The sequence below is a fragment of the uncultured Desulfovibrio sp. genome (genome assembly GCF_902477725.1).
Lineage (GTDB): Bacteria > Desulfobacterota > Desulfovibrionia > Desulfovibrionales > Desulfovibrionaceae > Desulfovibrio.
In genome coordinates this window covers 1-115,343 of the sequence record NZ_CABSIF010000002.1, presented here as the reverse complement: position 1 = coordinate 115,343, position 115,343 = coordinate 1, and the positions used below count along the sequence as shown (strand labels likewise).

General features: G+C 58.2%; 92 protein-coding genes (1 of these 92 running past the window's edge). 44 read left to right on the top strand and 48 right to left on the bottom strand.

The features are described 5' to 3' along the window. Window positions 1–1,034 carry the 5' portion of a formate--tetrahydrofolate ligase gene (locus tag RDK48_RS01975; protein WP_298994385.1) on the bottom strand. It extends 745 nt beyond the left edge of the window, so 1,034 of the gene's 1,779 nt are visible here — the first part of the coding sequence; the start codon lies at window positions 1,032–1,034; its stop codon lies off the left edge, out of view. Window positions 1,035–1,289: 255 nt separating this feature from the next. On the opposite strand from RDK48_RS01975, the gene RDK48_RS01970 reads away from it, so the two are divergent. Both RDK48_RS01970 and RDK48_RS01965 read left to right on the top strand, forming a co-directional pair. Continuing rightward, complete coding sequence (locus tag RDK48_RS01970) at window positions 1,290–1,658, top strand: hypothetical protein (protein ID WP_298994388.1); 369 nt, start codon at window positions 1,290–1,292, stop codon at window positions 1,656–1,658. Further along, window positions 1,646–1,855 carry a hypothetical protein gene (locus RDK48_RS01965; protein WP_192111918.1) on the top strand — a complete coding sequence of 70 codons (210 nt, stop codon included), beginning with the start codon at window positions 1,646–1,648 and terminating at the stop codon, window positions 1,853–1,855. The genes RDK48_RS01970 and RDK48_RS01965 overlap by 13 nt, the downstream gene beginning before the upstream one ends. Before the next feature lie 51 nt (window positions 1,856–1,906). Here the strand turns inward: RDK48_RS01965 and bioA are convergent, their stop codons facing one another. The 6 genes from bioA to RDK48_RS01935 form a co-directional block, all read right to left on the bottom strand. Next, a complete protein-coding gene (bioA, locus tag RDK48_RS01960; RefSeq protein WP_298994478.1) occupies window positions 1,907–4,000 on the bottom strand; it encodes an adenosylmethionine--8-amino-7-oxononanoate transaminase in 2,094 nt (697 codons plus the stop codon). After that, window positions 3,987–4,937, bottom strand: a complete 951-nt coding sequence (gene bioB, locus RDK48_RS01955; protein WP_298994392.1) for a biotin synthase BioB — start codon at window positions 4,935–4,937, stop codon at window positions 3,987–3,989. The genes bioA and bioB overlap by 14 nt, the downstream gene beginning before the upstream one ends. Before the next feature lie 177 nt (window positions 4,938–5,114). Beyond that, window positions 5,115–5,525 (bottom strand): MucR family transcriptional regulator, encoded by a 411-nt coding sequence (locus RDK48_RS01950; protein WP_298994394.1) that lies wholly within the window; start codon window positions 5,523–5,525, stop codon window positions 5,115–5,117. Between the two features lie 332 nt (window positions 5,526–5,857). Then, window positions 5,858–6,598, bottom strand: coding sequence for a DUF4851 domain-containing protein (locus tag RDK48_RS01945; protein WP_298994396.1), 741 nt, complete (start codon window positions 6,596–6,598; stop codon window positions 5,858–5,860). A 295-nt stretch (window positions 6,599–6,893) separates the two neighbouring features. Then, window positions 6,894–10,244, bottom strand: a complete 3,351-nt coding sequence (locus tag RDK48_RS01940) for a tetratricopeptide repeat protein (RefSeq protein ID WP_298994398.1) — start codon at window positions 10,242–10,244, stop codon at window positions 6,894–6,896. A 163-nt stretch (window positions 10,245–10,407) separates the two neighbouring features. After that, window positions 10,408–11,526, bottom strand: a complete 1,119-nt coding sequence (locus RDK48_RS01935) for a sigma-54-dependent Fis family transcriptional regulator (protein ID WP_298994481.1) — start codon at window positions 11,524–11,526, stop codon at window positions 10,408–10,410. 116 nt (window positions 11,527–11,642) lie between these two features. Between RDK48_RS01935 and hrpB the strand changes: the two genes are divergently transcribed. Continuing rightward, entirely contained in the window at window positions 11,643–14,429 is a 2,787-nt protein-coding gene (gene hrpB / locus RDK48_RS01930; RefSeq protein ID WP_298994401.1) for an ATP-dependent helicase HrpB, read from the top strand. Window positions 14,430–14,494: 65 nt separating this feature from the next. Here hrpB and RDK48_RS01925 read toward each other — a convergent pair whose 3' ends face one another. Continuing rightward, the gene (locus RDK48_RS01925; RefSeq protein WP_298994406.1) at window positions 14,495–15,496 is read right to left on the bottom strand and encodes a YheT family hydrolase; all 1,002 of its coding nucleotides are present in this window, start codon (window positions 15,494–15,496) and stop codon (window positions 14,495–14,497) included. Between the two features lie 311 nt (window positions 15,497–15,807). Here RDK48_RS01925 and RDK48_RS01920 point away from each other — a divergent pair, with 311 nt between their 5' ends. Further along, window positions 15,808–17,049 carry an aminoacetone oxidase family FAD-binding enzyme gene (locus RDK48_RS01920; protein ID WP_298994409.1) on the top strand — a complete coding sequence of 414 codons (1,242 nt, stop codon included), beginning with the start codon at window positions 15,808–15,810 and terminating at the stop codon, window positions 17,047–17,049. Between the two features lie 39 nt (window positions 17,050–17,088). On the opposite strand, the gene RDK48_RS01915 is transcribed toward RDK48_RS01920, so the two are convergent. Next, window positions 17,089–17,292 (bottom strand): dual CXXC motif small (seleno)protein, encoded by a 204-nt coding sequence (locus RDK48_RS01915; protein ID WP_298994412.1) that lies wholly within the window; start codon window positions 17,290–17,292, stop codon window positions 17,089–17,091. A 358-nt stretch (window positions 17,293–17,650) separates the two neighbouring features. Between RDK48_RS01915 and RDK48_RS01910 the strand changes: the two genes are divergently transcribed. Together RDK48_RS01910 and RDK48_RS01905 are read left to right on the top strand one after the other, a co-directional pair. Further along, window positions 17,651–17,887 carry a hypothetical protein gene (locus RDK48_RS01910; protein ID WP_298994415.1) on the top strand — a complete coding sequence of 79 codons (237 nt, stop codon included), beginning with the start codon at window positions 17,651–17,653 and terminating at the stop codon, window positions 17,885–17,887. Between the two features lie 313 nt (window positions 17,888–18,200). Further along, a complete protein-coding gene (locus tag RDK48_RS01905) occupies window positions 18,201–18,467 on the top strand; it encodes an RNA-binding protein (protein ID WP_022659337.1) in 267 nt (88 codons plus the stop codon). 447 nt (window positions 18,468–18,914) lie between these two features. On the opposite strand, the gene RDK48_RS01900 is transcribed toward RDK48_RS01905, so the two are convergent. The 16 genes from RDK48_RS01900 to RDK48_RS01825 form a co-directional block, all read right to left on the bottom strand. Then, the gene (locus RDK48_RS01900; protein ID WP_298994418.1) at window positions 18,915–19,262 is read right to left on the bottom strand and encodes a DsrE family protein; all 348 of its coding nucleotides are present in this window, start codon (window positions 19,260–19,262) and stop codon (window positions 18,915–18,917) included. 608 nt (window positions 19,263–19,870) lie between these two features. Beyond that, complete coding sequence (gene ftsZ / locus RDK48_RS01895; protein WP_022659334.1) at window positions 19,871–21,184, bottom strand: cell division protein FtsZ; 1,314 nt, start codon at window positions 21,182–21,184, stop codon at window positions 19,871–19,873. 45 nt (window positions 21,185–21,229) lie between these two features. Beyond that, a complete protein-coding gene (gene ftsA / locus RDK48_RS01890) occupies window positions 21,230–22,465 on the bottom strand; it encodes a cell division protein FtsA (protein ID WP_022659333.1) in 1,236 nt (411 codons plus the stop codon). A gap of 69 nt (window positions 22,466–22,534) precedes the next feature. After that, window positions 22,535–23,419, bottom strand: coding sequence for a cell division protein FtsQ/DivIB (locus RDK48_RS01885; protein ID WP_298994427.1), 885 nt, complete (start codon window positions 23,417–23,419; stop codon window positions 22,535–22,537). Then, complete coding sequence (gene murB, locus RDK48_RS01880) at window positions 23,404–24,294, bottom strand: UDP-N-acetylmuramate dehydrogenase (protein ID WP_298994430.1); 891 nt, start codon at window positions 24,292–24,294, stop codon at window positions 23,404–23,406. Before murB ends, RDK48_RS01885 begins: the two co-directional genes overlap by 16 nt. After that, window positions 24,287–25,660 carry a UDP-N-acetylmuramate--L-alanine ligase gene (murC, locus tag RDK48_RS01875; protein ID WP_298994435.1) on the bottom strand — a complete coding sequence of 458 codons (1,374 nt, stop codon included), beginning with the start codon at window positions 25,658–25,660 and terminating at the stop codon, window positions 24,287–24,289. Before murC ends, murB begins: the two co-directional genes overlap by 8 nt. Before the next feature lie 76 nt (window positions 25,661–25,736). Next, window positions 25,737–26,801: an undecaprenyldiphospho-muramoylpentapeptide beta-N-acetylglucosaminyltransferase gene (murG, locus tag RDK48_RS01870; RefSeq protein ID WP_298994438.1), complete on the bottom strand. Its 1,065-nt coding sequence runs from the start codon at window positions 26,799–26,801 to the stop codon at window positions 25,737–25,739. Next, on the bottom strand, window positions 26,783–27,961 hold the full coding sequence (ftsW, locus tag RDK48_RS01865; RefSeq protein WP_298994442.1) for a putative lipid II flippase FtsW: 1,179 nt from the start codon (window positions 27,959–27,961) through the stop codon (window positions 26,783–26,785). The genes murG and ftsW overlap by 19 nt, the downstream gene beginning before the upstream one ends. Then, the gene (gene murD / locus RDK48_RS01860; RefSeq protein ID WP_298994445.1) at window positions 27,958–29,262 is read right to left on the bottom strand and encodes a UDP-N-acetylmuramoyl-L-alanine--D-glutamate ligase; all 1,305 of its coding nucleotides are present in this window, start codon (window positions 29,260–29,262) and stop codon (window positions 27,958–27,960) included. The genes ftsW and murD overlap by 4 nt, the downstream gene beginning before the upstream one ends. A gap of 11 nt (window positions 29,263–29,273) precedes the next feature. After that, entirely contained in the window at window positions 29,274–30,350 is a 1,077-nt protein-coding gene (gene mraY, locus RDK48_RS01855; RefSeq protein WP_298994448.1) for a phospho-N-acetylmuramoyl-pentapeptide-transferase, read from the bottom strand. 151 nt (window positions 30,351–30,501) lie between these two features. Then, entirely contained in the window at window positions 30,502–31,950 is a 1,449-nt protein-coding gene (murF, locus tag RDK48_RS01850; protein ID WP_298994451.1) for a UDP-N-acetylmuramoyl-tripeptide--D-alanyl-D-alanine ligase, read from the bottom strand. Next, on the bottom strand, window positions 31,941–33,395 hold the full coding sequence (locus tag RDK48_RS01845) for a UDP-N-acetylmuramoyl-L-alanyl-D-glutamate--2,6-diaminopimelate ligase (RefSeq protein WP_308587783.1): 1,455 nt from the start codon (window positions 33,393–33,395) through the stop codon (window positions 31,941–31,943). Before RDK48_RS01845 ends, murF begins: the two co-directional genes overlap by 10 nt. Window positions 33,396–33,510: 115 nt before the next feature. Continuing rightward, entirely contained in the window at window positions 33,511–35,652 is a 2,142-nt protein-coding gene (locus RDK48_RS01840; RefSeq protein ID WP_298993463.1) for a penicillin-binding transpeptidase domain-containing protein, read from the bottom strand. Window positions 35,653–35,743: 91 nt separating this feature from the next. Beyond that, on the bottom strand, window positions 35,744–36,049 hold the full coding sequence (locus RDK48_RS01835) for a hypothetical protein (RefSeq protein ID WP_298993459.1): 306 nt from the start codon (window positions 36,047–36,049) through the stop codon (window positions 35,744–35,746). Next, a complete protein-coding gene (gene rsmH, locus RDK48_RS01830; RefSeq protein WP_298993457.1) occupies window positions 36,046–37,029 on the bottom strand; it encodes a 16S rRNA (cytosine(1402)-N(4))-methyltransferase RsmH in 984 nt (327 codons plus the stop codon). The genes RDK48_RS01835 and rsmH overlap by 4 nt, the downstream gene beginning before the upstream one ends. A gap of 8 nt (window positions 37,030–37,037) precedes the next feature. After that, a complete protein-coding gene (locus RDK48_RS01825; RefSeq protein ID WP_308587779.1) occupies window positions 37,038–37,535 on the bottom strand; it encodes a division/cell wall cluster transcriptional repressor MraZ in 498 nt (165 codons plus the stop codon). 331 nt (window positions 37,536–37,866) lie between these two features. Between RDK48_RS01825 and pyk the strand changes: the two genes are divergently transcribed. Next, window positions 37,867–39,285 carry a pyruvate kinase gene (gene pyk, locus RDK48_RS01820; protein WP_298993452.1) on the top strand — a complete coding sequence of 473 codons (1,419 nt, stop codon included), beginning with the start codon at window positions 37,867–37,869 and terminating at the stop codon, window positions 39,283–39,285. Window positions 39,286–39,288: 3 nt separating this feature from the next. Then, window positions 39,289–40,338, top strand: a complete 1,050-nt coding sequence (locus RDK48_RS01815) for an HD-GYP domain-containing protein (RefSeq protein ID WP_298993450.1) — start codon at window positions 39,289–39,291, stop codon at window positions 40,336–40,338. A gap of 197 nt (window positions 40,339–40,535) precedes the next feature. Here the strand turns inward: RDK48_RS01815 and RDK48_RS01810 are convergent, their stop codons facing one another. From RDK48_RS01810 to carB, 5 genes are all read right to left on the bottom strand, one after another. Beyond that, a complete protein-coding gene (locus RDK48_RS01810; protein WP_298993448.1) occupies window positions 40,536–41,348 on the bottom strand; it encodes a 4Fe-4S binding protein in 813 nt (270 codons plus the stop codon). 105 nt (window positions 41,349–41,453) lie between these two features. Further along, entirely contained in the window at window positions 41,454–41,693 is a 240-nt protein-coding gene (locus RDK48_RS01805; protein WP_022659316.1) for a glycine zipper domain-containing protein, read from the bottom strand. A 39-nt stretch (window positions 41,694–41,732) separates the two neighbouring features. Continuing rightward, window positions 41,733–42,167 (bottom strand): hypothetical protein, encoded by a 435-nt coding sequence (locus tag RDK48_RS01800; RefSeq protein WP_298993445.1) that lies wholly within the window; start codon window positions 42,165–42,167, stop codon window positions 41,733–41,735. 250 nt (window positions 42,168–42,417) lie between these two features. Beyond that, window positions 42,418–43,548 carry a glutamine-hydrolyzing carbamoyl-phosphate synthase small subunit gene (carA, locus tag RDK48_RS01795; protein ID WP_298993443.1) on the bottom strand — a complete coding sequence of 377 codons (1,131 nt, stop codon included), beginning with the start codon at window positions 43,546–43,548 and terminating at the stop codon, window positions 42,418–42,420. Between the two features lie 3 nt (window positions 43,549–43,551). After that, window positions 43,552–46,794, bottom strand: coding sequence for a carbamoyl-phosphate synthase large subunit (carB, locus tag RDK48_RS01790; RefSeq protein ID WP_298993441.1), 3,243 nt, complete (start codon window positions 46,792–46,794; stop codon window positions 43,552–43,554). A 278-nt stretch (window positions 46,795–47,072) separates the two neighbouring features. Here carB and RDK48_RS01785 point away from each other — a divergent pair, with 278 nt between their 5' ends. From RDK48_RS01785 to RDK48_RS01720, 14 genes are all read left to right on the top strand, one after another. Continuing rightward, window positions 47,073–48,278: an argininosuccinate synthase gene (locus RDK48_RS01785; protein WP_298993439.1), complete on the top strand. Its 1,206-nt coding sequence runs from the start codon at window positions 47,073–47,075 to the stop codon at window positions 48,276–48,278. 218 nt (window positions 48,279–48,496) lie between these two features. After that, window positions 48,497–49,897 (top strand): argininosuccinate lyase, encoded by a 1,401-nt coding sequence (gene argH / locus RDK48_RS01780; RefSeq protein ID WP_298993437.1) that lies wholly within the window; start codon window positions 48,497–48,499, stop codon window positions 49,895–49,897. A 17-nt stretch (window positions 49,898–49,914) separates the two neighbouring features. After that, complete coding sequence (locus tag RDK48_RS01775) at window positions 49,915–50,787, top strand: hypothetical protein (RefSeq protein WP_298993435.1); 873 nt, start codon at window positions 49,915–49,917, stop codon at window positions 50,785–50,787. Window positions 50,788–50,977: 190 nt separating this feature from the next. Continuing rightward, a complete protein-coding gene (gene fusA / locus RDK48_RS01770) occupies window positions 50,978–53,017 on the top strand; it encodes an elongation factor G (RefSeq protein ID WP_298993432.1) in 2,040 nt (679 codons plus the stop codon). A 6-nt stretch (window positions 53,018–53,023) separates the two neighbouring features. Beyond that, on the top strand, window positions 53,024–53,845 hold the full coding sequence (gene rsmA / locus RDK48_RS01765; RefSeq protein ID WP_298993429.1) for a 16S rRNA (adenine(1518)-N(6)/adenine(1519)-N(6))-dimethyltransferase RsmA: 822 nt from the start codon (window positions 53,024–53,026) through the stop codon (window positions 53,843–53,845). A gap of 111 nt (window positions 53,846–53,956) precedes the next feature. Next, complete coding sequence (locus tag RDK48_RS01760) at window positions 53,957–54,229, top strand: HU family DNA-binding protein (protein WP_022659306.1); 273 nt, start codon at window positions 53,957–53,959, stop codon at window positions 54,227–54,229. Window positions 54,230–54,543: 314 nt separating this feature from the next. Further along, the gene (gene rpsU, locus RDK48_RS01755; protein ID WP_027180918.1) at window positions 54,544–54,747 is read left to right on the top strand and encodes a 30S ribosomal protein S21; all 204 of its coding nucleotides are present in this window, start codon (window positions 54,544–54,546) and stop codon (window positions 54,745–54,747) included. Window positions 54,748–54,906: 159 nt separating this feature from the next. Next, window positions 54,907–55,374 carry a GatB/YqeY domain-containing protein gene (locus RDK48_RS01750; protein WP_298993468.1) on the top strand — a complete coding sequence of 156 codons (468 nt, stop codon included), beginning with the start codon at window positions 54,907–54,909 and terminating at the stop codon, window positions 55,372–55,374. A 283-nt stretch (window positions 55,375–55,657) separates the two neighbouring features. Then, on the top strand, window positions 55,658–58,057 hold the full coding sequence (locus tag RDK48_RS01745) for an endonuclease MutS2 (RefSeq protein ID WP_298993422.1): 2,400 nt from the start codon (window positions 55,658–55,660) through the stop codon (window positions 58,055–58,057). A gap of 17 nt (window positions 58,058–58,074) precedes the next feature. Next, complete coding sequence (gene dnaG / locus RDK48_RS01740; RefSeq protein ID WP_298993418.1) at window positions 58,075–59,808, top strand: DNA primase; 1,734 nt, start codon at window positions 58,075–58,077, stop codon at window positions 59,806–59,808. Further along, window positions 59,795–61,564, top strand: a complete 1,770-nt coding sequence (gene rpoD / locus RDK48_RS01735; RefSeq protein WP_022659301.1) for an RNA polymerase sigma factor RpoD — start codon at window positions 59,795–59,797, stop codon at window positions 61,562–61,564. The genes dnaG and rpoD overlap by 14 nt, the downstream gene beginning before the upstream one ends. Window positions 61,565–61,570: 6 nt before the next feature. Beyond that, a complete protein-coding gene (locus tag RDK48_RS01730; protein ID WP_298993411.1) occupies window positions 61,571–62,401 on the top strand; it encodes a thermonuclease family protein in 831 nt (276 codons plus the stop codon). Next, the gene (gene queC / locus RDK48_RS01725; RefSeq protein ID WP_298993406.1) at window positions 62,398–63,156 is read left to right on the top strand and encodes a 7-cyano-7-deazaguanine synthase QueC; all 759 of its coding nucleotides are present in this window, start codon (window positions 62,398–62,400) and stop codon (window positions 63,154–63,156) included. Before RDK48_RS01730 ends, queC begins: the two co-directional genes overlap by 4 nt. Further along, window positions 63,156–63,701, top strand: a complete 546-nt coding sequence (locus tag RDK48_RS01720; protein WP_298993401.1) for a serine/threonine protein kinase — start codon at window positions 63,156–63,158, stop codon at window positions 63,699–63,701. The genes queC and RDK48_RS01720 overlap by 1 nt, the downstream gene beginning before the upstream one ends. Before the next feature lie 143 nt (window positions 63,702–63,844). On the opposite strand, the gene dxs is transcribed toward RDK48_RS01720, so the two are convergent. From dxs to ispG, 7 genes are all read right to left on the bottom strand, one after another. Beyond that, window positions 63,845–65,746, bottom strand: a complete 1,902-nt coding sequence (gene dxs / locus RDK48_RS01715) for a 1-deoxy-D-xylulose-5-phosphate synthase (protein ID WP_298993400.1) — start codon at window positions 65,744–65,746, stop codon at window positions 63,845–63,847. Next, complete coding sequence (locus RDK48_RS01710) at window positions 65,747–66,640, bottom strand: polyprenyl synthetase family protein (protein ID WP_298993397.1); 894 nt, start codon at window positions 66,638–66,640, stop codon at window positions 65,747–65,749. A 3-nt stretch (window positions 66,641–66,643) separates the two neighbouring features. Continuing rightward, complete coding sequence (xseB, locus tag RDK48_RS01705) at window positions 66,644–66,904, bottom strand: exodeoxyribonuclease VII small subunit (RefSeq protein WP_240824504.1); 261 nt, start codon at window positions 66,902–66,904, stop codon at window positions 66,644–66,646. Beyond that, window positions 66,901–67,833 carry a M23 family metallopeptidase gene (locus tag RDK48_RS01700; protein ID WP_298993388.1) on the bottom strand — a complete coding sequence of 311 codons (933 nt, stop codon included), beginning with the start codon at window positions 67,831–67,833 and terminating at the stop codon, window positions 66,901–66,903. The genes xseB and RDK48_RS01700 overlap by 4 nt, the downstream gene beginning before the upstream one ends. Next, a complete protein-coding gene (gene xseA, locus RDK48_RS01695; protein WP_298993385.1) occupies window positions 67,833–69,362 on the bottom strand; it encodes an exodeoxyribonuclease VII large subunit in 1,530 nt (509 codons plus the stop codon). The genes RDK48_RS01700 and xseA overlap by 1 nt, the downstream gene beginning before the upstream one ends. Window positions 69,363–69,693: 331 nt before the next feature. Further along, on the bottom strand, window positions 69,694–71,424 hold the full coding sequence (locus tag RDK48_RS01690; RefSeq protein ID WP_298993381.1) for a proline--tRNA ligase: 1,731 nt from the start codon (window positions 71,422–71,424) through the stop codon (window positions 69,694–69,696). Next, complete coding sequence (gene ispG / locus RDK48_RS01685; protein ID WP_298993378.1) at window positions 71,424–72,497, bottom strand: flavodoxin-dependent (E)-4-hydroxy-3-methylbut-2-enyl-diphosphate synthase; 1,074 nt, start codon at window positions 72,495–72,497, stop codon at window positions 71,424–71,426. Before ispG ends, RDK48_RS01690 begins: the two co-directional genes overlap by 1 nt. 429 nt (window positions 72,498–72,926) lie before the next feature. On the opposite strand from ispG, the gene RDK48_RS01680 reads away from it, so the two are divergent. From RDK48_RS01680 to ychF, 4 genes are all read left to right on the top strand, one after another. Next, window positions 72,927–73,595 carry a FlgO family outer membrane protein gene (locus RDK48_RS01680; protein WP_308587778.1) on the top strand — a complete coding sequence of 223 codons (669 nt, stop codon included), beginning with the start codon at window positions 72,927–72,929 and terminating at the stop codon, window positions 73,593–73,595. Between the two features lie 13 nt (window positions 73,596–73,608). Beyond that, window positions 73,609–73,962, top strand: coding sequence for a hypothetical protein (locus RDK48_RS01675; RefSeq protein WP_298993368.1), 354 nt, complete (start codon window positions 73,609–73,611; stop codon window positions 73,960–73,962). An 8-nt stretch (window positions 73,963–73,970) separates the two neighbouring features. Next, window positions 73,971–74,579, top strand: coding sequence for a FlgO family outer membrane protein (locus tag RDK48_RS01670; protein ID WP_298993361.1), 609 nt, complete (start codon window positions 73,971–73,973; stop codon window positions 74,577–74,579). A 231-nt stretch (window positions 74,580–74,810) separates the two neighbouring features. Then, the gene (gene ychF / locus RDK48_RS01665) at window positions 74,811–75,911 is read left to right on the top strand and encodes a redox-regulated ATPase YchF (protein WP_298993358.1); all 1,101 of its coding nucleotides are present in this window, start codon (window positions 74,811–74,813) and stop codon (window positions 75,909–75,911) included. 278 nt (window positions 75,912–76,189) lie between these two features. Here the strand turns inward: ychF and RDK48_RS01660 are convergent, their stop codons facing one another. Next, window positions 76,190–77,524, bottom strand: coding sequence for a UDP-glucose/GDP-mannose dehydrogenase family protein (locus RDK48_RS01660; RefSeq protein WP_298993355.1), 1,335 nt, complete (start codon window positions 77,522–77,524; stop codon window positions 76,190–76,192). A gap of 164 nt (window positions 77,525–77,688) precedes the next feature. On the opposite strand from RDK48_RS01660, the gene RDK48_RS01655 reads away from it, so the two are divergent. From RDK48_RS01655 to RDK48_RS01640, 4 genes are all read left to right on the top strand, one after another. Then, a complete protein-coding gene (locus RDK48_RS01655; RefSeq protein WP_298993352.1) occupies window positions 77,689–78,060 on the top strand; it encodes a holo-[acyl-carrier-protein] synthase in 372 nt (123 codons plus the stop codon). 1 nt (window position 78,061) lies between these two features. After that, on the top strand, window positions 78,062–79,729 hold the full coding sequence (locus RDK48_RS01650) for an NAD(P)H-hydrate dehydratase (RefSeq protein ID WP_298993349.1): 1,668 nt from the start codon (window positions 78,062–78,064) through the stop codon (window positions 79,727–79,729). After that, a complete protein-coding gene (locus RDK48_RS01645; protein WP_298993345.1) occupies window positions 79,717–80,208 on the top strand; it encodes a tRNA (adenosine(37)-N6)-threonylcarbamoyltransferase complex ATPase subunit type 1 TsaE in 492 nt (163 codons plus the stop codon). The genes RDK48_RS01650 and RDK48_RS01645 overlap by 13 nt, the downstream gene beginning before the upstream one ends. Window positions 80,209–80,269: 61 nt before the next feature. Next, window positions 80,270–81,493, top strand: a complete 1,224-nt coding sequence (locus RDK48_RS01640; protein WP_298993342.1) for an aspartate kinase — start codon at window positions 80,270–80,272, stop codon at window positions 81,491–81,493. A 99-nt stretch (window positions 81,494–81,592) separates the two neighbouring features. Here the strand turns inward: RDK48_RS01640 and RDK48_RS01635 are convergent, their stop codons facing one another. Beyond that, window positions 81,593–82,237 carry an HAD-IA family hydrolase gene (locus RDK48_RS01635; RefSeq protein ID WP_298993340.1) on the bottom strand — a complete coding sequence of 215 codons (645 nt, stop codon included), beginning with the start codon at window positions 82,235–82,237 and terminating at the stop codon, window positions 81,593–81,595. 36 nt (window positions 82,238–82,273) lie between these two features. Next, complete coding sequence (locus tag RDK48_RS01630) at window positions 82,274–83,359, bottom strand: polysaccharide deacetylase family protein (RefSeq protein ID WP_298993337.1); 1,086 nt, start codon at window positions 83,357–83,359, stop codon at window positions 82,274–82,276. Window positions 83,360–83,696: 337 nt separating this feature from the next. On the opposite strand from RDK48_RS01630, the gene RDK48_RS01625 reads away from it, so the two are divergent. Next, window positions 83,697–84,848, top strand: a complete 1,152-nt coding sequence (locus RDK48_RS01625) for an HD-GYP domain-containing protein (protein WP_298993334.1) — start codon at window positions 83,697–83,699, stop codon at window positions 84,846–84,848. Window positions 84,849–85,091: 243 nt separating this feature from the next. Continuing rightward, the gene (locus RDK48_RS01620) at window positions 85,092–85,313 is read left to right on the top strand and encodes a hypothetical protein (protein WP_298993331.1); all 222 of its coding nucleotides are present in this window, start codon (window positions 85,092–85,094) and stop codon (window positions 85,311–85,313) included. Window positions 85,314–85,444: 131 nt separating this feature from the next. Here the strand turns inward: RDK48_RS01620 and RDK48_RS01615 are convergent, their stop codons facing one another. The 3 genes from RDK48_RS01615 to RDK48_RS01605 form a co-directional block, all read right to left on the bottom strand. Further along, window positions 85,445–87,982 (bottom strand): glycosyltransferase, encoded by a 2,538-nt coding sequence (locus RDK48_RS01615; RefSeq protein WP_298993328.1) that lies wholly within the window; start codon window positions 87,980–87,982, stop codon window positions 85,445–85,447. Between the two features lie 438 nt (window positions 87,983–88,420). Beyond that, entirely contained in the window at window positions 88,421–89,626 is a 1,206-nt protein-coding gene (locus RDK48_RS01610) for an MFS transporter (protein ID WP_298993325.1), read from the bottom strand. Between the two features lie 81 nt (window positions 89,627–89,707). After that, window positions 89,708–90,460 (bottom strand): SDR family oxidoreductase, encoded by a 753-nt coding sequence (locus tag RDK48_RS01605; protein ID WP_298993322.1) that lies wholly within the window; start codon window positions 90,458–90,460, stop codon window positions 89,708–89,710. A gap of 98 nt (window positions 90,461–90,558) precedes the next feature. On the opposite strand from RDK48_RS01605, the gene RDK48_RS01600 reads away from it, so the two are divergent. After that, on the top strand, window positions 90,559–91,518 hold the full coding sequence (locus tag RDK48_RS01600) for a LysR family transcriptional regulator (RefSeq protein WP_298993319.1): 960 nt from the start codon (window positions 90,559–90,561) through the stop codon (window positions 91,516–91,518). 169 nt (window positions 91,519–91,687) lie between these two features. Here the strand turns inward: RDK48_RS01600 and RDK48_RS01595 are convergent, their stop codons facing one another. From RDK48_RS01595 to upp, 3 genes are all read right to left on the bottom strand, one after another. Then, a complete protein-coding gene (locus RDK48_RS01595; protein ID WP_298993316.1) occupies window positions 91,688–92,950 on the bottom strand; it encodes a diguanylate cyclase in 1,263 nt (420 codons plus the stop codon). A 672-nt stretch (window positions 92,951–93,622) separates the two neighbouring features. Continuing rightward, window positions 93,623–94,882, bottom strand: coding sequence for a uracil-xanthine permease family protein (locus RDK48_RS01590; protein ID WP_298993313.1), 1,260 nt, complete (start codon window positions 94,880–94,882; stop codon window positions 93,623–93,625). 11 nt (window positions 94,883–94,893) lie between these two features. Next, the gene (gene upp / locus RDK48_RS01585) at window positions 94,894–95,520 is read right to left on the bottom strand and encodes a uracil phosphoribosyltransferase (RefSeq protein ID WP_192111981.1); all 627 of its coding nucleotides are present in this window, start codon (window positions 95,518–95,520) and stop codon (window positions 94,894–94,896) included. 215 nt (window positions 95,521–95,735) lie between these two features. Here upp and RDK48_RS01580 point away from each other — a divergent pair, with 215 nt between their 5' ends. The 5 genes from RDK48_RS01580 (at window position 95,736) to glpT (ending at window position 102,817) form a co-directional block, all read left to right on the top strand. Next, the gene (locus tag RDK48_RS01580) at window positions 95,736–96,833 is read left to right on the top strand and encodes a DUF362 domain-containing protein (RefSeq protein WP_298993309.1); all 1,098 of its coding nucleotides are present in this window, start codon (window positions 95,736–95,738) and stop codon (window positions 96,831–96,833) included. Between the two features lie 743 nt (window positions 96,834–97,576). Continuing rightward, complete coding sequence (locus RDK48_RS01575) at window positions 97,577–98,581, top strand: TRAP transporter substrate-binding protein (RefSeq protein WP_298993305.1); 1,005 nt, start codon at window positions 97,577–97,579, stop codon at window positions 98,579–98,581. A 201-nt stretch (window positions 98,582–98,782) separates the two neighbouring features. Further along, window positions 98,783–99,343: a TRAP transporter small permease gene (locus tag RDK48_RS01570; protein ID WP_298993302.1), complete on the top strand. Its 561-nt coding sequence runs from the start codon at window positions 98,783–98,785 to the stop codon at window positions 99,341–99,343. Window positions 99,344–99,352: 9 nt separating this feature from the next. Then, window positions 99,353–100,642, top strand: a complete 1,290-nt coding sequence (locus RDK48_RS01565) for a TRAP transporter large permease (RefSeq protein ID WP_298993299.1) — start codon at window positions 99,353–99,355, stop codon at window positions 100,640–100,642. Between the two features lie 831 nt (window positions 100,643–101,473). After that, window positions 101,474–102,817, top strand: coding sequence for a glycerol-3-phosphate transporter (gene glpT, locus RDK48_RS01560; RefSeq protein ID WP_298993296.1), 1,344 nt, complete (start codon window positions 101,474–101,476; stop codon window positions 102,815–102,817). A gap of 113 nt (window positions 102,818–102,930) precedes the next feature. Here glpT and RDK48_RS01555 read toward each other — a convergent pair whose 3' ends face one another. Beyond that, a complete protein-coding gene (locus RDK48_RS01555) occupies window positions 102,931–103,986 on the bottom strand; it encodes an NAD(P)-dependent alcohol dehydrogenase (RefSeq protein ID WP_298993293.1) in 1,056 nt (351 codons plus the stop codon). 509 nt (window positions 103,987–104,495) lie between these two features. Between RDK48_RS01555 and RDK48_RS01550 the strand changes: the two genes are divergently transcribed. Continuing rightward, window positions 104,496–106,304, top strand: a complete 1,809-nt coding sequence (locus tag RDK48_RS01550) for a methyl-accepting chemotaxis protein (RefSeq protein ID WP_298993290.1) — start codon at window positions 104,496–104,498, stop codon at window positions 106,302–106,304. 350 nt (window positions 106,305–106,654) lie between these two features. Beyond that, a complete protein-coding gene (ggt, locus tag RDK48_RS01545) occupies window positions 106,655–108,412 on the top strand; it encodes a gamma-glutamyltransferase (protein ID WP_298993289.1) in 1,758 nt (585 codons plus the stop codon). A gap of 126 nt (window positions 108,413–108,538) precedes the next feature. On the opposite strand, the gene RDK48_RS01540 is transcribed toward ggt, so the two are convergent. Further along, entirely contained in the window at window positions 108,539–109,318 is a 780-nt protein-coding gene (locus tag RDK48_RS01540; protein WP_298993285.1) for an HAD-IIA family hydrolase, read from the bottom strand. 283 nt (window positions 109,319–109,601) lie between these two features. Between RDK48_RS01540 and glpA the strand changes: the two genes are divergently transcribed. The 4 genes from glpA to RDK48_RS01520 all read left to right on the top strand — a co-directional run bounded on the left by glpA (window position 109,602) and on the right by RDK48_RS01520 (window position 114,637). Continuing rightward, window positions 109,602–111,209 (top strand): anaerobic glycerol-3-phosphate dehydrogenase subunit GlpA, encoded by a 1,608-nt coding sequence (glpA, locus tag RDK48_RS01535; RefSeq protein WP_298993282.1) that lies wholly within the window; start codon window positions 109,602–109,604, stop codon window positions 111,207–111,209. Next, window positions 111,193–112,482: an anaerobic glycerol-3-phosphate dehydrogenase subunit GlpB gene (gene glpB / locus RDK48_RS01530; RefSeq protein ID WP_298993279.1), complete on the top strand. Its 1,290-nt coding sequence runs from the start codon at window positions 111,193–111,195 to the stop codon at window positions 112,480–112,482. Before glpA ends, glpB begins: the two co-directional genes overlap by 17 nt. Next, window positions 112,479–113,690 (top strand): anaerobic glycerol-3-phosphate dehydrogenase subunit C, encoded by a 1,212-nt coding sequence (locus RDK48_RS01525; protein WP_298993276.1) that lies wholly within the window; start codon window positions 112,479–112,481, stop codon window positions 113,688–113,690. The genes glpB and RDK48_RS01525 overlap by 4 nt, the downstream gene beginning before the upstream one ends. A 182-nt stretch (window positions 113,691–113,872) precedes the next feature. Then, complete coding sequence (locus tag RDK48_RS01520; RefSeq protein ID WP_298993273.1) at window positions 113,873–114,637, top strand: class I SAM-dependent methyltransferase; 765 nt, start codon at window positions 113,873–113,875, stop codon at window positions 114,635–114,637. The last annotated feature ends 706 nt before the right edge of the window (window positions 114,638–115,343 follow it).

The window sequence follows — 115,343 nt, the reverse complement described above, 5'->3', positions numbered from 1 at the left end:
CCACTGTAACGGCACTTGAGGTTCCAGAATTTCTCGTAGCCCATTTCTGCGGCAAAACCGGATTCTGTCACATGGATGTCGCCAAGCTTCAGCCCCACCCTGTCGGCAATAACCGAACTCTGTCCCAGAGCGATGTTGCCGAAGGGGCCAGTGTGCACCAGCACGGGCTGGCCCTCGATGGTCTGGATAAGGTTGGGCTTGATGGCCTCCACCAGCCAGGCGGTCATGGCGCCGTCCACTTCAAGGTCGGCGGTGGTCACGGGCCTGCCGTTGCGGTCAAGGGCAAGCACCATGCGGCCCATGCGCTGCCGCAGATCGGCCAGATCCCGCGCCACGGAAAGAATGGACATGACCTCGGAAGCAACGGTGATGTCAAAGTGCGAGCGCATCATAAAGCCGTCGTTGCGCCTGCCGTCGCCTTCCATGCCTATAATCACGTTGCGCAGGGCCTGAGCGCAGAAATCCATCACCCAGCCGGTGCTGACGCGCGTGGGATCAATATCCAGACGGCGCATGCCCGAGAGCCGCTCAAGCGTTGCATCGTCATAGTTGCGCTCGTGCTGCATGCGGGATGTGAGGGCCGTCATGGCAAGGTTGTGGGCCGCGCCCACTGCATGGATATCGCCCGTAAAGTTGAGGGAATACGGCGTGAGCGGGATGCACTGCGAAAGACCGCCGCCCGCAGCGGAACCCTTCATGCCCATGGTGGGGCCGCCCGAAGGCTGACGGATGGCGGCAGAAGACCGCAAACCGCGCCGTGCAAGCCCCTGCACCAGACCGATGGTGGTGGTGGACTTGCCTTCGCCAAGGGGCGTGGGCGTGATGGCCGTAACATCAACGTATTTGCCGTTGGGGCGGCTCTCAAGCCTTTGCAGCACTTCCTGCTGCTCAATCTTGCCCATGTATCGCCCGTAGGGCAGGACTTCTGAAGGTTCCAGCCCCATCTCGGCGGTCAGGGCTTCAAAAGTTTTCATATTCTGTTCGGCATCCAGGGCTATCTGCCAGTCCGGGTGCTTGGTGGGATCAAGAGTCATGCTGTCTCCATACAACAAAGAATTGGCAAAATGGTACGGGCCGCCAGCTGGGGCGTCAAGCCCGAGGCATCAGGCATAGTGGCGGCCTTGCGGCTGTAGACCGCATCATATATATACCACAACAATTCCGCCATGTTCATGGGCGGGTTTGCCTGCCGTAACTGGCAGGCTGGAAATTTCACCGGGCGCATGGCAAAAGGCCATAAAGCCCCAACGGCTCGGCACCCGACCTGCCGCCAAAGCACAGGAGCAGCCATGCGATTCACCGCCCAACGGGGCCGCCTGAGCATACATCTGCGCGTTTTTCGCCAGGGGCGCGACCTGCAGGTGCTCTGCGGCGGCGGCGCGACTCATATCGGCGCTGTGGCTCTGGCCGCGCCCGCACATGGTCAGGCAGAGGCCCAAAGCCATCTGGCGGGCCTGCCCGGCCACAAGGAAGCCGCCCTCGCCCAACGCATGGCCGAGCGCATGGCCCATGCCCTGAACTGCGCCGTGTGCGTCAGCGCGGGTATCCACTACGACAACATAACCCGCGAAGAAATCCGGCAGGTCGAGCAGATGGTCCACGACCTGACGGAACGTTGCATCTCCGCGCTGCAAAAGGATTCTTCATGCTCACGGTAAACGATCTTACGGAACTGGAAAACTACATCCGCAGCGGCGAACTTGAAGCTGATTTCAAGGACGGTTGCGAAAACGACCGCTTCTACCTGCTTGAACTGCTGGAAAAGCTCATGGACGTCTCCGAACTGGCAGACGCCGCCGCCACACGGCTCATCTTCAAGGGGCTGCCCGTTCCTCCGCCGCCCACAGAAAAATAACCCGCGAGAGGGACTTTAGAAGCAGCCAGCCTGAGGCTAGGACGGCAGCCTTTATCCTTGCAGATGCGCTCCAGATTCCAATGCGCCTGCCACCACAGTGCAAAGCCGCGCCACATCCTCAGCCGGAGTAACATACGGCGGCATGAGGTAAACAAGCCGGTTAAATGGCCGCACCCAGATGCCGTGCCGCACAAAATATTCCTGTAATGCTGATGTATTGACGGGTTCGCACGTTTCCACAACGCCGATGCCGCCCAGTACGCGCACGTCAGCCACGCCTTGCAGCTCCGCACAGGGGGCAAGCCCGGAGCGCAGGCCGCTTTCAAGATTTGCCACCTTCTGCCGCCAGTCTTCCTCCTGCAGCAGGTCAAGGCTCGCGCAGGCCACGGCGCATGCCAGCGCATTGGCCATAAAGGTGGGGCCGTGCATAAACACATTGCCCCCGGTGCAAATGCCCTGCGCCACGCTGGCTGTGCAGGCCGTGGCAGCCAGCGTGAGCACCCCGCCCGTGAGCGCCTTGCCGCAACACAGAATATCCGGTGAAACACCGGCCCATTCCGCAGCAAACATCTTGCCCGTGCGGCCAAAGCCCGTGGCGATTTCATCAAATATCAGCAGCGCGCCAGCCTCACGGCACAGTTGCGCAAGCCCGCGCAGGTATTCGGGATGGTAAAACCACATGCCGCCCGCGCCCTGCACCACTGGTTCAAGAATCACCGCCGCGATCTCGTGCCCGCGCCCGGCAAAAACACGCCGGGCATCGTCAAGGCTCGCGGGGTCAAAGGGCTGGTCAAAGCGGCAACTTGGCCGCTCCATGAATATCTGTTGGGGCAGCATGGCCGTAAACAGGCTGTGCATGCCCGTAACCGGGTCGCACACCGACATGGCGCCAAAGGTATCCCCATGATAACCGCCGCGCGGCGTAAGAAACTTGCTGCGCCCGGTCTGGCCCCTGCCCTGCTGGTATTGCAGGGTCATTTTCAGCGCAACCTCCACCGCCACCGAGCCGGAATCGGCAAAAAATACGCGCTCAAGCCCCGCAGGCATGAGGCGCAGCAGTTTTTCGGCCAGATTGACCGCCGGTTCGTGCGTCAGCCCGCCAAACATTACATGGGGCATGCGCCCGGCCTGTGAATGCAGGGCTTCCATAAGGCGCGGATTGTTGTATCCGTGCACGGCTGCCCACCAAGATGACATGCCGTCCACAAGTTCCCTGCCGCCAGCCAGCACAATGCGGTTGGCTCTGGTGCGCGCCACAGTGCTGAGCAAGGGCGGCTGCATGGCCGAGGCGTAGGGGTGCCAGATGGTCTGGTGATCGCGGCGCACAACATCTGCACCACAGTCGCAAGCAGAATCCTGTGAGGCTTGCAGATGCCGCACCAGCGGCTCAAGCCCCTGAGCCAGGGTCTGCCATGCCGCCGCATCCAGTTGCGGCACACGCGGCAATTCCACCAGCGGCGCTGCAATACCCTGTTGCGTCAGCCGCTCGCGGAGCATGGTGGCGTTGTCGGCCAGCATGGCGTCCACATCCACGCCGGGGCAACCCGCTGCCGGATCGGCAGATGGGACAAGCACCACTCCGGCCAGTTGCAGGCCGTTATGACGCAATGCATCCAGCGAAAGCAGAATGTGGTTCAGACCACCCAGATAATTGCCGCCCACAAGCAGCACGGGCAGACCCACCGAGGCCATGAGGTCGAGCATGTCTTCACGCTCGTTGAGCGGCACCCGCAAGCCGCCAGCGCCCTCAAGCAGCAGCATTTCAGCGGTGCTGGCACGGCTGTGGCAAACAATGTCGTTGCGCAACCCTGCGCAGGTCAGGCGCGCGCCTTCGCGGGCCGCGGCCAGATGGGGCGAAGCAGGCAGGCTGAAGCAATGCAGGGCCGTGGCAGGCAGCATGGCGGCGCTTTGCGGCATGCCCGCAACGGCAGCGGCATACACGCGGGCATCGGCCAGAGGGGCCGTAGCGGCCTGCTCCGGCGCAACGCCTGTCTGCACAGGTTTTACAGCCTGCGCCTTGACTCCGGCCAGCAGCAAGGCCCGCAGCAGGGCCGCCGTCACAACGGTCTTGCCTACATCTGTGCCGGAACCGGCTACAAAAAGGCCCCTTAGCGGTGGGTCAGTCTTTTCCTCAGCAGCTTGCATCACAGCGAACCTCAAGCCCTTGCGCGGCGATCATTTCAAGATCATGCGCAATGCTCTGCCCGTGGGTTGTAAGATAATCACCCGTCATGAGGGCATTGGCCCCGGCGATAAAAATTTCATTCTGGCGGCTGCCCAGCACAAGAGGCCTGCCCCCGCAAATGCGCAAGGTCGCCTTGGGCAAAATGTGCCGGAACACGGCAATGAGTGTTAGCGCTTCATCAGCGGTGAGGGGCTTCTGCCCTGCCAAAGGTGTTTCCGGGTGCGGATGCAGAAAATTCATGGGCACATGGCTCACGCCCATCTTTTTGAGACTGAAGGCAAAGTCCACGCGGTCTTGCCAGCTCTCACCCAGGCCGAACAGGCCGCCAGTACACACGCTCAGGCCCGCCTCACTGGCTCGCAGCACAGTGTCGCGCCGCTGCTCCCAGGTTTGCGTAGTGCATACGCTGGAGTAATAGCCCTGCGAGGTTTCCATATTATGGTGGAACCGGGTAAGCCCGGCCCCGGACAAAAGGGCAAAATCTTCAGCCGTTAGTTTGCCCAGCGAAACGCAGACGCGCGGGCGCACGGCATCCGGCAGGCCGGAAATTACAGTACGCAGGCGCTGCAATTCGCTGCCGCTCAGGGCCGAACCGCTGGTAACAACGCCAATGCGGGCCACAGGCAGGGCTGCAAGACGCAGAATGCGCTCGCGCAGTTCATCGTCGGGCAAGAGAGGAAAAACCTCAATGGGGGTGTGATTGTGCCTGCTCTGGGAGCAAAAACGACAGTCCATGGAGCAGTTGCCGCTTTTTGCATTAATGATGGCGCACAAAACAATGCCGCGCCCAAAGGCCGCCTCGCGCAGCGCAGTGGCCCTGGCAAACAACTGTTCCTGCGGCAGGGACAAAAGCGCGAGGGCTTCGGCGGGCGTTGCAACCGCCTGTGATTGAGTCATGATATAACCCTGAAAGAGAACAATGGTGCAGAGCAAAAATCATTTGCTGACCGGAGCCACTCTGAATGACAGCCATGCCGTCATACAGACAGGTACCATGCCATTTTTTGGCCTAAAAAAAAAGCCCGCCTCAATGGCGGGCTTTCAGACCGATGACAAAGCCCGCCATTGCGGGTCTTATGCCGGGGATACTTGAACCTTGCGGCGCTTTTCCCACAGCTTCATGTCTTTCATCTTTTTGCGGCGTTCGCGCTGCAGGGCCTTACACACCAGAGGTGCGTCTTTCTTGAAGCCCCACTTTTCGCGGTATTCAGCCGAGGTCATGCCGTGGCTGGCCAGATGACGCTTGGTAAGGATCTTAAAGCTCTTTCCGCACTCAAGGCAGGTGACGGACTTTTCTTTGACCGACTTGCGTGCTTCAACGGCCATTTCGCCGCTGTCCAGTTCCACAGGCGTTTCGCCTTCAGCAACTGCTTTGATGCCCTGCGCCACTTTCTGTATAAAGGCGGCTATTTCTTCTTCGCTCATAACGCGAACGCCAGCTTGTGCTCTGGTAATTTCCAGCGCCTCTTTCAGATAATCGTCCATAACTACCCCTTTATTGTCTTCAATATACTCAATCTGACGCGCTGCGTACCCGCCTGATCGGCTCATTGACAGAACAGTCGGTCCCCCTCCCATCCTGATGGGGAGAACATACACAGCAGCTATTGTTTCGTCAATGTACTATACCCTATAATATAAAATTGTGTTGCAAATTTTACATAACCATTATTCCAGAATGTATTAACTTGTTGCAGTTACTTAGTGTCGGTGCAGGCGCAACAAACGTAAAAAACAGGGAGGCCGCTTGAAAAAACTTTCCCAAGCGACCTCCCAGGCGGAATCCCGGTGTAATGTCAGATTACTGCAAGAACATGCTACTTTAAGACAAATGTGTCATACTTTGATGCAGTCCCCCAGAAGCGGTGATCCAGGTATTGTCCACGAATGTTCTTTGCATATCCTTCTGTAATTCCAGTCATATGTTCAGATACAGAAGCAACGGCAAAGGCTGCGCTGGCGCGCTGCTCAAAGGCACGAAGCTGGTCAGTCTGGCTTTCTGTCAGGCTTTCCTGCCCGGCAAGATTTTCAGGCAGGGGTTCTCTGTATTCCAGTATGACCTTGGTGTCATTAAAATTGTATCTGGCGGCAAAACCGCGCGTCAGCCAGCGCATGGGCTTTGCTTCGTCCGTCAGCCCTGCAAGGGCTGAAAATGCATCCTTTTTGCTGTCCACAATGTAGGTGCTGGCCGCAAAACCGTCATTGTTGAAAATCTCCACCCCTTTATCAACGCTAAAGGGACGCTGGCCATCGCTGTCCCAGTACCAGCCGCGCGGCACCTCAGCCAGCCCCACAATGGCCAGGGGGCTTTGGGGATCACCCTTGCCGTAAACAGCAACCCACGCGTGCAGCGGCAAGCCGCCGATAACGCCTGCACCATCAAGGCTGACGCTTGTTTCGCCGCCGGTAAGCAGGGGCATGTTCACGGCCTTGATACTGATGGCCGGGCGGGCTGTGGAAACATAGGCCGTGTTCTGCATTCCCCTTTGCAATGCGCCGGTGCATCCGGCCATCAAGGCAAGCAGGCCGAGTGTAACGCAAAGAAGCACTCTGTTCATATGCCCTCCAAGGCTGACGGCGCACATCACGTCCGGCATCATCGTATGAAGCTTGCGGGACGTTCCATCGCACTTATCCATTAAAATTGCATCAGGCAGACCATTCCACCCCACGGCAGAACTGCTGTTGTGTCTGGTTATATTCCAAGGAGTGAACGCATGCAATGCGCCCTCACATGCCAGATCGGCATATGGAAAGGGTTCGGCGCCCTGATGCAAGATGCGCCGGAGACGACAGCAACCAGCCTGGACGACAGGCAAGGGCGACAGGCCCAAAGGGTGAAAACCGGGGAAGCTAGGGAGCGGCAGGCTTGGCAGCAGGCGCAGCCTGGCTGCCCGCCCCGCCGGGCAGGTAGTTTTGCAGGTCGCGCGAAACCTCAAAGGTGTGCAGTTCCGCTGTGGCTGCCCTGGCAAAAGGCGAATCGGCATAGTTGCGCACAATATCCTCAAGCAAAGCCTGAGCCCGCGTGGCATCGCCCAGCTTGCGATACAGCCGGGCCTCGCGGAATCGCAAGCCAGGATATTCCGGCGACTCCTTGGGCACAAAGGCATTGTAACGCGCAAGCCATTCCAGGGCTTCCGGCACACGGTTGCCCACTTCGCAGATATCCATGAGTGAAAGTATGGCATCCTTGATGCGCTGCGGGTCAGCCTTGTCGGAACGTTCGTTCTGCAACTGGGTAAAGAGATCAATCACCTTGCGGTTCAGCGTGTAGGAATTACGAATGTCTTTGCGGTGTTCGGCATCACGGGCAAGAAAGTACGTGGCGTAGGCCCGCTGATAGAGCGGGATATCCTGCCGCTCGGCAAGCTTTTGCCACATGGCGAGAGCAGCCCCGTTCAGATTGAGGTTCTGGGCCGAGAGCGCCATGGCGTAATCAAGCTGGTTGCGCAACTGGGGGTTCAAAGGCCAGGTGGCCACCAGTTTGCCAAGATCAAGAATCTTTGCCCAGGCACCGACTTGAAGATACCGGTTGAAAAATTCCGTAAAGGTAGCTTCCCCATACTGGGGATCCATGGGCGACTTCAAAAACTCCGCAAGCATGCCAAGGGCCTGTTCAGTATCGCCCCGTTCAAGCAAGCCCTGCGCCAAGGCATAACGCATACGCGGATCTATCGCCCCGTAGCGTTCGCGCACCAGGGGAAAGCCATTCCATAAAATGAGAATGCGCCCATAGTTTTTTTCAGCCATGGAATTGGCAAGCTCTTTTTGAAAAGCAAGCCAGATAATATCGCGGGCCTGCGCCACGTTGGCGTTTTCTGGATAGCTGTCAATAAAATCTGCGGCCTTGCCCATGGCCTCGGTATAACGCTTGCTCCAATAGAGCCACATGGCCTCCTTGAGCCGCGCAAGCACAGACTCCGGCGCAGTGCGCGAAGCCGCCGCAAGGCTGGCGTAAACCTTGGGCAGGTTGCCACTGGCGGCCCTGGCAAAAACCTGTGTCATGGCCTCATAATTGATGGGCGAATCGTAAATGCCGCCCTCGGCCAACCGCAGATTTGCCAGATTTGCCGCATGGGTTCCCGCAAAATGCCGCACCAGATAGGAATACAGAAACTCGGCCCCGCTCTTGTTGCCAAGGCGGGTATACATGTCGCCCATTTTAAGGAGCAGGTCGTCATTGCCCTTCTGCCCGGGCACAAGGTTATAATACAGCCAGTACAGGGTCAGGGCCGCAACGGGTTTGTCCAGAGCCTCATCATTGGCACCCTGCAAAAACAGGAATGTGGGGTCTTCAATATAATAGCGGGGCCAGCGCTTGCTTATAAAGTCGAGAATAACCTGCGCATTGGTGTACTTGCGCTGGTTGTTCAGCGCCTGGGCAAGCCCCACGGACGCCTCCTGCAAAAAGGAGGATTCAGGGTACTTGTCGAGCACAATGGCAAAGGCCTGCTCCGCCTGGGCATCCATGTGCCGCTTGAGCTGCGCCTTGCCCAGGGCCGTAAAACCCTGCGCCACGCCGGGATAATCCGGATAGCGCCGATACATGGCCACAATGTAGCCCCCGGCATCTACCAGATTGCCCACGTTGACGTTAACCAGTCCCAGGCGCAGGAGGGCCTCCGGCACGCGGGAAGAACGCAGGTCAAAATTCATGGCCTCGCTGGTGGCAGAAACAATAGGCTCAAAGCCAGCCAGCGGATTATCGGCATATCTGGCCCATACGCAATCGCTGATGTAATACAGCGTTTTGAGGCGCATATCGGCGCTGATGGTGGGCATTTCCTTCAGTTTTTCCAACTGCGGCAAAGCCTCAACGAACTTGCGCTCCTTGATGAGACGCTCCGCCTCTTCCATCATTTTTTCCGGGTCAGCAGGCTTGGCAACAGGATTGCCCTGTTCGTCCACATAGACCACGGGCCGAGGTTCTTCCTTGGGAGCAGCTGCCCCGTGACCGCCTTTTTCTTCGGCATGCGGCAGCCCCACCACATTGTCCGAAACCTTGCCGGATACGTTACCGCCCGCGCCGTTCGGCTTTGCCTGACCGGCCTGGGAAGCAGGCGCAGAAGCTGCGGCAGGCGCGGGCTGCTGAGCCGGTGCTGTTTTTGCCTGCGGCGCAGGCTGCGGGGCTGCCTGGAGTGCAGGTTGCGGTATGGCCTTGGGCACAACCTGCTGGACAGGCTGCGGAGCGGGCTGAGCTTGCGGCTGCGCAACGGGTGGTGTTGCGGGCGGTACTGTACGCTGGACCTCATTTTGCGGGGCAGGCGCAGGCTGAGCCGCTGGTCTTGTTACGGGCTGGGTTGCAGGCTGAGTTACTGGCTGGCTGGCAGGCGCAGCCGAAGCCGCTGGTGCTGCCGCTGTGGCCGGAGCCGCAGCAGGAACATTGCTGGGGATTGATGTAGAGAGCCCCTTACTGTCCGGCCAGTTTTCCGGCCCGCCGGGGTTCACCCGGCTCATGAGGCTCTGGGCGTCCAGCGTCACGGCGAGGCTGCCCGCACCGCCTGCGGCTTGCGGCACTTCGGCGGCTTCCGCAGTTTTGGTCGCGCCAAGGGCGGAGAATTTCTGGCTCAAATCCGCCAGCTTTGCCTTGCCCGCGTCAAACAGATCCGTAGTAAACAGGCCAGCGATGGGCAAGGCCTTTACACCCTGCTGCACATCGGCCAGCAACATTTGGGTCTTTTGCAAAAAACCCACTGCGGCATCAGCAGGCAGATTAACGGCAAAAGAAGCGCCCTGCCCTTCTGAATCAGCAGGCGCGTTGCCCACAGGCACGCCCGCCGCATCCAGACGAGAGGAATTTTCCCCTTTCTGGGTTCCGGCGGCAAAAATTTCTATATCCAGTTCAGAAGGAGAAGACCGGCGCATGACGTGGTTCACGGCCTTGGGAGAAAGCGTAATGCGCAACTGGCCGTTGGAAAGCCCGATACTGTCGAGCAACGCCCCCGCAGAAGGTGCTGCGCCGCTGCGTTCAAGCGTTGCTGAAGGATCGTCAAGATAGAGAAGCAAGGTATTGCCGGTGCGCAGAAGCCTGTGCACCTGACCGGGGCTGTCGAGCGTAAGGCGCAGCCGTTCCCCGGCGGGCTGTGAACTTTTTGACTGTTGCCCGGCAGCTGTGGCTGCGTCAGTATCTGCAATGGGCGCCCAGTTCCAGCTCATGCCGTGCGAAGGTTGGGCGGGCAGCAAAAGGCTCGCAATCAGCAGCAAAGCCCCAACACGTGAGCAGCGTTGGGGAATCGCACCCTTGCGGGCAGAACTATGAGGCCGTGTCGCGGCGGCGAAAAGTTGTGTGTTCACTTGCACTTCGCAGGATGTGTCGTGGCGTCTGAGCCGCAAAATCCAACGCAAATTTTATGCAAATTTTATGCCGCTACATACTGCGTTTCTTGAGCTTTTCAATAAGCGTTGTCCGCTTGATGCCCAAAAGCTCGGCGGCCTGATTTTTCACGCCCTCTGCCTTGGTCAGGGCTTCATCAATAAGGCGGCTTTCCACAGCATCAAGAAAATCTTTGAGGTTCTGCCCCTGAGCCGTCAAAACGCCCAAGTTGGGCCACACGAAAGCTCCGTTGGCTGCAACGGGCATTGCGGCTTCAGCCTGCGGCACTGGGGCGGGTGCCTGCTCCACACCGTTATCAGCGATGGGTTCGGCGAGAAGCTCCGCCTCGGGCTCGCACGCAGGGGCATCCTCCACCACCGGGGGCAGCAGCGACACATCACCCACCTGAGCCAGAATCTTGCGCGGCAGATCATCCATGCACACCGTATTGGCATCCACAAGGATGCTCAGGCGCTCCATGAAGTTTTCAAGCTCGCGCACGTTGCCGGGCCAATTGTAGGCCGCCAGGATACGCTGCGTTGTTTCATCAAGCAGCATGGGATCGCGCGCTTTTTTGGTGCAGAAATGGTTGAGAAAATAGCGCGCAAGCAGCAGCACATCGTTGCCGCGCTGGCGCAGCGGAGGCAAATGCAGGGGAATGACGTTCAGACGATAGTACAGATCCTCGCGGAAGCGCCCGGCGGCAACTTCCACCTCAAGATCGCGGTTGGTGGCGGCCACAATGCGCACATCCACCTTTTTGCAGCCGGTGCCGCCCACGCGCTCGATTTCCTTTTCTTGCAGCACACGCAGAATCTTGACCTGAAGGCTCAACTCCATTTCGCCGATTTCATCCAGAAAGATGGTGCCGCCGTCAGCCATTTCAAAACGGCCTTGCCGCGAACGGATGGCGTGCGTAAAGGCGCCCTTTTCGTGACCGAAAAGTTCGCTTTCAAGCAACTCTTTAGGGATGGCCCCGCAGTTGATGGGTACAAAGGGCTTGTCAGCCCTGCGGCTGTTGGCGTGAAGCGCGCGAACCAGCAATTCCTTGCCAGTTCCCGATTCACCAGTTACAAGCACAGTGCTGTCCGTGGGCGCAACCTTGCCGAGAACCTTGAAGACTTCGGCGAGGCTGGTGCTCTGGCCGATAATGCCGCTGGTATTCAACTCCATGTGTGCATTCTCCGCGTGCATATCCTTTCCTGTGTCAATACACTGACACGCATTGGATTACCAGTAAAAATGCGCCTATTCTACTGCATTTACCCTCAGCTATGCCGCATTTAGCCATGACCGATTCGCCGATACGCATTGCCGCCCCCTCAAGTACCCTTGCCCGCTGCCCGGCCCTGCCACAGTGCCCACTCGACGCTTCGCGCGCAGAAGTTCTGGAATCTCTGGCTCAGGGCCGCAATCTGGTGCTCAGCGCCCTGCCCGGAGCGGGCAAGAGCAGTCGTGTTCCCCTCTGGCTTATGGGGCAGCCCTGGCTTGAAAGCCGCCGTATTCTTCTGCTTGAACCACGGCGCGTGGCGGCCCGCGCGCTGGCACGCTACATGGCGGCCCTGCGGGGTGAGCAACCGGGCGGCACGGTGGGCTACCGCATGCGTGACGAAAGCCGCGTCAGCAGCCGCACCTGCGTGGAGGTTGTCACCGAGGGCGTGCTCACGCGTATGTTGCAGGATGATCCCGAGCTGCCGGATATAGCCTGTGTGATTTTTGACGAATTTCATGAGCGCTCGCTCACTGCCGATACCGGGGTTGCCCTCTGCCTTGAGAGCCAGGCTGCATTGCGCCCCGACCTGCGGCTGATCGTCATGTCCGCCACGCTGGATGTGCAGGCCGTTGCAACACTCATGGGAGGCTGCCCTTTTGTTGTGTGCGAAGGCAAGACCTTTCCCGTGCAGATGCGGCACCTGCCGCCCAAAATCCGCGCGGGGCAGATTGTGGGCGGCGGCCCTCTGTCTGCTGCCGGGGCAGGGCCACTGCTGTGGCGGCACATGGCTGATGTCATTTTGCATCTGCTGCGTACGGAACAGGGCAGTCTGCTGGCTTTTTTGCCCGGCGCGGGCGAAATCCGCCATCTTGCCAGCCTGCTTGAGGGCGCATTACCTGCGGATGTGGCCCTGTGCCCGCTCTATGGCAATCTTAGCGCCAGAGAACAGGATGCGGCCATTGCGCCAGCTCCGCGGGGGCAACGCAAGGTGGTGCTTGCCACGTCCATTGCCGAAACCTCGCTGACCATTGAGGGTGTGAGGCTCGTGGTGGACAGCGGCCTTGCGCGCCTGACGCGCTTTGACCCGGCCTGCGGCCTCACTCGCCTTGTGACTGAGCGCGTGTCGCTGGCGGGCGCTACCCAGCGGGCCGGACGTGCAGGACGCATTGAATCTGGCATCTGTTGCCGCCTTTGGGCAAAAGAGCAGGAAAACGGCATGCGCCCGCACATCCGCGCTGAAATTCTTGATGCAGACCTCACCGGGCTCGCCTTGCAACTGGCGGTTTGGGGCGTGACCGATCCGGCCTCGCTCGCATGGCTCGACACGCCGCCCCCCGCCCATCTGGCTGTCGCCAGACAGAACCTTCTGGCATTGGGCGCGGTGGATGCCCAGATGCGGCCAACGGCTTTGGGCCGCAGCATGGCCGCATTGCCCCTTGCGCCGCGCACGGCGCGCCTGCTGCTGTGGGGGCGAGACAAATCCCTTGCCGCATTGGCAGCCTGTATCTCCGCCCTGCTGGAGGAACGTGACCCTCTGGCCTTTACCACTGGCAAAAGCAAGGGCGGCATGCCTGCCACGGGCGCGGGATGCGATGTGCTGCGCCGCCTCGACTGGCTGTGCCGCGATGGCGTTGCGGGCAAGAATACGGATGCCGCCCGTGAGCGTGTGCGCCGCCTTGCGCAACGGCTCATACGTCAGATTGATCGGCATGAGGAGAAAGGTTCCCGGCCTGCGGCACAGGGGCAATCCAACAAAACGGGCAACATTTTTTCCGCAGCTCTCGCTCAGGCCGCAAGCCTTGGGCAACTGCTGGCGGTGGCGTGGCCGGAACAGGTCGCCATGCGGCAGACAGACGGTCAGCCACAGAACAGCGGCAAGGGGAATTTTGCGGGAGGGGTGACCCCCATGACGCCCTATCTCCTGCGCAGCGGAAGGGCCGCCCAGATAGCCAGCGATGATCCCTTGGCGCGGCTGCCCTTTCTGGCCATTGCAGAAGTTGACGGCGCAGCGCCGCGCGGGCGCATCCGCCTTGCCGCCGCCCTTTCGCCCGAGGATCTTGCAGCGCTTTCCAGCGCAGACATTTGCAACGAAGACAAGCTCACTGTTTCGGATGCCGGGCTGGTCAGCGCCCGGCGGCAGCGAGTGCTGGGATCTCTTGTTCTGGAAGATGCCCCCCTGCCCCGGCCTCTACCCGATCAATGCGCGGCTGCCCTGTGCGCCCATGTGCAGAACAAGGGGCTGGAATGTCTGCCGTGGGATGATGCCGCAAAGCAGTGGTGCGCGCGGGTAAGCCTGCTGCGCGAGCTGGAGGGCGAGGCGTGGCCCGATGTTTCTGATGCCGCGCTGCTGGCGACTCTCAATGACTGGCTTGCACCAGCCTTGCAGCAGGCGCTCGAAAGGTCAGCCGGGCAAGGCAAACAGGGGCGCGCCAATTCGCTGGCGGCGCTCGGGCCGGAGCAATTGCTGGATGCCCTGCGCCGTCTGCTGCCGGGGAATCTTCACCGGATACTTGAACGGCAAGCCCCCACGGAATGGCAGGTACCGTCAGGGGCCATGCGCCCCATTGTGTATGGTGAAGACGGAGGCCCCTGGCTGGCCGCCAAGTTGCAGGAATTATTCGGCTGCGTGGACACGCCGCGCATAGCTGATGGGCGCGTAGCTCTGGTGCTGCGCCTCAATTCGCCCGCAGGCCGCCCCTTGCAGGTCACGCGCGATCTGGCCCATTTTTGGCGCAACGGCTACCCCGCAGTGCGCGCAGAAATGCGTGGCCGCTACCCCAAGCATCCCTGGCCGGAAGACCCGGTTAACGCCGTGGCCACGGTTCTGACCAAGAAGCGGCTTGCCGAGCGGCAAAAAAGCTGACGCGCCCGCAAAACTTTCATCGCAACAAGCCCTCTGTTGTTGCGCCCGGTCGCAATGCCAAGCGCCTAAAAAACACCGCGCCCTGTCAACTGCCGCACAAATTCGCGCGCGCGTTGCTCACTGTAGTATTCCTGCTTCTGTTGCACAAAACCCACATGCCCGCCATGCGGGGCAACCTCCAGATGCAGGTGCGCGCTCTGCTCCGCCGTCCGCCACGGATAGCACGAAGGCGCACAAAAAGGGTCGTCCGCTGCCATAAGCAGCAGGGTCGGCACGTTTATGCAGGGCAGGTCGGGCAAAACCGTGTTCTTTTCCCAATAATCTTTGGCTGATGCAAAACCAAAGGCAGGCGCGGTAAAACGCTCGTCAAACTCAGCAAAAGTGTGGATTTTTTCCACGCCTTCAACGGAAGGATAGGAAGGAAAGCGCTCGGCCTTTTCGCGCACTTTTCTACGTAGGGTTCGCAAAAAATAGCTCATGTAAATACGGCAGGCAGGGCCATCCATGATCGGTGCAGCGGCGGAAAGATCGCACGGCACAGACACGACTACAGCTGCCCGCACCAGCGGCGAAACCGGCCCCCGGCCCAGATAACGGCAAATCTGGTTGCCACCCATGCTGAAGCCAGCCAACAGCAGGGGGCGGTCAAATTGCTCGGCAAAGCGCGATACAGTTCCCAGATCTTCAATCTCGCCCATGTGATACAGGCGCGCAGTGCGGTTACTCTCGCCCGAGCAGGAGCGCATGTTCCAGGCCAGCACGTCAAAGCCTTCGGCCCGCAGGGCATTGGACATGCCCAGTACATACTTGCGGCGGCTGTTGCCCTCCAGCCCGTGCGAAATAACAGCTATGCCCCTGCCCTGCCCAAAAGGGCGCTCCGCCCTGTCTTTTCCGAGTGAGGGATGCTGATCCACATCAAGAAAGTCGCCATCGGGCGTTTCTAGGCGCACCCGGCGCACAGAGGGCGACACTTGCGGCTTTTCACGAAAGAGCACGGGCCACATGGTGTTGGCGTGACCGTTGCGCACAAACCACGGCGCAACGTAGGATGAAGCAAGAACTGGCATGGCAATCCCGGTAAAAAATGGCGGCGAAGCCGCGCTGGTAGATTCAGACAATGGCGGTTTGACGGCACACAGGGCTTGGCAGCCGCCAAAGCCTCGTATACCTTCGCCGCATGCACAACAAAGCTCCCCAAAATAGCGCCACGCGCAAAATTCTGTCAAATCCGGCACGTCAGGCCTTTACCCAGCAAACACCCGTCCCCAAGGCCGAACCCGCTGCGCCTGCGGCACCTTCTGAAAATGCGTTGCCAGGCACCCCCGCGGACAGGGATTCTGCGCAACCCTCGCCACCAAAAAGAAGGAACACACAGTCAGTGCAAGGCGGCGGGACACGCTGCCCGGATGTGGCCGATGTGCTGATTCTGGGCGCTGGGGCTGCGGGGCTTATGTGCGCCCGCGAGGCGGCGTCAAAAGGCCTGAGCGTTGTATTACTTGAGCGTGGGTCTGTGCCCGGGCGCAAACTGGCCGTGAGCGGCGGCGGCAAGGCAAACTTTACCAACCGTGCAGTCAGCCCCAAGGACTACCGCTGTGACGGAAGCAGAGGCAATGCATTTTGCGCCCCAGCCCTCAAGGGCTTTACGCCGGAGCACATGCTGCGCCTTGTGCAGGAATGGAACCTGCCCTTTGAGGAGCGCACCCACGGACAGCTTTTTCTGACTGTTTCCGCGCAGCGGCTGGTCAGGGAGCTGACGGATGATTGCCGCAAACACGGCTGCATTATTGCCTGCGGCACCACAGTAACAGCGGTAGAGGCGCAGGGGGATGGCTTTTCTGTGCAGACCGAGGGCGGCTTGTGGCGCGGCAAGGCTCTGGTGCTGGCGCTGGGCAGCCCGGCATGGCCGCAGGCTGGGGGCAGCGGCGCCGGCTATCGGCTGGCGGAAGAACTCGGGCACAGCATTGTTGTGCCACGCGCAGTGCTCACGCCCCTGCGCCTTAATTCGGGTTCGCCCCTGCTCGGCCTGACGGGCATCAGCCTGCCTGTGGGCGTTACGCTTGCGCAACACCACTGGGAGGACGATCTGCTCTTTACCCACGAGGGACTCAGCGGGCCAGCAGCCCTCAAAGCATCCCTCTATTGGGCTGAATGTGCTGCAATCACGCTGAATTTTTTGCCGGAGCAGGATGTTGCCGCGCTTATGAATGCGCCGCAGGCTGGCAAACAGACCCCGCGCGCGCTACTGGCACGGCTTCTGCCCCAAAGGCTTGTGGACGCCCTTTTGCCGGAGGAAACCGCAAGACGCAAGGTGGCGGAACTTCCGCGCGCGGCCCGCGTGGCGATTGTGGAAGCTGTGCAACGGCACGCGATGACGCCGCAAGCCACAGCGGGACTCAAAAAGGCAGAGGCCTGCTCCGGCGGTGTAAATACCGACGAAGTAGACCCCAAGACCATGCGCAGCCTGCTGCAAAAAAATCTGTTTGTGGTGGGCGAACTGCTGGACGTTACAGGCCTGCTGGGCGGCTACAATCTGCATTGGGCGTGGGCCAGCGGCATGGCGGCTGCCAGAGAACTGACCCGCAGCACTGCCGCTCAGGCAGTTGCGCCCGTCACGGATTAAACGGCTGGTAGCCCGTTGGCATGCATGATGGGGATAACGCTAGATGCGGTTGCAGTAGACGTTTTCCAGAAAATGCTCCATGGCTTCGTCCGCCTGACGGATGTAGTCCTGGAGCGGAAACTGGGCCTTGCAGGCCGGGCAGTGCATATAGACCTCGTGGCAGGTGCGGGCGATATGCAGGGGCGCGCCGCAGGTCGGGCATACAAGCGTAGTCTTGACATCACGGGGTGCAAAAAAAGCCATGGCGATTCTTTGTGTTAGAAGTATTGTTTGAAGTACTGGCCGGGCTGAGGCTGGTGCCGTAAGACTGCTTTTATCCCCCAGCAGGGCCATTGGTCATGAAACTTGGGCAAGCCGCAGACGCCCGCAAAATCCGGTGGCGTAGCGTAGCTTATCCTTAGAGCATTTGCCCCATATTTTTGTCAACATGGGCCAGATGCAGCAAACCCCCAGCCGCCATGAAGGACAGGCTATAAAAAATGCCCGCAAATGCCCGGTTCCGTAGGATCAAATTTGTTATTGCGTCCGCCGTCCGCTCATGCCATAGACGTACAGCCATATTGTTGTAGATGTGGCATAACCAGAAGAAACGGATACGAACATGAAAAAGCTCCTTATGGCTGCCGTGGCCCTTTCGCTGATGACCGCTCCCTGCCTCTTCAGCACTGAAGCCAACGCCGCTAACACCGCTCCGGCAACTGTTGCAAGTGGAACCAATGCACCCAAAGCCAGCAAGGCCAGCAAGGCGAAGGCTCCCGCCAAAGCAAAAAAAGTTTCTGCCAAGGCTCCCGCCAAGGCAAAGAAATCTCCTGCAAAGAAAAAGACGCAGGCAATCTAATTCTTGCTGTCAAAAAGGCCGGTTAAACCGGCCTTTTACAGTTTAGATTAATGCGTTATTGAGTGCGTAATCAGCTAATAGCAGAATAATGCACGAACAGGAATGTAAAAATACCACCTAATGCGGAGCAGTTCAGTCTGTTTTTATCGTTTGGCAATCATTTTTGAAGCCAATGCAGATAATACTTGACGATTTTTTTGCTTAACAGTACTGTTCGCCCTTATTCATAGGGTGCAGTATTTCTTTTTGCCAGAGACTTTGCGTGGGTAAGGCTTCAAGCGGAAAGTTTACCCACCTCAACAACGGAGTCGTTATGGCTGTTTCCATTTATGTCGGCAATCTGCCTTTTTCCGCCACCCAGGAAGGCATTGAAGCCCTGTTCGCCCCCTACGGCGAAGCCCTTTCCGTCAAGCTCATCATGGATCGCGAAACTGGCCGCCCCCGTGGTTTCGGTTTTGTTGAAATGGACGAAGCCGACGCCCACAAGGCCATTGAAGCCCTGAACGGCGTTGACTTTGGCGGCCGCACCCTGCGCATCAATCAGGCCGAAGAACGTCGCCCCGCGCCCCGCCGCTGGTAGACCACAAATTTCCTTGAAAAAAGGCCGCTGCTCACGCAGCGGCCTTTTTTTGTAGCCATAAACTGTTTTAATCTTTCTTGCCCTCACTCGCGCCCGACGTTTTCTGCTTTTTGCTCTCTTGCCCAACCACAGCGCCTGGCTCAGAAGCGTTGAACTGGCATGCGCCAATACAACGGATGCCGCCGCAGTGCGGACAGGAATTGCGCCGCTGCGGCAAAAACATGCACCGCAAAATTGTCAAAATATGCTTGATCGCCATGCACCCACCAGGAGCATCCTTTTGTAGTGAAAGCTGCGCGGGTTAATCCATACGCTGCGAAAATCCGTACCCTGGCATCACGAGGTGTTGACTCCACAGGCCAGCCGCGCCGGAAAAAACAAACGTAGAGTTGCCAGCCTGATCAGCGGCACCCTTGCCGTGGACAGGCCCTAATTATTCGGCTGGAGCTAGATGGTAATAAGCTTTTCGTCATCCTTGAGGATTTTCGTAAACGCCTCCCCAATGTAAAAGACTTCATCAACACCTTCCAGCTTTTCTAGTTGCTCAAAGAGGCCGAGATTTTCAGCGCACTTTCTGCATGCTGAAACATGCCCGCCAGCATCATGAAATTTTTCAAGGAGACCCTGCAACTTCACGTCTTCACAAATCAATTTGACCGTTGCCCCCCAAAGAATCAGATGCACTTCTTCCCACCAGCCTTTCAGGAGGGAGTTTGTGGCATACATAAAGACCATATTCTCAGCAGTGACGGGATTATCGTTAACCCACAAGATATGTAGACATTTTTTGCTCATGGATCTACCTCATCGGTCAAAGAGTTAGGCAAGCCGTGCAGCAGAGCCCTTACAAGGATAAACAGATACCTGTCAGTGCCCGTTAGCCATGGCAAGCGCACAGATGCACACCAGCATATCTTCGTAACGCACAAAAAACAGCCCAATATTTTGCCAGATATGAAAAGAAAATTCTGTGCCCGCGACATGGACAGCAAAAGTTGATGCATGTTCGCAGCGTTTCCAGACACCGCTCTGACTAGCGGCCATGCGCAAAGTTACGCTTTAGCTAACATCCAGATGTCTTGTTCATGGGCATACAATGCCGATCACGCAGTGCAAGGGCGCTGCTATTATCACCAATTCTCAGACTTCTTTATCAAATACTGTTGGAATGCAGCACTAGTCCAGTCTATTTTGAAGGTGAACGGAATCCAGTGGACAGCTTCCCAACAAAAAAGTCCGTGAAACCTAGGTCTCACGGACTATAGCGGACATTTACGCCCAGCTCTGGGAGGCCCCCAATGGGCCTCCCGGCGGGCATTTCAGGGCCGAAGAGGCAAGCCCTGAAAATCATGGGCCTTCATGGCAGAAAGGCATTCTGCCAAGTCGCTCAGGCAACAACCGTATTAGTCGGCCTGAGTGCGGATGAAGGTAGGAATTTCAAAATCATCCTCATCATAGGTGAAGTCTTCGTGGCCGGGGTTATGCGCACGGCGGCGCGGCTGGCCTACAACTTCACGCTTGAGCAGATAGGGAGGACGATTACTGTTTTCATCGTACCAGCGCTCCACCTCGGTGCGGCGAGGAGACTGCGGCAAACGCGACTCGGCGCGTTCCTGCTCGTCCATCATGCTCTGCTGGGCCGCGCGGGAATTCATGCGGCGCGGTTCGGCAACCACGGCGTCAGGGCCGGGCTTGCGGAAGTTGGTGACAGTGGCCGCAGGAGCCTGCACGGGCTGAATAACCTGAGGAGAGTCAATGCCGGTGGCAATAACGGTAAGACGGATTTCGTCGCCGATATTGTCGTCAAACACAACACCAAAGATGATGTTGGCTTCTTCAGGCGTGGCATCGCCGATGATGTCGCCGATTTCGGCAATTTCCTCGGCAGTGATGTCTGTGGGGGCGGTGATGTTGTACAGAACCGCCTTGGCGCCCTCAAGCGAAACATCTTCAAGCAGCGGGCTCATGATGGCGCGCTGGGCGGCCTCGCGGGCGCGGTTTTCACCAGAGGCGATGCCCGTGCCCATCAGGGCCATACCGGCTTCGGCCATGGTGGTGCGCACGTCTGCAAAGTCGAGATTGATGAGGCCTTCACCCACAATGACGTCAGAAATACCCTTGACGGCGTAGTACAGCACATCATTGGCCTTCTGAAGCATTTCGGAGAAAGGAGCCTTCTTGGGGGCAAAGGCAAGCAGACGGTCATTGGGGATGGTGATCAGGCAGTCCACATGCTGCTTGAACTCTTCAAGCCCGGCTTCCGCCGCGCGCTTGCGCTTGGCACCTTCAAAACTGAAGGGCTTGGTCACAACACCCACGGTGAGGACGCCCATTTCCTTGGCAGCCTGAGCAACCACAGGAGCAGCGCCGGTACCGGTGCCGCCGCCCATGCCAGCGGTAACAAAAACCATATCGGCATCGCCGATGGCTTCACGAATACTGCCAACGCTTTCCACCGCCGCCTCGCGGCCAATGGCGGGGTTGGCGCCAGCGCCAAGGCCCTTGGTGAGTTTTTCACCAAGCTGCACCTTAACGGAGGCACCGTTCTTGTTCAGCGCCTGCACATCGGTGTTGGCGCAAACAAACTGCACTCCGCGCAGGCCAGAGGCAATCATGTTCTGCACTGCGTTACCGCCGCCACCACCTACGCCAATAACTTTGATCTTGGCATTGCTGGCCAACGAGGTATCGATATCATCAACGATAGACTGAGCCATTACACCTCTCCTCTGTGCTATCCTCAAAATGCCCGCTTGAGGTTGTTATGAAATGTCCGCAAACCACTTTTTCATTCGCGAAAGCACTCCGTCAAAAACGCCGCTTTCACTACGTGTGGTAAATTTTTTCTGGCCGGAAAGTTCTTTTTCCGCGCCGTAACGCAACAGTCCGACCGCTGTGGAAAACTTGGGGCTGTTGACCACGTCTTTCAGGCCCCCGATGTTGCGCGGGTAGCCAATGCGCGTGGGCAGATTGAAAATCTGTTCGCCCAGTTCCTGGCAGCCTTCAATCAGCGCCGTGCCGCCCGTGAGCACAACACCTGCGCCGATCATGTCCTTGTAGCCGGAGCGCACGAGGGTCTGATCCACAAGGTAAAGAATTTCTTCCATGCGGGGTTCGCATATTTCGGCCAGCACCTGACGCGAAAGCCTGCGTGGTTCGCGCCCCCCCACACTGGGAACTTCAATAAACTCATCGTTGCGCACAAGGTCGGCAAGGGCGCAACCATACTTGAGCTTGATTTTTTCGGCAGAGGCGATGGGAGTACGCAGACCAAAGGCAATGTCGTTGGAAAGGTTCTGCCCGCCGAGCGCCAGAACAGCCGTGTGCTTGATGGCATCATTGGCAAAAACGGCGATATCAGTGGTGCCGCCGCCCAAATCAACAAGAGCCACGCCGATTTCGCGTTCTTCTTCGGTCAGCACAGCTTTGGCCGATGCCAGCGACTCAAGGGCAATATCGGCAACTTCAAGCTGGCTGCGGTGGCACGAGCGCACAATGTTCTGGGCTGAAGAAACAGCGCCCGTAACAATGTGCACCTTCACTTCAAGGCGTACGCCAGCCATGCCAAGCGGGTCGGCAATGCCGCGCTGGTTATCAACAATGTATTCCTGAGGCAGAATATGGATGACCTCTCGGTCGGCAGGAATGGCCACAGCCCTGGCGGCGTCAAGTGCGCGCTCAATGTCGCGCTGCGCAACTTCGCCGCCCTTGACGGCAATCACGCCGTGGCTGTTGATGCCCATGATGTGGCTGCCTGCAATCCCCACGTACACCGAGTGGATTTCGCAGCCCGCCATGAGTTCCGCATCTTCCACGGCCTTGCGGATGGACTGGACGGTCTGCTCAATGTTGACCACCACGCCCTTGCGCAAACCAGTGGAAACACTGGTGCCGATGCCCACCACATCTACAAGACCCGACTCCGACAACTCGCCCACCACAGCGCATATCTTTGTGGTGCCGATGTCGAGGCCAACGATGAGCTCGGACTTATTCATGCCATTCTCCTCAAAACGCCTGTCTCCGGGTCGCTACGGCATGCCATTCTGGCGCATGCCGCAAGTTTCTTACGCTGGCTGGTTAAGTAAAACCCAAACATTGCCGTTAACAGATCGAATCTCGCGAACATTGCGCAGTTCGTGTCTGCGGGCCAGATCGCCCAGGGTCAGACTCAACCGGGAAAGATTGCCCTCCCAATCGTCAGTTGCGATGGAAAGCCGCATCTCCCTGTCTTCAAGATAAATTTCAATGCCCTTGCCGGGGCTCACGCTGACGGACGAAACCGCCCCCGCCTCTATAGGCAGCAAACCACTTTGCATACCCTTCATCAGGCGCGTCAGGTACGGCATGGCGTCTTCTGCCCCCTGATCAACACGCAAGGTGGGCAGCGAAAGAAAATTCTTGCTCTCAACCGGCGCTATAATTTCGCCAAGCTCGTTGGCGTAATACAGCACCCCGTCCTTATGCACCCAAAAAGAAGGCAATCGCTCTTTCAGACGTATAACAAACCTGTCCGGCAGAAGGCGCTTAACAGAGACTTCTTCAACCCAGGGTGTCTTGCGCAGGTTTCTTTCAACCTTTGCAATGCTGACCGCAAGGCTGTTGTCGCCCTCGCGTATGCCGCCGTATTGCAGCACCATGTCGTGCGAGAGACGCACATTGCCGGTCACGTCAACATGACGGGTGGTGAAAAAGTCGCTGGTTATGGCCTTGTTGTAGAGCCAGAGCGATGAATAACACACACCCGCAAGAATCAGCCCCAGGCAGGCCAGCAGCAGAGTCAGCGCGGCAAGGCTTTTCAACCCGCTGAAGCCCTTGAGCTTCTTGAAAATCCCCGCGATAACCCCACCCGCACGTATTTTTGATCCGCCGCCGCTTTTCTTTACCGGGGCAGATGCTCGTGTGTAGGAGTTACGGGCTTTACGTCCGCTTTTTTTCAGGGCAAGGGGCATGGCACTATCCTGACCTCCGGCTCAAGCTCAATGCCAAACCGTTGCCGCACAGCTTGCCGGGCCTCTTGCAACAAGGCCAAGGCCGCTGTGGCGCTGCCCTTGCCTTCATTAATCAAAAAATTTGCATGCAGGGTTGAAAAGGCCATTCCCCCAAGCTGTCTGCCCTTGAAACCAGCTTCGTCAAGAAGCCTCCCGGCAGACATTTCCGGCGTGGGGTTTTTGAATACGCACCCCGCGCTCCAGGCCGTCACAGGTTGTTTAGACTTTTTCTTAAAAAAGTTGTGACGCATGCAATTACAGATGCCATCCCTTTCCGCAACGGTCAAGCCAAATGTGGCTTCCAAGACGATAAAATCATTCTTTTTCCCGTTAATTTTGAGAGTACGATAGCCGTATTGCAGTGCATTTCCGTTGATGCACTCAATGGTGTTATCTGCAAACACCTGAATGTTATAAATATTTCTACACGTTTCCGCACCATGGGAGCCTGCATTCATGGCAACAGCCCCGCCCACGCTGCCGGGTATTCCCACCAGCCCCTCAAGGCCGGAAAGCCCGTTTACGGCGCAAAAACGCAGCAGCCGCGCCATAGGAACGCCAGCTCCCGCACGAACCAGAACCTTGCCCTCGTGCTCGCCCACAATGATCGGGCCGTCATTGAAAAACGGGCGAATCAGAACCAGCGGCAATTCGCCGTCCTGCGCAAGAATATTGCTGCCCGCACCCAGTACCAAAGGTGTGCCGCCAAGGGCCTTGAGTTTATCTGGCAATAGATAAAGGTCTTCACTCCGCTCGAGTATTATTTCCGCAATGGCGGTACCCCCCACTCTCAGCGTGGTGCGGGGGGCAAGAAAAGGAGCGGGCATCTCACGCATGGTCTTGTCCCTCCAGCCACGCAGGGCCAAGGCGGGTGATGCTGCCAGCGCCCAGGGTCAACAGCACATCGCCCTCGCACAGCACATTGGGCAGGGCTGCGGCAAGGTCATTCAGGGTCTGATAGTATTCCACCGGCGTGGTGGAAACCTGACGGATGCCCTGAGCGAGACTCTGGCCCGAAACGCCAGGGATGGGCTTTTCAGACGCGGCGTAAATTTCGGTGAGAAGCAGCTGATCAACATTGTCAAAAACCTTGCAGAATTCGCCAAAATGGGCCTGCGTGCGGCTGAATCGGTGCGGCTGAAAAGCCGCCACTATGCGCCGACCAGGAAAGACCTGCCGCGCCGTTGCAAGAGTAGCCGCAATTTCCGCCGGGTGATGACCGTAATCGTCAACCACGGTCACACCGCCCTTCTCGCCTTTGAATTCAAAGCGCCGCCCCACGCCGCCAAAACCGTTCAGGCCCTCGGCGCATTTTTCAAAGCTGATGTCCACTTCCATAGCCGCGCCAATGGCGGCCAGAGCGTTGAGCATATTGTGGCGGCCCGGCTGCGGCAGGCTGACCTGACCGAGCTTGACGCCATTGCGCCACACTTCAAAGTTGTTGCGCACGCCGCACTCAAGCGGTACGGCGCGCAGCACGTTGTCCTCCGCAAAGCCGTAGGTAAGCACAGGGCGTTTCACACGGGCAAGCAGGGCGCGCACGCCGGGGTCGTCGCCGCAGACAATGTTCAGGCCATAAAAGGGTACGTTGTTCATGAACTGCACAAAGGCGTCATCAATGCCCTGCCGGGTTTTGTAGTGATCCAGATGGTCTTCGTCCACGTTGGTCACAACATTGATGATGGGCAGAAGGCACAGAAAGGAGCCGTCAGACTCGTCGGCTTCGGCTATCAGATATTCTCCGTGGCCAAGATGCGCGTTGGTGCCATAAGCGTTGAGCCTGCCGCCAATAATAACTGTAGGATCAAGCTCCGCAGTATCAAAGATAGATGCAGTAAGTGATGTTGTAGTAGTCTTGCCATGCGTACCGGCAATGGCAATGCCCTGCCGCAAACGCATCAGTTCAGCCAGCATTTCGGCACGGGGGATTATGGCAATATTGCGACGGCGGGCTTCAATAAGCTCTGGATTTTCATCGTTGATGGCGGTGGACTTTACCAGTACCTGAACATCGCCCACGTTTTCCGCTGCATGGCCCACGGCAACGTGCGCGCCAAGGTCGCGCAAATGACGCACAACGGCAGAATCACTCATGTCAGAGCCGGAAACTTCGTAGCCCTGATTGAGAAGAACCTCGGCAATGCCGCTCATACCCGCGCCGCCAATGCCCACCATATGAATACGCCGAATCTTGCTGTTCATGCTCTACCTTTAAAGAAAGTCTAGATAATTTAAAGGGTTGAATTCACCCAAGGATAGTTGGATGCTGGAGCCCTGTTTACGCTGTTTGTTCCAGAACGGCGACCACGCGCGCTGCCGCGTCAGGCCGGGCAGCGGCAAGCGCGGCTGCGGCCATGGGTTCGCGTTCGCCGGGCATGGTCAGGAGCCGCAGCAGAATGTCAGACATTCCCTGCACGGCCATGCGTCCTTCAGGCACCAGCACGGCAGCGCCGCTGCGAGTCAGCACTTCGGCGTTGCGGGTCTGGTGATCATGAATGGCATAGGGAAAAGGCACAAGAACCGAGGGCAGGCCTGCGGCGCAAAGCTCCGCCACAGTGCTGGCCCCGGCGCGGCACAGGGCCACGTCGGCCCAGGCATAGGCCCCGGCCATGTCGTCAATAAAAGCGGAAACACATTCGGGGGCATACCCCGCCGCCACATAGGCCGCGCGCACACTGCCCTCATCGGTTATGCCGGTTTGGTGGCGAATTTCCACCCCGGCACCGCGAAATTCCGCCAGATTCTCAAGCATAAAGGCATTGAGCGCATGCGCGCCCTGCGAACCGCCCATGACCAGCAGACGGCGCGTCTGCCGGTGGCGATCCACCTGCCCCACCGCGCTTACAGCCGCCCGCACAGGGTTGCCCGTAAACACGCATTTTTTCATATCAAAGCCGCTTGTATTGGGCAGAGAAATGCACACGCGCCGTGCAAGCCGTGCCAGAAAACGGTTGCTGGCACCGGCTATGGCGTTCTGCTCGTGCAGCACGCCGGGCACGCCAAGAATACGTGCGGCCAGCATGGGCGCAAATGCGGCATACCCGCCGAATCCAGCCACAACATCGGGCTTGAAACGGCGCAGAATGCCCACGGCCTTGCCCACGGCAAGAGCCATCTGCGCGCCTGCGCCCACAGCCTTGAAGCCGCGCCCCAAAAGGCCGCGCACAGGCAGCCCCTCAAAGGGAATGCCCGCCTGACGCATCAACCGTTCTTCCGGCCCGTAGAGCGAGCCCACAAACAGCAAGTTGGCGTTGGGATTGCGACGCCGCAATTCCTCTGCCACAGACAATGCCGGAAAGATATGCCCGCCCGTGCCGCCGGTCGTCAGGATGATGTTGTCCATGTGTCCGCCGTCCTTGAAAAGTTCATGAGCAGGCCCACGCACAGCATGGTGGCCAAAAGGTTACTGCCGCCGTAACTCATGAGGGGCATGGGCACGCCCTTGGGCGGCGCAACCCCCATGACCACGGCCAGATTCATGACCGAACCCATTGCAAGAATGGTGGTAATGCCAAATGCGGTAAAGCGGTCGCGCAGATTGCGCTGCCCCATGATGATTTTGTAGCAGCGCCAAAAAAGCAGCGCAAACAGAATCATCACCGCGCTTACGCCCACAAAGCCCATTTCTTCGGCAAGCACGGCCATAATAAAGTCGTTGTGCGCTTCAGGCAGATAAAACATCTTCTGCTTGCTTGCGCCAACGCCTACGCCAAAGAAGCTGCCCGAACCAATGGCCAGCAGTGACTGCACAAGCTGGTAGCCCGTGTTGTGCGCATCCTGAAAAGGATCAAGAAAGGCCAGCAGACGGCGCAGACGATAGGGCGAAGAAATGGCCAGCGCCATAGCGCCGCCGCATGCGAGCGCCACCGAAAAGAACAGATAGACAAAGCGGGTGCCGCCCGCCACGCACATGAAAAACAGAATACTTGCCAGAACGACGGCGCTGCCGAAGTCAGGCTGCAAAAGCAGTAAAAAGCAGAACAGCCCCGTAACGGCAAAGGGAGGAATGACGCCCCGGCTGAACGTCTTGATAAGCTCCTGCTTGGAACTCATGAAATACGCAAGGTACAGCGCCAGCGCAATTTTGACGAACTCCATGGGCTGAATGGAGATAAAACCCAGCGGGATCCAGCGTTTTGCACCGTTGATGGCAGGGGTAAGGGGCGAGAGCGTCACCAGCAGCAGGAGCAGCGCAAGAAAGAGCGCCGGATACTGCATGCGGTACAGCCAGTGCCTTGGCAGGAGGGCGGCGCTCCACAGCGCAACGCCGCCGCAAAGGGCAAAAATGACCTGACGCTTGAAGAAAAAGTATTTGTCGCCGTTGACCTGCTCCGCCACGATGCCGCTGGCCGAAAGCACCATCACAAGACCAATGGAAAGGATAATCAGCATGATGGTGAAAAGCCACCAGTCAAAGGGCGCGAACGGCCCTTCTTCCGTGGCCCTCGCCATGGCGCTGTTTACCTTGGGCGCTTTTTCCTTACCGCTGAAGATGTTCTTCATGACAGCTTACCCACAATCTGTTTGAAGTCTTCACCGCGCTGTTCATAATTTTTGTACAGGTCATAGCTGGAGGTGGCGGGTGCAAGCAGCACCACGTCGCCGCTTTTGGCATTTGCCGAGGCAAAACGCACTGCCGGTTCCATTGTTTCGTGCCAGCTTATGGGCACGATTCCCTGCCAGGCCTTTTCAAAGTGCTCACGGCTGGCCCCAAAAAGTACAACTTCCTGCACTTTGGCGCGCAGCAGATCTACAAGCCCGGCCAGATCGCCGCCCTTAAACTTGCCGCCGCAGAGCAGCCGCACAGGGCGGTCAAAAGCCTCCAGCGCCACCTGAAGGGCGGAAACCGTGGTGCATTTGGAATCATTGACGTACAGCACGCCGCCAAGCTCGCGCACACGCTCAAGACGGTGCGGCAAAGGCTGAAAGCGCTCAACGGCCTTGGTCGCGCTGGCTTCCGTCACGCCAAAAAGGCGGCAGGCCTGCCACGCGGCTTCTTCATTAATACGGTTGTGCGCGCCCATGAGGCAGCTTGTGGGAAAACGGTCAGTGGCCTTTACAAAAACCTTGCGGGCCTTGAGGCGGTGAGCGTCAGCCAGCGCTTGCAGGTCTTCGCCCAGTACAGCCAGATCGCCTTCGTCCTGACAGCGGAAGAGGCGGAACTTGGCCTCGGTGTATTCCGCCATGTCCTTATGGTAATCAAGATGGTTGGGTGTGATGTTGAGCAGGATACCCGCGCGCGGACAAAAAGTGGTGCAGGCCTGCAACTGGAAGCTGGAGATCTCAAGCACAAGCACATCGGCTTTTTTGCCGCCGAGAACATATTCCGAAAGCGGTGTTCCGATGTTGCCGCCCAAAAACACGGAATAGCCCTGCTCGTGCAGCATGGCGGCAGCCAGAGAGGCCGTGGTGGTTTTACCGCTGGTGCCGGTTATGGCCAGCACTGGCTCGTCATCAAGGTAACGCCAGGCCAGTTCCATTTCGGCCAGAATTTCAGAAACCTGCGTGTCCACCAGCCCTGCAAGCCTGGCTACAGGCATGCCAGGGCTGGGCACCACAAAGGCCGCGCCTGCAAACTGCGCCGCAGAATGCTCGCCCAGCTGCACGTCAATGCCAAGGGCCGCAAGTTCAGCGGAGAGCACTTCCCTTCCGGCCAGCGCCTTGAGGTTGCTGTCCAGTAGCCGAACCCTCGCCCCGGCGCGCCGCAGCAGCCGAGCGGCGGCAAGGCCTGAACGGCCCGCGCCCACAACAACTGCCAGTTCGCCGGGTTCAATACGTCTGCCGCGATTTTTCTCCAGTGCCATATCCCCTCTCCTCAGCGCAGCTTCAGAACAGAAAGCGCCACAAGGCCCAACAGGATGGAAGTTATCCAGAACCGGATGATGATCTTGGATTCAGGCACGCCCTTGAGCTCAAAATGATGGTGCAAGGGTGCCATGCGGAAAATACGTTTGCCGCCAGTCCAGCGGAAGTAGCCGACCTGTAGAATGACCGAAAGCGTTTCGGCCACAAAAAGGCCGCCCACCACTGAAAGAACAAGTTCCTGCTTGCACAGCAGGGCCAGATAGCCCAGCACGCCGCCAAGCGAAAGCGAACCCACATCGCCCATGAATACCTGGGCTGGATAGGCGTTGAACCACAAAAAACCAAGGCCCGCGCCCACAAGCGCCGCGCAGAACACTGTGACCTCGCCCACGCCGGGCATGTAGGGCAGCAGCAGATATCCGGCAAAGCGGGCGTTGCCCGTGATATAGATGAAGATGGAAAAAACAAGGCAAGCCACAATGGAAGGCCCGATGGCAAGACCGTCCAGTCCATCCGTCAGATTGACGGCGTTGGAAGAGGCCACCATGACAAACACGCCAAAGGGCAGATAAAACCAGCCCAGATCAAAGGTAACTTCTTTCAGAAAAGGAATGGTCAGCTTGCTGCTGTAATCGGGATTGATATAGAGCAGTACCATTGCCGCGCAGGCAACGACAAGTTGCCCCGCCATTTTGGACCTGCCGGAAATCCCCTTGTTTTTGTGGTGACGCAACTTGGTGATGTCGTCCCAGAAGCCAACGGCTCCGAAACCTGCAAAAACAAGAAAAGCCTGCCAGATATAGGGATTTGTCAAATCAGACCACAACAGCAGGCTAACGGTGAGCGCAAACAGCATGAGCAGACCGCCCATGGTGGGGGTGCCGGCCTTGCAGGCGTGGGCGGCAACGTCTTCATGAATATACTGGCCGCATTTGAGGCTGCGGAGCCAGCCGATAAAACGGGGACCAATGAGAATAGAAAGCACAAGAGCAGTGATGAGCGCAGCCAACGAGCGGAAGCTAATGTACCGAAAAACGTTGAATACCGTCCATTCGGACGCAAGGGGGACAAAAAGATTATAGAACATGCAGCGTAATCCGTTCTTTTGGTCGTGTGCAGACCGTTATGCCCGTTCTTTAAAGCAGTTAAACCATGAAATCTGGCTTAAGCGGAATAATCCGCCAACGCCCGTTTCAAGTATGCAACGCTCCAGCAGGCGGCGTTTTTGATCTTGGCCCTCAGCCCCGCACGGCCTCCGGCTCTGTGAGAGTCTGGAGCAGGCATTCCAGCCTGTTGCCGCGTGATCCCTTGAACAGGGCCACGCCGCCGGTTTTGTTTTCGGCAAAGGCATTGCCCGTCAATTCGCCCCATGCAGCAGCAAAGGCCGCAGCGTCATACACCTCGAACCACGGCCCTGTATAGCCCCCACAGGTCAGCCCGGCGCGGATATTTTCGCCATGGCCGCCTTTCCAGAATACTGCCGCAGGTTTAAGTTCAGCCAGGTGTTTGCCAAGGGCCTCGTGCTCTGCCTCGGCCTGCGGCCCAAGCTCGAGCATTTCGCCGAGCACAGGCACAAAAAGCCTGCCAGCGGCGCGCTCTGCCGCAGCATCAAGCATGCGACGCATGGAAAGCGGATTGGCATTATAGGTATCGTCAATAAGCAGCCATTTGCCCACGCGCGCCTGGTTGAACCGCTGCACGGGCAGCTCGCTCTGAGCCAGCCCCTGAGCAATTTCCGCAGTGCTCAAGCCCAGCAGATGGGCGGCGGCGGCAACGGCTATAACATTTTCCGCGCCGTACTCTCCCCTGAAAGGAGCGGTAACGTCGCAACGCGCGCCGTCAAGCCAGAGGTGGTACAGGCCGCGCCTGTCGTCCGGCGCGTCAACGCCCGTTGCGGCATCATCGCGGCTGTCGGCCTGTGCGGGCGCTGGCCCTGCGTAAGAGGCGCGGTATTCCACAGCCCTGCCTGCGGCGCTGAAAAAATGCAGTTCCGCGCCGGTGGCTCTGGCCTCGCGCACAAGTTCGGGATAATCGGCGCACACAAGGCCGATGCCCTTGGGGGCAAGATTTGTGAGCAGGCGCGATTTGTGCCAGGCTACGCCCTTGCTGCCAAGGCCTTCTGTATGCCCGGCGCCGACGTTGAGAATAAGTCCAATGTCAGGGCGCATGACAGACGACAGTTCTTCCATGTCGCCCTCATGGCTGATGCCAGCCTCCATGACCCAAAAATCTTCATCGCCGTCAGTGGCGAGCATGGCGCGGGGCATGCCTATCTGGTTGTTGTTGTTCAGGGCGTTCTTGGCGGTCTTGCCTCGCACGGAAAGCACCTGAGCCAACACTTCCTTAAGGGTTGTCTTGCCCGCAGTGCCCGTAACGCCCACAACTTTAGCGGTTGTTTTGTCGCGCCACATGGCGGCTATGCTGCCAAGGGCCTTGACCGTATCTTCCACAACCAGCACGGGCACACCCGCATCGGGCAGCGCCCGGGAGGCCAGCACGGCAGAAGCCCCAAGCTCCACGGCGGCAGGCACATAGTCATGCCCGTCCACCCTGCTGCCGGGGATGCAGACAAAGAGAGCCCCGGGCGCGGCCTCGCGGCTGTCCGTCACTGTGGCGGTCAGCGCAATGTCGCTCTCAAGGGCGCTCAGGCCCAGACGGGCCGCTATTTCATTGTAGGTCAGTCGCAATGAAGAAACTCCCTAACTACTTCCTGGTCGCTATAGTGGTGTTTGACACCCTGGATGATCTGATAATCCTCATGGCCTTTGCCTGCAATAAGCAATGCATCGTCCTTGCCGAGCATTTTCAGCGCCTTGATGGTAGCGGCGCGGCGGTCAACCTCAACCACAACTTCGCGGGCGGATTTCAAACCAGGCAGAACATCCTGCAAAATGGCTTCCGGCTCTTCAAAACGCGGGTTGTCAGAGGTCAGCACTGCCACGTCAGACCAGCGGGCAACAGCCTCGCCCATGAGGGGGCGCTTGGTGCGGTCACGATTGCCGCCGCAGCCAAATACAGTAACAACGCGTTTGAATCCAGCCCCCCGCAGGGCCTGCAAAACGTTTTCCAGCGCGTCCGGCGTGTGGGCATAGTCGACAAATACATTTAATCCTTGGGGATTTTCCACACGTTCAAGCCGCCCGCTCACGCCCGTAAAACTTTCAAGAGATTTGAAAGCATCTGGCTCTATGCCCATTTCAAGGGCAACAGCCTGCACGGCCAGCAGATTGGAGGCGTTGAACGCGCCCACCAACGGCGAGCGAAGTTCCCACTTGCTGCCCTCAAGATGCATGCGCATGTGGCAGCCCTCCGTTCCGGCAGAAAGCAGCTCACCCCAGAGGTGACGCTTGTTCAGCGCGCCTTTCTGCAAGCCAAAGGAAAGCGCCGTGGGGCACAGTTCCAGCAGGCGGCGGCCCCAGGGGTCATCGGCGTTGACAGCCATGGCCTTGTCGGGCCGGGGCAGCTCCAGGAACAGGCGGGCCTTGACCTGGAAGTAGCTTTCCATGCTCTTGTGATAATCCAGATGATCCTGCGTCAGATTGGTAAAGGCTGCGCCGGAAAACGGCACGCCGCAGACGCGCTGCTGATCAATGGCGTGGGAGGACACTTCCATCACCGCCACATCCACGCCCGCCTTGGCCATGGCGGCCAGCATGGCGTGCACGCTCAGGGCATCGGGCGTAGTGAGGGGTGCGGCTTCCGCATGACCGGGCCAGCGGTAGCTGACCGTGCCCATGACGCCAAGCTTGTGCCCAGCCTGCGCAAAGAGCTGCTCGAGCAGATAGGAGCAGGTGGTCTTGCCGTTGGTGCCTGTAACGCCCACGATCTTGAGCGGCAGCTCGCTGGTGCGCCAGCGGGCCTCTGCCAGACGCCAGAGCGCCTCACGCGGGTCGGAATGATGCACAACGCGACAGCCGCCAGCAAGTGCAGCGGCTTCTTCCGCTCCGCCGGGGCGGCAAACGACAATGGAAGCCCCTGCGGCTACTGCGGCGGGAATAAAACGCGCCCCGTCTTCGTTAACGCCAGGCACGGCAACAAAGATATCGCCGGAATTGACCTGACGAGAATCGACGCGCACTTCAATACCGCCGCGTCTGCACTGTTCAAGAAGGGTTGCAAATTCCCGTTCCATATCAACCTCACTGCATAACCGGGGCAAATGCCCCAATTTAGTCCCGGCGGCGCGCGCAATTCAACCCGCAACCCCGCGCGCCATGCGTGCGCCAGCCGGAAGCAACCTGCCGTTCTTACCGTTCGGAAAGCCAGAGAATATATTCGATGTCCTTGCCTTCTTCAGGCCAGGCCACTCCGGGGGCAGGGGTCTGTTTGACCACCCTGCTGCCGGATCCTTTGAGTTCAGGCACAACACCTGCGCGGGCAAACAGTTCAACCGCATTGCGCACAGATTTGCCCATCACGTCCGGCACCCGGCTGCTGGCCTTGGCCAGATGCCCAGGCAAGCGCATGCCTTCGGCCTGCTGCGGCGGGGCCAGCTTTCTGGAGTCGGTGGCATAGGGAACCTCCAGCGCGGCAAGCTTGAGACCGCGTTGACGGGTCTTGGTGGCCGGGCCTTCACCCTCGGAGGCTTTTTTATCCGCTTCCGCCACCTTGGTTTCGTTAAACATGCCCGTATACGACACCATGCGGGAGGCAACTTCCTTGAACACGGGTGCTGCCACCACGCCGCCGTACTGGTTACGTGAAGGTTCATCAACCATGACCATCACAAAATACTTGGGCTTGTCTGCCGGGAAAAAGCCCACGAACGAAGCGAGACGCTTGCTGCCGTATGTGCCCGACCTGTGGTCGGCCTTCTGGGCTGTACCGGTCTTGCCGCCAACGTCAATGCCGTCTACACGTGCGCGCTTGCCTGTACCATCATGTTCTTCAACAACATCGCGCATCATGTGCATGACTTCGCGCACAGCGGTTTCAGAATAAATACGGGGGCGCACCTCATCCACCACGCCGTCTTCGCGCGTGAGGCGCAGGGGCTTGTACACGCCATTGTTGAGCAGGGTCAGGTAGCCCTGCGCCATCTGAAGGCCCGTCACCGAAATACTCTGACCAAACGAGGTGGACATGATGTCCACTTCGCTCCAGTCGCGCGGGGCGCGCAGGATGCCACGGCTTTCAGACACAGGTACGCCCGTGCGCTGTCCAAAGCCCAACGCATGCATATATTTGTAGAAGGTAGGAGCGCCCATGGACAGGCCGATCTTGGCCATGCCGATGTTGGACGAATAGCGCAGCACCTTGGCCGCAGGCAATATTCCCTGACGCGAAGTATCGCGGATGGTGAAGTTTTTGGTCACCCACTTGCCGCCTTCGCAGTCGATGAGGGTGTTGGGCGTGACCTTGCGTTCCTGAATGGCGGCAGCCATCACAAAGGGCTTGAATGTGGAACCCGGTTCCAGAGCATCGGCAGCCAGCCTGTTGCGGTAAACAAGCGGCGAAAAATCCTTGTAGTTGTTAGGATTGAAGAAAGGATACTGCGCCCAGGCCATAATTTCGCCCGAGGCCACATCCACCACCAGCGCCCCGCCCCAGCGGGCATCGTATTCCCGCACGGTACGCGCCACGGCTTCTTCAACAAAAAACTGAATCTGCATGTCGATGGTGAGGGTCAGATCCTGCCCCACCGGTTCGCTCTGCCCTTCTTCGTGCAGATAAAAACGGCGGCCCATGGCATCGCGCTGCACAATCTGGCGCGTGGGAATGCAGCCAAGACGCGCATCGAGCGAGCGCTCGATGCCTTCAAGCCCCTTGTCGTCAAGGCCCACAAAGCCCAAAAGCTGCCCCGCCATGTGCTTGAAGGGATAAACGCGGTCATATTCCTTGCTCAGGCCTATGCCGGTAATGTTGGCCTTGCGCACGGCCTCGGCGGTATAGTCGTCCACCTTGCGCTTCAGCCAGACAAAACGGCGCTTGGTCTGCGCCAGGTCGTCATAAAGCTTCTGCGGCTCCATGCCCAGAATGGGGCCAAGGGTGTTGGCCATGGCCTGAAAATCGGTGATGTCCTGCGGGCGGGCGTAAATGGATTTTGCTTCCACACTGCGGGCCAGCACCTGACCGTTGCGGTCAAAGATCATGCCGCGACGCCCGGTAACCAGCTCCGTTGCCGTATGCTGCCGACGCGCGCGCTCTGCAAGGCGCGGCCCCTCCATCATCTGGAGATACCATGCGCGCGCCCACAGCCCGACCCACAGCATGCAGAAGATGCTGACAACTATCTTGATGCGGGCGCGGCCCCAGTCCACATTACCCATCCAGGCCGGAGAAGTCGCACCCTTGCCCGAAGAGACAAGGTTGCGGGTGATCTGCGGCTTGGTGGCACGGACAGGGCCAGAGCTGGAGACATTGCGTTTGCGAGAGCTGAGTTTGAACATGGCGTTTCCAAACTGGGCGTCGCCGTGATGACGCCGGGCTTTTTCCGGGCCTGAGCATTAACTGGTCAGGCATTGGAGCATTCCGGAGTTTTTACTGTAGTTCCATACGTCGAATCTGGCCGGGCTTGGGTTCGCGCATACCGAACTCATCTGCCTTGCGCCGCAGTTCATAGGGAGAAAGCAGCCGTTCGCGCTCAACTTCAAGCTTGGCCCTCAGGGCGCGCCGTTCGCGAACAGTATTTTGCTGAATATTGATGAAATAGGTTGTGTCCATGCGCTCAATGTTGCTCCACACCAGCACAAGACCCATGACCATGCAGCTCAGAAGCCCCAGAACCAGCGCCAGCAGCCATCCCCTGCCCCCATGTTGCTGGTTCATGGCTGTATTGCGCTTCATGATCCGGTGCCCTCGGCTATTTTTTCCACAGCGCGCAGCTTGGCGCTGCTGGAGCGAGGGTTGACGGCCAGTTCTTCGGGTGAGGCTGTCACGGGCTTTTTGAACAGGATGCGCACTTCAGGCTGATGATTGCACACGCATACCGGCACATGACGCGGGCAGCGGCAGCCCTCTGCCCAATGGCGCATGGCCTGTTTGACCATGCGGTCTTCAAGCGAATGAAACGCAATAATGGCGAGTCTGCCACCAATGGGCAGATATGCCAGTATGTTATCAAGAAAACGCCGCAATTCGCCCAGTTCGTCGTTGACGGCCATGCGCAAGGCCTGAAAGGTGCGCGTGGCCGGATGCCGACGGGCCTTGGCCCGCCATGCCGCGGGGTAGGCCTTTTCCACCAGGGCTGCCAGTTCTGCGGTGGTGTCTATGCTGGCCTTCTGGCGCGATTCCACAATAACGCGGGCAATGCGCCCGGCCTGTGGTTCTTCGCCCAGCATGGCTATGCATTCCTTGAGCCTGGCAAAACTCTCGCGGTTGACCCAGTGCCAGGCCGATGGCTGGCCGGAATTCTGATCCATGCGCATATCGAGCGGGCCATCGCCGTGAAAGCTGAAACCGCGTTCGGCTTCGTCAAGCTGAAGCGAAGACACGCCGATATCCAGCAGCGCACCGTCCACCTTGTCCCAACCCAGTTCTGCCAGCGCATCGGGAAAATTGCTGTAATTGCAATGAAAAATGTGAGCGCGGTTGCCAAAAGGGGCCAGCCGCTGACGCGCAAGAGCCATGGCGTCTTCATCCCGGTCAAGGCCGCACAGTTCAATGTCGCTGGCGGTGCCGAGCACTGCCGAGGCATGACCGCCCATTCCCAGAGTGCCGTCCAGATAACGGCCCCCGGCGCTGGGCGAAAGAGCCTCCAACGTTTCTGCCGGGAGCACCGGCACGTGCCGCACGGGTCCAGCAATGTTATCCAAAATTTCCGTCATGGTGCGGCCTATAGACTGAGAGTTATGCCAAGCCCGGAAAGCTCGTCGGACACATCCTCAAGCTGGAGGGCGTTGAAGCGTTCCTGATCCCAGATTTCAAATTTGTTCAGCATGCCCACAAGCATTGCATCCTTATGCAAGCCCGCCTCGCGCATCAGCACCTGCGGAATGCGCACTCGCCCCTGGGCGTCAGGTTCAAGTTCCTGGGCAAGGCCCATAACCTTTGTTTTGAAGTGCGAAAGCCTGGGTGAAGGCATGGGGATGCTGCCAAGCTGTTCTGTAACCATGTCCCAGTCGGCGGGCAGATAGGCCACCAGGCGTCCGTAAAAAGCAGTAAGCCAAAACACCCCAGAGCCGCCGTCCGCGCAGAGTCCTTCGCGGTATTCCGGCGGCAGCATGAGGCGCCCCTTGGGGTCCAGGCTGCGGGAAAGGCTTTTTGTGAACAGTTTTTTCACTTTTTCCCACTTCTTACTACTTGTTACCACTTTTTCCCACTTATGCCCCATGCCCCACCCCGTGTCAAGTAATGCCGCAAAATTGGCTTTATTTGCGAATTATCTGGCTATCAGCCATCCAGTTTCCGCCCGTTTTTGCAGTGGTAAAAAGTGGCAAATTACCACTGCCACCCCTCAGGTAATGCACGACAAAAAATAACGCCCATCATTGCCGCCAGAAGCAAAAAGCCACCAGGCGAACAACAAGAGCGCAGTTTCAACGCTTTTGCGCCGAATGCCTTGACAATATGCGGGAAAAACAAGACTATTTGGACCAAGCCGGAACTGTAAATTTTGTACTTTTGCGCCCTTGCGCCACCGGTTTCAGCCAAAAGGAACAGATATGAGAACGAAAATTGTCGCTACTATCGGTCCCGCTTCCAACAGCAAAGAAAAATTGCACGAACTGGCCGAGGCCGGGGTCAGTGTATTTCGCCTCAATTTTTCGCATGGCGGCGCAGCGGACTTTGTTACCATCATCCAGAGCATCCGTGAGGTGGAAGCGGCCATCGGGCGGCCCATCACCATCATGCAGGATCTTTCCGGCCCCAAGATTCGCCTTGGCGTGCTGCCCGAAACCAGCATAACCGTCACCAAGGGCATGGAACTGCTGCTCGGCCCCAGTGACCGCCATGTGGACGATTTCCCCTATCTGCCCTTTGACCACGATGTGATCCTCGAAAGCCTCGAGCCCGGCGATCGCATGGTGCTGGCTGACGGCGGGCTTCAGTTTGTGGTTACTGAGTGCCGCTCGGACGGCCTTGTGATGCTTAAGGCGGACAACTCCGGCATCGTCACCTCGCGCAAGGGTCTGGCCCTGCCCGGCAAGGCCACCAAGGTGCGCGCCCTGACGGAAAAGGACAAAAAAGACCTTGCGGACGGCCTCAAGCTTGGCGTGGACGCAGTGGCAATCTCCTACGTGCAGACTGCGGACGACGTGCGCGAAGCCAAGGAGCTTATCGCCGCTGCCGGCAAAAGCCTGCCCGTGGTCGTCAAACTTGAACGGCAGAGCGCCGTGGACAACCTTGCAGAAATTCTGCACGAGACAGACGTCGTCATGGTGGCTCGAGGCGACCTTGGTGTGGAATGTCCCCTGCCCCTTCTGCCCGCGCTGCAAAAGCACATCATCAGCGCATGCAACAAGGCCTCCAAGCCGGTTATTGTTGCCACGCAGATGCTGCTCTCCATGGTCAACAGCCCTGCCCCCACCCGCGCGGAGACCACAGACGTGGCCAATGCCGTGCTTGACGGCGCGGACTGCGTGATGCTTTCGGAAGAAACCGCCATGGGCAACTTCCCCGTTGAAACGGTGCGTTACATGCGCCGCATCACCGACGAGGCCGAACGCCTGCTGCTGCTCAACCGCAAGCTTGAAGAGCCGGACAGCGACAAGGGCATACCTGAATTTCTGGCCTACTCCGCCTGCCTGCTGGCAGACAAGGCTTCGGCCAAGGCCATTGTGTCGCACAGTCTTTCGGGCAGTTCGGCCCGGCAGGTCTCTGCCCGCCGCCCCCCGCAAAGCATCTATGCGCTCACGCCTGACCCGGTTTCCATCAAGGCGCTCAACTTTGTTTGGGGCGTGAGGCCTGTTTTTGTGGAAAACCCGCAGGAAGAACCAAGCCACCTTATCCGGGCCGAGAGCTTTATCCATAACAGCCCTGATTTTGAACCTGACGACTGCGCGGTTATTACCGCTGGTCAGGTCAAGGGGTCTTCCGCCACGCCCCGTGGTACAAACCTTGTCAAAATTTACTGGAAGTAGCTCATGGCCGCAGAGCAAAGGAAAGTTCTTGATGTTCCCATGAACATCAATGAGGAATATTATCAGATCAGCGGCGAAATCCTGTCGAGCTTTCCCAAGTTCCGGCCTCCGGTAGATCTGTTCAGGTTTCGTGAAGACATCGCGGTGCTGGCTCCCTACTGCGTCAAGGGGAGCCGCCTGACCAGCGAACAGGTGGACGAAGTGGCGCAGTTGTGTGCGGAGGGCGACCTTTTTGTTTCGCGCTCCGACCACCCCATTTACTCGCGCCATATCGTCAAGCAGCTTGACCTTGTGTTGCAGGACAACAACCTCAAGGAAGCGGAAATCGCAGATATCTGCATCCGCGCCCTGCTTATGCGTTGCAGCGATTTTTTTGAGCAGCCCGTCAAGGCGCTCTTTGAACCGCTGTACCGCGACGTTATGGTTGTTACTGAATACCTGTGGAGCGACAAACACCACATCAACACATTCATGCGCCGTCTGTTTCGCAAAAACAACCTTGCACGGCATTCCATCAACAGTATGATTGTGGGCCTGTGGATATGGTTGCAGGGCTCTGGTGAATACCGCCGCAAAGACATGGATCGCATTGCAGTTGCCATGCTGCTGCACGATGTGGGCATGTGCAAGGTTCCCCCTTTCCTGCTCAGCAAGGCTGGCCCTCTGAAGCAGGAAGAAAGGGAAAAAATCATTCCCCATCCCATTGTGGGCGTTCGGTTGATGCAAAAGATGGAAGTGTCTTTTGACGAACTGCTGCGCGCCTGTTTTGAGCATCACGAACGGCTTGACGGTTCGGGCTATCCCCAGCATACCAAGGGCAGCCAGACCACCAAGGTGGGACGCCTTGCAGCGGTGGCCGACTCTTTTGCCGCCATGATTTGCGAACGGCCTTTCAGAAAGGGCAAGGATGTTGTGCAGTCTGCCAAGGAACTTGCCAGCGACCCGCGCTATGATCAGGAAATGGCCAACGCGCTGTTCGGTGGTTTTGCCGCAGGCACCATCGGGCAAATGGTCGACATGGACGCGGTGGTAGATACGCCGCAGCCGGAATAGACATACCCAGGCACAGGCCAGCAAGGAAACAGCAAAAACTCATTTTGGCTCAGGCTTAAACGCTCCACGGGCGTCTGACCTGAGCCAGCAGCTACATAAAAAGCCGGGTCAGGAACAAGCGTTCTGATCCGGCTTTGCGTTTCAACATGGCCCGCTTGTGCGGCTGGCAATTGCCCTGCCTGCTCGGCTAGGTCTGCTTATATTATGCCCGCTGCGGCAAAAAACACCTCCGGCTCACGCCGCTCACGGCAGTTGCTTTCGATCATGGCAACGATTTTGTCCACCTGAGGATTGTCAAAATACTTTGCCTGTTCCGGGCAGATTTTTACGCAGGCGCAACAGCGCAAACAGCCCTGCGCCACCTGCGCGGCATTGTTGGCATCAATCACGCGCATGGGGCACACGCTGGCGCACAAGCCGCACTGCGTACATGAATCAAGGGTTTGAGGCCGAATATCCGCTGCTGGCGGCAGCGCCTTGTAAGGGCGGTTGCCGGACACAGCCACAGTTGTGCTTCTTCCACTGCAGATGACGCTGGCAGCGTTGCGAGCAAAATTCGCGATAGCGGCCATATCTTCTGCATCAGGCCTGCCTGCCCCGACCTTTGCCGTCATGCTGTGCTCTGCCACAAAGGCCCCTGCCGCAGGAACGGAAAAACCGTGGGCTACAAACAGATCAACCGCTTCAAGCAGGGCATCGTCATAGTGCCTGTTGCCATACACGGCAAGCGGAACCGCTCGTGCTCCATGCCCTGCCAACCTTGCCAGCGGCTCCATCAGCAATTGGGGAATACGCCCGGCATAGACCGGAAAGGCAAAAACCAGCACATCCTCCGCTCCAAGCGTGTGGGCTGCCGCCCGCCCTTCAGGAAACGTCCAGTCCCAGTCATCGCCGCGCGCCAGCGCCATATTCTGCGCCAATTCCTGCTCCAGAACACGGGCAACCTCTTGCGCCATGTTGCGGCTGCTGCCAGTTGGGCTGAAAAAGACCGTGTGAAGGTTTGCAACCATGACATTATCCTTTGTTCATGAAAAAGCGGGCCGTTGGTACAGCCCGCCTGAAGAGTGCATTCTCATACGGCGCAGAGCCGCAAATGCAGTACAGCAAAAAGGCCTTTACCAGGCTTTCTTGCTCTGCTCGTGCCCGACTATGCCGCCAGCCAGAGCGCCCACACCTGCGCCAGCGAGGGCGCCCCAGGCAGCCGATCCACCGGCAATGGCAGCAACACCGGCACCGCCAAGCGCGCCAAGGGCCGCACCACTGGCAACACCCTGCTGGGTCTTGCTCATATTGGTGCAACCGATGCCGCTGACAAACATGGCTGCCAGCAACGTGATTATCAACAAGTTTTTCATATTTTCTCTCCTGAAAAAACCGCGTAGCGGATTTTGCTGTTACTTGGCGTTCAGGCGGGGTTCAATGATTTCGCGCCAGATCACGCTCATGACAGGGCGTTCAAGTTGCTGCGGATTAGCAGTATACCACGCGTCCACCATCTTGGCGACTTCTGCGCGGTTTACACCTTTGAAGGCCTTCATCCAGCCCTTTTCAAAGGGTGAAAGCGTGTACACCGGGCGCTTGCCTTCCTTGGCCGCTTTCTCCACGATTTTGCCGTTTACAAAATACTCAACGGTGATCGCTGTTTCCACACCGAAAAGAAAGGCGAGCTTTTCAGCTTCCGGAGTTTTTTGCCACGCGGCACCCGTAAACTGATCCACAGGATTCGCCTTGGAAGTTTCGGCCTCAGGCGTATTCTCGGCAGCGCGAACCGGAGCGAATGCCAGAACAAGTGCAAGGCTCAAGGCCAGACACAAAACCGACTTTTTCACGATATGCTCCTTGAGTTGAAGAACCCTTTGCAATACCGCTTGTGCGGCAGCCAGCCGCGTGGACAAAATAGACCAGCGGCAAAAATTATCGGGGCATGGCCCTTAGCTTGTATTGTAGTTTACCCAAAACACCACCGAGATATCAAGTACGAAAAACCCGGCTGCCTTACATAAACAGCCGGGTTTTCATTCACCGTGGCGCACGGTGCGCCTTTGTACTTTATATGCCTTGGTGGCAGGGCAATCTGCCCTACGCTCCTGCGGCCTCGCCTATAAGCTGGCGGAAGCGGCCAAAGAGGTACTGCCCATCGCGGGGGCCAGCCGCCGCTTCGGGGTGGTACTGCACGCTCATGACAGGCAGGGTCTTGTGGCGCAGGCCTTCAAGCGTGTTGTCGTTCAGGTTGATATGCGTGGCTTCCACATCGTTCACACCGTCCAACACCACATGGAAACCGTGGTTCTGGGACGAAATTTCGATGCGTCCTGTGGTCAGATCCTTGACAGGGTGGTTGCAGCCGTGGTGGCCGAACTTGAGCTTGTCGGTGGTGCCGCCAAGGGCATGACCGATAAGCTGATGCCCGAGGCAGATGCCTGTGACAGGGAACGAACCAACAAGCTCGCGCACCAGAGCAATTTCGGCAGTCAGGGTGGCCGGGTCGCCGGGGCCGTTGGAAAGGAACACGCCCTTGGCTCCACTGGCCTTGGCCTGCGCTGCGCTGAAGTTCGGCGGCACCGCCAGAGGCTCAAAACCGGCCTCGCACAGGCGGCGCAGAATGTTCCACTTGATGCCATAATCATACACCAGCAGGGGCAGGCCCGTGCCGCGCCATGCGTAGGCGCCGTCGGCGCCGAGAGCGACCTTTTGCGGCTGGTTGTCAAACCACGCGTAGGGTTCCTGCGCTGCCACAAAGGGCACGAGATTGCGGCCCTTCATGGTGGGCTGGGCAAGCACTTTTTCCTTGAGGGCAGCGGGGTTCAGCTCCCTGGTGGAAATCATGCCGCGCATGGCGCCGTTGATGCGCAGGTGGCGCGTCAGGGCGCGGGTATCCAGCCCTTCCATGCCAGGCGTATCGAACTTCTGCAAAAAGGCGGGCAATGCCATGACAGACTGCCAGTTGGAGGGCTGCTTGCAGCATTCCTTTACCAGAAAGGCGCTGCAATGCACGCGGGCCGATTCCATATCAGCCTCGGAAATGCCGTAGTTGCCCACCAGCGGATAGGTCATGCAGACCATCTGCCCGTAGTAGGAGGGGTCGGTGAGCACTTCCTGATAGCCAGTCATGCCCGTGGTGAAAATCACTTCACCGCCGGTTTCAAAGTCTCCGGTAAAGGATTTGCCTTCCAACGTGAATCCGTCTTCCAGCACCAGCAATGCTTTCATAACTTACCCCCGCGCTTCCCGCGCGTAGTATTCCTGCAAACTTTCCACATGGGTCTCTGCCCGCCGCGAACCGATGGCCGTGGCCGTGGCGCGCGCTGCGGCGATGGTGGTGCAGTAAGGAACCTTGTATGTCAGGGCCGCGTGGCGAATGGCCTTGGAATCCCTGGCCGTATGCTTGCCCGAAGCCGTGTTGATGACCAGAGCCACCTCATGATTGATGAGCAGATCCACAATGTTGGGCCGCCCTTCGTAAACCTTGAGCACTTCTTCCACTTCAAGCCCGTGCTCACGCAGCACGGCAGCCGTGCCGCGCGTAGCCAGCAGGTGGAAGCCAAGCTTGGCAAACATATCCGCCACTTCGGGCAGATAGGGCTTGTCGCGGTCGTTGACCGACAGGAAGAGCTTGCCCCCCTGCGGCAGAACCTGACCAGCGCCCAGCTGGCTCTTGAGGAAGGCCTCGCCGAAGTTGGAGCCCATGCCCATGACTTCGCCGGTGGAGTGCATTTCGGGTCCGAGAATCACGTCCACGCCGGGGAAGCGCTGGAAAGGCAGCACAGCTTCCTTGACGCAGGTGAATCCGCCCTTGCGCATGCTCCAGGGATCCAGTTCCTCAAGCGTTTTGCCCAGCATGACCTGGGTTGCCAGGTAAGGCAGGGGAACGCCCGTGGCCTTGGACACAAAGGGCGCGGTGCGCGAGGCGCGCGGGTTTACTTCCAGTATATAGATATCATCGCCCTTGATGGCAAACTGGATGTTCATCAGGCCCACGACCTTGAGTTCGCGGGCAAGGGCCTCGGCCTGCACCGCAATGCGGGCCACGTGGTCGTAAGAAAGCGAGTACGAGGGCAGTACGCAGGCAGAGTCGCCGGAGTGGATGCCAGCTTCCTCGATGTGTTCCATGATGCCCGCCACGTACACTTCCTTGCCGTCCGAAAGAGCGTCCACGTCCACTTCCACCGCATGTTCAAGGAACTTGTCGATGAGGATGGGGTGTTCCGGCTTTTGCGGCACCTGGACATGGAAGTAATCTTTCAGTTCGGCGGCGTCATACACCACGGCCATGGCGCGGCCGCCGAGCACGTAGCTGGGCCGCACAACCACGGGGTAGGTGATGCGTTCGGCCACTTCAAGCGCGTCTTCAAGGCTCATGGCCGTGCCGTTCGGCGGCTGGAGCAGCTCAAGCTTTTCAATGAGCGCTTGGAAGCGTTCGCGGTCTTCGGCGCGGTCAATGGCATCCGGGCTGGTACCAAGAATGGGTACGCCAGCGCGCATGAGCGGCACGGCAAGGTTCAGCGGGGTCTGGCCGCCAAACTGCACGATGACGCCCTCGGGCTTTTCCTTTTCCACAATGTTCATCACGTCCTCGAAGGTCAGCGGCTCAAAATAGAGCCTGTCCGAGGTGTCGTAGTCTGTGGAAACGGTTTCGGGGTTGGAGTTCGCCATGATGGCCATCACGCCCGCATCGCGCAGGGCGAAGGAAGCGTGGCAGCAGCAGTAGTCAAACTCGATGCCCTGGCCGATGCGGTTGGGGCCGCCGCCAAGAATGAGCACCTTGCGGCGGTCTTCCACCTTGATTTCTTCGCCCCGTTCGTAGGTGGAGTAAAAATAGGGGGTGTAGGCCTCAAATTCCGCAGCGCAGGTGTCCACCAGATAATAGGTGGGTTCCACGTGCATTTCCTTGCGCATGCGGCGTATGTCGGCCTCGGGCATCTTCCACATTTCCGCCAGCTGGCGGTCGGAGAAGCCGTATTCCTTGGCTTCGCGCAGCATGTCGGCAAGAGCGGCGTTGGCCGTGGTCATGTCGTTGGCAAGGCCAAAATTGCTGATGCGCTTTTCCATCTCCACAATGTCGCGCACCTGGCGGATGAACCAGGGATCAATGGCGGAAACCGCAAAGATTTCTTCTTCGCTGATACCGGCCACAATGGCCTGCCGCAGCGAAAAAATGCGCTTGGAGTTGGGGCGGTGCAGGGATTCCAGAATGGTTTCGCGGTCGGGCAGCTCGGAGCGGAAGCTGTAGCCAAGGCCCGTTGCGCCGATTTCCATGGAGCGCAGGCCCTTCTGCAAGGCTTCCTTAAATGTGCGCCCAATGCTCATGGCTTCGCCCACGCTCTTCATGGAGGTGGTGAGCTCGTCCTTGGCGCCGGGGAACTTTTCAAAAGTGAAGCGCGGGATTTTCACCACGCAGTAGTCGATGGCTGGCTCAAAGCTCGCCACGGTCTCGCGGGTGATGTCGTTGCGCAGTTCGTCAAGGGTGTAGCCCACGGCCAGCTTGGCGGCGATTTTGGCAATGGGAAAGCCCGTGGCCTTGGAGGCCAGCGCCGACGAACGCGACACGCGGGGGTTCATTTCGATAACCACAATCTCGCCGTTGGCCGGATTGAGGCCGAACTGCACGTTACTGCCGCCCGTTTCCACGCCGATTTCGCGCATGATGGCAATGGAGGCGTCGCGCAGGTTCTGGTATTCGGCGTCAGAGAGTGTCTGCACCGGGGCCACGGTGATGGAGTCGCCCGTGTGCACACCCATGGGATCAAAGTTTTCAATGGCGCAGATGATGACGCAGTTGTCTTTGGCGTCACGCATCACTTCCATTTCGATTTCTTTCCAGCCAAGCACGCTCTGCTCGATCATGACTTCAGAGGTGGGGCTCGCCGAAAGACCGCTGGATGCAATGGCTTCAAGATCTTCCATATTATAGGCCACGCCGCCGCCAGTGCCGCCAAGCGTAAAGGCCGGACGGATGATCAGCGGGAAGGGCAGCACGTTGCCGAGCTGGCAGGCCTCTTCAATGGTGCGGGCAATGCCGCTGGCGGGCATTTTAAGGCCGATCTTTTCCATGGCTTCGCGGAAAAGCTCGCGGCTTTCAGCCTTTTCAATCACGTCGGCGCGCGCGCCGATGAGCTCAACGCCGCATTCCGCCAAAACGCCGCTCTTGGCAAGCCCAAGAGCGGCGTTCAAAGCCGTCTGACCGCCAAGCGTAGGCAAGAGCGCATCGGGGCGTTCTTTTCGGATGATTGCGGCAAGGGTCTCCTGCTCGATGGGTTCCACATAGGTGGCGTCAGCCATATGCGGATCGGTCATGATGGTAGCCGGATTGGAATTGACCAGCACCACCTCGTACCCTTCTTCCTTGAGGGCCTTCACGGCCTGGGAACCGGAGTAGTCAAACTCGCAGCCCTGGCCGATGATGATGGGGCCCGCGCCGATGACAAGAATTTTGTGTAAATCCGAACGCTTGGGCATTGAACTTTCCTGCGGATTTTGAGATCAGAGGTAATGACGCGGCACAGGCGCGCCGATTTGCATAAAACGATTGTTTTTATTCCACAGCTGGTATAAAAGTCAAGTTTTTCCTTCGGCCAAATGAATACACACCCTTGCAGGGTTGCCGCCGCGCGCCCGCCAAGCCTAAATCAGAGGGTTTTACCCTGCCCATGCGGCATGCCGGGGACACAAAGCCCTTGCCTCGCACTTTTTTTTGCGCAATAATTTTTCCCTTGAATCCACAAGGGGAGCACCACATGCAGAATGTAAAAAAAGTCGTCCTCGCCTATTCGGGCGGGCTTGATACTTCCGTTATCCTTAAATGGCTCATTGAGACCTACAAGTGTGAGGTCATTGCCGTTACCGCCGATCTGGGCCAGCCCGAAGACCTCACGGGCGTGGAAGAAAAAGCGCTCAAGACCGGCGCTTCCAAGGCCTACGTGCTTGATCTGCGCGAAGAAATGGCCAAGGACTTTGTATTCCCCATGATGCGCGGCGCTGCCCGCTACGAAAACCGCTATCTGCTGGGCACCTCCATCGCCCGCCCGCTCATCGCCAAGGCCCTTGTGGACATCGCCCGCAAGGAAGGCGCGGACGCCGTGGCCCACGGCGCTACCGGCAAGGGCAACGATCAGGTGCGTTTTGAATTTGCCGTCAGCGCCCTTGCGCCCGACCTCAAGGTCATCGCCCCCTGGCGCGAATGGGATCTCATGTCGCGCACGGCCCTCACGGCCTTTGCCGAAAAGCACGGCATCCATATCTCCAGCGAAGCCAAGCGCTACAGCATGGACGCCAACATGATGCACACGAGCTTTGAAGGCAGCGAGCTGGAAAACCCCGGCAGCGCGCCCGATGCCTCGTGCCATCAGCGCTGCGTGCCCGTGGAAGAAGCGCCCGACACCCCCGAGATCATCAGCGTGGATTTCGAGCAGGGCAACCCTGTGGCCGTCAACGGTCAGCGCCTCTCCCCCGCCGCCATCATCAAGACCCTCAGCGAAATTGCCGGACGTAACGGCATTGGCCGCGACGACATGGTCGAAAACCGCTTTGTGGGCATGAAGTGCCGCGGCGTGTACGAAAACCCCGCCGGCACCCTGCTGTACGCCCTGCACCGCGACCTTGAAGGCATCTGCATGGATCGCGAACTGCTCGGCATCCGCGACATGCTGGCCGTGCGTTACTCGCAGTGCGTGTACAATGGCTTCTGGTATTCGCCCGAACGCGAAACAATGCAGGCCTTTATGGACAAGTCGCAGGAGTGCGTCACCGGCACCGTGCGCGCCAAGCTCTACAAGGGCGGCGTGTGGCCCCTGGCCCGCACCTCCCCCAACTCGCTCTTCTCCGAAGATCTGGCCACCTTTGAAGGCGGCAACTACGATCACAAGGATGCCGCTGGCTTTATCCGCCTCAACAGCCTGCGCCTGCGCCTGCACGCCGCTGTGCAGAGCAAGCTCGGCAAGTAGACTGAAACGCCCCGCATGCCGCCGTATTCGCAAGGCTGCATGCGGGGTTGCACAATATCGGGCGCTTTCCCCGGAGCCTGCGCCATCCCGGGCTCGGTCATTGGCGGCATTGCCGCATGTTTTGCAGAGATTTGACGGGACAGGTTCCGGGGGAAGCGGCGTTCGCCACGAGCAACGCGGCTTCCCCCAATTCATTTTTTACAGAAAACGGACAGACCATGAAGACCAACCAGAGCTGGGGCGGCCGCTTTGCCGAAGGCCCCAAGGAAGCCGTGGCCCAGTATACGGATTCGCAATCCTACGACAGAGCGCTCTACGCCCAGGATATCCGCGCGTCACAGGCGCATGCCCGCATGCTGGGCCGTCAGGGCGTCATCAGCCAGAACGAGGCACGGATTCTGGTCAACGGTCTGGACCGTGTGCGCGAAGAAATCGAAGCTGGCAATTTTGTGTGGAAGCCAGAACTTGAAGACGTGCACATGAATATTGAAGCGCGCCTGACCGAGCTTGTGGGTGATGTGGGCAAAAAACTGCACACGGGCCGCAGCCGCAACGATCAGGTGGGCCTGACCTTCCGCCTCTTTGTTGCCGACCGCCTCGAAACCTGGCGTCAGCGCGCGGCCTTGCTGTGCTCCGTGCTGGCCGACAAGGCCGCAGAGCACAAGACGGACATCCTGCCCGGCTGCACCCATCTGCAACCGGCCCAGCCCGTAAGCCTTGCCCACCACCTGCTGGCCTATGCCTGGATGTTCCGCCGCGATGCAATGCGCCTGGAAGACACCCTTGAGCGCGTGCGCATTTCGCCCCTTGGCGCAGCGGCCCTCGCCGGAACCACCTACCCGCTTGACCCGCAGAGCGTGGCGGACGAAGTGGGTTTTGCAGAAATTTACGGCAACTCCATGGACGCCGTTTCTGACCGCGATTTTGTGCTTGAAGCACTTTTTGACGGCTCAACCATCATGATGCACCTCTCGCGCCTGTGCGAAGAAATCATCCTCTGGGCCAACCCCGCCTTTGGTTTTGTGCGCCTTTCTGACGGCTATTCCACAGGCTCGTCTATCATGCCGCAAAAGAAAAACCCCGACGTGGCCGAACTCATGCGCGGCAAGACCGGGCGCGTCTATGGCGCGCTGACGGGCCTGCTCACGGTCATGAAGGGCCTGCCCTTGGCCTACAACCGCGACATGCAGGAAGACAAGGAAGGTTTCCTTGATGCCGACCGCACCGTTGAAGCATCGCTGCGCCTCATGGCGGGCATGCTGGAAGAACTGACCTTTCGCACCGACCGCATGCGCGAGGCCTGCAAGGCTGGCTTCCTCAACGCCACAGAACTGGCGGACTACCTCGTGGGCAAGGGTATTCCCTTCCGCGAGGCGCACCACATCACAGGTCAGGCCGTGGCTATGGCCGAAAAGGCTGGCAAAGGCCTTGAAGACCTCACTCTTGGCGAACTTCAGAGCCTTGAACCGCGTATTGAAGACTCGGTTTTTGCCATTCTGGAATATGCCGCAGCCGTGAGCCGCCGCGAAACCCCCGGTGGCACCGGCCCCCGCTCTGTGGAAACGCAGCTTGAACAGATCCACCAGTGGCTTGGGCAGAATCTGGGCGAGGAAAACTGAGCACGGAGTCGAACGCCATGTCCATTTTTGATATCGAAAACCGACAGGATATGGGGGCGGAAGCCCCCGCCGCCGTGAGCTGGCCCCAGTGGGCCGAAGAAGCGCGGCTGGACGACGACCTCGCCGCAGAGGCCTACGAGGCCACCCCTGCCGCCCTGCGCGCCGCAATCAAAACGGGGCTGGCTCTGGCCCACATGCACTTTGGCGAGTCCACCACCAGCCAGCGCAACGAGGTACGCAACGCGCATCTGGGCTTCTGGCGGCGCTCCATCGCGCACCCCGCGCCCTGGGCGGTCATTGCCTTTACGCCCGCATACGCCGCTGCGGCCCGCCTTGCCGCAGCCTGCATGCCCGCCCTCCTTGGCGGCGTGCCTCTGGTAGGGGCCGTGTGCGTGGGCGGCGCACCCAGCAGGAATGCTCTGGTCACCCTGGAGCTGACGGGCGTGGAAGACATCTTTGTTCTGGACAACGCTGGCCTTTGCACCCTGCTGGAAGAAACCCAGCCAGGGCCGGGGCGTCTCGTGCTGCTGCACAGGGGAGAGCTGGACGGCGTGGGCGCGGCGGCGCGGGCGCTGGAACTGCCCTGCTACGAAGAGCGGCGTTCGCCCATCCTGTGCCTGCCCAAGCCCGAAGCCTTTGACCTTGAGGCGCTGGCCTTTGCGCAGGCCGAGGCTCTGGAAACAGCGCTCGACACCTCCTTGCGCCTCACCCCTGACGCCACCTACCTTGCGCCCGTGGCTGCCCTTGGGCATTGCCGCGAACGCCGCACAGGGCCATTCCCCTATAGCGGCGCGCCCGCGCTCACGCCGGGCTGCGAGGGCTTCTGGCTGCACCCCGGCCTCTCGCCCGATTTCTTCCGCGTGCAACGGCAGGCATTCGGGCTGCTGTAATCCGGTGCAAATTCGCGCCACGCACCGCGCCAGGTCATCGGGCGTTCTTAATTGAATCTTCGCCAAGGCTTCTTTGCAAACTGACTGCCCAGGCTCCCCGCACAGCATGGGGAAGCTGCGGCGGCCAGCCTTGCCCTGCGCCTGAAAAAGCCGTAATCATTCAGAAACACCTCGCCTTGGGAGCAAAGCCATGCCCAGCATCAAGCATATCCGCAACATAGGCATTATTGCCCATATCGACGCTGGCAAAACCACGCTCTCCGAGCGCATGCTGTTCTACAGCCGCAAAATCCACCGTATGGGCGAGGTGCACAACGGCTCGGCCACCATGGACTACATGCCGGAGGAGCAGGAGCGCGGCATCACCATCATGTCGGCCTGCACCACCTGCCAGTGGGGCGAAAATACCATCAACCTCATCGACACGCCCGGCCATGTGGACTTTACCATTGAGGTGGAACGCGCCCTGCGCGTGCTGGACGGGGCCGTGGGCGTGTTTTGCGCCGTGGGTGGGGTTGAACCGCAGTCGGAAACCGTGTGGCGGCAGTCGGAAGATTTCAACGTTCCCAAGATCGCCTTTATCAATAAGATAGACCGCCTGGGCGCGGATTTTGAAGCAGTGCTCGAGGCCATGCGCCAGCGCCTGCAAACCAATGCCGTTGCCGTGACCATCCCCCTTGGGCAGGGCGAAGATTTCCGCGCTGTGCTTGATCTTGTGAACGAACAAAGCCTGACCTTTGACCCGGCGGATCAGGGCCAGACTGTACACCGCGCGCCCTTTACGAAAGAAGAAGCCGCCATCGCCGCCCCCTGGCGTGAAATTCTGCTGGAAAAACTTGGCGAGGCGGATGACGCCTTTGTGGAACCCTACCTGGAAGGCACCTTCACCCTGGCCGACATCAACGCGGCCCTGCGGCGCGCCACTCTGGCCCGCACGCTCACGCCTGTTTTCTGCGGCTCGGCCCTGCGCAACATGGGCGTGCAACCCGTGCTCGATGCCGTGTGCGCCCTGCTGCCCTCGCCCGCCGATGTTCCGGCCCCGGTGGGGCGCGGTGCCGATGGTCGCGAAATCATTGTGGAGGCAACTCCCGATGCCCCCGTTGCGGCGCTGGTTTTTAAAGTGCTCATGGAAAACGGCCGCAAGCTGGCCTTTGTGCGCATGTACGCGGGCCGCATCCACGAGGGTGAAAGCCTGCGCAATACCGCCAGCGGCAAGGATGACCGTCTGGGCCGCATCTACCGCCCCCATGCAGACCGGCGGGAGCAGGTGGAATGCGCCGAGGCGGGCGAAATCGTGGTCGTGGTGGGCCTGCGCGGGCATACGGGTGAAACCTATACCGCCCGCGAGCGGCAGCTTGCGCTGGAAAGCATAGATGCTTACGCGCCCGTCATCACCCTTGCGCTGGAGCCCCGCAATGCGGACGAAGGCAAGATTCTGGACGAAGCGCTTGCGCGCTATACGGAAGAAGACCCCACCCTGCTGGCGCGGCTGGATGATGACACTGGCTCTCGCATGGTTTCCGGCATGGGCGAGCTGCATCTGGACGTTCTGCTGGAGCGCATGCAGCGCGAATACGGCATCAGCCCCCGCGCGGGCAATCCGCAGGTTGTGCTGCGCGAAACCGTGCGCAAGGAGGCCGAGGTGGCCTCTGTCTTTGACCGCGAAATGGGCAAGGAACGCCATCATGGCTCTGCGGCCCTGCGTGTTGCGCCACGCGCCCGGGGCACGGGCAATGTGGTTGAAGTGGGCGACTTTTTGCCGCAGGATGCCGCCGAAGCCCGAAAAATTCTGCCCAGGGTCTATCTGGACGCCGCCCTTGAAGGCGTGCGCGATGCACTGCAATGCGGCGATCTGACAGGCTACCCCATTGAAGATGTGGCCGTGACCCTCACTGCGGTGGACAGGCAGGAAGGCCTGACAACTGTTCCCGGTAGCCGCATGGCCGCCGGGCAAGCCCTGCGCGAGGCACTGGCGGCGGCAACTCCCGTGGTTCTGGAGCCTGTGATGCGCGTGGAAATTACCGTGCCGGAAGACTTCCTTGGTGCGTCCATTACCATGTTCACCACCTGCGGCGGCAAGGTTGAGGATATGGAAGATCACGGCGGACGCAAAACCCTGCGCGGCACAGCCCCCCTGCGCCGCCTGTTCGGCTTTTCCACCTCCCTACGCTCGGCCACACAGGGGCGCGCCGGGCTGGTAATGACCTTTGACCGCTTTGATCTGCCCTGAGGAACCATGCAGCACCAAGAATCCACACACGGCCAGCCCCGCGCAAAAAAAAGCCTCGGCCAGCACTTTTTGAAGCGCGAGGACATCTGCCGCCGCATTGCCATGCTGCTGCTGCCCAAGCCCGAAGACATGGTGATTGAGATCGGCCCCGGCCCCGGCGCGCTCACCCGCGCCATCGAGGAGCAGCCCCACGCCCGCCTGCTGCTGCTTGAAAAAGACCGTCACTGGGCGGCTGAGCGCCAGCGTTTTGGCGAGGCCCGCACCCAGGCGGTGCTGACCGATGCCCTGCGCTTTGACTGGCGGCGCATCACGCCCGAGAAACCGTGGAAGGTCATAGGCAATCTGCCCTACAACGTGGCCTCCCCCCTCATATGGGACATTGTTTCGCGCGCAACGGGCTGGCAGCGCGCGGCCTTCATGGTACAAAAAGAGGTGGGCCAGCGGCTGGCGGCCCAGCCCAACACCAATCACTATGGCGCGCTTTCGGTCTGGGTACAAAGCTACGCCCGCCCGCGCATGGAATTTATTGTAGGGCCGGGGGCTTTCAGCCCGCCGCCCAAGGTGGATTCTGCCGTGCTCTCTTTTGACCCTCTGCCGCCGGAACACAGGCCAGCCCACCCCGAGATTCTGGCTCGGCTCTTGCGCGTGTGCTTCCAGCAGCGCCGCAAACAGCTTGGCGGCGTTTTCAGACGTAGCGGTCAGCCGGGGCTTGAGGCTGCGCTGGAAAAGACAGGCATCGACCCAAGCTTGCGCCCAGAAGCCCTTGCCAACAAAGATTTTCAGGCTCTTGCCGCTTTTTGGGCCGAGCAGCTTGACAATAATGCATAAAAAGTTTTGAGTTTACGCACTGTCTTTTAAAACGTAACGCTTGGCGGCATTTGCCGCCTAAGCTTGCTGGCAGAACAACTCAAGCCGGGGAATTTTCAGGAGGATGTGCTGATGACTAAAGCTGATCTGGTTGAAAAAATCGCCGCCAAGGCAAACCTGACCAAGGCTGCCGCCGAGCGTGCCCTCAATGCTTTTCTTGCTTCTGTGGAAGACGCTCTTGTAAAAGAGTCCAAACTGACCCTCACGGGTTTTGGCACCTTTGCGGTAGAAACCCGCAAGGCTCGCCAGGGGCGCAACCCGCGCACCGGCGATACGCTGACCATTCCCGCCTGCAAAATTCTCAAATTCCGTCCCGGCAAAATGCTCAAGGACTCCCTGAATTAAGCTTGAGCCGTTATGCCCTGGCATAGCGGCTTTTTGATTTACGCCAGCAGCCGCAAGGCTGTTGCCGAATGCTGTTGCCCAGCGGCAAGGCAAAGAACGACCTCGCCAGCGATGCACCCGATGCACCGTGCAAGATACTTCTTTGCCTTGCCGCCGGGAATCAGCAATTTGAAAAGCTGCCTACCTTTTGCGGAAAATATTCATTTTCCCGCACTTGAGGCTTGCCTTTTTCTAAAGTGCGGGCTACAAGGGCAGTTCATATTTTGCGGGCCACGGTCTAGAGCTGTGCCCCACCGCCGAAGGGGGTGATTTTCTTGCCCGGAGTTTTTCTTAACGACGACGACTATAACTTCGACATCGCACTGCGCCGCTTTAAGAAGCAGGTAGAAAAGGCGGGCGTTCTTTCTGAAATGAAGAAACGCCAGCACTACGAAAAGCCCAGCGTTATGCGTAAAAAGAAGAAGGCCGCCGCCCGGAAGCGGCTGTTGAAAAAAATCAGGAAGATGAACATGGCCTAGGCAGCAATGCCTTGCGCCGCTTTGCAGGGCATTGCCCGACAAGCGGCAGGCCGGGCGATGCAAAGCCATCGCTCCGTTCATTCGGCCAGTTATGCGGGAGGCCCCTCGGGCTTCCCGCGTTTTCTGCTTTTCTCCACCCTCCACCCCACCACCACCGCCATGACTGTCACCACCACGCTTTTTGAGCAGATCGACATTGACTACATCAAAGCCTACAAAGCCAAGGACAGTGTGCGCCTTACCGTGCTGCGCCTTCTCAAGACGGCGGTAAAAAATCGCATGGTGGAACTCAAGCGCCCCGGCGGCAGCCTTGCCGACGAAGAAATGCTTGATATCATCATCAAGGAAGGCAAGCAGCGGCAGGATTCCATCGACCAGTTCACGGCAGCAAACCGCACTGATCTGGCCGACAAGGAAGCTGCGGAGCTTGTCATTCTCAAGGAATACCTGCCCAAACCCCTCTCGGCAGAAGAACTTGCGGCCCTTATTGACGCCACCGTGGCCGAAGTGGGCGCAACTTCCCCCAAGGATATGGGCAAGGTCATTTCTGCCATCATGGCGGGGCACAAAGGCCGTGTAGACGGCAAGGCTCTTTCGGAAGCCGTCAAAAAACGCCTCCAGCCGTAGCTTCAGGCGCATTTCCACCTGGGGAAAACCCCCGTTTCAGTGTCCCGTTTTGAGTTGGCATGCAATCTCGCGGGAGTCGCCTCGTTTTGGAGCAAACAGCCTTGAGCAGCTCACTTTCGCCCCTTGGGCGGCTGCCCGAAAGCGCCGCAGCTACAGCTGCGTTTGCCGGGTAACTTTGCTGCTGCGCAAGGGCATGCTGCACGACGGCTCACGATGTTTTTTCCGCACCACGGGCAAGCGCCGTTATTTGCGCGCAAACCCAATGCTTTAAGGCAGTTCACGCATGATTCACGCCCGCACGCTCAACGCCCTTGAATTTCACCGCATTGCAGACCACCTTTCGGAATTGTGCCTTTCCGGCGTTGGCCGGGAACGCGCCAGGGCCATTGCCCCCCTTGACGATGCAGAGGCTGTAACGCTGGCGGCACGCATCTATGAGGAAGCCGCCGACTGGGCCAGCCGTCCTGCCGCGGGCGGCGCGGTTTTCTGCGTCTGCTCCTTCCCAGATGTCAGCAGCATGCTGCGCGCTGCGGCCACCAACCGCGCCCAAACTTTTCAGCCCGATGTGGATGCCTTCTGGGCCTTGCGCGAGGTGCTGCGCCTTGCCAGAGACGCCCACGCTTCCATTGCCCAGCCTGAAGCCGCCACCCGCTGGCCGCACCTGCTGGCCATGGCCGATGGCTCTCCTCTGCCGGTTCAGCTCACTGCCGCGCTTTTGCGCTGCATTTCTGACGACGGCCTGCTGCGCGATGAAAGCTCACCGGAGCTGTACCGCCTGCGCGGCGAACTGCGCCGCCTGCACCAGAGCTGCATGCGCAAGGTCAAGGACTTTGCCCAGCAATACAACATGCTGGCATACCTGCAAGACGAGTTCATGACCCTCTCGTCCGACCGTTACGTGCTGCCCCTCAAGGCCAACTTCAAGGGCCGCATGCAGGGCATCATCCACGACTGGTCGCAAACGGGCGAGACCTGCTACTTTGAGCCCATGTTTCTGGTTGAGATCAACAACCGCCTGCAGGAACTGAAGCGCGAAGAACGCGAAGAAGAACGCAAGGTTCTGGTCTATCTGCGCAGCCTGCTTGAAGCGGAACTTCCCGGCGCGCGCGCGGCCCTTGAGCTGCTGGCCCACCTTGACGTTTTGCAGGCCAAGCGCAGGCTTGCCGCTCTTTTTGACGGCCGCCCGCTACCCCTCACCCCCGTGGCGGAGGGCATTCAGCTTCTTGATGCCCGCCACCCCCTGCTCATGCTCAACCGCGTGGCAGAATCCGGCAAGGACGGCTCCAAGGCTGCCGCCGCTGCCCACAGCAAGGTGCGGCCTCTGGATATCGTGCTGCGCCCCGGTGAGCGCGCTCTGGTCATCACCGGCGGCAACGCGGGCGGCAAAACCGTATGCCTCAAAACGCTTGGCCTCATTGCTGCCATGACTCTGAGCGGTCTGCCCGTACCCGTGGGCGCGGGTTCGCACCTGCCCTGGTTCAGCAGGCTGGATGCCTTTATCGGCGACGAACAGAGCCTTGCGGACAATGTTTCCACATTTACCGCCCAGATCGAGCACCTTGCCAAGGCCTGGAAGCACCTTGACGCCTGCAGCCTTGTGCTGCTTGACGAATTTGGCGCAGGCACAGACCCCGCCCAGGGCGCTGCCCTTGCGCAAGCCGTACTTGACGAATTGCTGGACAAACATACCTTTGTTCTGTCGGCAACGCATTTCCCCGCGCTCAAAAGCTACGCTCTCACGCGCGAAGGAGCACGGGCGGCCTCCATGCTCTTTGATCCCCAAAGCAAAAAACCTTTGTTCCGGCTTGCTTACGACCAGGTCGGGGCCAGTCAGGCGCTGGATGTGGCGCGCGAGCACGGCCTTGCCGAAAGCATTGTGCGCCGGGCAGAGCATTACCTTTTGCAGGACGGGCAGGACGCCACGGCCCTGCTTGGCAGGCTCAATGATCTGGCCGCAAAGCGGGAAGAAGAGCTGGCGGAACTCAAGCGCGAGCAGGATAAAACCCGCCGTCAGACGCAGGATCTGCGCGAAAAGCTTGAGAAGGAGCGAGTGCGCCTGCACGACGAGGTTCGCGCCCAGGCTGGCGACCTCATGCGCGCCTGGAAAGAAGGCCGCGCCACCCACAAGCAGGCGCTCAAGGAAATGTCGCGTCTGCGGGCCTCGCTGGCTCCCGCGCAGGATGAAACTGCGGAAGGCGCATCAGTGCTGCCCCAGCCCCAGAGTTTTGCAACCGGGCAGGAGGTGCTGCACACCGTATTCAACAAGCGCGGCGTCATCACAGATGTGGACGAACGGCGCGGGCGGGTGCGGCTGGAAATGAACGGAGTGAACCTCTGGGCAGAAATGAAGGCCCTGCGCGTGCCGGGTCAAACAGCGCAAAGCCCGGCTAAAAGCGCCCTCAGGGGCGTTGTGGGCCGCACATCCGCCAGTGACGAGGCCGCATCCCTGCGCCTTGATATGCGCGGCATGCGAGCGGATGTGGCGCTGGCCGAGCTGGAGCGCTTTATGGACAAGGCCTTGCTGGCAGGATTTTCAGAGGTGGAAGTGGTACACGGCAGAGGTACGGGCGCGCTGCGCCGTCAGGTGCATGATTTTTTGCGAAGTTTCCCGGCTGTGGGGCAGTTTGTCCTTGCGCCGGAAGACCGGGGCGGCGACGGCATGACCATAGTAACCTTTCGCTAATTACGGGCGTGTGACCCATGCAGTCCAAGGACGCAATCCGCGCCATTAAAGAGCGCCTGAATATCGTTGACGTGGTGCGCCGTTATGTTGAGCTCAAGCGCAACGGGCCGCGCTGGGTGGCACCCTGCCCATTCCACCAGGAAACCAAGCCGTCCTTTTCCGTCAACGAAGATCAGGGGCTTTTTTACTGTTTCGGCTGCCACGCCTCGGGCGATATCTTTGATTTTTACAGCCGCATCAACGGGCTGGAGTTTAAGGAAACGCTTGAACAGCTGGCGGCGGAAGCTGGCATTACCATTGACCGCGGCCCGCGCGATCCCCAGCGGGATGGGCAGGAACGCAAGCAGCGCTCGGCGCGGCAGCAGATGCTGCGCATGTACGAGCTTGCGGCAGGCCATTTTGCCTCGGCCCTGCAAAGCCCCGAGGCAGAAGAGTGCAGGCGGTATATAGAAAAACGCGATTTGAGCGATGAGATAGTGCAGCGCTTTGGCCTTGGTTGGGCCAGACGCGAATGGCAGTCGCTGGCTGATGCCCTGCGCCGTGCGGGCTTTGACATGCGCATGGCCGCAGAGGCCGGCCTTGTAGGGCAGGCGAACAGCGGGCGACCCTACGACAGGTTTCGTGGGCGGCTTATTTTCCCTATCAAGAGCCTTTCCAACCAGATAATCGCTTTTGGCGGGCGCATTATCGCCGATGAGGAAGAAGCCAAATACATCAACAGCGCCGACACGCCCCTCTACAAGAAGGGCGAGCACCTTTACGGGCTGGCGCAGGCGCGGCGCGGCATCGTGACCAAGGGTCGCGCCATGTTGACAGAAGGCTACATGGACGTGCTCACCCTGCACCAGTTCGGCTACGACAATGCCGTTGGCGTGCTGGGTACGGCCCTGACGCCTGAACAGATAAAACGCCTTTCGGGCTTTGCATCGCAAATGACCCTGCTGTTTGACGGCGACCGCGCCGGACGCAAGGCAGCCTTGCGCTCGTGCGAAATGCTGCTCACACGCGGCCTTTCGTGCAGCGTGGTGATCATGCCCGAAGGTGAAGACATAGACAGTTTGCTGCGCGGCGCTGGCCCCGAGGCTTTTGAGGCATTGCAGGCACAGGCCCCGGACGGTCTGCGCTTTTGTGTGGATGTGCTCAAGGCCCTGGCCCCGCGCGAAACAGTGGAATGGGCGCGCAATTTTTTGCGCCAGCTGGATATTCCAGAGCTGATCAGCCCCTACATTTCGCGGCTGGCGGCACATTTGCAGCTTTCGGAAGCCGACCTGCGCGAGGGCATTGCCGGGGCGCGGGGGCAACGCAAAGACAGCCAGCGACAGGGGGGCTCCGCCTCGCGGACGCGCCAGAACATACGCGACCGACAAATAATGATGTTTGCCGTGCGGTATCCCCACCGTCTGCGCGATATGCAGGAAATAGGGGCAGACCTTGCATTGAGGTCTGAAATCGCCAGGCGGCTCTGGGACAAGATAGAAACCCACGGCCCCGAGGATGTTTTTCATCACTTAGACGAACGAGAAAAAAGCTTCTGGTGTGAGTGTCGCGGGCCAACTGCCGCACCGTGCGACAATGGCGAAAAAGAATTGGAATTCTTGCGACAGTCGTTAGATCAATACTATGCCTCAGCTCAGGCCTCCTCCCTGTCCGCTGCCATGCGGGCCAATACAGGCATAGGTGACTTTGAAGCTGATTTGGATTATCTTCGCGCACTTAAGGAAACCTTGGAGAAAGGGCATGAGCAATCTTAAAGATATCCAGCAGATACAGTCCCTTATTGCCAAAGGCAAGGGCGCGGGCTTTCTGACCTTTGAAGAGGTCAACAAGGCTCTGCCTGTTGAAATGAGCACGCCGGAGCAATTTGAGGAAATCATCGGCATCTTTGAACAGCTCGAAATTGTCATTGTGGATTCGGAAAAGGACGGAAAAAAGATTTCCGCCGCCGCCACCGAGACTGACGAAGATATTACCGAAGGTTCGCTGGATCTGACTGAAGACGAGGACACAGCGGACTATTCCTCGCGCAGCACCGACCCTGTGCGCATGTACCTGCGCGAAATGGGCGCCGTGCCCCTGCTCGACCGTGATGGCGAAGTTGTTATCGCCAAAAAGATCGAAATGGGCGAACAGGACGTGCTTTACGCTCTGGTTGAAGTACCTGTGGCCGTTGAAGAACTCATCAATGTGGGCGAAGACCTGCGCCAGAACCGCGTCAAACTGAAGGACGTGGTCAAAACCATTGAAGAAGACGACCCCAGCGAAGACGAAATGAACCAGCGCACCCGCGTTATTCTGCTGCTGGACGAAATCAAGCAGACCTTCAAGAAAAAACGCAAGATTTACAAAAAGCTGGACGCCTGCGCCTGCATGGATCGCCGCGTTACCGCAGTGCAGAAAGAAATCATCAGCTTCAAGGATGAAATCGTCACCCGCCTGCGCGACATCAAGCTGGAAAAAACGCTCATCGACCGTATCATTGAAACGGTCGAGGACTATGTGCGTCAGATGCACAACTGCCAGCGCGACCTGTCGGCCTACATCCTTTCCACCGGGCGCACTCAGGCGGAAATTCAGGCCATGTTTGACGGCCTTGAAAAGCGCGAGGTCAACCCCAACGATGCGGCCCGCGACCTCAAGCTGAGCGTGGACGAGTTGTTTTCGTTCAAGGAAATGATCATCGGCAAGATCGAAATTCTCAGCCGCCTCCAGGAAAAGTGCTGCCATAACGTCACTGATCTTGAAGAAGTGCTGTGGCGCATCAAGCGCGGCAACACCGCCGCCATGCGCGCCAAGCAGGAGCTGATCCGCTCCAACCTGCGCCTGGTTGTTTCCATTGCCAAAAAGTACACCAACCGTGGCCTCCAGTTCCTTGACCTTATTCAGGAAGGCAACATCGGCCTGATGAAGGCCGTGGACAAGTTTGAATATCAGCGCGGTTACAAGTTTTCGACCTATGCCACGTGGTGGATCCGTCAGGCCATTACCCGCGCCATTGCAGATCAGGCCCGCACCATCCGCATTCCCGTGCACATGATCGAAACCATCAACAAGCTTATCCGCACCTCACGTTACCTTGTGCAGGAGCTGGGGCGCGACCCCACGCCCGAGGAAATCGCCGAGCGTATGGAATACCCGGTGGAAAAGGTCAAAAAAGTGCTCAAGATCGCCAAGGAGCCCATCTCGCTTGAGACGCCCATTGGCGACGAAGAAGATTCGAGCCTCGGCGACTTTATTGAAGACAAAAAGGCCGTTGCACCGGCTGAAGAAGTCATCAATACCAAGCTGTCCGAACAGCTTGCCGCCGTGCTGGCCGATCTTACGCCGCGCGAAGAACAGGTGCTGCGCAAGCGCTTTGGCATTGCAGAAAAGAGCGACCACACCCTTGAAGAAGTGGGGAAGCTCTTCAACGTCACGCGCGAACGCATCCGGCAGATCGAGGCCAAGGCACTGCGCAAGCTCCGCCACCCCGTTCGCAGCCAGCCCCTGCGCTCCTACTACGAAAACTGATTCATTGTGCAAGCCCGGCGGGTTGATCTGCCGGGCTTGCGCGGTCATTATCCCATTGACCCTTCCGCCACACTGACAGCAACGGACGAGCACCGCACCTATATGCTGAGCCACATGCAACAGCTTTTCCGCTGGCCCAATTTTTCGGGCGGCAAAAATCATACCACAGCGCATGCCTTTGCGCTGATTTTTCTGTGCCTGCTGGCACTGACAAGTGTTGCTGGCGCTGCGCCTGCGGCAGAATCTCTGCCCAATCCGCAGGGCAAGGTCGCCAAATGTTTTGACGGCGATACATTAAAGCTCACTGATCGGCGCACAGTGCGCCTTGCGGGCATTGATGCCCCTGAAATGGATCGCGGCAAGCAAAAACCCCAGTACTACGCCCGCGAAGCTTTTGACCAGCTCACCAAGCTGGCTCAGGGCAAGGATGTGCGCCTTGTGGCCGTGGATGCCAAGGGCAAGGATCATTACGGGCGCGTGGTTGCCGATGTCATCCTGCCTGACGGGCACTCCCTGTCCGACACAATGATTCGCAACGGCGCGGCCTTTGTGTATCCGCACAACGACCTTAATCCCCATTTTCAGGAAAGGCTGCGCAAGCTCCAGCACGAGGCCATTGCCGCCCGGCGCGGCATGTGGGCGCATGTGCTCACCCTGCCCGCCGCCAAAAAGACCTATCTGGGCAACCGCGAATCCATGCGCTTTTTCCCCACAGACAGCGCTGAAGTACAGCACATAAAGCCTCGCAACCGCGTGTTTTTCGGCACGCTCATGGATGCCTTTATGGCTGGCTACGCCCCGGCGCGCGCCTCTAACTTTTGGCCTCAAGTAAAATGAACACCACTTCTCCCCTGCTTGAACAACAGGCTCTTGTCATCTTTTCCGGCGGGCAGGATTCCGCCACTTGCCTCGCATGGGCGCTCAACCGCTTCAAGCGGGTGCTGACGCTGGGCTTTGACTACGGGCAGCGCCATTCTGTGGAGCTTGACTGCCGCAAGCGCGTGCGCGAGGGCATTGCCGCCCTCAACCCGAAATGGGCGCAACGCATGGGGCCGGACACCCTGCTTGATCTCGATATTTTCCGCCAGCTGGCAGACACGGCCCTGACCTCTGACGCGCCCATTGAAGAACACGGCGCCAACGGCCTGCCCAACACCTTTGTTCCTGGTCGCAACCTCATATTTATTCTGCACGCCGCTGCCTGGGCCTATGCCAAGGAAATCCGCCACATGGTGCTGGGCGTCTGCCAGAGCGATTATTCCGGCTATCCCGACTGCCGGGACGACAGCATCAAGGCCATGCAGGTTGCCATTAACAGCGGCATGGACGCCAATTTTACGCTGCACACGCCGCTCATGTGGCGCAGCAAAAAAGACGCCTGGATGCTGGCCCGCGCCCTCGGCGGCGATGAGCTGGTCGACCTGATTGTGGAAGAAAGCCACACCTGCTACATGGGCCAGCGCGGCCAGCGCTACCCCTGGGGCTACGGATGTGGCGACTGCCCAGCCTGCCGCCTGCGCGCTGCGGGTTACGCCGCCTATGCCGAGGCGCAGGCAGCTTGCGCACAAAACCCGCTAGAGGAAGAGGCCTGATGTCCCAAAAACTGCTCAGCGCGGCTCAGGGTGTGGAAGCGGCCTGTATTCTGTTTCAGCTCAACAGCAAGACCGCCGACATCATCAATATGGCCAGCGGCGCGCAGATGCCCGATGAATATCTGTCAGGCCCCGGTGCGGATATGTTCTGCGCAGAATGGCGGGCCTTTGTACATGCGGTGGTTACTGCCGCCATCATGCACCACGCGCCCAATACCGTATTTTTGGCCTATCTGCGCCAGACGGGCAATCTGCTGGCCACCGCCAACAATGACTTTGACGGCGCGGACGAGAAAGCGGTCAACGCAGCCCTCAATGCCTTTGTGGACGGCCCTTTTGCCGAATACATGCCTCTGCTCGCGCAGGAACAGCAGGTTCGCTGCCCGGAACTGTTCTGCCAGCGCCTTGCGGTGCAGGCCGCCAGCCTGCGCGGTCAGGCCACCCCGCCGGACGACCACTCCAAGGCCCGCCTTGCGGCTGTTATGGCCCTGATTATCAGCGCCGTGTGGGACAAACTGGAACAGTACGACATTCAGCCAGACTAAAGCGCGTATGGCAGAATACTTTTATTCTGATCCAGAAATCATCGGGCACAGTGCCGCAAAATAATTTTTCGCCCAAATACAAGACCGCCGGGATTTTGATGCATCAAAATCCCGGCGGTCTTATTTTCAAGATTTCTATCAGCCTATTTTTTTCCCAAGAGTTCCAGCATGGCCTCGGCGATATTGTTGGTGCGCAGGCCCACAAGCTCGCGCAGACGCAACTGGCTGCCGTGCTCCACAAAGTGGTCGGGCAGGCCAAGGCGTTTGATGCGCTGGCCGCACATGAGGCCACGGTCATTCCAGAATTCCAGCACTGCGGACGAAAAACCGCCAGCCAGCACGCCTTCTTCCACCATAAGAATACGGTCAAAATTTTGAGCGATTTCGGCCAGTTGTTCTTCCGGCAAAGGTTTGATCCAGACCGGATCAAACACAAGGGGTTTCACGCCTGTCTGCCGCTCCACCATTGCCGCAGCTTCCAGCGCCGGGTGCGCGCGGTTGCCCAGGGCTATCACCGCAAGGCCTTCGCCCTGTTGCAGCACTTCGCCCCTGCCGGGGGTCAGCAGGCGGGGCGCGCCGTCGGGGGCAACGCCAAAGGCGCTGCCGCGCGGATACCGCAGGGCGCACGGGCCGGGATGGCACAGGGCCGTATGCAGGCTATGGCGCAGCAGATTTTCATCGCGCGGGGCCAGCATGGTAATGTTAGGAATATGTCGCAGGTAGGCGATATCAAAAGCGCCGTGGTGGGTCGCCCCATCCTCGCCCACAAGGCCTGCACGGTCTACGCAGAAGGTAACGGGCAGGTTTTGCAGACACACATCGTGCACAACCTGATCGTACGAACGCTGCAAAAAGGTGGAATACACGGCCAGCGCGGGCCGATAACCCTGACTGGCAAGGCCCGCCGCAAAGGTCACGGCGTGCTGCTCGCAAATACCCACATCCACAAAACGGTCGGGGAAGCGCGCGCGGAACTTGTCCGTTCCGGTGCCTTCGGGCATGGCCGCCGTGATGGCGATTATCTTGTCGTTATGCTCGGCAAGTTCGGTCAGCGTATTGCTGAACACCGTGGTGAACGAGGGCAGCTTGGCTGTGGAAGCCACAGGCTGGCCGGTTTCGGGCGTGAACAGGCCGATGCCGTGGTACAGGGTGGGGTTTTTTTCCGCCGGGCCGTAACCCTTGCCCTTCTGGGTACGGACATGCAGCAGCACCGGGCCGTCCTCGATGGCGGCAGCCATTTCCAGATGGCGGCGCAGGCTTGTGATGTCGTGCCCGTCCACCGGGCCGATATAGTTGAAGCGAAAAGCCTCAAACAGCATGCCCGGTGTAAAGAATGACTTGAAGCTCCATTCGCCGCGCATGGCGTACACGGCCAGCTTTTGGCCGATGCGCGGAATGGAACGCAGAAAATTGAGCACTTCCTTGCGGGTTTGCCGCACCCATCGCTGTGAAAGCGTGCGGCTCAAAAACAGAGAAAGCGCGCCCACATTGGGCGAAATGGACATTTCATTGTCGTTGAGCACCACAATGAGCCGCCGCCCCATGTGCCCGGCAAGGTTCAGCCCCTCAAAGGCCTCGCCTGCCGTCAGCGAGCCATCGCCGATAACGGCCAGTACGTGGTGCTTGAGACAGGAAAGATCGCGGGCCAGAGCCATGCCCAGAGCCGCAGAAATGGAGGTGGAGGAATGCCCCACGCCAAAATGGTCGTACGGGCTTTCTGCCATGCGCGGGAAGCCAGAAATGCCGCCAAATGACCGCAGGGTGTGAAAATTCTTGGCGCGTCCGGTCAGCAGCTTGTAGGCGTAGGCCTGATGCCCAACGTCCCAGATGAGCTTGTCGTGCTCCACATTAAAGGTCGCCAGTAGGGCCAGAGTCAACTCAACCACGCCCAGCGAGGGCGCAAGGTGCCCGCCGTTGCGGGAGACGGTTTCAATGATGCGGCTGCGCACCTCGCCAGCCAGTTGGGCAAGCTGGGCGTCAGAAAATTTGTTCAGTTGCGCCGGGCTGCTCACAGCATCCAGCAATGGGCTCTCTGTGGTGTCCATTTAGGCCGCCCTCGTTACCGTGTAGTCGGCCAATGCGCGCAGAAAATCCGCTTCCTGCCCGTCAAACGGGGCCAGCGCGTCCTGCGCGGCCTGAGCCTGCGCGCGCGCCAGTTCACGGCTTTTTTCGAGCCCCAGCAGGGCGGGATAGGTGCTCTTGCCCTGCTCCTCGTCGCTGCCCGCAGGCTTGCCCAGAGTTTCAGTGTCGGAAACCACATCAAGGATGTCGTCCGCAATCTGAAAGGCCACGCCAAGCGCAGCGCCGTAGGCGGCAATGGCCTCTCGCTCGGGCGTTTCCGCCCCGGCAAGGATGGCCCCGCATACGCACGATGCCCGCAGCAGCGCCCCTGTTTTCATGGCGTGCACGGCGCGCATCTGCTCAAGTGTGATGGAAGACGCGCCCGTGTAGATCATGTCCCATTCCTGCCCGCCCACCATGCCGGAAGACCCCGCCGCAAACGAAAGCTCGGCCACGGCGTCCAGCACACGGTCCGGGGCTTCCGCGGTGCGGCACATGACCATGAAGGCGTCCGTCAGCAGGCCATCGCCCGCCAGTATGGCCGTGGCTTCGTCAAATGCCTTGTGGTTCGAGGGCTTGCCCCGGCGCAGATCATCGTTATCCATGGCGGGGAGGTCGTCATGGATGAGCGAATAGGTGTGGATCATCTCGATAGCGGCAGCAAAGGGCATGCTGCGCTGTGGCGACAAACCGCACAGGGCTGCGGTGCTCAGGCACAGAACAGGGCGCAAACGCTTGCCCCCGGCTTGCAGGCTGTACAGCATGGAATCCTTGAGCCTCTGGGGCACATCACGGCCGTCAAGACAGGTGGCCAGATAGGCTTCCACATCCTTGCCCCGCGCGTGCAGCAGGGCCTTCATGTCAGCAACGCTCATCATCGCCTATTCCGCCTCCTCTTCTGCGTTCAGCCCGCTTGACGCCACAGGGCGTGACTCAAGGGGACGAGCCTGACCATCCTGCCAGATTTCAAGCTCATGCCGGGCTTTGTCGAGCTGCTCGCGGCAATAGCGCGAGCACGCCGCTCCTTCCTTATACAGGGCCATGCCCTTTTCCAGAGGCAGGTCGCCGCTTTCAAGCGCCGCCACGATCTCCTGAAGCCGGGCCATCTTTTTTTCAAAAGTATTGTCTGTCTTGGCGCTCATGGATTGTTTCCCTTGGCGTTCCCGGTTGTCAAAAAGGGCTGCGGGTCAACCGACTCGCCCTGAACCAGAAGCGAAAGATGCAGGTGCGGCCCGGTAACGCGGCCTGTGGCCCCTACCAGACCAATAACCTGCCCCTTGCGCACCCGATCGCCATTTTGCACCAGTATTTCAGAGAGGTGCAGATACGCGGTGAACACCCCTTCGCCGTGATTGATGTACACTACATTACCAGAGAAGTACAAATTCCCCGTGAGGCCCACCTGCCCATCGGCGCAGGCAAGCACAGGCTGCCCCTGCGGGCCGCGCAGATCAAGGCCCTTGTGCACTCCGCGCGGTTGCCCGTTGAACACGCGTTTGAGCCCGTACAGGCTTGAAACATCGCCGGGCACAGGCCGCACAAAGGGCAGCACCCAGAAGCGTTCGGGCAGGCGCTGGGCCAGGGCCTGGCGCACAAGCTCCCTGTCGGCCTTGATGCGCGCCATCTCCGCCGCCGGGGGATCAACATATTTTTTATCCACGTTCAGCTTCTGCACCGGGCGGTCTTTGTCAAAAAAAGCGATCTTGCGCGCTACGGCGGGGGCATCCTTGCCGTTGCCCGTGGAGACGGCAAGATCACGGGCGGATTCCTTTTCTTCCAGCGGCACGGGCAGCAACATGACGGCCTGCCAGCGCGTTGCAGCGCCCGCAGCGGTAGTGGCGCTCACCTGCTCCGCCCTGGCCTCGTAGGTCTTGCCCAGCCAGCGGAACGTAAAGGATTTTATGGGCGCATCGCTTACCGCCAGGGCGGGAAAAGCATCCCCTCTGGCTACGGATTCGGGCGCGTCAAGCGCAAGGGCTGGTGCGGGGGATGGAGCAGCCTGAACGGCTGTAGGAACAAAAAGAGAAATCCCCGCCAACAGGACCATGAGCATGCGGGTGAGCACAGACATCAGCTATTCCGTCCTTGTTTTTTGGCAACCGGCACCGCACCTGTATCAGAGCCAGGCGCAGCGTCTGGCGCAACGTCTGGCAGCACCTTTTTGACCACGGCGGCAAGGCTGCCATCCGCCAGTCGCACCGTGATGGCGCTGCCCGCAGGGGCCGTCGTCACCGTGCGCAGCAGGCCGCCATCCGCACCATGCACAAGGGCATAGCCGCGCCTGAGGGGCGCGAGGGGGTTGGCGGCTGCCAGAGCAAATTCGCATTTTTCCAGTTCGCGCCCGTGGCGGGCAAGCATTTCCTGCCCTGCCGACTGCAAGCGCTGCCGCACGGCATCATACCGCTGCTCCTGCGCGGTCAGCATGCGCGGCATAGCCGCAGCCAGACTGGCGGAAAGCGCCTCTACCCTGCTGCCCAGCACATCCAGCCGCGAAGGGCTGAAGGCGTTTTGCAGGGCACGCTCAAGCCTGTCGCGCCGGGCCTCCGTGGTATCGAGCCACTGACGCGCGGCCCTGTGCAAGGAGCGGTGCAAGCCGTCAAGCTGCTCCGCCAGGCGAGCCTGATGCCGCATGGGCGAAAACCAGCGCAGGGCGTTTTCAAACTGGGCAAGACTTTGCCCCGCTGTTTCCAGCCGCCGCCGCGCCGCCCGCACAAGGGCCGCCTCCGCCTCGTCAACCTTTTGCATCAGCTCGGCCCGCGCGGGCCAGAGCAACTGGGCCGCATGCGAAGGCGTTGCCGCGCGCAGGTCTGCTGTCATGTCGGCAAGGGTAACATCCACCTCATGCCCGATGCCCGCCAGCACCGGCAAGCGAGACTCAAATACGGCCTCGGCAACGGCTTCTTCATTAAAGGCCCACAAATCTTCCAGCGAACCGCCGCCTCGCACCAGCACAACGGCCTGTGCCCAACCCTGCGCATTGGCCTCGTGCAAGGTACGCACAATGGAGGGAGCAGCCTCAGCCCCCTGCACCAGAGCCGGGAACAGACGAATGCGCGCCCCGCTGCCCCGGCTGGCCGCAAGCTCCATAAAATCATGGATAGCCGCGCCCGTTGGGGAGGTGATAAGGGCCACGCGCTGCGGATCATACGGCAGGGGCCGTTTACGCTCATGGCTGAAATAGCCCAGAGCCGCCAGCTTGCGCTTGCTGGCCTCAAAGGCCTGCGCAAGCAAACCCTCGCCCGCTGGCTGCACCAGCTCCACGGCAAGCTGATACTGCCCGCGCGGCGCGTACAGGGTGATGCGCCCTGCACACAGCACATCCAGCCCGTTGCGCAAAAGCTCCAGTGGCGATGGACGCGGCGCGTCAAAAACTTCGCCTGTCAGTGGATCAAAACCCTGACTGTTCTGCCGCTGCATGTGCCTGAACCATACGCACTGCAACTGCGCATCGGCATCCTTGAGGGTAAAATAGACATGCCCCGAGCCAGGACGGGTAAGGTTGGTCACCTCGCCCCGCACCCAAACAAAGGGGAAACGTCCCTCAAGGGTTTTACGCAGCTGTTCCGTGAGTTCACGGACAGACAGTATGGCTTCCTGCATGGTGCTCCGCGTCAGGCTATCTATCTGAAAAAAGCTTTTTTGTCGTAAAAGGGGCACTAACAGTGCCCCTTTTACATTACCTCAACCTATAACAAACCCTCAGACCGTGGCGCGAGAGGTATTACCTCACATCGCGACGTGCCCCAGGTTTTTTAAAGGCACAACCAGATTGCGATGCGGATTAGGGGCTGTTTCTGGCTAAAAGATTTTGCGCCGAGGACAAGGAAAACAGTGTTTTTTACGACAGGAGTGGACTCTTTTTGTCCATGACTGGAGTAAAAAATGCTGGATGACGCAGGGCTCGGCCAAAAGAATTAGTTAGAGACAGCCCCTAGGCCTGCTGCTGCGCCCACCCCTCACGAACCTTGGCGGCCCAGGCGGAAAAGGCTTCAGCCATGGCATCGGCGGGCAGTTCACCCTTTTCACCGCTGCGGCGATCCTTGCATTCCACAATGCCCTTGGCCAGGCCCTTGCCGCCCACAACGAGCTGCATGGGAATACCCAGCAAGTCCGCATCCTTGAACTTGACGCCGGGGCGTTCGTCGCGGTCGTCCATGAGCACGTCCACGCCCATATCCTTGAGCATTGCGTAGATCTGCTCGACCTTGGCGTTGACCTCTTCGTTGCGCGGGTCAAGGTTCAGCAGGATGCAGTCGTAAGGAGCCAGCGGCGGCGGGAACACAATGCCGTGCTCGTCGTTGTTCTGCTCGATGGCGGCGGCGGCCACGCGGGAAACGCCGATACCGTAGCAGCCCATGATCATGATCTGTTCCTTGCCGTTCTCGTCAAGGAAGGCGGCATGCATGGCATCACTGTATTTGCGGCCAAGCATGAACACGTGGCCCACTTCGATGCCGCGCGTCAGCTCAATGCGGCCACCGCAGCGGGGGCATGTGTCTTCTGGCGTGATGGCGCGCAGGTCGGCCCAGGCGGTCACCGTGGCGTCGCGCTTGAGGTCAACGTGCACAAGGTGGGCATCGCCAGCGTTGGCGCCCACCACATAATCCGTAGCGCCTTGCAGTTCGGCATCGGCGTAGACCGGAATTTCCAGCCCCACAGGCCCGGCAAAGCCCACAGGGGCCTTGGTGAGCTGCTGCACGGTGGCGGCGTCTGCCATGGCCACATCCTGCGCGTTGAGCAGGTTCTTGAGCTTGATGTCGTTCACTTCGCGGTCGCCGCGCACCAGCACGGCCACGGGCTTGCCGTCCACCTTGAAGAGCATGGTCTTGACCACGGAGGAGGCGGGCACGCCCAGCAGGGCTGCCACTTCTTCCACCGTGTGGGCATTGGGGGTGGCAACCTTCTCCGCCGGAGCGCAGGTATCCGTGCAGGGCTTGCCGTTCCAGGCCACCTCGGCGCGCTCCACGTTGGCCGCGTAATCGCAGTGATGGCAAAAGGCGATGGTGTCTTCGCCCGTTTCAGCCAACACCATGAATTCATGCGAGAAGTTGCCGCCAATGGAGCCGGAGTCGGCCTCCACAGGGCGGAACTTGAGGCCAAGGCGCTGAAAAATACGCTTGTAGGCCGCGTGGCAGGCCCAGTAGTTCTGCTGCGCGCCTTCTTCCGTGGCGTCAAAGGAATAGCCGTCCTTCATGATAAATTCGCGCCCGCGCATAAGGCCGAAACGGGGGCGGATTTCGTCGCGGAACTTGGTCTGAATCTGGTACAGGCGCACGGGAAGCTGGCGGTAGGAGCGCACTTCGCCGCGCACGAGGTCGGTGATGACTTCTTCGTGCGTGGGGCCAAGGCAGTATTCGCGCTCGTTGCGATCCTTGAAGCGCAGCAGTTCCTTGCCGTAATGCTCCCAGCGGCCCGATTCTTTCCACAGGTCGGCGGGCTGCACCATGGGCATGAGCAGTTCTTCAAAGTAGGCGACAGCCATTTCTTCGCGCACGACGCGGCTTATTTTTTCAATCACCTTCAGGCCCAGCGGCAGATAGGTGTACATGCCCGAAGTAAGCCTGCGCACCATACCGGCGCGCAGCAAAAGCTTGTGGCTGATTACCTCGGCATCCGCCGGAGATTCCTTGAGGGTGGGAATATAGCAGTTGCTGAAACGCATTACTGTGATTCCTTTTCGTTGAGCAGTTGTTGCAGTTCTTCCATAAAAGCCGCCAGCAGGGCCTCCTGCCCTTTGACCGAGCGGATGACCTCGCCCTTGCGAAATATGATGCCCTTGTCGCGCCCGCCCGCAACGCCCAGATCGGCCTCGCGGGCCTCGCCCGGCCCGTTGACCACGCAGCCCATGACCGCAACCTTGATGTCGGCCTTGGAGGTGGCTAAGCGGTCTTCCACCGCGCGGGCCAGCGAAAACAGGTCAATCTCCGTGCGCCCGCAGGTGGGGCACGAGATGATTTCCGGCCCGCGCGAGCGCAGGCCAAGGGCGCGCAGTATTTCCCACGCCACGGTCACTTCTTCCACCGGGTCGGCGGTGAGCGAAACGCGCAGGGTGTCGCCAATGCCCTCGTGCAGCAGAATACCAAGCCCCACGGCAGATTTTACCGTGCCGCGCATGAGGCCCCCGGCCTCGGTAACGCCGATGTGCAGGGGGTAGTCGCAAGCCTCTGCAAGCTTGCGGTAGGAGGCAATGGTATCAAGCACAGAGGAAGACTTGAGCGAAATTTTGGTATCGTAAAAACCGCGCGCCTCAAGCATGCGCACATGGGTGAGAGCGCTTTCCACCAGCGCCTCGGGGCAGGGGCCGCCGTACTGCTGGAGCAGGCGCTTTTCCACCGAGCCGGAGTTGACCCCTACGCGAATGACCGCCCCGTGGGCCTTGGCGGCATCCACCACGCGGTCCACGTGTTCCTTGGGGCCGATATTGCCGGGGTTGATGCGCAGGCCTTCAAGCCCGGCCTCCAGCGAGGCCACGGCAAGGCGGTAATCAAAATGTATGTCCGCTATGAGCGGCAGGCGCGTACCCGCACGGATGGCTGGCAGGGCCGCAACGGCAGCCTCGTCCGGCACTGCCACGCGCACGGCCTCGCAGCCGCGCGCCTCAAGCCGCGCAATCTGCGCAAGCGTTGCCTCGGCATCGCGGGTGTCTGTATTGGTCATGCTCTGCACCATAACAGGCGCACCGCCGCCAATGGAAAGCCCGCCCAGACGGATGACGCGGGTTGTGTGCTTTTGCATGCTTCCCTCACAAAAACAAGTGGAGCCACGGCGCAAAGCCACGGCACTCCGTAAACGAGTCTTCTATGCTATTTCCCCCTGCAAGCCAAGTGCGCGCAGCACGGGCAGCACTGCGGGCTTTGCGGCAAGGCTTGCCGCATGCTCCCTGATTCTGAACCGCAGAAACCCCTTTTGAACTGCCTGGCAGTAAGCGACCGCAGAACAAATGCGATATCTGGAACGTGTCTTGCAAAGTTTTAAGAAAAGGCCTCAGGCTGACGTTTTTTCCGTCAGCACTCAAGTTGGCGGCCATTGTGACGATAAGACTATAGTAAGAGCAGTTCCGCTGGGCCGTGGGCAATAGCCCCGGCAAACGAAAAATACCCGCCGGGGATCCATCGGGATCAAGGCGCGAGGGACTGCATCAGAGCAATTTCACTCGGGGTTTGTATGCATATAATGCCGCGTCTTCTTATGCTTTGCGCACTTTTGCTGCCGCTCTTTTCCGGCTGCGCCAAAAGTGGGCCTTCCGCGCTTTCGCCCGGCTATACGGACGCCGTGGAGCTGAAGCTCAAAAGTCGCGAACTGGCCGAGCAGATGCTTGCCACCATGCCCAACGACGCCATTCAGGGCTTTGTGGCCATGCCCACGGCCTTTGTGAACCAGAACAACACCTCGCAAAGCTCGCCCATGGGCAGGCTGATGGCTGAATCGCTGTTTTATGAATTCAACCAGCGTGGCTTTCCCACGCGCGAATACAGGTTGAACGGGGCCATCAACGTTCAGGGCGGGCGCGATGACCTCGCCCTTGCCGCCAACCAGATGGTTTCAACCACCGGGCAAAAGTGGGCCGCCCTTGTTGTGGGCACCTATTATGTGGATAAGGACGCAACCTTTATCAACGCCCGCCTGGTGCGCGCCAGCGATGGCCTTGTGATGCGCACGGGCCAGCTTGTGCTGGTGAATACCCCCATTGTGACGCGCATGGCCGAGGCCGATGTGCCACCGCCGGTAAAGACCACGGCCAGCAGCGCCCCAGCCAAACCGGCCCCAACTTCGCTTTATACGCCTGCCAGCAGCATCAGCAGCGGCACGCTTGTAATCAAACAAGGCCGGTAATGCCGGAATTGCCATGAAAAAAACGTTGAACAACATCTGCACACTTTGCCTTGTGGCCTCATGCGCCCTGCCCCTTGCGGCGCTGCCAGCCATTGCGCTGGCCGACAGCATGTCGTCATACAACGGGCAGGCCAATGACGCCCAGGCAAAGCGCGAGGCAAAGGAACGGGCCAACTATCTTTCTGATGCCAACGAGCACAGCCTTGTCTACCTTGGTCAGGCCCGCCAGTTCCGCGAACAGGGGCGCTATGAGCTTGCGCGGCAGCGTTATCTTCAGGCCCTTTCCATCTGTGCCGACGACCAGACCCTTGGTATCATAAAAAGAGAACTGAACGGCGTTGAACTGCTTTTGCGCACCATGCGCTGAGGATCACCATGAACCGCTTTTTCATTACCATTCTTGTGCTTGCGGCCCTGCTCTTTCCGCTCACTGCGGCGGCAGCCGGAAACGTGCCCAATGCTGCCGTAAGCATTGCCAAGCAGCTTGACGAACAGATCATGATGCGCTTTTCGGGCGACAGCCAGGACATGAGCCGCAAAGACCGCGAAGCTCTGGCCCGCGCCCGCATCATGATCATGGGCACCACCCCGGTCAACATCAACAATCTGGACGAAGCCTCGCCCTTGGCGCGCCAGATGACGGAAGAAATCTCCCGCTGGCTCATCAATGCGGGCTACCGCTTTCAGGAACTGCGCAAAGGGCGCGACATCCGTTTTGACAAGCTCAAGGGCGAATTTATCCTGACGCGCGATGTGCGCCAGCTTGCCAGCCCCAGCGGCACCAGTCAGGCCATTCTGGCAGGCACCTATGTGACGACCAGCGAACAGGTGCGCTTCAGCATCCGGCTTATCCACACCTCAAGCAATGAGGTGCTGGCCATGGGCACGGCCACTGTGCCCATTACGGACGACCTGCGGCCCCTCGTGCGCGAGGCCCGCCCCGGCGACGGGCTTGCGCCCTCCGTGAGCACACGGCTTCAGTAGCGTCCTTGCCTCATACGCGCTTTGCGTCTATAACATGCCCGCGCCTGTCTGCTTGACGGCGCGGGTTGCCTTTGCGGCAGCCACTGTTTTCAAAAATTCCGCCGTGCCCGTTGGGGCAATAGCGTAAACGATCCGTGAACCTGGGCCGCTGATTTTGCTGGCGGCCAATCCCGCGCGGGCACGCCGCCCACTGCGGGCTATACGCCTTTTTGCGCGCAGCAAGGAGACAACATGTCGCTCAGTATTGGTATTGTGGGCCTGCCCAACGTTGGCAAATCCACCCTTTTCAATGCCCTGACCAAGGCCCAGAACGCTCAGGCCGCCAACTACCCCTTCTGCACCATCGAACCCAACAAGGCCACTGTGGCAGTGCCGGACAAGCGGGTAGACGCCCTGACCGCCAAGGCCAAGCCCAAGAAGACCATCTACGCCAGTGTGGATTTTATCGACATCGCAGGTCTGGTGCGCGGCGCAAGCAAGGGTGAAGGGCTGGGCAACCAGTTTTTGGGCAACATTCGCGAATGCGCGGCCATTGTGCATGTGGTGCGCTGCTTTGAGGATGAAAATATCACCCACGTGGACGGCGGCGTTGATCCCCTGCGCGATGTGGACACCATTGAAACCGAACTGCTGCTGGCCGACCTGCAAAGCGTTGAAAAGCGCCTCGACAAACTGCAAAAGCTTGCCAAGTTTGATAAAAACGCCAAGGCATCCGCAGAAATCATGCAGACCCTGCTGGCCCAGCTCAACGACGGCAAGCCCGCGCGGGAATTTGCCCTGCCGGAAAACGACAGTTTCCTGACCACATGGCGCGAACTTGGCCTGCTCACGGCCAAGCCAGTTATTTACTGCGCCAATGTGGATGAAGCCGCTGTTGCCGAAGGCAATGAATTTTCCGCAAAGCTTGAGGCTTTTGCCAAGGAACGTCAGTCGGGCTTTGCGCGCATTTGCGCCAAGCTTGAAGAAGAACTGCAAGGCCTGCCCGATGAGGAACAGGCTGAACTGCTCTCCTCCTACGGCATTGATGAAAGCGGACTTGTGCGCATCATCCACACCGGCTACGCCACCCTTGGCCTGTACAGCTACTTTACCGCCGGGCCGGACGAAGTCCGCGCCTGGACCATCCAAAAGGGCTGGAAGGCCCCGCAGGCTGCTGGCGTTATTCACACCGACTTTGAGCGCGGCTTTATCCGGGCCGAAGTTATCTCCTACGCCGACTACATGAGCCACGAAAGCGAAGCTGCTTGCCGCGCCGATGGCGTCTTGCGCGTGGAAGGCAAGGAATACGTTGTCAACGACGGCGATGTCATGCACTTCCTGTTCAACGTATAGTTTTTACCGCATATAAAAAGCTTAAAGGCTCTGTTCCACAGGAACAGAGCCTTTTTTATGACAAAAGCCGCCCGGAACTGACGCTCCGGGCGGCTTCAACCATTTCAAATCATCTACTGAGCATTTTTACAAGGGGCTGTTAACACTAGGAGTAATTTTCTTCCCTGCCAAGGAACGAAGCCTTTTTATGAAGGGAGTGTACTCGCCCGGTACTCGACCGGAATAAAAAGACTTCCTGACGCAGGCAGGGGGCAAAAGAACCATAGTGTCAACAGGCTCTAATCGGCGCGGCGGCCAATGCAAAAGTACGCAAACCCGCGCTGCGCCATGAAGTTGGGCGAATACAGGTTGCGGCCATCAAACAGCAGAGGGGCGGTCAGCAGGCTCTTGATCTTATCAAAGTCGGGGTTGCGGAACTGGTTCCATTCCGTAACCACCAGCAAGCCCTGAGCGCCTTCGCACGCGCCGTACTGGCTGTCCACAATTTCCACCAGATCGTTGCCCTTGAATATCTCGCGGGCGTTGTCGGCGGCAACGGGGTCAAAAGCACGAACCTTCATGCCGGCGGCGGTAAGCTCATTGACAATACTGATGGCAGCGGCTTCGCGCATGTCATCGGTATTGGCCTTGAAAGCCAGCCCCCACAGCGCAAGGGTTTTGCCCTTCACGCCGCCCTGGGGAGCAAAATATTCCATGATGCGGCCAGCCATGTGCTTTTTCTGCCGGGCGTTGACGTCTTCCACAGCGTTGAGCAGCTTGGGTTCCACGCCCGCCTTTTCAGCAGTGTGAATGAGCGCCTTCACGTCCTTGGGGAAGCACGAACCGCCGTAACCCACGCCGGGGTAGATGAACTGGTAGCCAATGCGGGTGTCGGAGCCGATGCCGGTGCGCACATCGCGCACGTCCGCGCCCACTTTCTCGCAAATGGTGGCGATTTCGTTAATAAAGGAAATCTTGGTGGCAAGCATGCAGTTGGCCGCGTACTTGGTCATTTCTGCGCTGCGCACGCCCATGACGATGATCTTGTCGCGGGTGCGGGCAAAGGGCGAATACAGTTCGCGCATCAGCGAAGCGGCGCGTTCGGAATCCGTACCAAGCACAACGCGGTCGGGCTTCATGAAGTCGGAGATGGCGTCGCCTTCCTTGAGGAACTCAGGGTTGGAAACCACGTCCACCTTGTAGGACACGCCACGCGCTGCAAGCTCTTTTTCCACAAGCGCGCGCACTTCATCAGCGGTGCCCACGGGAACCGTGGACTTGTCCACAACCACGAGGTCGTTCTGCATGTGGCGGCCAATTTCGCCAGCCACCTGACGCACGTAGCTCAGATCGCACGAGCCATCGGGCTGGGGCGGGGTGCCAACGCAGATAAAGGCGCAGTCGGCATCCGCAATGCCATCTTCAAGACGGGTAGTAAACTTGAGGCGGCCATCAGTGCGGCTGTGGCGAACCATGGGTTCAAGACCGGGTTCAAAAATATGCACGGAACCGGCATTGAGCTTTTCCACCACAGCCGGGTTAACATCCACGCAGGTCACGGTATTGCCCATTTCAGCAAAGCACGCGGCGCTGACCAAGCCAACATAGCCGGTCCCGATAATGCACAACTTCATACAAAATTTCTCCGTACGTTCCCACAGCCAGCGCGCTTGACGTTACAGCGGGGAACGGGTCAGAATAGTTTAGGTTCAAAGCGAACCAATACGCTAATTTTTTTTAATGGGCAACAGCCCTGTTTGCAGTACATTCCGCCCGTACTGCATATGGTGGATAACTGATGATCATAGGCATTGGGACTGACATTACTGAACTGGCACGTATCAAGGCAAGTTATGACAGGTTTGGGGAGCGCTTTTTGCAAAAGATCCTTACCCCGAATGAACTGAAACTCGTGCCGGAAAGCCCCATTGCCTACATTTCCGGTCGGTTTGCTGCCAAAGAGGCTGCGGTCAAAGCGCTCGGTACTGGCTTTAGCGAGGGGATTGGCCCTCTCCATATTGAAGTGCTACGAGGCCCTGCGGGGCAGCCAAAACTGCATTGGCACGGCCCTGCACTTGCGCGGGCTGAAGCTTTGGGCATGCGCGCCGCCCACATTTCCATAAGTCATGACCGCAATGCCGCCGTAGCGGTTGTGGTGCTGGAGGCATAACATGCCCACCTCATTTGACGATCTGTTCCCTCCCCTGCCCCTGCCTGCTGAAATGCGCCAGTGGGATGCGGAAGCCATGGCCCTTGGCCTGCCAGAAGAACTGCTGATGGAAAATGCCGCCAGAGCGGCCTTTGACGTCCTGCACGAATACCAGCCACAGCTAACGGGTCTGCGCGTATGGCTTCTTATGGGCAGCGGCAACAACGGCGGCGATGCCGCATGCCTTGCGCGGCATTTGCTGGACGCTGGCGCGGAACCGCTGGTGCTGCACACGCGGCCTCTTGCCGCCTGCAAGGGAGCCTGCGGCAAGCATGTGCGCATTGCCAGAGCCGCAGGCGTTGCCTTTGAACGCTGCCGCCCGGCAATCTTTCAAAGGGCGGAACTCCCCAACATTCTTGTGGATGGTCTCCTGGGTACAGGCTTCAGTGGTCAGCTGAGACCGGATGCGCTGGAACTTGTGCGTTCGGTCAACGCTCTGCAAAGCCGTCCCTTTGTGCTGGCGCTCGACATTCCCTCGGGGCTGGACGGACGCACCGGCCTGCCCATGCCGGAAGCAGTGCGCGCCACGGCCACAGTCAGCTTTGCGGCCGCCAAGCCGGGGCTGGCCCTGCCCGAAGCACGCCCATGGACAGGCGCGCTGCACGTGCGCAGCATTGGCATTCCCCTTGCCGCACGGCGCAAGGCTCCCTGCTCCTTTTACGTCGCTGACGGGCATTGCCTCGCCCCACTTGCGGTGATTCAGCCCGGCGGCTTCAAAAACTCCTACGGTCATGTGCTGGTGATTGGGGGCGCGCCCGGTCTTGGCGGAGCAGCGCATCTTGCCGCCCGAGCGGCCCTGCGCGCAGGCGCTGGCCTTGTAACTGCCTCCGCGCCCGGTGCTGGCATTGCGGATATCAAGAACGGCTGGCCCGAAATAATGACCCTGCCTCTGGGCGAGAGCGAGCGCCTGTGGCCCGCCAGCCTGCCGCAAAATTTTGTGGAACTGGCACAGCGCTGCGCCGCCCTTGTGGTCGGCCCCGGCATGGGCCGGGGGCAGGATGCTGCGGCCTTTATTGAAGCTCTTCTGGCGCTGCCGCACAGACCACCCACGGTATTTGACGCCGATGCCCTGGTGCTGCTGGCCGGGCGGCAAGACCTGCTCGACCGCATAACCGCAGATGATATTCTGACGCCCCACCCCGGTGAAGCGGCAACCCTGCTCGGCTGTTCCGCAGCGGATGTTCAGGCCGACCGGCAAGGCGCGCTTGAGCGCCTGCGCTGCCTCTGCCGCGGCGTAATTATTCTTAAAGGAGCGGCAAGCCTCATTGGGCAGGCTGACGCGCCAACCCTGCTCTGCCCCTACGATGTGCCGCAGCTTGCGGTTGGCGGCTCGGGCGATGTGCTGGCGGGCTGCGCTGGCGGGCTGCTTGCCAGAATGCTGCCCGGCATGCAGGCCGCAAAAGGGCAAGAGCAAGTGCACAACAATACCGCAAACCACACGTTGACCTCATCCCACATGCTGGCCGGGCAGGCAGCGGCCCTGCATGCCCTTGCGGGCAAAAGCCTTGCCGCACAATGGCCCCTCAGGGGCAATACGCCTTCGGCAGTGGCGGATGCATTGCCGCAAGCCCTCTCTGCCTGCATGGCAGCCAGTGAATCAAAGGACGACATTCTGCCATGGCCCAGATAATCTTGCGCAATCTTTCTGATACCAACCGCCTTGGGCATATGCTTGCCGAGGCTGTCGCCACCTGCGGCATTGCGGCATTGTTGCTGCGCGGTCCGCTTGGCAGCGGCAAAACGACGCTCACCCGCTCCCTTGTGGAGGCCATGCCCGGCGGCGATCAGGCCGAGGTGGGCAGCCCTTCGTTCACGCTCTGCAACTACTACCCCACCCAGCCGCCTGTCATACACAGCGATCTGTACCGCAGCCCCGGCAGCCTGCCTGATGAAATTGCAGAAGGTCTGGACAATCCGCAAATCCTGTCTGTGCTGGAATGGTCGGAATACCTGCCTGAGGCGGAAATGCCGCAAGATTATCTGGACATCTCGTTGCAACCGTGCGAAGAAAGTCGCCTACTGACGCTGCAAGCTCACGGCCCTATTGCTGCTGAGCTTTTGCGCCACCTGCGCCGAAATTGGCCTGTGGACAGTCCTGACCACGGGTAACCAGTTCCGGGGTGGGCTGACCTGTTGTACCCATCAAGGATTGAGGACAATGGATACAGGCATGAAAATTCTGGTCCAGAAATTTGGCGGCACTTCCGTTGCCAAGCTGGAGTGCATGAAGCAGGTACGCGAGAAAGTGCTGGGAGGCCTTGCCAAGGGGTATAAGGTCATTGCGGTGCTTTCGGCGCGGGCTGGCGACACCAACAAGCTGCTTGCCCTTGCTGATGAATGGTCTTCCACGCCTGACCGCGCGGAAGTTGATTCGCTCGTTTCCACTGGCGAACAGGTTTCCATCAGCCTGTTCACCATGCTGCTCAAAGATGCGGGCATCCGCGCCCGCTCGCTGCTCGGCTGGCAGATTCCCATCACCACGGACAACGATTTTGGCCGTGCGCGCATTCGCTCCATCGACAGCAATTCCCTGCGCAAATACCTTAACGACTACGATGTGCTTGTGGTCGCCGGGTTTCAGGGTTGCACAGAAGATGGCCGCATCACCACGCTCGGGCGCGGCGGTTCGGACACCTCGGCGGTGGCGCTTGCCGCCTCCCTCGGCTCTGTGGAATGCGACATTTACACCGACGTTGACGGCGTTTACACCACCGACCCCAACATCTGCTCCACGGCCCGCAAAATGGACCGCGTTGCCTATGAGGAAATGCTTGAAATGGCAAGCATGGGGGCCAAGGTGCTGCACATCCGCTCGGTAGAATTTGCCAAAAAATATAAGGTTCCCGTGCGCGTGCGCTCTACGTTCAGCGATGATCCAGGCACGCTTGTCACTCAGGAGGACTCCACCATGGAAGCCGTACTCGTTTCCGGCATTGCATATGACAAAGATCAGGCCCGCGTGACCCTGCGCGACCTTCCCGACGTGCCCGGTACGGCTGCGGCGGTGTTTGGCCCTCTTTCCGAAAAGGGCATTCTGGTCGACATGATCGTGCAGAACACCAGCCAGGACGGCCACACCGACATGACCTTCACCATCTCGCGCAAGGATCTCAAGCAGACCTTGCAGATGATGGAAGAAGTCGCCCAAAAGACCGGCGCGCGCGAAGTGCTGCACGACGTGAGCGTGTCCAAGGTTTCCGCCATCGGCGTAGGCATGCGCAACCATTCCGGAGTTGCAGCGCGGGCCTTTGCCGCACTGACTCAGGAAGGCATCAATATCCTTATGATCAGCACCTCTGAAATCAAAATTACCATCCTGATTCAGGAAAAATACGTTGAACTTGCCGTGCGCATTCTGCACGACACCTTCGGGCTGGACTGGGATCTGGGCTAGACGCCTGCCATACAGTTTACCGACATATTGAACAAAAAAACTCCCCGCTTGCGGGGAGTTTTTTTGTTGTCTGAGGCTCATGCCAGACCGTGGCAACAATCAGGCAAGGAGCAGTTGCCGCAGGGCGGGTACATCATCACACAGGCTGTCCGCCCCGGCTTCTTCAAGTTCGCCGCGCGAGCCGTAGCCATAGAGTACGCCCACACCGTCCATACCCACGGCATGCGCGCCAAGAATGTCATATTTTCTGTCGCCCACCATCAGGCATTGCGCCATATCCGCAACGCCGCACAGGCCGCAGGCATGCCGCAGCACGGACGTTTTGCTGTTGCGCGGGCCGGTCAACTCCGCTCCCGCCACATGGTCAAAGAGGCTGGCAATGTCAAAATGATCCAGAATGCGCTGGGCAAAGGGTTCCGGCTTGGATGTAGCCAGCGACAACACCCGGCCTTCGCGCCGCAGATCGGCCAGCATGTCTGCCACGCCGTCATAAAGCGCATTTTCAAATATACCCGTGACTGAATAATATTCACGGTATTTCTGCACGGCCAATTCAGCCTTGGCAGTGTCGCCCCCAAACAGCTTGCCGAACGAATCCTTCAGCGGAGGGCCGATAAAGTACAGCAGGTCATCGTCAGCGCGGGAAACGCCAAAATACTGCAGGGCATGCTGCACAGAACGGATGATGCCGGTCTTGGAGTCTGTCACCGTGCCATCAAGATCAAAAAAAAGGTATTGCTTCACGAAGGGGATTCCTTGCTTCCGATTTCAGGCGAAGGGCTACTCGCCGTTAAAGGGCGTATGCCGCCCGGTGCCGTCAACACCGAATTTGCTGTCCAGCGCCTTGTTGTCGCCCGGCGATGTAAAATAGCCGTTCATGGTGCGTTGCGGAACCCCCATGCCCAGCAGGGTACTCACAGAAACGAAATTGTAGCCTCTACGGCGCAGTTCCGCCACAGTCTCGCGCAACAGTTGCGCTGAGCCCTTGGGTACCAGATTGGCGTGGAACAGCAGTATGGAACCCGGTTTGACCTGCGAGGCAACCAGATGGGCCTCGCGCCGCGCATGCTCGATATTGGTATTGTCCGCGCCGGATTCCGCCACCACATCCCACTGCACCACCTGCATGCCCAGCTTTGCCAGCGCCTGCAAAGACTGGTCGCTGCAACGCCCGTAGGGCAAACGAAACAGTGTGGGCACAGGCTGCATGACAGGCTCCGGGCGGCCCTGTGCCCTGGCATCGCGCAAGGCCTCCTCGCGCAGCAGCTCATACTGAGCCTGCGTCCACAAAACCTGGGCGCGCAGGCCAGCTGGCGAAAGCAGGGCAAAATTGCCGTGCGACCACGCATGGTTGGCTATTTCAAACTGCGGCTCGGTCATGATTTGCAGCACCCGGCGGGAATGGGTGCGCATCCACTTGCCGCCCATAAAGAGCGTGGCCGGGATATGCTCAGCCCGCAAAAAACCGAGGATATCCATATCGCAGCCGGTGGTGACTGTGTCCAGCTCGCAAAGATCAAAGGTAAGGGCAACCACCTTGGCCCCATCTGCCAGCGCTACCCGCCGGATGGTACCCACCGCATCGGGCCCGAGCGGAGGAAGCATCACTGAAGGTTCGCGTTTGACGGGCGGGGTTGCATCGTTGCGCAAAGCCTTGCGGGCATCCTGCGCATCAGGCGCCCAAGAGGGGGCCGGAGCAGACGAAGCAATAGCCGGGGCAGTAGACGCAGCATCTGCAGCAACAGAAGCAGCAACTGCGGGTTGCCCCACCAGGGCAGCGCATATGCCCGCTAAAATGCAAAACACGCCTGCCGAAAGAGCAACGGTATGCCGCAACCGCAAAACCAAGCTGACTGAGCTGAACATAGAGGGAAACTCCTGCGCCGCACTACGGCGTCAAACAGCAACTTTTGGGAACTATAACTTACAGATTAGTGCGCTGCACACATGGTGAAGCCTTTTTCTGCCAAGCAGGTCTATATCCTTTACACAATCGGCCCACAAGCGTGACGAGCGGCATCTATACTCACCTGTAATCATAAGAATTAATTCTCAGCAAATTGCGTGTTGAATTTATTTTTCAAATATCGCATAATTCCGAAATCTATTTGCGGCGGCGTGTTGGCCTTGCGTGGGCATTACTGCGGGGTTTGCTATCTGCGAAGATCAAGGCAAAAACTTATATCCAGGCGATCAAGACCACATGTCCCACATCAAAATACCCGTTTCAACCCTACGCCCGGGGATGTATATTGTTGATCCTGGGATATCATGGCTGAAAGCCCCCCTGCTGTATATGCAGGAGGGAATTTTGGCTTCGAACGATGAGATCAACGGCATAATCCTTCAGGGATTTGCCGAAGCATATTACGACCCGGAACGCTCACGCGACGAAAATTCCGCTGCTCCCCAGCCAAACACCCCGCTTGCCATAGAACTACAGGCCGCCAACAGAATTTATGAAGACGCCTACGAGAATGTGAAAAACTTTCTCGAATCCGCCAGAGGCGGCGCGCTTGATCTTACCTTTGCGCGCCCGCTGGTAGGCGACATCATCAAAAGCCTTTCGCGCAACGTTGACGCGCTGGTGACGCTTTCTCTGCTCAAAAAAACAGACGAATACACCTATGCCCACAGCGTCAACGTAACCATTTTTGCTGTGGCCTTTGCCAATTTTCTGGGTATGCCCGATGACCGCCTGCACAACGTGGGGCTGGCCGGGCTACTGCACGATTACGGCAAGGCGCTGATTCCCAACGAAATTCTCACCGCGCCCCGCTCCCTGACGTTTCAGGAATTTGAGGTCATGCGGTCGCATGTGCTGCTTGGTGTTGAAAAAATCAAACAGTTTTCAAGTGTTGAGCATGAAGCCATTGAAGGTATCGCGCAGCACCACGAAAAGCACAATGGTACGGGCTATCCCAATCGGCTTTCTGGCAAGCAGATTGGCGTTTTTGGACGTATTCTTTCGCTCAGCGACGTGTATGACGCGCTTTCGTCCAAGCGTGTTTACAAAGGAGCATTGGCCCCCAACAAGGCGCTGGGCATGATGTACAAAATGCGCGGCCAGGCCTGGGCACCCGGCTATGTGGAACGGTTCATCAAGATGGTGGGCATTTTCCCCGTGGGCACTGCTGTGGAACTCTCAAACGAACACCAGGGCATTGTGTGCCGCTCCAACCCCAATTTCCCCGCCCAACCCTGCGTTCTTGTGGCGCGAGACCCGGATGGACGCACCATTCAGCCGCAGTTTGTTGACCTCACGCGCTACATTGGCCTGCGCATCACGCGGTCTCTTTCTGCTGCCGAATCTGCACATTTTGACATACCATTGTTACTGGGCGGCCCAGCGTAGGTCAGATTACTGGTCGTGCAGACAAACACTTTTTAGCCGCTCAGCCAGCAACCCACGGCATTTTCTGCCACAAATACGCAATGACTTTCTTATCACATCCGGGCTTGCCCGCAGGTGCTGTAAACGCTATACATCTGGCAAGGGATAAACCTGCTATTTCAGCATGTTCACCATCTGGGATGCGGCAACGCCCTGCCCCGGAATTTGCAATGTCAAAACGCATCAGGCTTAAGGATAATTTTCATGCGCAGAGTTGATGTTTTGATTGGTGCCCTCAGCCAACTGACTGGCCGTGATGAGGGAGCTGTGGCCCAGACCTTTGAAGCCATCATTTCCAGCAATCCGGAGAAAGGCAAAGACCTGCTTGAGGAAATTACCTTCAGCGAGGCTTCTGTCATGCGCGAAAGGCTCCTCAAGGATGGCCCCGATGTACTGGCCCGCCTTGTGAGCAGAATCAGCGACTAAAAACCGCCCCGGGCATTCTGCCAAGGGCGGTCAGGCTGATATCAACCCCCGTCTTGCGTTATTTTGCTGCCAGAGCGGTTAAGCACATTGTACAGAACGTGCCAGGCTGGCCTTGCGGTATGCCGCAAAGGCTACCAGCAGGCTTGGGGCGTCAGGGTTTCAATGAGCTTCCACTGGGCGGCAAAGGCCTTTTGCGAGCTGCGCGATTCTGCATAGCAGCGGGCCTCGCGCTTCATGGCAAACAGCATGGCCTCATCGCTTGCCAGAGCCACCATGGCCGAGGCATAGGCCTCTGCCGTTTCCTGCCGCACTACTATGCCGCTTTTATCAGGCACCACGTTTTCTCTGGGGCCGCCCTGCCCGCTCACCACCACTGCCAACCCCGCAGCCTGCGCCTCCAGCACAACCTTGCCATACGTATCTGTGGTTGAAGGGAAAACAAAGATGTCGGCTTCTTCATAGGCCTGCACAAGCGCTGCCCCGCTCAGATAGCCCGTAAAGGTCACGGGCATGTCCGCAGCCTGCGCCTGAAGTTCCCCAGCCTGCGGGCCGTCGCCCACAATGGTCAGCTGCGCGCCGGGGATATGCTCCAGCACCATCCTGAAGGCATCCACGAGACGGTTGACGCTTTTTTCTCTTGAGAGCCGCCCCACATACAAAAAACGTGTACCCTGAGCACTTTCCCGCCCGCTGTTGCACCAGGCGGGCGTGTAGCGCGAGGCGTCCACCCCACGAGGATAGAGGCGGATTTTTTCCTCTGGCAGACCGTGGGAGATCAGTTCCTTCATGGTGGCAGCCGAGGGCGCAAAGACCACATCCATCTGGTTATAGTACCAGTACACATACCGCCATGTGGCTTCCTCCAGCGAGGTGTCGCCCGTCAGCTCCAGAATATACTGCGGAAAGGCCGTGTGGTAGGTGGCGTGGATGGGCAGCTTGAGCATTTTTGCGGTCAGCAGGGCAGCTAGCCCCATGGGGCCGGGCGTTGCGGAGTGCAGCAGGGTGTAACCACTCTCATAGCAGTGCTGCACAATTTTAAGCGCGGGCGGATAGTGCAACGTCAGCTCGGGATATTCAGGAATGGAAAAACTGCCCGTGGGGTTGAAATTTATGGGGCCAAGTCCGTCGGAGTGACTGCCTGTCACATTTTCTGCCCGAACGCAGGTGAGGATATCCATTTTTTTGCCCTGCTCCCGCGCCAGGGGCAGCATGGATTGCAGGGTTTTGGCAACGCCGTTCACCTCAAGATAGGTATCTGTAAAGTGGGCAATGGCGGCCCTGTCCGCAGTGTCGGATCTGGCGTCCCTAGGGCGAAAACGGCGCAGGCATTCGCGCGTAAACATTTTATCCTGCGCAAAAAGCGAATAGCCAATGCCATAAGGGGCAAGCATGGCGTAGAGCGATCCCATGGCTCCCACCAGCTTGAACACATTGAAAAAATTTCCCTTGAGCACATCGGACAAAACAGAATTGGCGCAGGCAAGCTGCACGTTTTCCGCCACATCGCCCACAAAACGGGCCAGCAACGCCTCACGCCGGGGCATGCGCTCCTGCGGCACAATGACGTTGACGCTGTCCGCCGCCACGGCAAGCTCCGGAGATTGGGCAATGGCCCTGCCAGCCGCCTCAAGCATGTTTTCCTGCATGCTTTTCTCAGAGCGGGACACCCATCTGCCGCAGTTGAGCAAAAATCCGCCAATGGACATGACGCGCGTCTTGATGTTGCGGGTGCGCGTGTCTGGCTTGCCCGTAAGCATGTTTTCAGCAAAGCGCAGCACTGTGCTGTTGTTGATATCCTGCGCGAGCCCCGTGGAATTTTTATAGAACTGGTAGCCGATGGCATACAGATTATGGGCAAAGCCCAGCGGCGTTGCAGGTATGACACGAGGCGTGGTGCCCCCTGCCATGACAGCCCGTAGCAGGGCCGAAGCCGGGGCGTGGCCCGAGCAGCCCAGTTCCGCGCGGGGGACTTCTATCACGGTGGAACTTCTGGCGATATTGCATGAGGAATGGTCGTCAGACCCGGCCACAAAGCTCTTGCGCCAGGGCTGAGCAACAAGCGCGTCAAGACCGTGCTTTTCTTCCATTCTGGCTGTGGACTCCGGAGTCAGGTCGGCCACAATCTGGCGCAGCGCGTCATTCTGCACATTATTGCGCGCGCCGTTAAGTTCAAAAACTGAAAACAACAGTATGAGCTGTTCCACATGGCCCAGGGTCAACCGGTTATTGGCCGCGCACAGGGGGTGCGCGCAAGCATGGGCAATGCCCTGCCCCATCAGGTAGGGAACAAGCTCAAAGATGTTGCCCCTGAGCTGGGTTATCTCCCGGTGCTGCGCTTCCGTGATATCCCAGGCGAGCACGTGAATCTCGCACTTGTCCTCAGGAAAGTAGGCCGAAATTTCTTCGCTGATGAAGGTCTGCGACAAATGGGCGATTTCCAGCGCGCCAGCAATGGTGTCGTGATCTGTAATCGTAACGTAGTCCATGCCCCTGGCTCTGGCGATGTCGTAAATCTTGCGGGGAGGTGTGTAACTTTCGCCGCAGCCGATCTTTTGCAAAATCCACTGCGAGGGGCAGGTTGAATGGCGGGAATGGACGTGCAGATCTACGCAGAACGAGGCATTGAACGGGCTGGAATCACTCTGCTTTCCGTCTGGGCTTGGGAACATGCGGCTTCCTCCTGAATGTGCTGTGGCCATTCGCGATTCCGCCATCATCACGCCGTCAGCAACTACGTTGCCGTAACGGCGCGACACATCCGCCGTTTACAGCGTTGCCTGAAATGATGCGGATGCGTACTGGGTATTGCATGCCCTGCACTATAGAAAAAATCCAGAGGGCTTGTGTGCTGGCAGCGTGAAGGTTATCGGGCTTTTGTGCGATGCCGTAACGCTGCTAACAGGCTGAAATCAAATCCTTAAACCGACACGTACCATTTAACTGTAACAATCAGCGCTTAAACGACGGCGCTTTGCGGCTGACCTCAGTCCACAAGTCCTTGCAAACGCAAAAAGGAAGGCGAAAGCCTTCCTTTTTGCGCCAGCCCAGTTATGATTCCAGGTAAAAAAGACCGGCGGGGCTGAATTGCAAGGCGCAAGGGCGCGGGCTTAACAACACTCCTGAGCGGGAGTACGCGCCGAGGGGCAGTTACAGCGTCTTTCCAGCAGATGAAAAACCAGGCCTGTCAGGGCAAAAGCGCCGCCCGTGAGCATGACGCCGGGCCAGCGATATGCCGCCCAGGCCTGGCTGGCCGCAGCCGAACCCAGCGACCCGCCCAGAAAAAATACCGTCATGTAAATGGTGTTCACCCTGCCGCGCGCCGATTCAGACAAGCCCAGAATGAGAGACTGATTGGACACCTGCGCAATGGACACGCCGAAATCAAGCACAATAACCCCCAGCACAAGGGCGGTCATGCCGCTGAAGCTCATGATGCCGAAAGCCGCGATGCTTGTGAGCGCGCCGATCAACACGCCGCACCTGACGCCAAAGCGGTCTGTCAGCCTGCCCCCGGCCTGCGCTGCCAGCACGCCCACCAGCCCCACAATCCCGAACGAACCCGCCACGCTTGCGCCAAGCCCATAAGCGGGGCCTTGCAGATACAGCGCAAGCACTGACCAGAAGGCGCTGAAAGCCCCGAACACGCAAGCCTGAATAATGGAGGCATAGCGCAGCGCACGGTAATCCCGCAAAAGTTGCAGCATGGAGACCAGTAACCGCCCGTAGGGCAAGCTCGACTTGCGCGGCAGATCAGGCAAGCGCCATGCAAGCAGCGCGCTCAGCAGCACGGCAAAGGCGCAAGCCAGCCAGAAAGCCTCGCGCCAGCCCAGCCACTGGCCCACCGCGCCAGACACCACACGTGCCAGCAATATGCCGCACAAAACACCGCTGAAGGCAATGCCAACGGCCTTGCCGCGCTCGCCTTCCCTGGCAAGGTCAGCGGCCATGGGAACCACCATCTGCGTAATGGTGGCTGCCACACCCATGCCAGCCGAGGCCGCCATGAGCACCGCCATCCCCGGCGCCAGAGCCGCAAGAGCTGCGGAAACCACCAGCAGCGCGCAGAGCGTCAGAACCAGTTTTTTTCTGTTCAGCGTGTCGCACAGAGGCACAAGAAACAGGAGCCCAAGGGTGTAGCCCATCTGGGTGATGGTGGCCACAAGGCCCACATGGTCGCCGCCCTTGAGTTCCCCGGCGATCAGCCCCAGCACTGGCTGGTTGTAATAGATGTTGGCTACGGCCAATCCTGCGGCCAGAGCCAGCAGGTATATAAGCGACCCGTTCTGCTGCGGGGCTGTGGTTTCCGTCTTCATAGCATGTTCCTTTATATCTGCTTGCGAGAGTTGCGCGCGATATGCGCGGCATGTACCCGATATGAAAAATTTGTCGCGAAGCTACACCATGCCGCCATTGGCCCGGATGGTCTGCCCGTTGATCCAGCCGCCGTCCCTGCCTGCCAGAAAGGCCACCACAGAGGCGATATCTTCCGGCTGGGCAAGGCGTTCCAGCGGCGGCAACTTTGCCATTGCCTCGACCTGCCCTTCAGTTTTGCCCTCAAAAAACAGGTCCGTGGCTGTGGGGCCGGGGGCCACAGCGTTGACCGTGATGTCGCGGCCCCGCAGCTCTTTGGAAAAGATGCCGGTCATGGTTTCCACAGCGGACTTTGTAGCCGCATAGACGGCGTATCCCGGCAGGGCAAGACGGTTGACGCTGGTGGAAAGATTGACAATGCGCCCGCCTTCCTGCATGCGGGCCGCAGCCAGCCGCAGCATATTGAACACGCCCTTGATATTGGTGCTCACGATGCGGTCAAACAGCGTATCGTCCGTCTGCGCCAGCGGCACCATGCCGGGCTGCATCAGCCCTGCGTTGTTTACAAGCACCCTCACAGTGCCGAACACGCCTTCGCAGGCAGAGAACAAGTCTGCCGCCTGCTCGGGAACCGTCACATCGGCCTTGACGGCAAGGGCGCGGCCTCCCTGGGCGCATATATCAGCCGCCAGGGCCTCGGCCTTGCCCGCACTGCTGGCGTAGTTGACGACAACTGCCAGGCCGTCCCCAGCCAGCCGCCGGGCAATGGCCGCGCCAATGCCGCGCGCCGCGCCGGTAACAATGGCCGCATTGGGTGATGAAGTCTGCATGGTCATGTGTGCCTCCACTTGGTTTGCTTTGTTGAAAGCACAATGCTGCTTGAGGCGGATAATTGGTAGACGCATGGCATTCATATTGGTTATACGGATTACGTATGACAATATTTTCAAATCTGGCCCTGTTGCGTAGTTTTATAAGCATTGCCGAAAGCGGCAGCATCTCGGCGGCGGCCCGCAACATGGGCCTTACCCAGCCAACCCTCAGCCGCCAGCTTGCGCAGATTGAGGCGGAATGCGGCACTGTGTTGCTGCGGCGCGATACGCACCGCATGCACCTCACAGACATGGGCGCAAAGGTGCTCACCGATGCCCGCGCCATGCTGGACATGGCTGAAGAATGCGAGCGCCGCCTGCGCGTGGATCAGACCGCCCTCATGGGGCATATCCGCTTTTTCTCCACCATTGACTTTGGTCAGAGCGTGGTGAGCAAGTTTCTGGCCCGGTTCATGCTGCAAAATCCTGCCATCACCGTTGATCTGGTGTACTCAAACAGGCCCTTGCACATGCTTGAAGAAGGCTGCGACGCCGGCGTGGTAGCCGGGAGCGTTGCCGATGAAACGGTTATCGCCAGACCATTGGGCATGATACGCAGGTATCCAGTTGCAGCGCCCGTATTTCTTGAGGGCAGGCAACTGCCTGAAACACCGGGCGACATTGCCGCCTGGCCCTGGCTCACGCTGGGCTCGGAAGTTTTTGGCGGCGCGCGCAACATCACCCTTTTTACTGAATCAGGCGAGGAGCAAACCCTGCATGTAAACCCCGTGCTGACGGCAGAGGGCGTTACCGCCTTGCGCGAAGCGGCCCTGCTGGGACTTGGGGTGTCCCCCCTGCCGGGATGGCTGGTGACGGAAGACCTCGCTGCGGGGCGGCTGGTGCGCCTGCTGCCTCAATGGCGCGCGCGTGAACTGCCCGCCCATGTGGTTTACCCGGTACAAAAAGGTTTGCCCCTGCGTGTGCGAGCCTTGGTGGATTTTATGACAGAAAACGTAAAGGAGCTGCTGGCGCGGCCTTGCGTGTGCCCAGGCGCAGGCAACAATAAGCAAAGCAAGGGCTAGGCCTCGGCAACTGGTGTGCCAGAAAGCCCAGAAGCGTTAAAACGGTTCCAGATGAAGGGGATTGGAAGGGAAAGGTGACCTAACACAACAAGCCCACAAAAAAATCCTGCCCTCCCGGAGTGGGATGCGGCAGGAAAGCGTTACAAGAATCGTCACGAGAAAAAATGTCTTACACGGTGCTGGTTTTCACTCTGTTGCGCCCGGAATTTTTGGCCTCGTAAAGCGCCTTATCGGCGGCTTCAAGGATTTTAGCCGCAAGCTGGGAAGGCGACACCTTTTCAAACTGGCTCTGCACTGTGGCCACCCCCGCGCTTATGGTCACATAGTTCCGATCGCTGCCCGCGTGGGGCGTTTTGAGATCACACACCGCTGTCCGCAAAGTTTCGCATACCTCATGGGCATTGCGGTCATCGCATTCAGGCAGCACCACGGCAAACTCCTCGCCGCCATAGCGAAACAGCTCGCCCCCCATATCTTCCAACGAATCCTTCATGGTTCTGGCGACCTGTGCCAGACATTCATCGCCCGCCAGATGCCCGTACTTGTCGTTATAAAACTTGAAAAAGTCGATATCTATAAGGATCACTGAAAGGTTGCCCGCGCGGCGGTTGCACACGGCAGCCTCCCTGCGCAGGATGGCGTCAAAAAATCTTCTGTTATACGCGCCCGTGAGGTGGTCGTGAATGGACATATGGCGCAGGCGCTCGTTGGCTTCCTTGAGTTTGCGTTCCAGCGTTTTGCGCTCTGTAATATCAAAATACGCCAGCGAAAGCGCGGTTATGGTACCTGAGGCATTGCGAACAGGCGTGACGGAAACAGCATAATCCCTGTTGTCGATTCTTACTTCATGGTCAGAAACCCGCCCACCCGTATCAAGATTGCAAAAGTCACTCTGGATGTTTGCTTCCAGCTCCGGGTGCAACAAAGAAATATGCGCGCCGCTTGTGTCAAACAATGACCGCCCGGAGAGCTGCACATGGTGCTCGTTGGCAGAAATAAGCACACCGTTGCGGTCAACAACACACATGGCAATGGGAGCGGTGGCGTAGATGGTATCCAGATCAATGGATGTGGAAATTCCCGCAGAATACAGGGCAATGTTGGCAATAACCCGCTCTACGCCTTTAAATCCCATCAGGCCGTAACCCTCATCAAACAGAGGCTCTCCACTCATTTCCAGCAGAAACAGCACCCCATCACTTTTCCGCACATAATGGCCGATCACGTTTGAAAAGGCGCGCGGCTCACCATATTCATCCATGAGGGTTTCCAGGGCCATCTGCTGGTCAGCGGCGTCCATGCCGAAAAAAAGGGACTGCCCTTTTACCGTTGGAATGCCAAGAATTGCGGACTTGAAGGGGACATCGTCGCAATAACACAAATCTGGCCCGGCTACCCATTCCCAGGACTGATGATTACTACTACGCTGCATTGGCGACTCGGGATTTACCCAAAAAAGAAAAGAGATTTTGACAATGGTCTGCTGGCTGGCAGGCCCATCCAAACTTGGGGATATCTCTATACCGATTTTTTCCGCTCAGGTACAGATGTTTTAGGCCACACATTATTTATACGATTTCATATATATTCAATATGTTTTTATTAAAAAAATAATATTTATGCAAAAAATTACTGTATTTTGAGCATTAATACAGATATATACTGACAAATCAAGAACTTTATACGCAATATTTATTTAAAAATATTCTATTTAATTTACTAGCTACACACAATTATTATAATTACGTGTGATGATAAATTATTATTGCAGTATATTATCTACAGCACTTGCCCAAGCGGTAAAAATATAATGCATGGCATATCTATCAACCCCGTGTCGTATTGATACCAACGTGCGGCAATCCCCAAAAATTTCATAGCCCTGAATGCACTGTGCGGCCCACATGCCTCATTGCCTCCGCCCCCCTTGCCGCCCAATGACTTTGCCAAAAAGCAGGGCGGCACGGCGAAGTACGCCATGCCGCCCGCAGACAAACAAAACCCATCAGCGGAATCGCATAGAAAAGGGATCAGGCAAGGTTAGCCATATGCCGCGCCTGATCAGCGCGAACCTTACAAAAATCCGCGCCGAAAAGCTCTGCATCTAGGTGCGGCTTCTGGGCAACAGCAGATTGAGCAGAACGCCCGTAACCGCCGCAAGGCCGATGCCGCCAAGCTTGAACGAACCGATGCTGAACTGCATGCCACCCACGCCAAAGATGATGATAAGCGCGACAATGATCATGTTGCGCGGCTCCATCAGATCCTTGCCAGCCCGCACCAGAGTGTTCAGGCCCACAACCATGATCGCGCCGAACAGCAGAATCATGATGCCGCCCATGACAGGCACGGGAATGGAGCCAAGGAACGCGCCGATTTTGGCCACAAACGACAGCAAAATTGAACACATGGCAGCCCAGGTCATCACGGCGGGGTTGAACACCCGCGTAAGGCTCACCGCACCGATAACCTCGGCATAGGTGGTGCAGGGCGGGCCGCCCACAAAACCGGCAGCCATGGTGGCAACGCCATCGCCAAACATGGTGGCGTGGACGCCGGGGTCTTTCAGGTAATCGCGCCCGGTAATGGAGCTGATGGCGACAACGTCGCCAAAGTGCTCAATGGCCGGGGCGAGCGTAATAGGCATGATAAACAGTATGGGTTCCCAGGCAAACTCGGGGAAGGTAAACGAGGGCATCTGCAACCAGGGGGTTGCGGCAACCTTTGTCCAATCGCCCACGCCGAAAAACATTGAAACAATAAAGCCCGCCGCAATGCCGCACAAAATGGGCATAAGCCGCAAAAAGCCCTTGCCCATGAGCGACACCAGCACGGTAACGGCCAGCGACGTCATGGAAATCCACAGGGCCGTGTTTTCAGGCACCAGCACAACCGCGCCATCGCCTGTTCTGCCCAGGGCCATGTGCACCGCCACCGGGGCCAGGATAAGGCCGATAACCATAATAACCGGGCCGGTCACAATGGGCGGCAGCACACGCAGCACCACATCCGTGCCGCGCCAGCGGATAAGCCCGCTCAAAAGAAAATATACCAGACCGGAGCAAACAAGCCCGCCAAGGGTTTGCGCCATGCCCCAGGTCTGAACGCCGTAAATGATGGGCGCAATAAAGGCAAAGGACGAAGCAAGAAAAATGGGTACCTTGCCTCGTGTGCAGACCTGAAACAGCAAGGTGCCCACACCAGCGGTGAAAAGAGCCACGTTGCTGTCAAGCCCGGTCAACAGGGGAACAAGAACCAGAGCGCCAAAGGCCACAAAGAGCATCTGCGCGCCTATAAGACAATCCCTGAAGCGAAAATTATAGTCAGTGGGTGCAATCTCGCGCCGCGTACTGGCTGTGCTCATGGGGCCCCTCGCTACTTGGTTCCGAAGATACGGTCGCCGGCATCGCCGAGACCAGGAATGATATAGCCGTTTTCGTTCAGATGATCGTCAATGGCAGCGGTGTAGATGTCCACATCCGGATGGGCGGCCTTGACCTTGGCAATCCCTTCGGGCGCGCACACAAGGTTGAGACTGCAAATCTGTTTGCAACCGTGGCGCTTCAGCAGGCTGATGGCGGCAATAAGGGAGCCGCCGGTTGCCAGCATGGGGTCGAGGATGATGGCAAGCCGCTGATCCATATCGGTAGCAAGCTTTACGTAATATTCAACAGGTTCAAGGGTTTCCTCGTTGCGGTACAGGCCCACGACGCTGATCTTGGCGCCGGGGATCATGTCCAGCACACCGTCCATGAGGCCAAGGCCAGCGCGAAGAATGGGAACAACCGTCACCATCTTGCCGGAAATGGCCTCAATTTCCACCGGCCCGGCCCAGCCTTCAACCGTGTGCTTTTCTGTACGAAAGCCCTTGGTGGCTTCGTAAATAAGCAGACGCGCAATCTCGTTGGAAACAGAACGAAATTCGCGCGTGGAGGTGGCCCCCATGCGCAAAATGCCCAACTTGTGGCGCACAAGAGGATGATCAACGACATAAACGGCCATAAAGCCTCCTTAGCTATGCATAACTGACTGAGTGGAAAAAATTAAAACCGGACTACGCTATTCTTAATGACGACTCGTGTCAACGATACTTGCGGACAGCCTTATTGCCCTGGCTGCGCGGCATGCGCTAGTGTTTTGAAGCTTTGCACAGGGCAGAACCGTGCCGGATTCCCTGCCCTGCCGCACCTTAAACATCCTCACATGGAGGCCACGCCATGCCCGCCACAGTTTATTATGCAGATATGCACTGCCGGTCGCACGAGGACAGCAAAATCGCCAAGGTAGCGCGCCTCTGCGATGCGCTCAATCTGAAAAAAATCATCAAGAAAAAAGAACTTACCGCCATCAAGCTGCATTTTGGCGAATATGGCAACGACACGCACCTCAACCCAACTCTGGTGCGCCAGGTAGTAAACAAGATCATGGAAGCAGGCGGCAAACCATTCCTGACGGATACAACAACCCTGTATTCCGGCAGCCGCCACAATGCCGTTGACCACATGCAAACAGCATACGCCCATGGCTTCGCGCCTTCGGTGGTGCACGCCCCCATCATTCTAGCCGATGGCCTGTATGGCGAAAATGACGTACCCGTGCGCATCAACGCCAAGCATTTCAAAGACGTGTATATCGCTACCGAGATACGGCGCGCTCCGGCAATGGTGGTTCTGTCGCACTTTAAAGGGCATGAAATGGCTGGATTTGGCGGCGCGATCAAGAATCTTGCCATGGGCGGCGCTGCCGTACGCGGCAAAAAAGAGCAACACGCCACCCACGTATCTGTCAGTGAAAAAAAATGCGTTGGCTGCGCCAAGTGCGTCAAGGTGTGCCCGCAGCATGCGCTCAGCATGAAAAGCAAAAAGAGCATTGTTGACATTGAAAAATGCATCGGCTGCTTTGAATGCATCACCGTTTGTCCAGAAAAAGCCATCAGCATTGATTGGGAAACAGAAATGCAGCCCTTTATCGAGCGCATGACAGAATACGCTTATGGCGCTGTAAAAGGCCACAAAAAGAGCGTTTGCTACATCAACTTTGTACTCAACGTAACACCCGACTGCGACTGCGCCCCCTGGAGCGACATGCCGCTGGTGCCGGATGTGGGCATTCTGGCCTCTACCGACCCGGTCGCCTTGGATCAGGCCTGTTTTGACCTTGTTTCAAAAGCCCCCTCCGTCGGGCAGGAGGCTTCGGCCCAACCGGTTGCAGACAAGTTCGCTGCCCGCTGGCCGCACACCTGCGGGCAGGTACAACTCAGCTATGGCGAATCGCTGGGTCTGGGAAACCGCGAATACAAGCTCAAAAAAATCTAGCACCTTGCGCATTGCAACATCAGGGCATGTGACTCGCCAGTCATGTGCCCTGCTCTCCTGCCGCAAAGCGGCTGATCAACTTTCCACTGCTAGCCCTACCGCCAGTTTCAAGCATGGGGCGGCGGTGGAACGTGACTGGAAACCCCTGTCACTAAATTGTCACAAAATTGTAATAGTATTGTCATGCTAATCGTGACGAAACGTGTTATTATTAAAAATTTTTATAAATTTGGTAGCTATCAACCAATCTTCAATTTACTTTCAAAATAAAAAATGAATTTTTTTTGCTAAAAAAAACTTGGAAAGCTCTTTTTCAAAATAAATTCATAATTATTTTCAATTTTACTATCTGCAACTTTACTATTTACTATATTTTTTTCGTATCTAATCTAAATTCTATTTTAAAAAATTTTTTACAATAATAAAGTAATTGTAGTAGCCCACATATTTTCAGCAAAATCGGCCAACTTTCCATTTTATACGTTTTTGTTGAAAACAATCATTTCGGCGTGGATTCAGGATATAAGATCTTCCTCAATATTTTTTTTGCAAATAACAGTTGAATTTTAGGTAGATTATCACTTAAGTTTGCCTCAGCTTTTGACCCGCCAGAGTCTGACGCACCAGAACGCATTGGGAAACGTGGGCGTGTCGGCTGGTTATAATTGCCCCCCTGCTGTGGACAGGGATGAGCTTTCATTGTCAAACGGCATCTAAGTTTTACTAGCGAGGAGGTTTACAGGATGAAACGTATTGTAGCATTGCTTGTTGCTCTGGGCCTTGTTTGCGGCATGACCCTTGGCTTTGCCCAGGCTGCTGAAGCCAAAACCGTCATCAAGATGGCGGGCATGAAGCCCGAGGGCGAGCCGGAAACCATCGGCATGCACCTTTTCGGCAAGTATCTTGCCGAACTTTCCAATGGCAAATATGAAGTGCAGGTCTTCCCCAACAGCCAGCTTGGCAAGGAAGACGCCTACATTGCCGCCACCCGCAAGGGCATCATCCAGATGTGCGCCACCGGTACGCAGACCTCTGCCCTGCACCCTGCCATGGCCATGCTTGAAACGCCCATGCTCTTCGACGATCTGGATCACGCCCGCCGCGCCATGGAAGGCAAGACTTTTGACCTCATCAACGAAGGCTTCACCGAAAAGTCCGGCCTGCGCACCATGAACGCCTTCCCCTTGGGCTTCCGCCACTTCTACACCAAGAAGCCCATCGTCACGGTGGAAGACATAAAGGGCCTGCGCATGCGCGTGCCCAACATTCCCCTGTACACCAACTTCGCCAAGGAATGCGGCATCAGCGGCCAGCCCATGCCCTTTGCCGAAGTGCCCGGCGCGCTTGATCAGGGCGTCATCGATGGCGGCGACAGCCCCCTGGCCGACATCGTCAGCCTCAAGATGTATGAGATCACGCCCCAGATCACCCTTACCGGCCACATCCTCGTGATCCACTCCCTCTATATCAACGACAAGTTCTATCAGTCGCTGCCTGACGAGGACAAAAAGTGGTTTGACGAAGCCGCCAAGCGCTCCGCCAACGATGTGTGGGTCATGGTTAAGGAAGGCGACGAAAAAGCCAAGGAAACCATCCTTGCCAACAAGGGCAGCATCAATACCCCCAGCAAGGAATTCCACGATTACATGGCTGAAGCCGGCAAGCGCAGCTGGAAGCTCTTTTACGACACGGTGCCCAACTGCCAGGCCATTCTGGACAGCGCCGCCAGCTACCGCGAATCCAAATAATTGTTCCCCGCTTTACAGGTCGGAAAAGTATAGGCTTTTCCGGCCTGTACGGTTCATGGACAAAACCCCCGCAGCCTTTTTGGGCCGCGGGGGTTGCAACAATTCTTCACGCAGCCATCTGCGGCGGCACAAACAGGCTTGCTGACATCAGCACGGCACTGCGTAGCCAGCGATTGGGGCAGCGTTTTCCAGAGGTTCGTTATGAGCGACGACATTTCCAAAAATTTTCCGCCTGACCATGCACCGGGCGTCCATGCCCTGCTTGAGCCGGAACAGGAACCCAAGCACGAAACCATGGGGCAATTGCTGTTTGAAGTATTTTGCGCCGTCATCTTTCTGGGCATGATCGGTCTTGTGTTTTACAATGCCCTGCTGCGCTACATCTTTTCTTCGAGCTACCCGCCGAGCGAAGAATGGGCACGCTTTCTCTTTATGTACATCACCTTTTTCGGCGCTATTGAAGCCTTTATCTGCAAGAAGCACATTGCAGTCGACCTGCTTGTGGTAAAATTTGAAGGCACCAAGCGCAAAACAATCGACATCATGGCATCGGCATGCAGCCTTTTTGCCCTGGGCCTGCTGTTTTACGGCGGCGTGGTCAACGTGCTGCAGACGCTTGATACCTACTCAGTGGCGACCAACGTCAACATGGCCTTTATCAACGGCACCCTGCCCATCATGGCCCTTGTTGGTTTTGTTGTAGAACTGCGCTCTCTCGCGAGCCTGGTTCGCAGACCCGCATCCACCTTCCAAAAGGGCTAGGAGAGAAGAATGGAACTCTTTATTTTCCTCGGCTCCCTCTTCTTCTTCATGCTCATTGGCGTTCCTCTGGCCATTGTGCTTGTGTTGTGCTCCATTGTGCTCATGTGGCACTCGGGCATGTGGGATGCCATGATTATTCCCGGCAGCATGCTGGACGGCGCCAACAACTACCCATTGATGGCCATTCCCTTCTTTGTGTTCGCCGGTGAAATCATGGCGGAGGGCGGCCTTTCCAAACGCGTGGTGCAACTTGCCCAGCTCATAATTGGCCGGGTGCGCGGCGGCCTTGGCTACGCGGCCATTATCGCCAGTATCATCTTTGCTGGCCTGATGGGCAGCTCAGTGGGTGAAGCCGCCGCTCTTGGCGGCCTGCTGCTGCCCATGATGAAGCAGGTGGGTTACCACCCTGGCCGCGCGGGCGCTGTTATCGCCTCCGGCGCCATCCTTGGCCCCATCATCCCGCCCAGCACCAACTTTATTCTGCTTGGCGCTACGGTCAGCGGACTTTCCATCACCAAGCTGTTCATGATCGGCCTGGTGCCCGGTATCATGATTGGTCTGGCCCTCATGGTGGTGTGGTTCTTTGTGGTGCGCAAGGATGGCTATAACGAAACCATCCGCTTCACCAAGAAAGAAGCCATCAAGATTCTTATCGACTCCACGCCGGCCTTCATGATGCCTGTGCTGCTGCTTGGCGGCATTCGCTTTGGTGTTTTCACACCTACTGAAGGCGGCGCGTTTGCAGCCATTTACGCCATTTTGGTGTGCGTGCTGTATTACCGGGAGCTTTCCTTCCGCGATCTGCTGCGGGTGAGCGCCCGCGCGGCCCGCACCACCTCGGTGGTCATGCTGATCGTGGCCACGGCTACGGCTGTTGGCTGGTTCATTACCATCGCGCAGATTCCCAACCAGATGACCGCGCTCTTCTCGCCGCTTATTGACAGCCCCATATTGCTGCTCATCAGCATCAATATCTTCCTGTTCCTTATCGGCATGGTCATGGACCTCACGCCCAACATCCTGATCTTTGCGCCGGTGTTCTACCCGCTGATCCAGCAGGCAGGCATCGACCCGTACTACTTCGGCCTGCTCTTTGTGCTCAACCTGGGCATCGGCGTTATTACGCCCCCGGTGGGCACCGTGCTGTACGTTGTGTGCGGCATCGGGCACATCAAGTTTGCCGACCTCATCGTCAAACTTGTGCCTTTTGTGCTTGTGGAAGTGCTCATGCTCTTCCTGCTGCTGTTCTTCCCCAGCCTTTCTATTGTTCCCATGAACTGGCTGATGGGCGGCAACTAGACACTTAGCACAGTTTGAATGCAAAGCCCCCGCTTTTGAAAAGCGGGGGCTTTTTGCGTTCTAATGCACTAACAAAATTGTACTGAATTTAGTAAATTTGAATAAATATGCACCACCAAAGCTGATGTTATAAAAAAAATATATAACCTAGCGCACTATATTTAACTATAAAATATAATCAATTAAAATATAATTTACAAATAAATTACATAATTTTGTGTTATATTAAAAATTTTACACAAATATTATTTCTATAAATAGTAAAAATAAAAATCATTAAATTTTTTAATTAATACAAATATTAATGATATATTGTTTTAATTTTTTTTTATAAATTATATGAATAAAAAAATCAAATTTTAAAAAACTTTATGATCACAACTAACTTAATTTTGAATAAAAAAACTAAAAATCAAGCTTCATTTTTATATTCATGCATATAAAAAATATCCATATCAAAAAAAACTGTAGTATCTTGATTCTCAAATAAAATAAAACTAAAAATTATTAATTCAAATATACATATGCAATGAATAAATGGATGGATATTCATACGTGTTTAGTTCGTTTTTTGAGGTATGTCTTAAAACACTAAAATTTTAACATAACGATATGCTTTATATTTATTTTTTCAGGCCAGCCATTGAATTTATTCCCTCACCTCATGTAAAATCCCACCGCCCTGATCCATTTTTGCGTTTTGCAGAGAACTTGCCCCAAGCTGTTCTGCTCATAACCCACGACGTAACAACGCGAAAAAGCTGATTATGGGATTTTTTTTGCAATTGGCAAGTACTGTTACCCTGTAACCTTCAGACCAACGAGAACACCATGGTCGGCATTTTAAAACCAGCACCTCACATTGACGAAATCCCTGTTGAGAAGCAGTCTGCCTTGTACAAGCGCTTGCGCTGGCAAATTTTTATGGGCATTTTTATTGGTTACGCCGGATTTTACCTGATTCGCAAAAACTTTTCCCTGGCCGTGCCCTTTCTGATTGAACAAGGTTTCAGCCGTGGTGATCTGGGTGTTGCCATGTCGGCGGTGGCTATTGCCTACGGCTTTTCAAAATTCCTGATGGGCGTGGTGTCCGACCGATCCAATCCCCGCCTGTTCCTGCCTCTTGGCCTTATATTGTCAGCCGCCATTTCTCTGCTCATGGGCTTTGTACCGTGGGCGACATCCAGTGTGCCGGTCATGTTTGCGCTTCTGTTCCTGAGCGGCTGGTTTCAGGGTATGGGCTGGCCCCCTTGCGGCCGCACCATGGTCCACTGGTGGTCGCACTCTGAACGTGGCGCCGTTGTTTCCGTATGGAACTGCGCCCACAACGTGGGCGGCGGCCTCGTCAGCCCCCTCTTTTTGCTGGGCATGATGCTGTTCAGCGACTGGCGTTCGGCCTTTTATATGCCCGCCTTCGGCGCAGTGCTGATCGCCATTTTTGCCTTGGTGACCATGCGCGATACGCCGCAATCCTGCGGTTTGCCGCCTGTTGAAAAATACAAGAACGACTACCCTGAATCCTACAGCGACAAACAGGAAACCGAGCTCACCGCAAAAGAGATTTTCAAGCTCTACATCCTGCCCAACAAACTGCTGTGGTACATAGCTTTTGCCAATATTTTCGTGTACCTGCTGCGCTACGGCATCCTTGACTGGGCGCCCACCTACCTCAAGGAAGTTAAGGCATTCAGCCTTTCCAAGTCTTCCTGGGCGTACTTTCTGTACGAATTCTCCGGCATTCCAGGCACGCTGCTGTGCGGCTGGGTTTCGGACAAAATTTTCAAGGGCAACCGCGCCACCACCGGCATTGTCTTCATGATTCTGGTGACCATTGCCACCGTGATTTACTGGAAAAACCCCGCTGGCAACCCCACGGTGGACATGATCACCCTGATTGCCATTGGCTTTCTCATTTACGGGCCTGTCATGCTGATTGGCCTGTATGCGCTGGAGCTGGTACCCAAAAAGGCTGCTGGCACTGCCGCTGGCTTTACCGGCCTTTTCGGTTACCTTGGCGGCACGGTGGCAGCCAACGCCATTGTGGGCTATACGGTTGACCATTTCGGCTGGGACGGCGGATTCATGCTCATGACCGTCGCCTGCCTTCTTTCCATTGTGCTGTTCTTTATGACCGGCATGTCGCTGAGAAATTCGCAGAAGGCCGCACAGGCCTAGCGACTTTTATCAGGATAACAAAACCTCCCGGCATACCAGTGGCATGCCGGGAGGTTTTGTTTGACGCCTGCCGGGGCTTACTCTGGGCCGGCAAGTTACATCGCAGCTGAGTGCTAGACCACCACAACGGGCTTGATCAGGTCGCGCGGCTTGTCCTTCATCAAGAGCAAGGCGCTTTCAATATTCTCAAATCCCTTGAATCTGTGGGTCAGCAGGGGCGCAACGCTCAACCGCCCGTGAACCAGCAGACTTGCCAGCTTTTCCATGCGCAGCCTGCCGCCGGGCATCAGCCCCCCCGCCACGATCTTGTGGCCCATGCCGCACCCCCACTCGATGCGCGGGATTTTGATGAAATCGCCGGATCCCAGATAGTTCACGTTGCCGATGCGCCCGCCGGGCTTGAGCACACGTATGACCTCCGCAAAGGTGTCCACATCGCCCCCGGCAATGATGGCCTTGTCCACTCCCTTGCCCTTGGTGCGGTCCATTACCTGGCTGACAATGTCGCCATCGCGGTAATTGATGATGGCTGTTGCGCCGTATTCACGGGCAACCTGTGCGCACAGGGGCCGGGAGCCAACAGCTAAAATTTCGCCAGCGCCGCGCAGGGCAGCGCCCGCAACCGCCATCAGACCCACAGGGCCAATGCCCACCACCAGCACGGAATCACCGTATTGCACGTCTGCGAGTTCCGCGCCATGAAAGCCGGTGGGAACCATATCGCTCAGCATCACGGCCTCGGCAGGGTCAATGGAGGGCGGCAGCAAAGCCAGGTTGCCGTCCGCATCGTTAACGTGAAAAAGCTCGCCGAACACGCCGTCCTTGAAATTGGAAAACTTCCAGCCCGCGAGCATGCCACCAGAATGCATGGAATATCCGGCCTGCGCCTCAAGCGAATTCCAGTCTGGCGTAATTGCGGGCACGATGACCTTGTCCCCGGGTTTGAAACAACGCACCAGGGAACCGACTTCCACAACTTTGCCAACCGCCTCGTGTCCCAGAATCATGTCGTGCCGATCACCCAGCGCGCCCTCCCAAACCGTGTGGACATCTGAAGTGCAAGGAGCTACCGCCACGGGTTGAACAAGGGCATCCAGCGGGCCGCACTGGGGCTTTTCTTTTTCTATCCAGCCGATCTTGTTCAGGCCAAGCATTGCAAAACCTTTCATTTTTCTTCTCCTGTCTTTTGGGTAACTGCGACAGCCAGCACAACTGGTTGTGCATTCACCCTAGGATGTACCGAAGCAGGAGTAAAGTGATTTTTTTCACAAAATAATATCATACAAATATAGCTTATTTACTCCACAATGCAGCCTGACATTGGCCATTTTTTTAAGCCAACACCCGCGATGATGCCGTCATCTGGAGAAACCACCCAGCAAACCCAACCTTCTGCGAAAATTAACGCATGGTTATTGTCTTTAATGCTCTGTCATCTTTTTTTTGAACAATTCAACCGGCATGCATTAAAATACTGCCCGACAATAAAAAATTGTCGTTTTCTTGTAACAAAGGATTTTTATTCAAAGCATAAAGTTATATATACAACGAACGATACGCTAATTAGTATCAATGCGAAAATGCAGCAGGAAATTTTATCTACAGACTGAACCATTAGGCCGATCCAAAGGTTGGCGCAGCTGATTTGCTTCAACAGTAAATGGTATTGGAGGTATGCATGTTCAGGATGTTCACGATCTCGTATCGTATGTTCATGATCTTGATTTTTACTCTGATTATTGTTGGCGGGCTGGTGTACTCCCTGATCCACATCTCCAACTCCGCCACCGAGCTTTCCGCCCAGAAAGTGGGCGAAATGTTTTATGAAGGTCAGAAACAACGCATCCGAGATCTCTCAACCACCATGGCAAACAGCATTGGCGAGCAGATCAGCGGCATTACCGACATAACCAAGCGAAATGCCATTATTGCTAGCGCCATAAAAAAAGCCCGTTACGAAAAAGACAGCTCCGGCTACTTCTTTGTATATGACGGCGGCATTGTTGTTGCTCACGTTTTCCCTGATCTTGTGGGCAAGGATCTTGGCAATTCCGTTGACAAAAACGGCGTCCGCTTCAACGCGGAGCTTGCCAAAAAGGCGGCGGAAGGCGGCGGTTTTGTGACCTTTGTCTTCAACAAGCCCGGCGGCGGCACCCAGTCAAAAATCGCCTATGGCGCGCAGGTGCCCGGCACGAGCCTGTGGGTCGGCGCTGGCGTTTACATCGACAATGTGGAACAGGTCAAAAATGAAATCGCTGGGCAGATCAGCGATGCCATTAACGCCAATCTTAAACAAATTCTCATCGCGGTGGCCTGCTGCGTTGTGCTTTTATACATTCCGTTCATGCTGCTAATTACCCGCTCCATCCTGCTGCCCATCAAGGACGCGCGTGAAGCTGCACAGCGCATATCCAACGGCGACATGGACGTTAACATCACAGCGACTGGCAAGGACGAAATTACGGTTCTTGAACGCTGCATGTCCGAGATGACCGCCAACGTAAAAAAATCACTGGCAATCTCTGAAGAAAAAACCCGCGAGGCCGAACAGAGCGCGGCAAAGGCCCTCGAAGCCGTTGCCGAGGCCGAACGCCTGACTGAGGAAGCGCACCGCGCCCGCAGCGAAGGCATGTTGAGCGCCGCCAAGCATCTGGAACAGGTGGTGACGGCCATAACCAGTATTTCGACAGAAATTTCCGGCAATATCGCACAGGCCGAGCAAGGGGCCACCACGCAGGCCGCGCGCACCACAGAAGCCGCCACGGCGGTTGAACAGATGAACTGCACGGTCATAGAGGTTGCCAAAAACGCCTCGGCCACGGCGGATCTTTCCACCAGCATGCGCCAGCGAGCTGCGGAAGGCGCGGAAGTTGTGTTCCAGTCCGTGCAGGCCATTGGCAATGTGCAAAAGGATGCCCTTGTGCTCAAAGACGAAATGACCAAGCTTGCCGAGCATGCGGGGGCTATTTCGCAAATTATGGGCGTTATTTCCGACATTGCAGACCAGACCAATCTGCTGGCCCTCAACGCCGCCATTGAAGCGGCGCGCGCCGGAGAAGCCGGACGCGGCTTTGCCGTTGTGGCCGATGAAGTGCGCAAACTGGCGGAAAAAACCATGAGCTCCACCAGTGATGTGGGCAATGCCATAGGCGCAATCCAGAAGAGCGTGGATTCCAGCATCCGTCAGGTTGACGTGACTGCTGGCAACGTGGAAAGCGCCACCACTCTTTCGCAAAAATCCGGCGAAGCCCTGCGCGAAATCGTGGGTATGGTGGATCAGACCGTTGATCAGGTGCGCGGCATTGCCACTTCGTCAGAAGAACAGTCCGCCGCAACCGAGTCCATCACGCAGACAGTAACCCAGGTCAGCTCCATTGCGGCAGAAACCGCGGCCATCATGCACACATCGGCCCGAGCGGTTGCCGCCCTTGCCGATGAGGCCAAAAAACTCAACAACATGGTCACGGAACTGAAAAATACCAAATAATGCGGCAAGTTCAGGGCGCTTCGCCAAGGTGAAGCGCCCTGCTGCACAGCGCCATCCTTCCTCCAGAGTATGATAAACAAATACACAGCGGCAGCGTGAAAATTTCCGTAACGCCTGCTGTACAGACACATTGTCGCCCACGATTGTCCGGGGCGGGTCTATGATTTTACCGTGCAATCTGCAACTTGTTACAAAATTGGCCCAACCACCCGAGAAGGGAACAAAAATGCGCCAGATTGCACCCGTTAAAAAATTCAATATATTTAAATGCCTTATCATTCTCTTTGGAACAGATGGTGCATATACATGGCCGGTTTCATTGCCTTTAGCATTTCTGAAAGGAGAATCTGATGTCCATGAATTTTCTCTCTCTGGTCAGCCGTAAAACCCTGCCTGTTCTCATGGCATGCGGCCTGTTACTGCCCACCGCGACAGTCAAGGCGCAGGATGAGCCCCAGTACACTGCGACCATTTCCGCCGCCACCAACCCCCTGAGCACCAGGGGCGTTGTTACCAGCCCCAATTACCTGGCTTCGCAGGCCGGGCTGGACGTGCTGCGGCGCGGCGGCACGGCCGTAGACGCGGCCATTGCCACCGCCTCCACCCTTGCGGTTGTGTATCCGCAGATGTGCACCCTGGGCGGCGACAACTTCTGGCTCATTTACAATGCCAAAACCGGCGAGCTGAAGGCGCTCAACGCCAGTGGCCGCTCGGGCGAAATGGCTACCATTGACTTTTATGCCTCCAAAGGGCTGAAAAAAATCCCCTCCCGAGGCTACATTGCGGCCAACACCGTGCCCGGCGTGGTTTCCGGCTGGGATGCTGCCTATGCCTACAGCAAGCAGAGCATGGGCAGCAAAATGAAGTGGAAGGAGCTGCTCGCTTCCGCCACCGACTATGCCGCCAACGGCTTTCCCGTGAGCACCTCGCTGGCTTACTGGAGCAAGATCAACACCAATCCCAATGATTCGGAATTCCGCAACCTGCAACGCTTTGACGCCTTCCGCAAAGCTTACCTGCATGCGGACGGCAGCCCCTACACCGTGGGCCAAGTCATGCGCCTGCCCGATCTGGCCGCCACGCTGAATCAACTTGCGGACAAAGGCGCGCAGATCTTTTACAAGGGCGACATCGCCAAGCGTATTGTGGCCGACCTGCAAGCCAACGGCGGCCTGCTGACCCTCAACGACTTTGCCAACCACAAGGCCGATTGGGTTGACCCCATTTCGGTCAATTACCGGGGCTACAAGGCTGTGAACTTCCCGCCCAACACGCAGGGCATGGCCTCCCTTGAAATTCTGAACATCCTCAACAACTTCAATATCAAGGCCATGGGCGAAGGCACTGCGGATTACTACCACGCCCTGATCGAAGCCACCAAGGAAGCCTTTGTCGACCGCGACAAGTACCTCTCTGACCCTGATTTTGTAAAAATTCCGCTCGACTATCTGCTTTCTGCCAAGCATGGCAAGGATCAGGCCGCGCGCATCAACATGAGCAAGGCGGCCACAAACCTTACGCCCCTTGATCCCAAGGGCGACACCATCTGGCTTGGCGTTGTGGATGCGCAGGGCAACGCGGTTTCACTTATCCAGAGCATTTATCACGATTTTGGTTCCGGCATCGTGGCGGGCGGCACCGGCGTGCTGCTGCAAAACCGGGGCAGCTTCTTCTCCCTTGATCCCAAGCACGTGAACCATCTTGAGCCGCACAAGCGCACCTTCCACACGCTGAACCCGGCCATGCTGCTCAAGGACGGCAAGCCCTACCTTGTGTACGGCACCATGGGCGGCGAAGGCCAGCCCCAGACCCAGGCCGCCATCGTTACCCGCGTGGTGGACTTTGGCATGACCCCGCAAGAGGCCATTGCCGCTCCCCGCTGGCTTTATGGCCGCACCTGGGGCGCTTCTTCCAACGACCTCAAGCTTGAAGGCCGCATTTCCCAAAAGGTGGCGGACGAACTCAAGCGGCGCGGGCATCCTGTGCGCCTGATTGAAAACTACACCGACACCATGGGCCATGCTGGCGCGATCCTTGTGGATCAGGCCACCGGCGTGCGTCAGGGCGGTACGGATCCGCGCGGTGACGGCGCTGCCGTGGCCTACTAGACTGACGTAAAGACAAGCTTCGGACCCAGCAGCATGTGGGGCCGCAAGCTCTGACAAAAAAACACCCGCTCTGGTCTTTCGGCCACAGCGGGTGTTTTTTATTGTCGATAACGGCCAGGCTGGGCTTTATGCCCAGTCTTTATCTGCGTGGCCCAGGTCTTCAAGCACCAGGGTCGGCTGATGTTCCTCCCTGGCAAGATCGGCGCGCGTGGCTTCGCCGCTGAGCACCAGAATGGAATCAATGCCCGCATTGCGCGCAAGCTGCATGTCCGTGCTCAGGCGGTCGCCCACCATGACCATTTCTTCCTTGCGGTAGCGCGCCAGCAATGGCGCGAGCACGGCTGGGTCGGGCTTGCCAAAAATATGCTGCGGCTTTCTGCCCGTGGCCGTGGCGTACAGGCTGATGAAACTGCCCACATCCGGCAGCGGGCCTTCGGGCGAGGGGCATACCAAGTCGGGGTGCGTGGCGAGAAAGAGCACCGAACTGTCCTGCAACAGCACGGCAGAACGGGCAAGCTTGTGGTAGGTGAGCTCCGTATCGTAGGCCAGCACCACGGCATGCGCGCCTTCTTCCACCAGTTGCAGCTCAGGCATGCGCTTGAGCAGATCATGCTGAAAATCGGCATTGCCCACGGGGAAAACGCGCAAAATGCCATTGGCGCGCAAAAAATCCACCAGAGGCGTCACGGGCGAGAGCAGCAGGTCTTCGCGCGCAGCAATGCCCATACCGTTGAGCTTATCCACATAGGTGAGGGGCGATTTGGAAGTATTATTGCTCAGAAAATAAAAATCCAGACTGTTCCAGTGCCGCTGAATAAAGCCCACGGCCCCATCAATGGGGATATGACCGAGGTAGACGGTGCCGTCCATATCAAGCACAACGCAACGCTTTTTTGACCAATCCATATATGCAATCCTCAAGTTTTTTGCTTTCATTATGCGGCATTGCCCACTCTGGCAAGCGCTACCGCAACATTCTCTTGTATTCAATCTTGACGCAACTACACAAATTGATAACCATACGGTATCAACAATCATCCTGAGCATAACCGCAGCAATTATCCAACCGATCCGGCCCTTCAATCTTGTTGCGTAGATGCGCCGTTGTTTTTCGGCCCCGCAGGCGCGACATCTGACAGCGTCTGCATGCTTCAGGACGATTCCGACAATTTGCTCCACTGGAGAAACCATGCTTGAAACTACTGTTGTCGTCATCGGCGGCGGCGCAACAGGCATAGGAACCCTGCGCGATCTTTGCATGCGCGGCGTTCCTGCCATATTGCTCGAACAGGGCGGCCTGGCCCACGGCACAAGCTCGCGCTTTCATGGCCTGCTGCACAGCGGCGGCCGTTACGCTGTGGGGGATAATGAATCCGCGCGTGAATGTATTGAAGAAAACATGATCGTGCGGCGCATTGGCAGGCAGTGCGTGGAACAAACCGAAGGTTTTTTTGCGCTCACGCCCGAGGACGACCCCGCCTACGTGGATCGATGGGTTGAGGCCTGTGGCCGCGCGGGCATTGATGCCCCTGAAATTGACGTCAAGGAAGCCCTGCGGCTTGAACCCAACATGTCGCCCGAGGTCAAACGCGTTTTCCGTGTGCCTGATTCCTGCGTGGACGGCTTCCGGCTGGTGCTGCACAACGCCATGTCGGCCAGGCGCCACGGCGGGCAGATGCTCACCTACCATGAAGTGACCGGCATCTGCCAGAAGAACGGCAAGGTCTGCGGCGTCACGGCCATCAACAAAAATACGGGCGAAACCATTGAGATTGCCTGTGCTGTCGTTGTCAACGCCGCTGGCTCGTGGTCTGGCCGCATTGCGGCCCTGGCCGGACTTGATGTGGCGGTTTCGCCCGATCGCGGTACGCTTGTGGTCTTTAACCACCGCTTCACTTCGCGCGTGGTCAACCGCCTGCACCCCGGCTCGGACGGCGACATTTTTGTGCCGCACGGCTCCATCACCATTCTTGGCACCACGTCCATACCCACCGACAGGCCGGACGACACGACCCCCACCAGCGAGGAAGTGTTGCGCCTGCTCAAAATCGGTGAGCCGCTGTTTCCCGATGTGCGCAGCTACCGAATTTTGCGCGCATTTGCGGGCACACGCCCCCTCTACACGCCGGGCAATGCCGCCGGGCGCAAGGCCAGCCGCAACTTCCATGTTATGGACCACGCCGAGCAGGGCCTTGACGGCATGGTTTCCATTTTCGGCGGCAAGCTGACCACCTACCGCCTCATGGGAGAACGCACCGCAGACAAGGTTTGCGCCAAGCTTGGCGTTACCGCCCCCTGCCGCACCGCTGAAGAAGCCATTGTGCCGGATCCGGACGAGGCCACGCTTTCCCGCGCTGCCAAGTACTTTCCCGTGCAGGGCATCCAGCTTATGGCTGACCGCATGGGCGATGACCTGACCCCTGTGATTGAACGCGCGGAAAAGGCCGATTCCAACCCCCTGCTCTGCGAATGCGAAATGGTCAGCATGGCGGAAATTGAATGCGTGGCGCGCGATGCCTCCACCCATTCGCTTACGGATATCCGCCTGCGCACACGCCTGGGCATGGGCACCTGCCAGGGAACGTTCTGCTCCTTACGGGCAGTTGCCGCGCTTTCCGAACACGACATTCCCCTCGAATTTTCAGCTACCGACAACGTGCGACGCTTCCTTCAGGAGCGCTGGGGCGGTCTGCGCCCTGCCCTGTGGGGCATGCAGGCGCGTGAAATGGAACTTGGCCGCGCCGTATACGCGGGAACACTCAATCTTGATGGAGCCGCCCATGAGCAGGATTGTTGACGTACTGGTGGTCGGCTGCGGCATGGCGGGCCTTGTGGCCGCCCTTGCCGCAGCGGATCAGGGCCGCAGCGTACGGCTGCTCACCACGGGCATGGGTTCGCTGGCTATCAGCGGCGGCTCGGTGGATTTTCTTGGCTATGCGGACGGCAGATTTGCCGCCGACCCGTGGCAGGCACTGGCAATGCTGCCTGAAGACCATCCCTACAGCCTGCTTGGGGCAGAAAGCGTCCGCTCGGCCTTTCAGTTCTTTGCAAATGTGATGGAAGGCCAGCACTGGCCCATGCGCCCCGCCCTCTCGCAGGACGGCACGCCGTGCAACACCCAGCTGCCCACCATCATGGGAACCCTCAAGCCCACCTATCTGCTGCCAGCCAGCCTGCACACCGAGGCGCTCGCCAGCGCCAAAAAGGTGCTGGTGCTGAGCGTGCAGGGCCTGCGCGATTGCCGTCCCTCCCTGGTGGTCAGCCAGTTGCGGCGCTACAAAAGCTGGGCCGACAAGGAATTCACCCAGGGGCTTTTGCCCTCGCCCTTTGGCGAAACCCACCGCGCCATATCGGCGCTTGATCTGGCCCGCATGGCGGACAAGCCGCACAGCCGCCGCTGGCTGCTGGATGCACTAGCCCCGCATGCCGGAAAATACGACCTCATCCTTATCCCGCCGCTCTGCGGCAGCAAGGCCAATCCGGAAATCTGGCAGGCGGTCAATGCCGCTGCGGGCTGCCCGGTGGTGGAAATGCTGTCCATCCCTCCGGGGGTTGGCGGCCTGCGTCTGCGTGATGCCCTGTTGCAGGCCCTGCACAAGCACAACTTTGAACTGGTGGAAAACTGCACTGCGCTGCGCGCCGAAACAAGCGGCAAAACATGCACAGCGTTGGTGGTCGAGGCCTCCGGGCAGGAACGCCACCACGCCGCCCGCGCCTTTGTAACCGCCACCGGCGGCATCCTTGGCGGCGGCATGACGCTTGAACCCGGCCAGTGCTGGGATTCCGTGTTCGGCATCGACATCACCGTGCCTCAGGATGTTTCGCAGTGGTCAGAGCCGAAGATTTTTGGCAACCATCTGTTCTCGCGCATGGGTGTGCGCGTTGACCGCACCATGCGCCCTGTTGACGATGCCGCCGTAGTGCGCTGGCAAAACGTCTTTTTCGCCGGGCGCAGCCTTGGCGGATATGATTACGCAACAGAAAAAAGCGGTCACGGCGTTGCCATCGCCACGGGCTGGCAGGCGGGCCTTATGGCCGCCGCTGCCGCCGCTGCCGGGGAAAACCAATGAGCGTGCACATCAATCCAGACAAATGCATAGCCTGCACCACCTGCGTGGTGCACTGCCCCGTGGCGGATGCGACCCCCAAGTTTCTGGGGCCGCGCATGATAGGCCCTGCCTATGAGCGCTTTCGCCTGCTCGGGCTGACGGAAGACCCCTCGCTGCACTACTGCGCCAACTGCAAAAACTGCGATATCTCGTGCCCGCACGGCGTGCCGGTTTCCAGCCTCAACATGATGGCAAGAGCCGACCAGTTCAAGAAGCACTCCCCCGGCCTGCGCGACTGGGTGCTTGGTCACGGCGAGCTTATGGCCAAGTGGTTGCGGCTCATTCCGGCGGCGCTCAAGAACTTCGGCATGCTCAATCCCGTTACCCGCACGGTGCTGGATGCGCTGGGCATCGACAAACGCGCGCCCCTGCCCGCCTTTGCGCCCCAGACCTTCCGCCAGCTCATGCGCCATGTGCACCAGCCCGACCACAAGCGCAGCGTGGTTTTCTACCCCGGCTGCTACGTGGACGTGTACGACCCGCGCACCGGCCTTGATATGGTATGGGCCATGAACCGCGCGGGCTACAAGGTTATTGTGCCCGAAGAACTTGTGTGCTGCGGCCTGCCAATGGTTGCCAACGGCTTCTGGCAGCATGCCCGCTCCAATGCGGAACATAACCTGAAAGCTCTGGGCCAGTGGCGCGATGCAGGGCTACCCGTGGTGACGGGCTGCCCCAGTTGCGCCCTCATGTTCCGGGTAGATCTGCCGGAGTACTTCCCCGATGTGGCGGAAAAGTACGGCGCATGCAGCCTTGCGGACGCGCAGGAATTTCTGCTGGATGCTGTGGACAGCGGCGACCTCTCGCTGAAGGCCGATGGCAAACAGCAAACCCTGCCCGACCTCAAGCTGATCTACCACGCGCCCTGCCATCTGCGGGCACAGGGCAACGGCCTGCCGGGGCTGGAACTGCTGCGCCGCCTTGACGGCGTAACCGTGGAAAATGCTGATGCAGGCTGCTGCGGCATTTCCGGCAGCTATGGCTTTAAAAAGGAAAAATACGACATTGCCCAGACCGTGGGCTCGGAACTGTTCGCCAAGGTACGCGAAAGCGGCGCGCAGGCGGCGGTTTCCGAGTGCGGCACCTGCCGCGTGCAGATCACGCACGGTTCCGGCAAATTCAGCCTGCACCCTGTCACCATTCTGCGGCAGCGGCTCGAAGCCCGCTAGGCTTCTGATCCACGCAGCGCTTCCTGATTATAACTCGTGGCAGGCGGTTCGCCGCCTGCCACGTGAGTGTTGGCAGAGACAATACGACCGAAAATCAGAAGTAGGCTGCGGCTTCAAACGAATGATTTCCGTGTATTGCTCCCAGTGCTGGCAGTTCACCACCTGCCACATGAGGATATTCCATGCCAGATAGCCGCGCAAAAAATACCACCAGAGAATTCTGGAACAGCAGGGCCGAGTCCTTTCCCCGCTATGAAACCGGGGCCGACACCTACGAAGGCCGCATGCTCCAGCTGGCGCGTGACAACGGCGTGGATTTTCGCGGCAAAACGGTTCTGGATGTGGGCTGCGGCAGCGGCATGTACACCATCCGCCTTGCGCAGGAGGCCGCATCGGTCACTGCCGTGGATATATCTGACGAAATGCTCCGCATCCTCATGCAGGATGCAGCCGCGCAGGGCCTTGCCAACATCCGGCCCGTGCTTTCAGACTGGGAACACTTTGCCCTTGAGGAACGCTTCCAGATTGTTTTTGCTTCCATGACCCCGGCCCTGAGCGATGACGCCGCCCGCGAAAAGCTGCAGCACTACGCTCTGGAGCAGGTGGTCTTTATGGGATTTACCGAGCGCAAAACCTCGGATGTCATGGCCGGGCTGTACACGCACTACGGCATCACGCCGCCGCAGTTCGCCGATGCCCCCGACATGCGTGCATGGCTTGAGGGCCGCCGCATTCAGTACACCGCGCTGCCCGTTGACGGCCAGTGGGTTGTGCCGCACACCCGCGATAAGCTGCTGGGAGCCTGCGCCGCCAACCTGCGCGCCCGTGGCGCTGAGCCGGATATGGGGTATCTGGCCGCGCATCTTGAGGGATTTCGCAACCAGAACGGGGAGTACGTGGAACGCACGGAATATTCCCTTGAAATGCTCATCTGGCGTACATCCTGACCACGGCGCTGATCCGCGCAGATACTTCAAAAACTTCTGGCTGCGCGTAAAACTACCATCCCCACCGCCGAACCACTGCCTGCATTTCTGCCGCATATGCCACGCATAAGCCGTGCGCATGGTCTTGCCCGCTGTATCTCTTACGCGGGTTGGCGTGTTCACACTTTTCAGCTTTTGCGCCTCCATTCCTATTTTGATACAATTTTGAATCAAGCTCTCCCGGCACCGCCATACATATCTTTGCGGCATGCAGGGCTGAGCATGCTTGAAGAATAAGCCCTTTTGCCTCCCCCACTGGCAGAACCGCCGAACAGATACGTTCTTGCCTGAACCGCCACCATCCTCCCCTCACACTGCTCTCAATTTGCCGCTTTTTTTGCGATTAATCCCTGCCCCCGCCCCATTTACCAGATGGGCCGGGCTTTCTGCGTTCATGAGCAGCCATCACTGCCCTGCCTGTTTTCCACTGCCGCGTCCATCACCATAGGCCCCAAATGCAGCCCATTCTGTCTCCGCACATTCACGCATGGTGATTTCTCTGCAACACGTTCCCAATTTCAAACAAATTTGTATCGTCGGTTTACGGCCGAAATTTTTCATCAAATAAAAATCTATCATTAAAGCAGGTTACCGGCAGGACAGTTTTTTATGCACCGTGGGCCATCTTAACAATTTTGTATTGATTGTGCATGCAGATTATAAAATT

Coding starts and splice junctions, on each gene's coding strand:
- RDK48_RS01970 (WP_298994388.1), top strand. CDS start 1,290: ATGCGATTCACCGCCCAACGGGGCCGCCTGAGCATACATCTGCGCGTT.
- RDK48_RS01965 (WP_192111918.1), top strand. CDS start 1,646: ATGCTCACGGTAAACGATCTTACGGAACTGGAAAACTACATCCGCAGC.
- bioA (WP_298994478.1), bottom strand. CDS start 4,000: ATGCAAGCTGCTGAGGAAAAGACTGACCCACCGCTAAGGGGCCTTTTT.
- bioB (WP_298994392.1), bottom strand. CDS start 4,937: ATGACTCAATCACAGGCGGTTGCAACGCCCGCCGAAGCCCTCGCGCTT.
- RDK48_RS01950 (WP_298994394.1), bottom strand. CDS start 5,525: ATGGACGATTATCTGAAAGAGGCGCTGGAAATTACCAGAGCACAAGCT.
- RDK48_RS01945 (WP_298994396.1), bottom strand. CDS start 6,598: ATGAACAGAGTGCTTCTTTGCGTTACACTCGGCCTGCTTGCCTTGATG.
- RDK48_RS01935 (WP_298994481.1), bottom strand. CDS start 11,526: ATGGAGTTGAATACCAGCGGCATTATCGGCCAGAGCACCAGCCTCGCC.
- hrpB (WP_298994401.1), top strand. CDS start 11,643: ATGACCGATTCGCCGATACGCATTGCCGCCCCCTCAAGTACCCTTGCC.
- RDK48_RS01925 (WP_298994406.1), bottom strand. CDS start 15,496: ATGCCAGTTCTTGCTTCATCCTACGTTGCGCCGTGGTTTGTGCGCAAC.
- RDK48_RS01915 (WP_298994412.1), bottom strand. CDS start 17,292: ATGGCTTTTTTTGCACCCCGTGATGTCAAGACTACGCTTGTATGCCCG.
- RDK48_RS01910 (WP_298994415.1), top strand. CDS start 17,651: ATGAAAAAGCTCCTTATGGCTGCCGTGGCCCTTTCGCTGATGACCGCT.
- RDK48_RS01905 (WP_022659337.1), top strand. CDS start 18,201: ATGGCTGTTTCCATTTATGTCGGCAATCTGCCTTTTTCCGCCACCCAG.
- RDK48_RS01900 (WP_298994418.1), bottom strand. CDS start 19,262: ATGAGCAAAAAATGTCTACATATCTTGTGGGTTAACGATAATCCCGTC.
- ftsZ (WP_022659334.1), bottom strand. CDS start 21,184: ATGGCTCAGTCTATCGTTGATGATATCGATACCTCGTTGGCCAGCAAT.
- ftsA (WP_022659333.1), bottom strand. CDS start 22,465: ATGAATAAGTCCGAGCTCATCGTTGGCCTCGACATCGGCACCACAAAG.
- RDK48_RS01885 (WP_298994427.1), bottom strand. CDS start 23,419: ATGCCCCTTGCCCTGAAAAAAAGCGGACGTAAAGCCCGTAACTCCTAC.
- murB (WP_298994430.1), bottom strand. CDS start 24,294: ATGCGTGAGATGCCCGCTCCTTTTCTTGCCCCCCGCACCACGCTGAGA.
- murC (WP_298994435.1), bottom strand. CDS start 25,660: ATGAACAGCAAGATTCGGCGTATTCATATGGTGGGCATTGGCGGCGCG.
- murG (WP_298994438.1), bottom strand. CDS start 26,801: ATGGACAACATCATCCTGACGACCGGCGGCACGGGCGGGCATATCTTT.
- ftsW (WP_298994442.1), bottom strand. CDS start 27,961: ATGAAGAACATCTTCAGCGGTAAGGAAAAAGCGCCCAAGGTAAACAGC.
- murD (WP_298994445.1), bottom strand. CDS start 29,262: ATGGCACTGGAGAAAAATCGCGGCAGACGTATTGAACCCGGCGAACTG.
- mraY (WP_298994448.1), bottom strand. CDS start 30,350: ATGTTCTATAATCTTTTTGTCCCCCTTGCGTCCGAATGGACGGTATTC.
- RDK48_RS01845 (WP_308587783.1), bottom strand. CDS start 33,395: ATGGAACGGGAATTTGCAACCCTTCTTGAACAGTGCAGACGCGGCGGT.
- RDK48_RS01840 (WP_298993463.1), bottom strand. CDS start 35,652: ATGTTCAAACTCAGCTCTCGCAAACGCAATGTCTCCAGCTCTGGCCCT.
- RDK48_RS01835 (WP_298993459.1), bottom strand. CDS start 36,049: ATGAAGCGCAATACAGCCATGAACCAGCAACATGGGGGCAGGGGATGG.
- rsmH (WP_298993457.1), bottom strand. CDS start 37,029: ATGACGGAAATTTTGGATAACATTGCTGGACCCGTGCGGCACGTGCCG.
- RDK48_RS01825 (WP_308587779.1), bottom strand. CDS start 37,535: ATGGGGCATAAGTGGGAAAAAGTGGTAACAAGTAGTAAGAAGTGGGAA.
- pyk (WP_298993452.1), top strand. CDS start 37,867: ATGAGAACGAAAATTGTCGCTACTATCGGTCCCGCTTCCAACAGCAAA.
- RDK48_RS01815 (WP_298993450.1), top strand. CDS start 39,289: ATGGCCGCAGAGCAAAGGAAAGTTCTTGATGTTCCCATGAACATCAAT.
- RDK48_RS01810 (WP_298993448.1), bottom strand. CDS start 41,348: ATGGTTGCAAACCTTCACACGGTCTTTTTCAGCCCAACTGGCAGCAGC.
- RDK48_RS01805 (WP_022659316.1), bottom strand. CDS start 41,693: ATGAAAAACTTGTTGATAATCACGTTGCTGGCAGCCATGTTTGTCAGC.
- carA (WP_298993443.1), bottom strand. CDS start 43,548: ATGAAAGCATTGCTGGTGCTGGAAGACGGATTCACGTTGGAAGGCAAA.
- carB (WP_298993441.1), bottom strand. CDS start 46,794: ATGCCCAAGCGTTCGGATTTACACAAAATTCTTGTCATCGGCGCGGGC.
- RDK48_RS01785 (WP_298993439.1), top strand. CDS start 47,073: ATGCAGAATGTAAAAAAAGTCGTCCTCGCCTATTCGGGCGGGCTTGAT.
- argH (WP_298993437.1), top strand. CDS start 48,497: ATGAAGACCAACCAGAGCTGGGGCGGCCGCTTTGCCGAAGGCCCCAAG.
- RDK48_RS01775 (WP_298993435.1), top strand. CDS start 49,915: ATGTCCATTTTTGATATCGAAAACCGACAGGATATGGGGGCGGAAGCC.
- fusA (WP_298993432.1), top strand. CDS start 50,978: ATGCCCAGCATCAAGCATATCCGCAACATAGGCATTATTGCCCATATC.
- rsmA (WP_298993429.1), top strand. CDS start 53,024: ATGCAGCACCAAGAATCCACACACGGCCAGCCCCGCGCAAAAAAAAGC.
- RDK48_RS01760 (WP_022659306.1), top strand. CDS start 53,957: ATGACTAAAGCTGATCTGGTTGAAAAAATCGCCGCCAAGGCAAACCTG.
- RDK48_RS01750 (WP_298993468.1), top strand. CDS start 54,907: ATGACTGTCACCACCACGCTTTTTGAGCAGATCGACATTGACTACATC.
- RDK48_RS01745 (WP_298993422.1), top strand. CDS start 55,658: ATGATTCACGCCCGCACGCTCAACGCCCTTGAATTTCACCGCATTGCA.
- dnaG (WP_298993418.1), top strand. CDS start 58,075: ATGCAGTCCAAGGACGCAATCCGCGCCATTAAAGAGCGCCTGAATATC.
- rpoD (WP_022659301.1), top strand. CDS start 59,795: ATGAGCAATCTTAAAGATATCCAGCAGATACAGTCCCTTATTGCCAAA.
- queC (WP_298993406.1), top strand. CDS start 62,398: ATGAACACCACTTCTCCCCTGCTTGAACAACAGGCTCTTGTCATCTTT.
- RDK48_RS01720 (WP_298993401.1), top strand. CDS start 63,156: ATGTCCCAAAAACTGCTCAGCGCGGCTCAGGGTGTGGAAGCGGCCTGT.
- dxs (WP_298993400.1), bottom strand. CDS start 65,746: ATGGACACCACAGAGAGCCCATTGCTGGATGCTGTGAGCAGCCCGGCG.
- RDK48_RS01710 (WP_298993397.1), bottom strand. CDS start 66,640: ATGATGAGCGTTGCTGACATGAAGGCCCTGCTGCACGCGCGGGGCAAG.
- xseB (WP_240824504.1), bottom strand. CDS start 66,904: ATGAGCGCCAAGACAGACAATACTTTTGAAAAAAAGATGGCCCGGCTT.
- RDK48_RS01700 (WP_298993388.1), bottom strand. CDS start 67,833: ATGTCTGTGCTCACCCGCATGCTCATGGTCCTGTTGGCGGGGATTTCT.
- xseA (WP_298993385.1), bottom strand. CDS start 69,362: ATGCAGGAAGCCATACTGTCTGTCCGTGAACTCACGGAACAGCTGCGT.
- RDK48_RS01690 (WP_298993381.1), bottom strand. CDS start 71,424: ATGCGTTTCAGCAACTGCTATATTCCCACCCTCAAGGAATCTCCGGCG.
- ispG (WP_298993378.1), bottom strand. CDS start 72,497: ATGCAAAAGCACACAACCCGCGTCATCCGTCTGGGCGGGCTTTCCATT.
- RDK48_RS01680 (WP_308587778.1), top strand. CDS start 72,927: ATGCATATAATGCCGCGTCTTCTTATGCTTTGCGCACTTTTGCTGCCG.
- RDK48_RS01675 (WP_298993368.1), top strand. CDS start 73,609: ATGAAAAAAACGTTGAACAACATCTGCACACTTTGCCTTGTGGCCTCA.
- RDK48_RS01670 (WP_298993361.1), top strand. CDS start 73,971: ATGAACCGCTTTTTCATTACCATTCTTGTGCTTGCGGCCCTGCTCTTT.
- ychF (WP_298993358.1), top strand. CDS start 74,811: ATGTCGCTCAGTATTGGTATTGTGGGCCTGCCCAACGTTGGCAAATCC.
- RDK48_RS01660 (WP_298993355.1), bottom strand. CDS start 77,524: ATGAAGTTGTGCATTATCGGGACCGGCTATGTTGGCTTGGTCAGCGCC.
- RDK48_RS01655 (WP_298993352.1), top strand. CDS start 77,689: ATGATCATAGGCATTGGGACTGACATTACTGAACTGGCACGTATCAAG.
- RDK48_RS01650 (WP_298993349.1), top strand. CDS start 78,062: ATGCCCACCTCATTTGACGATCTGTTCCCTCCCCTGCCCCTGCCTGCT.
- RDK48_RS01645 (WP_298993345.1), top strand. CDS start 79,717: ATGGCCCAGATAATCTTGCGCAATCTTTCTGATACCAACCGCCTTGGG.
- RDK48_RS01640 (WP_298993342.1), top strand. CDS start 80,270: ATGAAAATTCTGGTCCAGAAATTTGGCGGCACTTCCGTTGCCAAGCTG.
- RDK48_RS01630 (WP_298993337.1), bottom strand. CDS start 83,359: ATGTTCAGCTCAGTCAGCTTGGTTTTGCGGTTGCGGCATACCGTTGCT.
- RDK48_RS01625 (WP_298993334.1), top strand. CDS start 83,697: ATGTCCCACATCAAAATACCCGTTTCAACCCTACGCCCGGGGATGTAT.
- RDK48_RS01620 (WP_298993331.1), top strand. CDS start 85,092: ATGCGCAGAGTTGATGTTTTGATTGGTGCCCTCAGCCAACTGACTGGC.
- RDK48_RS01615 (WP_298993328.1), bottom strand. CDS start 87,982: ATGTTCCCAAGCCCAGACGGAAAGCAGAGTGATTCCAGCCCGTTCAAT.
- RDK48_RS01610 (WP_298993325.1), bottom strand. CDS start 89,626: ATGAAGACGGAAACCACAGCCCCGCAGCAGAACGGGTCGCTTATATAC.
- RDK48_RS01605 (WP_298993322.1), bottom strand. CDS start 90,460: ATGACCATGCAGACTTCATCACCCAATGCGGCCATTGTTACCGGCGCG.
- RDK48_RS01600 (WP_298993319.1), top strand. CDS start 90,559: ATGACAATATTTTCAAATCTGGCCCTGTTGCGTAGTTTTATAAGCATT.
- RDK48_RS01595 (WP_298993316.1), bottom strand. CDS start 92,950: ATGCAGCGTAGTAGTAATCATCAGTCCTGGGAATGGGTAGCCGGGCCA.
- RDK48_RS01590 (WP_298993313.1), bottom strand. CDS start 94,882: ATGAGCACAGCCAGTACGCGGCGCGAGATTGCACCCACTGACTATAAT.
- upp (WP_192111981.1), bottom strand. CDS start 95,520: ATGGCCGTTTATGTCGTTGATCATCCTCTTGTGCGCCACAAGTTGGGC.
- RDK48_RS01580 (WP_298993309.1), top strand. CDS start 95,736: ATGCCCGCCACAGTTTATTATGCAGATATGCACTGCCGGTCGCACGAG.
- RDK48_RS01575 (WP_298993305.1), top strand. CDS start 97,577: ATGAAACGTATTGTAGCATTGCTTGTTGCTCTGGGCCTTGTTTGCGGC.
- RDK48_RS01570 (WP_298993302.1), top strand. CDS start 98,783: ATGAGCGACGACATTTCCAAAAATTTTCCGCCTGACCATGCACCGGGC.
- RDK48_RS01565 (WP_298993299.1), top strand. CDS start 99,353: ATGGAACTCTTTATTTTCCTCGGCTCCCTCTTCTTCTTCATGCTCATT.
- glpT (WP_298993296.1), top strand. CDS start 101,474: ATGGTCGGCATTTTAAAACCAGCACCTCACATTGACGAAATCCCTGTT.
- RDK48_RS01555 (WP_298993293.1), bottom strand. CDS start 103,986: ATGAAAGGTTTTGCAATGCTTGGCCTGAACAAGATCGGCTGGATAGAA.
- RDK48_RS01550 (WP_298993290.1), top strand. CDS start 104,496: ATGTTCAGGATGTTCACGATCTCGTATCGTATGTTCATGATCTTGATT.
- ggt (WP_298993289.1), top strand. CDS start 106,655: ATGTCCATGAATTTTCTCTCTCTGGTCAGCCGTAAAACCCTGCCTGTT.
- RDK48_RS01540 (WP_298993285.1), bottom strand. CDS start 109,318: ATGGATTGGTCAAAAAAGCGTTGCGTTGTGCTTGATATGGACGGCACC.
- glpA (WP_298993282.1), top strand. CDS start 109,602: ATGCTTGAAACTACTGTTGTCGTCATCGGCGGCGGCGCAACAGGCATA.
- glpB (WP_298993279.1), top strand. CDS start 111,193: ATGAGCAGGATTGTTGACGTACTGGTGGTCGGCTGCGGCATGGCGGGC.
- RDK48_RS01525 (WP_298993276.1), top strand. CDS start 112,479: ATGAGCGTGCACATCAATCCAGACAAATGCATAGCCTGCACCACCTGC.
- RDK48_RS01520 (WP_298993273.1), top strand. CDS start 113,873: ATGCCAGATAGCCGCGCAAAAAATACCACCAGAGAATTCTGGAACAGC.